The organism is Shewanella kaireitica (assembly GCF_023284045.1).
Lineage (GTDB): Bacteria > Pseudomonadota > Gammaproteobacteria > Enterobacterales > Shewanellaceae > Shewanella > Shewanella kaireitica.
The window spans coordinates 230685-346027 of sequence record NZ_JAKIKQ010000002.1 but is presented as its reverse complement, the minus strand read 5'-3'; the positions used below and the strand labels follow the sequence as shown (position 1 = coordinate 346027).

Annotated in this window: 104 protein-coding genes, 1 other RNA gene and 2 pseudogenes (2 of these 107 cut by a window edge); 57 read left to right on the top strand and 50 right to left on the bottom strand. The window is 43.7% G+C overall.

Going from position 1 to position 115343, the window contains the following annotated elements; genetic code table 11:
• A protein-coding gene (locus L2730_RS04080) for an alkaline phosphatase D family protein (protein WP_248973422.1) crosses the window boundary here: on the top strand, nt 1-1165 show its 3' portion. The gene continues 605 nt to the left of window position 1, outside the view; only the last 1165 of its 1770 coding nucleotides appear in the window; the start codon falls outside the window, past its left edge; its stop codon occupies nt 1163-1165.
• 430 nt (nt 1166-1595) lie between these two features.
• Complete coding sequence (locus tag L2730_RS04075) at nt 1596-2156, top strand: phosphoribosyltransferase (RefSeq protein WP_020911059.1); 561 nt, start codon at nt 1596-1598, stop codon at nt 2154-2156.
• Nucleotides 2157-2235: 79 nt separating this feature from the next.
• Here L2730_RS04075 and pepN read toward each other — a convergent pair whose 3' ends face one another.
• From pepN to L2730_RS04055, 4 genes are all read right to left on the bottom strand, one after another.
• Nucleotides 2236-4872, bottom strand: a complete 2637-nt coding sequence (pepN, locus tag L2730_RS04070; protein ID WP_283105641.1) for an aminopeptidase N — start codon at nt 4870-4872, stop codon at nt 2236-2238.
• A gap of 132 nt (nt 4873-5004) precedes the next feature.
• Nucleotides 5005-5598: a penicillin-binding protein activator LpoB gene (gene lpoB / locus L2730_RS04065; RefSeq protein WP_020911061.1), complete on the bottom strand. Its 594-nt coding sequence runs from the start codon at nt 5596-5598 to the stop codon at nt 5005-5007.
• Nucleotides 5599-5621: 23 nt separating this feature from the next.
• On the bottom strand, nt 5622-6989 hold the full coding sequence (locus L2730_RS04060; RefSeq protein WP_248973421.1) for a COG3014 family protein: 1368 nt from the start codon (nt 6987-6989) through the stop codon (nt 5622-5624).
• A gap of 257 nt (nt 6990-7246) precedes the next feature.
• Nucleotides 7247-7459, bottom strand: coding sequence for a SlyX family protein (locus L2730_RS04055; RefSeq protein WP_020911063.1), 213 nt, complete (start codon nt 7457-7459; stop codon nt 7247-7249).
• Between the two features lie 452 nt (nt 7460-7911).
• Here L2730_RS04055 and fkpA point away from each other — a divergent pair, with 452 nt between their 5' ends.
• A complete protein-coding gene (fkpA, locus tag L2730_RS04050) occupies nt 7912-8685 on the top strand; it encodes an FKBP-type peptidyl-prolyl cis-trans isomerase (RefSeq protein ID WP_248973420.1) in 774 nt (257 codons plus the stop codon).
• Between the two features lie 72 nt (nt 8686-8757).
• Here the strand turns inward: fkpA and L2730_RS04045 are convergent, their stop codons facing one another.
• The gene (locus L2730_RS04045) at nt 8758-9312 is read right to left on the bottom strand and encodes a DUF4136 domain-containing protein (protein ID WP_248973419.1); all 555 of its coding nucleotides are present in this window, start codon (nt 9310-9312) and stop codon (nt 8758-8760) included.
• Nucleotides 9313-9489: 177 nt separating this feature from the next.
• On the opposite strand from L2730_RS04045, the gene L2730_RS04040 reads away from it, so the two are divergent.
• Nucleotides 9490-9795, top strand: coding sequence for a DUF1289 domain-containing protein (locus L2730_RS04040; protein WP_220738445.1), 306 nt, complete (start codon nt 9490-9492; stop codon nt 9793-9795).
• A 321-nt stretch (nt 9796-10116) separates the two neighbouring features.
• On the opposite strand, the gene L2730_RS04035 is transcribed toward L2730_RS04040, so the two are convergent.
• From L2730_RS04035 to L2730_RS04015, 5 genes are all read right to left on the bottom strand, one after another.
• Complete coding sequence (locus L2730_RS04035; RefSeq protein WP_248973418.1) at nt 10117-11376, bottom strand: ATP-binding protein; 1260 nt, start codon at nt 11374-11376, stop codon at nt 10117-10119.
• Between the two features lie 18 nt (nt 11377-11394).
• Complete coding sequence (locus tag L2730_RS04030) at nt 11395-12108, bottom strand: response regulator (protein ID WP_020911068.1); 714 nt, start codon at nt 12106-12108, stop codon at nt 11395-11397.
• Nucleotides 12108-12527, bottom strand: coding sequence for a DUF3019 domain-containing protein (locus tag L2730_RS04025; RefSeq protein ID WP_248973417.1), 420 nt, complete (start codon nt 12525-12527; stop codon nt 12108-12110). Before L2730_RS04025 ends, L2730_RS04030 begins: the two co-directional genes overlap by 1 nt.
• Nucleotides 12528-12532: 5 nt before the next feature.
• Nucleotides 12533-13411 (bottom strand): MipA/OmpV family protein, encoded by an 879-nt coding sequence (locus L2730_RS04020; protein WP_248973416.1) that lies wholly within the window; start codon nt 13409-13411, stop codon nt 12533-12535.
• Between the two features lie 378 nt (nt 13412-13789).
• A complete protein-coding gene (locus tag L2730_RS04015) occupies nt 13790-14272 on the bottom strand; it encodes a YcxB family protein (protein WP_248973415.1) in 483 nt (160 codons plus the stop codon).
• Nucleotides 14273-14408: 136 nt separating this feature from the next.
• Here L2730_RS04015 and L2730_RS04010 point away from each other — a divergent pair, with 136 nt between their 5' ends.
• Nucleotides 14409-14747 (top strand): TehB family protein, encoded by a 339-nt coding sequence (locus L2730_RS04010; protein WP_248973594.1) that lies wholly within the window; start codon nt 14409-14411, stop codon nt 14745-14747.
• A gap of 54 nt (nt 14748-14801) precedes the next feature.
• On the opposite strand, the gene L2730_RS04005 is transcribed toward L2730_RS04010, so the two are convergent.
• Nucleotides 14802-15701 carry a universal stress protein gene (locus L2730_RS04005; protein WP_248973414.1) on the bottom strand — a complete coding sequence of 300 codons (900 nt, stop codon included), beginning with the start codon at nt 15699-15701 and terminating at the stop codon, nt 14802-14804.
• A 272-nt stretch (nt 15702-15973) separates the two neighbouring features.
• On the opposite strand from L2730_RS04005, the gene L2730_RS04000 reads away from it, so the two are divergent.
• From L2730_RS04000 to L2730_RS03990, 3 genes are all read left to right on the top strand, one after another.
• Nucleotides 15974-16177 carry a hypothetical protein gene (locus L2730_RS04000; protein WP_248973413.1) on the top strand — a complete coding sequence of 68 codons (204 nt, stop codon included), beginning with the start codon at nt 15974-15976 and terminating at the stop codon, nt 16175-16177.
• 68 nt (nt 16178-16245) lie between these two features.
• Entirely contained in the window at nt 16246-16491 is a 246-nt protein-coding gene (locus L2730_RS03995; RefSeq protein WP_248973412.1) for a hypothetical protein, read from the top strand.
• Nucleotides 16492-16599: 108 nt separating this feature from the next.
• The gene (locus L2730_RS03990; protein WP_248973411.1) at nt 16600-17352 is read left to right on the top strand and encodes an SDR family oxidoreductase; all 753 of its coding nucleotides are present in this window, start codon (nt 16600-16602) and stop codon (nt 17350-17352) included.
• A 36-nt stretch (nt 17353-17388) separates the two neighbouring features.
• Here the strand turns inward: L2730_RS03990 and L2730_RS03985 are convergent, their stop codons facing one another.
• Both L2730_RS03985 and L2730_RS03980 read right to left on the bottom strand, forming a co-directional pair.
• Nucleotides 17389-17805 carry a VOC family protein gene (locus L2730_RS03985; RefSeq protein ID WP_220738452.1) on the bottom strand — a complete coding sequence of 139 codons (417 nt, stop codon included), beginning with the start codon at nt 17803-17805 and terminating at the stop codon, nt 17389-17391.
• A 29-nt stretch (nt 17806-17834) separates the two neighbouring features.
• Nucleotides 17835-18443 (bottom strand): NAD(P)H-dependent oxidoreductase, encoded by a 609-nt coding sequence (locus tag L2730_RS03980; RefSeq protein ID WP_248973410.1) that lies wholly within the window; start codon nt 18441-18443, stop codon nt 17835-17837.
• A gap of 124 nt (nt 18444-18567) precedes the next feature.
• On the opposite strand from L2730_RS03980, the gene L2730_RS03975 reads away from it, so the two are divergent.
• The 5 genes from L2730_RS03975 (at nt 18568) to L2730_RS03955 (ending at nt 24760) form a co-directional block, all read left to right on the top strand.
• Nucleotides 18568-19191 carry a helix-turn-helix transcriptional regulator gene (locus L2730_RS03975; protein WP_248973409.1) on the top strand — a complete coding sequence of 208 codons (624 nt, stop codon included), beginning with the start codon at nt 18568-18570 and terminating at the stop codon, nt 19189-19191.
• Between the two features lie 4 nt (nt 19192-19195).
• The gene (locus L2730_RS03970; RefSeq protein WP_248973408.1) at nt 19196-19897 is read left to right on the top strand and encodes a pseudouridine synthase; all 702 of its coding nucleotides are present in this window, start codon (nt 19196-19198) and stop codon (nt 19895-19897) included.
• A 305-nt stretch (nt 19898-20202) separates the two neighbouring features.
• Nucleotides 20203-21168 (top strand): LysR family transcriptional regulator, encoded by a 966-nt coding sequence (locus L2730_RS03965; protein ID WP_248973407.1) that lies wholly within the window; start codon nt 20203-20205, stop codon nt 21166-21168.
• 189 nt (nt 21169-21357) lie between these two features.
• On the top strand, nt 21358-23646 hold the full coding sequence (locus L2730_RS03960) for an OmcA/MtrC family decaheme c-type cytochrome (RefSeq protein ID WP_248973593.1): 2289 nt from the start codon (nt 21358-21360) through the stop codon (nt 23644-23646).
• Nucleotides 23647-24133: 487 nt separating this feature from the next.
• Nucleotides 24134-24760: an acetate uptake transporter gene (locus L2730_RS03955; RefSeq protein WP_248973406.1), complete on the top strand. Its 627-nt coding sequence runs from the start codon at nt 24134-24136 to the stop codon at nt 24758-24760.
• 83 nt (nt 24761-24843) lie between these two features.
• Here L2730_RS03955 and L2730_RS03950 read toward each other — a convergent pair whose 3' ends face one another.
• The 5 genes from L2730_RS03950 to L2730_RS03930 form a co-directional block, all read right to left on the bottom strand.
• Nucleotides 24844-26376 (bottom strand): MFS transporter, encoded by a 1533-nt coding sequence (locus L2730_RS03950; protein ID WP_248973405.1) that lies wholly within the window; start codon nt 26374-26376, stop codon nt 24844-24846.
• A 312-nt stretch (nt 26377-26688) separates the two neighbouring features.
• Nucleotides 26689-27378 carry an LrgB family protein gene (locus L2730_RS03945; protein WP_248973404.1) on the bottom strand — a complete coding sequence of 230 codons (690 nt, stop codon included), beginning with the start codon at nt 27376-27378 and terminating at the stop codon, nt 26689-26691.
• Nucleotides 27375-27860, bottom strand: a complete 486-nt coding sequence (locus tag L2730_RS03940) for a CidA/LrgA family protein (protein ID WP_248973403.1) — start codon at nt 27858-27860, stop codon at nt 27375-27377. The genes L2730_RS03945 and L2730_RS03940 overlap by 4 nt, the downstream gene beginning before the upstream one ends.
• 197 nt (nt 27861-28057) lie before the next feature.
• On the bottom strand, nt 28058-28222 hold the full coding sequence (locus L2730_RS03935; protein ID WP_012144718.1) for a YqaE/Pmp3 family membrane protein: 165 nt from the start codon (nt 28220-28222) through the stop codon (nt 28058-28060).
• A gap of 205 nt (nt 28223-28427) precedes the next feature.
• Entirely contained in the window at nt 28428-31394 is a 2967-nt protein-coding gene (locus L2730_RS03930; RefSeq protein WP_248973402.1) for an ImpA family metalloprotease, read from the bottom strand.
• Nucleotides 31395-31809: 415 nt separating this feature from the next.
• Here L2730_RS03930 and L2730_RS03925 point away from each other — a divergent pair, with 415 nt between their 5' ends.
• From L2730_RS03925 to L2730_RS03910, 4 genes are all read left to right on the top strand, one after another.
• Nucleotides 31810-32178, top strand: coding sequence for a hypothetical protein (locus tag L2730_RS03925; protein ID WP_248973401.1), 369 nt, complete (start codon nt 31810-31812; stop codon nt 32176-32178).
• Between the two features lie 231 nt (nt 32179-32409).
• On the top strand, nt 32410-32784 hold the full coding sequence (locus L2730_RS03920; protein ID WP_248973400.1) for a hypothetical protein: 375 nt from the start codon (nt 32410-32412) through the stop codon (nt 32782-32784).
• Nucleotides 32785-32809: 25 nt separating this feature from the next.
• Nucleotides 32810-33046, top strand: coding sequence for a hypothetical protein (locus L2730_RS03915; protein ID WP_248973399.1), 237 nt, complete (start codon nt 32810-32812; stop codon nt 33044-33046).
• 210 nt (nt 33047-33256) lie between these two features.
• Nucleotides 33257-33490 (top strand): hypothetical protein, encoded by a 234-nt coding sequence (locus tag L2730_RS03910; protein WP_248973398.1) that lies wholly within the window; start codon nt 33257-33259, stop codon nt 33488-33490.
• A 65-nt stretch (nt 33491-33555) separates the two neighbouring features.
• Here L2730_RS03910 and L2730_RS03905 read toward each other — a convergent pair whose 3' ends face one another.
• From L2730_RS03905 to L2730_RS03885, 5 genes are all read right to left on the bottom strand, one after another.
• Complete coding sequence (locus L2730_RS03905; protein WP_248973397.1) at nt 33556-36471, bottom strand: valine--tRNA ligase; 2916 nt, start codon at nt 36469-36471, stop codon at nt 33556-33558.
• A gap of 26 nt (nt 36472-36497) precedes the next feature.
• Nucleotides 36498-36971 (bottom strand): DNA polymerase III subunit chi, encoded by a 474-nt coding sequence (locus L2730_RS03900; RefSeq protein WP_248973396.1) that lies wholly within the window; start codon nt 36969-36971, stop codon nt 36498-36500.
• Between the two features lie 270 nt (nt 36972-37241).
• On the bottom strand, nt 37242-37910 hold the full coding sequence (locus tag L2730_RS03895; protein ID WP_248973395.1) for a hypothetical protein: 669 nt from the start codon (nt 37908-37910) through the stop codon (nt 37242-37244).
• A gap of 480 nt (nt 37911-38390) precedes the next feature.
• A non-coding RNA gene (ssrS, locus tag L2730_RS03890) (6S RNA) lies at nt 38391-38572 on the bottom strand.
• A gap of 111 nt (nt 38573-38683) precedes the next feature.
• Nucleotides 38684-38992, bottom strand: a complete 309-nt coding sequence (locus L2730_RS03885) for a cell division protein ZapA (protein ID WP_020911092.1) — start codon at nt 38990-38992, stop codon at nt 38684-38686.
• Between the two features lie 358 nt (nt 38993-39350).
• Here L2730_RS03885 and L2730_RS03880 point away from each other — a divergent pair, with 358 nt between their 5' ends.
• The 7 genes from L2730_RS03880 to L2730_RS03850 all read left to right on the top strand — a co-directional run bounded on the left by L2730_RS03880 (nt 39351) and on the right by L2730_RS03850 (nt 48560).
• Complete coding sequence (locus L2730_RS03880) at nt 39351-39926, top strand: UPF0149 family protein (RefSeq protein ID WP_248973394.1); 576 nt, start codon at nt 39351-39353, stop codon at nt 39924-39926.
• 89 nt (nt 39927-40015) lie between these two features.
• Nucleotides 40016-41248: a 2-octaprenyl-6-methoxyphenyl hydroxylase gene (gene ubiH, locus L2730_RS03875; protein ID WP_248973393.1), complete on the top strand. Its 1233-nt coding sequence runs from the start codon at nt 40016-40018 to the stop codon at nt 41246-41248.
• 93 nt (nt 41249-41341) lie between these two features.
• A complete protein-coding gene (locus tag L2730_RS03870; RefSeq protein ID WP_248973392.1) occupies nt 41342-42562 on the top strand; it encodes an FAD-dependent monooxygenase in 1221 nt (406 codons plus the stop codon).
• A 267-nt stretch (nt 42563-42829) separates the two neighbouring features.
• Entirely contained in the window at nt 42830-43924 is a 1095-nt protein-coding gene (gcvT, locus tag L2730_RS03865; protein WP_248973391.1) for a glycine cleavage system aminomethyltransferase GcvT, read from the top strand.
• A 441-nt stretch (nt 43925-44365) separates the two neighbouring features.
• Nucleotides 44366-44755, top strand: a complete 390-nt coding sequence (gcvH, locus tag L2730_RS03860) for a glycine cleavage system protein GcvH (protein WP_248973390.1) — start codon at nt 44366-44368, stop codon at nt 44753-44755.
• Between the two features lie 173 nt (nt 44756-44928).
• Nucleotides 44929-47817, top strand: a complete 2889-nt coding sequence (gene gcvP / locus L2730_RS03855) for an aminomethyl-transferring glycine dehydrogenase (RefSeq protein ID WP_248973389.1) — start codon at nt 44929-44931, stop codon at nt 47815-47817.
• A 299-nt stretch (nt 47818-48116) separates the two neighbouring features.
• On the top strand, nt 48117-48560 hold the full coding sequence (locus tag L2730_RS03850) for a hypothetical protein (protein ID WP_248973388.1): 444 nt from the start codon (nt 48117-48119) through the stop codon (nt 48558-48560).
• 181 nt (nt 48561-48741) lie between these two features.
• Here L2730_RS03850 and L2730_RS03845 read toward each other — a convergent pair whose 3' ends face one another.
• Nucleotides 48742-49479, bottom strand: coding sequence for a hypothetical protein (locus L2730_RS03845; RefSeq protein WP_248973387.1), 738 nt, complete (start codon nt 49477-49479; stop codon nt 48742-48744).
• The gene (locus L2730_RS03840; RefSeq protein ID WP_248973386.1) at nt 49472-50308 is read right to left on the bottom strand and encodes a hypothetical protein; all 837 of its coding nucleotides are present in this window, start codon (nt 50306-50308) and stop codon (nt 49472-49474) included. The genes L2730_RS03845 and L2730_RS03840 overlap by 8 nt, the downstream gene beginning before the upstream one ends.
• Nucleotides 50309-50922: 614 nt before the next feature.
• Here L2730_RS03840 and L2730_RS03835 point away from each other — a divergent pair.
• The 4 genes from L2730_RS03835 to L2730_RS03820 all read left to right on the top strand — a co-directional run bounded on the left by L2730_RS03835 (nt 50923) and on the right by L2730_RS03820 (nt 56845).
• A complete protein-coding gene (locus L2730_RS03835; protein ID WP_248973385.1) occupies nt 50923-51900 on the top strand; it encodes a transposase in 978 nt (325 codons plus the stop codon).
• 570 nt (nt 51901-52470) lie between these two features.
• The gene (locus L2730_RS03830; RefSeq protein ID WP_248973384.1) at nt 52471-53607 is read left to right on the top strand and encodes a hypothetical protein; all 1137 of its coding nucleotides are present in this window, start codon (nt 52471-52473) and stop codon (nt 53605-53607) included.
• 385 nt (nt 53608-53992) lie between these two features.
• The gene (locus L2730_RS03825) at nt 53993-56119 is read left to right on the top strand and encodes a TonB-dependent siderophore receptor (protein ID WP_248973383.1); all 2127 of its coding nucleotides are present in this window, start codon (nt 53993-53995) and stop codon (nt 56117-56119) included.
• A gap of 234 nt (nt 56120-56353) precedes the next feature.
• Entirely contained in the window at nt 56354-56845 is a 492-nt protein-coding gene (locus L2730_RS03820; RefSeq protein ID WP_248973382.1) for a DUF6985 domain-containing protein, read from the top strand.
• 142 nt (nt 56846-56987) lie between these two features.
• Here L2730_RS03820 and L2730_RS03815 read toward each other — a convergent pair whose 3' ends face one another.
• From L2730_RS03815 to L2730_RS03770, 10 genes are all read right to left on the bottom strand, one after another.
• The gene (locus L2730_RS03815) at nt 56988-58700 is read right to left on the bottom strand and encodes a Na(+)/H(+) antiporter subunit D (protein WP_248973381.1); all 1713 of its coding nucleotides are present in this window, start codon (nt 58698-58700) and stop codon (nt 56988-56990) included.
• Entirely contained in the window at nt 58687-59076 is a 390-nt protein-coding gene (locus tag L2730_RS03810; RefSeq protein WP_248973380.1) for a hypothetical protein, read from the bottom strand. Before L2730_RS03810 ends, L2730_RS03815 begins: the two co-directional genes overlap by 14 nt.
• The gene (locus tag L2730_RS03805) at nt 59066-60556 is read right to left on the bottom strand and encodes a monovalent cation/H+ antiporter subunit D family protein (protein ID WP_248973379.1); all 1491 of its coding nucleotides are present in this window, start codon (nt 60554-60556) and stop codon (nt 59066-59068) included. The genes L2730_RS03810 and L2730_RS03805 overlap by 11 nt, the downstream gene beginning before the upstream one ends.
• Complete coding sequence (locus tag L2730_RS03800) at nt 60553-62031, bottom strand: monovalent cation/H+ antiporter subunit D family protein (protein WP_248973378.1); 1479 nt, start codon at nt 62029-62031, stop codon at nt 60553-60555. Before L2730_RS03800 ends, L2730_RS03805 begins: the two co-directional genes overlap by 4 nt.
• Nucleotides 62025-62393, bottom strand: a complete 369-nt coding sequence (locus tag L2730_RS03795; RefSeq protein WP_126507455.1) for a cation:proton antiporter subunit C — start codon at nt 62391-62393, stop codon at nt 62025-62027. The genes L2730_RS03800 and L2730_RS03795 overlap by 7 nt, the downstream gene beginning before the upstream one ends.
• On the bottom strand, nt 62393-63436 hold the full coding sequence (locus tag L2730_RS03790) for a Na(+)/H(+) antiporter subunit B (protein ID WP_346347810.1): 1044 nt from the start codon (nt 63434-63436) through the stop codon (nt 62393-62395). The genes L2730_RS03795 and L2730_RS03790 overlap by 1 nt, the downstream gene beginning before the upstream one ends.
• A 32-nt stretch (nt 63437-63468) precedes the next feature.
• Nucleotides 63469-63810: a monovalent cation/H(+) antiporter subunit G gene (gene mnhG / locus L2730_RS03785; protein WP_220740066.1), complete on the bottom strand. Its 342-nt coding sequence runs from the start codon at nt 63808-63810 to the stop codon at nt 63469-63471.
• On the bottom strand, nt 63807-64103 hold the full coding sequence (locus L2730_RS03780; RefSeq protein WP_020911123.1) for an MrpF/PhaF family protein: 297 nt from the start codon (nt 64101-64103) through the stop codon (nt 63807-63809). Before L2730_RS03780 ends, mnhG begins: the two co-directional genes overlap by 4 nt.
• Entirely contained in the window at nt 64097-64630 is a 534-nt protein-coding gene (locus tag L2730_RS03775) for a Na+/H+ antiporter subunit E (RefSeq protein ID WP_248973376.1), read from the bottom strand. The genes L2730_RS03780 and L2730_RS03775 overlap by 7 nt, the downstream gene beginning before the upstream one ends.
• An 89-nt stretch (nt 64631-64719) precedes the next feature.
• Entirely contained in the window at nt 64720-65145 is a 426-nt protein-coding gene (locus L2730_RS03770; RefSeq protein WP_248973375.1) for a hypothetical protein, read from the bottom strand.
• Nucleotides 65146-66124: 979 nt separating this feature from the next.
• Here L2730_RS03770 and L2730_RS03765 point away from each other — a divergent pair.
• The 4 genes and pseudogenes from L2730_RS03765 to L2730_RS03750 all read left to right on the top strand — a co-directional run.
• A pseudogene (locus L2730_RS03765) lies at nt 66125-66650 on the top strand (ammonia-forming cytochrome c nitrite reductase subunit c552); the annotation flags it as partial.
• A 412-nt stretch (nt 66651-67062) separates the two neighbouring features.
• Complete coding sequence (locus L2730_RS03760) at nt 67063-68628, top strand: Ig-like domain-containing protein (protein ID WP_248973374.1); 1566 nt, start codon at nt 67063-67065, stop codon at nt 68626-68628.
• A 97-nt stretch (nt 68629-68725) separates the two neighbouring features.
• On the top strand, nt 68726-69643 hold the full coding sequence (locus L2730_RS03755) for an AraC family transcriptional regulator (protein WP_248973373.1): 918 nt from the start codon (nt 68726-68728) through the stop codon (nt 69641-69643).
• A gap of 203 nt (nt 69644-69846) precedes the next feature.
• Nucleotides 69847-70752 (top strand): GGDEF domain-containing protein, encoded by a 906-nt coding sequence (locus L2730_RS03750; protein WP_248973372.1) that lies wholly within the window; start codon nt 69847-69849, stop codon nt 70750-70752.
• Between the two features lie 96 nt (nt 70753-70848).
• On the opposite strand, the gene L2730_RS03745 is transcribed toward L2730_RS03750, so the two are convergent.
• Nucleotides 70849-72207, bottom strand: coding sequence for an ADP-ribosylglycohydrolase family protein (locus tag L2730_RS03745; protein ID WP_248973371.1), 1359 nt, complete (start codon nt 72205-72207; stop codon nt 70849-70851).
• 652 nt (nt 72208-72859) lie between these two features.
• Between L2730_RS03745 and L2730_RS03740 the strand changes: the two genes are divergently transcribed.
• Complete coding sequence (locus L2730_RS03740) at nt 72860-75448, top strand: acylase (protein ID WP_248973370.1); 2589 nt, start codon at nt 72860-72862, stop codon at nt 75446-75448.
• A gap of 261 nt (nt 75449-75709) precedes the next feature.
• On the opposite strand, the gene L2730_RS03735 is transcribed toward L2730_RS03740, so the two are convergent.
• Together L2730_RS03735 and L2730_RS03730 are read right to left on the bottom strand one after the other, a co-directional pair.
• On the bottom strand, nt 75710-76024 hold the full coding sequence (locus L2730_RS03735) for a hypothetical protein (protein ID WP_248973369.1): 315 nt from the start codon (nt 76022-76024) through the stop codon (nt 75710-75712).
• A 512-nt stretch (nt 76025-76536) separates the two neighbouring features.
• The gene (locus tag L2730_RS03730; RefSeq protein ID WP_220739383.1) at nt 76537-77511 is read right to left on the bottom strand and encodes a methylenetetrahydrofolate reductase; all 975 of its coding nucleotides are present in this window, start codon (nt 77509-77511) and stop codon (nt 76537-76539) included.
• Nucleotides 77512-77873: 362 nt separating this feature from the next.
• Between L2730_RS03730 and L2730_RS03725 the strand changes: the two are divergent.
• From L2730_RS03725 to L2730_RS03700, 5 genes and pseudogenes are all read left to right on the top strand, one after another.
• Nucleotides 77874-78350 (top strand): annotated as a pseudogene (locus L2730_RS03725) (DUF3103 family protein); the annotation flags it as partial.
• A gap of 274 nt (nt 78351-78624) precedes the next feature.
• Nucleotides 78625-80121, top strand: coding sequence for a lytic polysaccharide monooxygenase (locus tag L2730_RS21950; protein WP_283105640.1), 1497 nt, complete (start codon nt 78625-78627; stop codon nt 80119-80121).
• A 371-nt stretch (nt 80122-80492) separates the two neighbouring features.
• Nucleotides 80493-81521: a metal-dependent hydrolase gene (locus L2730_RS03710; RefSeq protein WP_248973368.1), complete on the top strand. Its 1029-nt coding sequence runs from the start codon at nt 80493-80495 to the stop codon at nt 81519-81521.
• Between the two features lie 62 nt (nt 81522-81583).
• Nucleotides 81584-82249 carry an SDR family oxidoreductase gene (locus L2730_RS03705; RefSeq protein WP_248973367.1) on the top strand — a complete coding sequence of 222 codons (666 nt, stop codon included), beginning with the start codon at nt 81584-81586 and terminating at the stop codon, nt 82247-82249.
• A 437-nt stretch (nt 82250-82686) separates the two neighbouring features.
• Nucleotides 82687-84915, top strand: a complete 2229-nt coding sequence (locus L2730_RS03700; protein WP_248973366.1) for a TonB-dependent receptor domain-containing protein — start codon at nt 82687-82689, stop codon at nt 84913-84915.
• Nucleotides 84916-84979: 64 nt separating this feature from the next.
• Here L2730_RS03700 and L2730_RS03695 read toward each other — a convergent pair whose 3' ends face one another.
• On the bottom strand, nt 84980-85423 hold the full coding sequence (locus tag L2730_RS03695; protein WP_248973365.1) for a dCMP deaminase family protein: 444 nt from the start codon (nt 85421-85423) through the stop codon (nt 84980-84982).
• Between the two features lie 428 nt (nt 85424-85851).
• On the opposite strand from L2730_RS03695, the gene L2730_RS03690 reads away from it, so the two are divergent.
• On the top strand, nt 85852-86691 hold the full coding sequence (locus L2730_RS03690; RefSeq protein ID WP_248973364.1) for a hypothetical protein: 840 nt from the start codon (nt 85852-85854) through the stop codon (nt 86689-86691).
• A gap of 212 nt (nt 86692-86903) precedes the next feature.
• Here the strand turns inward: L2730_RS03690 and L2730_RS22080 are convergent, their stop codons facing one another.
• From L2730_RS22080 to L2730_RS03670, 5 genes are all read right to left on the bottom strand, one after another.
• The gene (locus tag L2730_RS22080) at nt 86904-87005 is read right to left on the bottom strand and encodes an MBL fold metallo-hydrolase (protein WP_428848430.1); all 102 of its coding nucleotides are present in this window, start codon (nt 87003-87005) and stop codon (nt 86904-86906) included.
• Nucleotides 87006-87027: 22 nt separating this feature from the next.
• Nucleotides 87028-87243 (bottom strand): hypothetical protein, encoded by a 216-nt coding sequence (locus tag L2730_RS03685; protein ID WP_248973363.1) that lies wholly within the window; start codon nt 87241-87243, stop codon nt 87028-87030.
• A 197-nt stretch (nt 87244-87440) separates the two neighbouring features.
• Nucleotides 87441-88001 carry a CBS domain-containing protein gene (locus L2730_RS03680; RefSeq protein ID WP_248973362.1) on the bottom strand — a complete coding sequence of 187 codons (561 nt, stop codon included), beginning with the start codon at nt 87999-88001 and terminating at the stop codon, nt 87441-87443.
• Between the two features lie 400 nt (nt 88002-88401).
• Nucleotides 88402-89565: a carcinine hydrolase/isopenicillin-N N-acyltransferase family protein gene (locus tag L2730_RS03675; RefSeq protein ID WP_248973361.1), complete on the bottom strand. Its 1164-nt coding sequence runs from the start codon at nt 89563-89565 to the stop codon at nt 88402-88404.
• Between the two features lie 488 nt (nt 89566-90053).
• Nucleotides 90054-90458: a YgiW/YdeI family stress tolerance OB fold protein gene (locus L2730_RS03670; RefSeq protein ID WP_248973360.1), complete on the bottom strand. Its 405-nt coding sequence runs from the start codon at nt 90456-90458 to the stop codon at nt 90054-90056.
• 259 nt (nt 90459-90717) lie between these two features.
• Here L2730_RS03670 and L2730_RS03665 point away from each other — a divergent pair, with 259 nt between their 5' ends.
• The 7 genes from L2730_RS03665 to L2730_RS03640 all read left to right on the top strand — a co-directional run bounded on the left by L2730_RS03665 (nt 90718) and on the right by L2730_RS03640 (nt 95040).
• Nucleotides 90718-90966, top strand: a complete 249-nt coding sequence (locus tag L2730_RS03665) for a DUF3297 family protein (protein ID WP_248973359.1) — start codon at nt 90718-90720, stop codon at nt 90964-90966.
• 288 nt (nt 90967-91254) lie between these two features.
• Complete coding sequence (locus L2730_RS22075; protein ID WP_428848429.1) at nt 91255-91527, top strand: DUF3081 family protein; 273 nt, start codon at nt 91255-91257, stop codon at nt 91525-91527.
• A gap of 136 nt (nt 91528-91663) precedes the next feature.
• Nucleotides 91664-91816, top strand: a complete 153-nt coding sequence (locus L2730_RS03660; protein ID WP_248973358.1) for a DUF2256 domain-containing protein — start codon at nt 91664-91666, stop codon at nt 91814-91816.
• Complete coding sequence (locus tag L2730_RS03655; protein WP_248973357.1) at nt 91813-93420, top strand: cryptochrome/photolyase family protein; 1608 nt, start codon at nt 91813-91815, stop codon at nt 93418-93420. Before L2730_RS03660 ends, L2730_RS03655 begins: the two co-directional genes overlap by 4 nt.
• 46 nt (nt 93421-93466) lie before the next feature.
• Nucleotides 93467-94114 carry a flavin reductase family protein gene (locus L2730_RS03650; protein WP_248973356.1) on the top strand — a complete coding sequence of 216 codons (648 nt, stop codon included), beginning with the start codon at nt 93467-93469 and terminating at the stop codon, nt 94112-94114.
• Nucleotides 94115-94191: 77 nt separating this feature from the next.
• Nucleotides 94192-94680 carry a hypothetical protein gene (locus L2730_RS03645; protein ID WP_248973355.1) on the top strand — a complete coding sequence of 163 codons (489 nt, stop codon included), beginning with the start codon at nt 94192-94194 and terminating at the stop codon, nt 94678-94680.
• A gap of 54 nt (nt 94681-94734) precedes the next feature.
• Nucleotides 94735-95040: a DUF3861 domain-containing protein gene (locus L2730_RS03640; RefSeq protein WP_248973354.1), complete on the top strand. Its 306-nt coding sequence runs from the start codon at nt 94735-94737 to the stop codon at nt 95038-95040.
• A gap of 96 nt (nt 95041-95136) precedes the next feature.
• On the opposite strand, the gene L2730_RS03635 is transcribed toward L2730_RS03640, so the two are convergent.
• A complete protein-coding gene (locus tag L2730_RS03635; RefSeq protein WP_248973353.1) occupies nt 95137-96330 on the bottom strand; it encodes a serine hydrolase domain-containing protein in 1194 nt (397 codons plus the stop codon).
• Between the two features lie 124 nt (nt 96331-96454).
• Between L2730_RS03635 and L2730_RS03630 the strand changes: the two genes are divergently transcribed.
• Both L2730_RS03630 and L2730_RS03625 read left to right on the top strand, forming a co-directional pair.
• Nucleotides 96455-97330: a LysR family transcriptional regulator gene (locus L2730_RS03630; protein WP_248973352.1), complete on the top strand. Its 876-nt coding sequence runs from the start codon at nt 96455-96457 to the stop codon at nt 97328-97330.
• A 294-nt stretch (nt 97331-97624) separates the two neighbouring features.
• On the top strand, nt 97625-98710 hold the full coding sequence (locus L2730_RS03625; RefSeq protein WP_248973351.1) for a DUF3083 family protein: 1086 nt from the start codon (nt 97625-97627) through the stop codon (nt 98708-98710).
• Between the two features lie 110 nt (nt 98711-98820).
• On the opposite strand, the gene L2730_RS03620 is transcribed toward L2730_RS03625, so the two are convergent.
• The gene (locus tag L2730_RS03620; RefSeq protein ID WP_248973350.1) at nt 98821-99756 is read right to left on the bottom strand and encodes a LysR family transcriptional regulator; all 936 of its coding nucleotides are present in this window, start codon (nt 99754-99756) and stop codon (nt 98821-98823) included.
• A gap of 176 nt (nt 99757-99932) precedes the next feature.
• On the opposite strand from L2730_RS03620, the gene L2730_RS03615 reads away from it, so the two are divergent.
• The 4 genes from L2730_RS03615 to L2730_RS03600 all read left to right on the top strand — a co-directional run bounded on the left by L2730_RS03615 (nt 99933) and on the right by L2730_RS03600 (nt 105860).
• Entirely contained in the window at nt 99933-101390 is a 1458-nt protein-coding gene (locus L2730_RS03615) for an NAD-dependent succinate-semialdehyde dehydrogenase (RefSeq protein WP_248973349.1), read from the top strand.
• A 30-nt stretch (nt 101391-101420) separates the two neighbouring features.
• Nucleotides 101421-102704: a 4-aminobutyrate--2-oxoglutarate transaminase gene (gabT, locus tag L2730_RS03610; protein WP_248973348.1), complete on the top strand. Its 1284-nt coding sequence runs from the start codon at nt 101421-101423 to the stop codon at nt 102702-102704.
• 127 nt (nt 102705-102831) lie between these two features.
• The gene (locus L2730_RS03605; protein WP_248973347.1) at nt 102832-104376 is read left to right on the top strand and encodes a glutamate synthase-related protein; all 1545 of its coding nucleotides are present in this window, start codon (nt 102832-102834) and stop codon (nt 104374-104376) included.
• A 155-nt stretch (nt 104377-104531) separates the two neighbouring features.
• Nucleotides 104532-105860 (top strand): aspartate aminotransferase family protein, encoded by a 1329-nt coding sequence (locus tag L2730_RS03600; RefSeq protein WP_248973346.1) that lies wholly within the window; start codon nt 104532-104534, stop codon nt 105858-105860.
• 120 nt (nt 105861-105980) lie between these two features.
• Here L2730_RS03600 and L2730_RS03595 read toward each other — a convergent pair whose 3' ends face one another.
• Entirely contained in the window at nt 105981-107033 is a 1053-nt protein-coding gene (locus L2730_RS03595) for an alkene reductase (RefSeq protein WP_248973592.1), read from the bottom strand.
• Nucleotides 107034-107174: 141 nt separating this feature from the next.
• On the opposite strand from L2730_RS03595, the gene L2730_RS03590 reads away from it, so the two are divergent.
• From L2730_RS03590 to rihA, 3 genes are all read left to right on the top strand, one after another.
• Nucleotides 107175-107756: a TetR/AcrR family transcriptional regulator gene (locus tag L2730_RS03590; RefSeq protein ID WP_248973345.1), complete on the top strand. Its 582-nt coding sequence runs from the start codon at nt 107175-107177 to the stop codon at nt 107754-107756.
• 218 nt (nt 107757-107974) lie between these two features.
• On the top strand, nt 107975-110581 hold the full coding sequence (gene glnD / locus L2730_RS03585) for a [protein-PII] uridylyltransferase (protein ID WP_248973344.1): 2607 nt from the start codon (nt 107975-107977) through the stop codon (nt 110579-110581).
• Between the two features lie 246 nt (nt 110582-110827).
• Nucleotides 110828-111784: a pyrimidine-specific ribonucleoside hydrolase RihA gene (gene rihA / locus L2730_RS03580; RefSeq protein ID WP_248973343.1), complete on the top strand. Its 957-nt coding sequence runs from the start codon at nt 110828-110830 to the stop codon at nt 111782-111784.
• Between the two features lie 98 nt (nt 111785-111882).
• Here rihA and L2730_RS03575 read toward each other — a convergent pair whose 3' ends face one another.
• Nucleotides 111883-112959, bottom strand: a complete 1077-nt coding sequence (locus L2730_RS03575; RefSeq protein ID WP_248973342.1) for an alcohol dehydrogenase family protein — start codon at nt 112957-112959, stop codon at nt 111883-111885.
• Nucleotides 112959-113474: a TetR/AcrR family transcriptional regulator gene (locus tag L2730_RS03570; protein WP_248973341.1), complete on the bottom strand. Its 516-nt coding sequence runs from the start codon at nt 113472-113474 to the stop codon at nt 112959-112961. The genes L2730_RS03575 and L2730_RS03570 overlap by 1 nt, the downstream gene beginning before the upstream one ends.
• 196 nt (nt 113475-113670) lie before the next feature.
• Here L2730_RS03570 and L2730_RS03565 point away from each other — a divergent pair, with 196 nt between their 5' ends.
• On the top strand, nt 113671-114060 hold the full coding sequence (locus L2730_RS03565; protein ID WP_248973340.1) for a ribosome recycling factor family protein: 390 nt from the start codon (nt 113671-113673) through the stop codon (nt 114058-114060).
• Nucleotides 114061-114106: 46 nt separating this feature from the next.
• Here the strand turns inward: L2730_RS03565 and L2730_RS03560 are convergent, their stop codons facing one another.
• The gene (locus L2730_RS03560) at nt 114107-114565 is read right to left on the bottom strand and encodes a PACE efflux transporter (protein ID WP_248973339.1); all 459 of its coding nucleotides are present in this window, start codon (nt 114563-114565) and stop codon (nt 114107-114109) included.
• Between the two features lie 362 nt (nt 114566-114927).
• Here L2730_RS03560 and L2730_RS03555 point away from each other — a divergent pair, with 362 nt between their 5' ends.
• Nucleotides 114928-115343 carry the start of a LysR family transcriptional regulator gene (locus L2730_RS03555; RefSeq protein WP_248973338.1) on the top strand. 463 nt of this gene lie beyond the right edge of the window, so the window shows 416 of its 879 coding nt (coding positions 1-416); it begins with the start codon at nt 114928-114930; its stop codon lies beyond the right edge, outside the window.

Sequence of the window (115343 nt, the reverse complement as noted above, 5' to 3'; positions counted from 1 at the left end):
TGAAGGCGAACTATTTAGCCTAGCTGATTACCGTACTCGTTATGGGCAATACCGCAGTGATTTGAGTTTACAGAAATTGCATGCCAAAACCGCCTTTATTACGGTTTGGGATGATCACGAAGTGGCTAATGATAGCTGGCGTGAAGGGGCTGAGAATCACAATGACAATGAAGGTGATTTTGATGCGCGTAAAGAGGGAGCGTTACAGGCTTATTTTGAGTGGTTACCGATCCGTCCATGGAGAGAAGGGAATCACGAAGAGATCTATCGCAGCTTTCAGTTTGGTGATCTTGTCGACCTGCACATGTTAGATACAAGACTGCTAGGTCGAGATAAACCGCTTGAATACCCAGACTATATGGATCCTGCTACGGGTGGGCTAGATAGCGCACGCTTTATGGCAGATATTACCGACACCAATAGAACCATGCTTGGGCAAGAACAGCAAACGTGGTTACAGTCGACGTTATTGACCTCAACCGCTAAGTGGCAAGTGCTCGGGCAACAAGTGCTTATGGGACAGATGATGCTTCCTGCAGCGATAGCAACGCAGCAATTGTCTATTCCTGAGTTTGGTCAATTAGCAGCGCTGGCAGGTTTTGCAGCAAGAGCGCAAGCGGGTGATCCGACATTGACCGCTGATGAGCTTAAATATCTGCAGTTTTATGGCGATAAGCTAACCCCTGAAGCGATGGCTTTGTTGCAGCTGCCTTCTATTCCTTACAACTTAGATGCTTGGGATGGATATGCCTATGAGCGTGAAGTTATTTTGGCAACCGCAAAGTCATTGGCTAAAAACCTTGTCGTGATAGCGGGTGATACTCATAACGCTTGGGCCAATGAGCTCAAAGATGCTGCTGGCGATGTGGTTGGGGTTGAGTTTGCAACTAGTTCAGTCTCATCACCAGGGCTTGAGTATTACTTAGGAATAGATGCTAAGGATATACCCGCGACAGAAGAGGCTATTCTAGGGCTTGTTGATAGCCTTAAATACGCTAACTTAATGAATCGCGGTATGTTGACGTTAACTTTCACACACGATGAAGTTCGCAGTGATTGGCGTTATGTTGATACCATTATGACTCGCGGATTTGTGGAAGATATAGCGCGTAATCATTCACTGGTCACTAAAGCGGGCACACCTAGCTTAGAAGAGTTGAGTTAGGTAAAAGTGTCTTAAAAAAGAGTATCGATATTTAGTAAACGGCTGCCATCAGGTGGCCGTTTTTTTGTTAATGTTCACGGTAACTGCTCTAGCGTAAAGGGTGAAGTGACTTCGTTATACTGTAATGAACCCCATCAGCAGAAGAGTATATTGCTCACCGCTATCACTAATATAGATCTATTTAATGGTGACAATCTTTAGAGTACTTATTCAATTTGATTGGCATAAGCCACAACTTTGCGCCATTTTTGCAGCATTCGTGCGGTTTTTAGTATAAAATTCGCCTCCAAAATCGGGTGGGTGCCTACACTTTAAACAGTTGCGCTAGGACTACGCTAGCGAGAGCCTATTTCAGAGTTTGGAATAGTGGCTAACAACTGCATTTTTGAGACCCAAAATAAGATAACTATACCAAGATGGGGACGGTCAGATGTCAGATAAACGCTTTATAACGGCGCAAGAATTACTAGAGGATTCTTTCCGCTTAGCAGCACAGGTTTATGAAAGTGGATTTCGTCCACAATTTATTGTGGGTATATGGCGTGGTGGCGCGCCGATTGGGATCGCTGTGCAAGAGTTTTTTGACTTTAAAAAAGTAGAAACTGACCACATTGCCGTTCGTACTTCTTCTTACTATGGTATTAACCAGCAGAGCAAGCAGATTAAAGTACATGGCTTACACTATATCGTTGAGAATGCTAACGCAGACGATGGCTTATTGATTGTTGATGACGTGTTTGATTCAGGTCGCAGTGTTCACGCACTGAAAGATAAGTTAAGTGACTTGATGCGTTTGAACATGCCAAAAGATGTACGTATTGCTTGCCCATACTACAAGCCTAAAAACACGTCAGTACCACTAACACCAGATTACTTTATTCACGAGTCTGAAGAGTGGTTGGTGTTCCCCCATGAAGTGGCGGGACTTTCAGCAGAAGAACTTGCTGAAGGGAAAGGCGATTTGAAAAATATTAAAGACTTATTCGTTTAATTGATAAACTGAATAAGAAAGCCACCGTTAAGGTGGCTTTTTGTTATCTAGAGATACTTTATAGCGAGGCTATAGCTTATCAATGACTCATCTTTGATTTTATCAGTAAGCACTTTTGTTCCTGTCCAATAGCCTCTTTTAGTGCTCTATCTGTTCCATCAGAGAGCTGACTGTTGCGTTGCAGATTTTGCAATGCACTCTCATTAGCGTAACTACAGTTTGTTGGGATAAGGTATTTGGCATAACTACGCATAAATACTGGCCCTTTCTCACTGTCTAGCTTAGCGAGTGTTGCTAGGCGTTGCTCTGTTGTAACCGCGCTCAGTGCTTTTTGTTCACTAGGGTAAAGGTTTTCAATGATGCTGCGCTGCTTGGAAAAAGGCAGGTTGGTTTGTTGTTGGATGCGAGTTAGCCACTGACGCTTTTTTAGCGCATCAGGGCGAGACACTTCGGCAGCAAGCGCTGATTTTTGCCCTGCATCACTGTTGTCGACATCGCGCTCTTTTCGCAACCAGTACATAGCCGTTGGATGATCGTAGCGATTTAAATGAGCGATCATCAACCAGCGAAGATCTTGATCTAGCACTAACCCCTTGATACTGGCTTTATCGCTGAGTAGGGCATCGATATGATTGAGTGCATCTTTACTGCGAGCAAAACTGACATAGTTTTCAAACCAGCGACGCTGAAAGTCTCTGCTATCACTTTTTATCATCACTTTTCTAAGGCTCATCTGTTCAATGGCTCTAATGGCTTGCTTGGCAAAACGTTGATTGCTTGGATCCATCTTGTCGAGGTAAACCCGAGTTTTAGATAAACTCTTTAGCACTTGCCCTACGATGGTTTGGTCTGTTTCTCCCGGTAAATTGACCAGCACAGCACCGATATAATCGTTCAGAGATAGTTTGCCGTCTTCAACACTATCCCACAAGCTTTGCCAGAGCATGGAACGTAGCAATGGATCTTTTACAAGGCGCAAATTTTGTTTTGCGGTCTTGAAAGATACAGGATCAAGATTAACCTTTACGAAACCCCAATCTTGGTAGTTAGGGTAGACAAGGTCAGGGCAGTGTAAGCCAATTAAACGAGTGACCGTAGTCGTGGCACCTTTATAGGTCACTGGCATACTAATATTATGATGTAGACGACTACGCCCTTGAGTAAACAAGCCTATTTGAACTCGTTGTTCACGCAATGTCGATAGGGCACTACTAGGGGCTGACTGCGTCAGGTTAAACTGTGTAATGCGGCCATTTTCACAACTGAAATCGGCTTTAATGCTATTCACCCCAGCTTCATAAAGCCATTGCTGACTCCAAGTGGTGAGATTTTTATTGGCTGCATTGCCTAGACTTTTAATAAAATCATTGAGCTGGGCATTTTGGTAGCTGTATTGCAGCAGGTAATCTTGTACACCTTTCTGAAAAGCTTTCTCGCCTAACAAATGGTTTAGTTGATTTAGTGCTGAGGCACCTTTTGAGTAGGTGATAGCATCTATATTATCAAAGGCATTTTGGCTGCTCGCAACGGGAACCTCGATAGGATGAGTGCTCGCTTGGCTATCTAAGTGGTAAGCACTTTGCTTGTTATTGGCATAAAAGGTACGCCATGCATGGCTAAACTCAGTGGCTTCTGCGGTGGCTAAGGTACCCATAAAAGAGGCAAAGCTTTCATTTAACCAAAGGCCGTTCCACCACTTCATCGTGACCAAGTTGCCAAACCATTGGTGAGCCATTTCATGCATGATTACACTGGCTAAGCGCTGTTTCTGCGCGGCAGTCATCTCGCTATTGAACAGAAAACGACTTTCGCTAAAGGTAATTGCTGCAGCATTTTCCATGGCACCATAAAGGAAGTCTGGTACTAATACTTGGTCGTATTTTTTAAACGGGTAAGGGATGCCGAAATAGCCGTCGAAAAACTCAAGCCCTTGTTGAGTATACGTAAACCAGTCATTGGGGGTGACTTGCTCTGCGACAGATTGACGCGCAAATAAGCGTAGCGGATAGGGGCCACTATTATCGGTCCACTGGTGGTAAGGGCCTGCATGCATTGAGAAGTTATAAGGACTCAGCTTAGGAGACTGCGGGAATTGCCATTGGCGAGTATCACCAAGCTCTGTAATTGAAGACTCACGCATGGCACTAATGACAGTCCACGCCTTGGGCGCTGTGACAGAGAGCGTAAAGTTTGCTTTTAGATCCGGTTGGTCAAACACCGCAAACATCTGCTGCGCTGCAGCAGGTTCAAAATGAGAATATAGATAAACCTTGCCATCGACTGGATCGACAAAGCGATGTAACCCTTCGCCGTTAGTGCTGTGTTCGCGGCTAAACTGCACTTCAACAGTGTTATTACCTGTACTCAATAAGCCAGGGTTTAAAGTGATATAACTGCCGTTGTAGTTTGGGTAAACCTTTTTACCATTAATACTAAAATGGCTAATGTTGGCTTGGTTTAGATCGAGTGTGAGTGCTTTGCTGGTGTCGCTTAGGTTGAAGTTAACAATCGTGGTTGCTGAAAATCGATTTTCGCCAGTTAAGCTAAAGGCCAAATCATATTTTACATCCGAGATTCTAGCAGAGCGCTGCATGGCAGACTGTTGGCTAATGTATGGTGTACCGTCTCGCGCAGATATAGGCTCTCGTGGAGTCGAGTTGCATGCACTTAGCACGATAGAGAGTAAAGCAACCAGTACAGTATAAAACAGCTTCAAAACAGCATCCTTCTAATAGACGAATTGGATAAGCTGCATACGGTACCTTATTTCTTTGATGTGCAGAAGTTTAAATAAAAAAGCCAGCGAGATGCTGGCTTTAATTACTTAGTTAGCGAGTGCTGACTTAAATTACATTCCTAAGAACGATTTAGACTTAACTTTACGGATCTCTTTTTCATCAGACCATTCAATCAAGCCTGTTTCTAGATCCATCAAACGCATAGTCATCTTGTAGTAAACATCTTTAGTGCTGCCATCTTGCTTCACAATGCTAGATAGGTTGCCGTATAGCATGTACTGTGCACCGATCTGACGACCAAAGCTTATTGCCGTTGATGGGTCAACCATACCTGAATTGTTCTGGTAATCTAGCTGCTTACGTACAGAGTCAACTTTGGTCATGTCAATAAAGCGGAATTTACCAGAGCGAAGCAGCTTATTGCTGATTGAGTCTGTAACTGATTCTGTATCGATATGCTCAGAGGTTTTGTTCTTAATTTTATCAACAAAGATGATTGGACGGTCATTAGCGGTAATCGCTACAACAGGCGGGAAGGTCAACATGCTATCAACCATTTTAGCTGAAATAGCTTGCAAATCTGTTGAGCCGAAGTTCTCATTGACGGTTTCCACTTCAGTGGCATCACCGTACTCAACTTTTGACTGACACGCAGACAAGCCAATAACTGCCGCGAGAATAAAAATAACTTTTAAATGTTTCATAGTAAGTTCCATACAAGTGATTGCTAAATGATTATTGAATAAAAACGGGTGTAATTGCCAGTATCAATGGCCCAAATAAGTGTGGTGCGGCCAGTTTCAACTTTAATCGTATTTGCTGCAGCATTGTCGAGCTTAACCGAATAGCTGCCAGCTTTTACATAACTTCGGGCTATTTGTGCTTGTTCAGGCAAGGTCAGCCAACTGCGCCTATCGGCTTGCTCTGATATAACGTTAAAGATCTGCATAGCAATTGAGGCATAATCAGTTTGATTATTACGACGTTTGCTATCACTTTCAACACTGCGTGCCATTTCAGACTTGGCATATACTCGGGCTGCTTGTCTGACTAATGCAGCTGGGAGATCCTCTTTGAGCGCGGTAATGGCCAATGAATCTATATTGGCAATAGACGCTGCAACAAGCACAGTCCCAAGTCCTTGTATGCGACCGGGCTTGACCGATTGCTTGGTTGGGAAGTATGTCGCTAAGGACGCCGTTTGCCAATTACCATGAATGGTAAAAGGCACTGTGAGGCTTTGTTTCTCTGGTACAAATCCCCGCTCGAGCATGATGATAACCTGTCCTTCATCTTTGTTCGGAAGTACGGCGTCACCCCAACGTTTTTTAAATTCGTCATACTGTGGCATTGAAAGTTGCTTAGCTAATCTGACTAAGTCTCTTTGTAAGTATGGATTATTCGGTGAAATCTGTGCAGCTTTACGGTAATCAATATAGGCGTCATTAGGTTCACCTAAGATCTCGTGCAGCATGCCAGTAGTGTAATAACTATAGGCATTTAAAAATGAACTGGTGGTACTGCCAGCGGCCTTGCCAAGTTTATTGACTTCAGCATCGATGGTGCCATTTGCCATTGCTTGCACAGATTTGTTGGATTTTTGATAACGAGCCTGTTCAGAGCTTTGTAGTTCGTTACTGCGACGCACCTCGACTAATGCACCTTCTGCATCACCACTGAAGAGATAATTAAGTGCTTGGTATTGATGCAGCATTACCCTCTCATAACCTGGGCCACGGTAGGGGATCACATTATCATTGATGAATATACTGGTAGCCGTGGCTCCAGCATCACTTAGGCTGAGCTTTGCTTTATCATCAAAAACTCGATAAGCATTCGCTGCATCTTGGTAAAAGTTTTTACTGGCTTCAAAATCGCCTGCTATCTGAGCCGAGCGTCCAGCCTCTTGCGCATATAACAGCCCATCTGCGCTGGTGACTTCAGACTCAACAATTTTTGCAGCTTGTTGCGGCGTTGCTGAATTAAGCTGCGCTTTAACCGGTGCAATTTGGGACGGGTAGTTGATGAATACGCTGTTAAATGCACACCCACTGAGGCTTAGCATCATAGTCGTTAGCAGCAAGATACTTTTCATGCTAACGCCTCGGTAATGTCTGCTACTAGCATTGGCTTCCTTGTTTGCTTGGGAAATAGATGTGAGCGCTAAAATGCATTATAAATGATAAAAGAATTTAGACATGCAAATTTATATAAACTTACAAATTTCATCTATATACAGCTATATATACCATATCGAAACTGAACCGAAGATGAATGCAAATAACCCCTTGTCACTTAAATATAGCAAGGGTTACTGCTTAACAGAAAACTTCGCTGATTAACTTAGTGTATTTAATAATGTGGCGGTGGCGTTTCGTCAGCTTGAGACGCCATATTACTAGGCTCGACAGACTGAAGTTTGTTCAATAACAAACGCAGCTGCTCTTGTTGCAGTGCGACAACATCGTTTAGTTTTATGACTTGCTGGTTGAGCTCTTCGATAGTGCCATCTTGGAATGCTAACTTCATCTCTAGCTCTTCAACTCGGTGTTCTATGTTATCCACGTTAACCTCTGATGGATTGGCAAGCACTCAGTGTACTTGCTTATGATGATCTTAATTAGCGCTGGAGTATACAACGCCTTGCAATGTTTGGGGATAGCCGCGCTTGCAACTTGTTGAACAATATTGCGCAATCAGTGAAGGTTGTCTGCTAACAGTAAGCTAAAAGTAAACAAAAGTAGTTTAAGCAACAATTGTAATAAATATACGATGAACTTGCTTTGCCCTTTGTTGTCTTCTTAATGAATCTTTGTTCATACTAGTGTGTCAGTCATTCAGGCTAAAGACAGCTAGAGTATGTAATATATTAATCTGTATTGAAAAAGTGGCTTCAATCACAGCCGTGCCGCTTTTGTCCAATCAGATTGGAATAACCTATTTAACTAGTATAAAGTGGTTCGCCTAATAAAAGTAAAGGTTATAGTAACCACGTGTAGATGCTGAGGAAGCTTTAAATGAAATCTCTTTATAAATATTCACTAGTGGCTTTGGCCGTTGTTGGTCTTACTGCGTGCAATCAAGAGCAAGAAGCTGTTGCTGCTCCGGCCGCAGTCGAATTGAAAACTGAAGCGCAAAAAGAAGCTTACAGCGTTGGTGCGTCAATTGGCACATACATGGCTGGTCACATTAAAGAACAAGAAGAGCTTGGCTTAGCAGTAGACAGAGATCTTATTGTGACAGGTTTCAGCGAAGGCTTGAATAGCGAGCTTAAGCTTACTCAAGAAGAGATGCAGACAGTATTGCAGAGCCTTGATGAAAAGCTAAATGAGAAACGCCAAGCACAAGCTGCAATTCTTGCAGAAAAGAGCTTAGCTGAAAGCACAGCTTATTTGGAAACAAACAAAGCAAAAGAAGGCGTGACGACAACTGAGTCTGGTCTACAGTATGAAGTATTGACCGAAGGTACTGGCGAGAAGCCTGTAGCAACTGACACTGTTAAAGTCCATTATGTTGGTACACTAACTGATGGTACTGAGTTCGATAGCTCAGTGGCGCGTGGCGAGCCTGCAACGTTCCCGCTTAATCGTGTTATTCCTGGTTGGACTGAAGGCGTACAGTTAATGTCTGTTGGTTCTAAGTTCAAGTTCGTTATTCCTGCTAACTTAGCATATGGTGATCGTGACACAGCTACGATCCCTGCTAACTCAACTTTGGTATTTGAAGTAGAGCTATTAGATATTGAAAAAGCCGATGCTGCTGCAGAAGCAAGCGCTGCACACGCTCACTAATCTTCCTCTAGGGTGAAGAAAAAAGGACGCTTTGGCGTCCTTTTTTGTATCTGGTTGGCAGTGGGCTTATGCTTACTGCTTTTTCTGTGGTGGGAATTGAGCCAAAATTTTGCTCACTGTTGCATTGGTTTCTTGCGCTTTCTCTTCCCCACCATCATCGAAGCTAAATTTATCGCTACCTCGCCAAATGAGTTGCTTTGTCTGTGGGTCGAGAATATCGATCTGGATCGTTTGAATTTTAGCCGTATCACTGCCTACTGGTACATCGACGCTGGTGCCAATACTGCCGCCACTTGAACTGCCCCATGAGCCCGCGCCTAGGCCAATAGAAAAACCGGAATCCTTCGGCTTATCATCAACTCTAAATCCATAAGTGACGAGAAAGTCAGCATTATCATCTTGTTGAACAAAGCCCTGAGTTGTAAGAGCTGTTGCAATCGATTGCTGTATTCTGGCGGCGCTTAAAGGATCTGTCGTTTGTGCTGGGTTTATCTGGCTAAAACTTTTTAGCGGAGCAAAGTTATAGTTAAGATCGTAATCATTTTTTGGGGTTGAGCTGCAACCAAGCTGAGCTAGTAGCGGTATTGATATTGCGCAGGTGAATAGAATACGTTTTAGTATGTTCATTATCGAACCTCTCATTTTAGGTGGCAACGCCTTTGTCTTACTAGCCTATAACTTTGGATTACTTAGTGCGATGACTGTATTAGGTTAAAAGTTAAGTATAGTCATTTTAGTTAGGTAGACAGCGGTTATGTAGCTAATGCAATTGGTATTAATCTTTACATAGTATATGTTTAGGGTATGGAACAGTTAGAGTTTTTTGAAATCCCCAGTCCCTGCATTGGTGTTTGCCAAAGTGATGCAAGGGGATATTGTAAAGGATGTTTACGTAATCGAGACGAAAGGTTCAAGTGGCTCGAGTTTTCTGATGCGCAAAAATTTGACGTTATTAGACTGTGTAAGCAGCGTAAGCGTCGCCGCCAACTTGCAATGTTAAAAGCTAGAAAGGCACAATTAGTTGAAGAGAGAGCGAAGGCAAACCCGAGTTTAGATTTTCAGGAACTGCCGGAAGAATCACTCGATTCAAAAGATTTTAAATTAGACTAGGGGCTGTTGATCTTTCACGGTTGTTTTTGCCGCAGTTTATTGGCTATTTTGACAAGGCGGAGGCTATGCCGTTTAGTTATTCTCCACAAATAGTCTACAACACAGTAAAAATAGCCAAGAAACGCGGCCCTTTGGGTTCGATTCAATGCTTCTATTCTTTTATGACTAGAATGTGTTATGAGCTTTTCACTTAGCCGGCTAAGCTTTATCGCTCAAGCCTTGTACTAGAAGCATTATTCCTTACGGTAAAGAACCGAACAAAAACTAAGCTCGAAAGATCAACAGCCCCTAGTGGATTACGACTCGAGCCCATTGCAGGCGCTATGGCTTATGCCAGATTAGCGTGAACTGAGTGAAACCTGGCTGACTTTCTAGTGAAACTCTGCCTTGATGTCGCTCCATTATACGCTTGATAATGGCTAATCCTAAACCATGGCCCTTATTACCATTAGTGCTAGTTTCACTGCGATAAAAGGGTTCAAAAATTTTGAGCTGATCCTGCTGCAAAATTCCTTCACCATCATCAGTCACAGATAATAAAACCTGCTCTCCTTGCACACTTATCTCAACGGTAATTTTGTCAACGCAGAAGCGCTGGGCATTGGTAATTAGGTTCTGCAACGCGCGCTCAATCAGAGACGGTTCGGCCATTATTTGCGCCGATGTTTCTGTTTCAATTAGCTCTATCGTCGTTGAATGGTGTGTCTGCAGGCGACTTATGGTTTGTTTAGCAAGGCTGTTTAATTCACAACGTTCAAACTGTAGTCCTTCTCTTTGGGTCTCTAAGCTCGCGTAGGTAAGTAGCTCTTGCAGTAAGTTTTCCATCTCCTTGATATCGAGTTGCATCTCATCAAGAAAGGCTTGGCGACGTTGGGGCTCTGACTCTGGCAGGCAATATTGTGGGATCAATGCTAGGGCGAATTTAAGGCGGGCAAGCGGGGTGCGTATTTCATGAGACACTGCATTTGAAAGGTGTTTTTGGTTTTCAATCAATGCACTTATATGTGCTGCCATATCATTAAACGTTGTTGCTAGCGGTAATACTTGTGAGCGCTTAGTCAGCTTAATACGGGTATTCCATTTGGCTTGACCAAATTCTTTGGTTGCATTACGCAGTGTTTTCAAATCTTTAGATAGTGGCCAAACCCAGATAAGAGTGACAAAAGCTAAGGACAAATAAAAGAATATATTATAAAGACCTCGTAAGCTGGCGTCAGGGTCGAGCTCTATTGGCCCTGCCATTAGGATGTGATCGCCTACCGCTATAAATTGTAACTCATGGTTGATATCATAGGGGGTGGCGATCACGGCATCATTTTGCACCATTTGATCTTCTGAGAATGCAACTTGATCGGCATCGAGTAATGCTAGCGGGAATTTGGGATTGTTGTTGATGCTTTTGAGCATCTCATGTCGCTCAGAGTGTGGCAGCTTGCTTAACACCTGCGCTAAAGCCACTAAAGGTGCGTCTAGCGCACCTTCTTGATCGACATTCTTTTTCCAAAGACTATCGAGCGTCCAACCTATACCCAGAAAGCCTAGGCTTAACAATAGATATAAACTTAAAAATAGACGCTTCATTTATGGCTAACTTGAAAGTTAGTTATTCCATGCTTCCGGTGCGAATAGATATCCCTGTCCCCAAACCGTTTTAATCCTAAAAGGTGTTTCTATGTTGTCACCCAGTTTCTTTCTCAAGCGAGAAATACGCACATCTATCTTTCTATCTTTACCGTCAAAGTCGATATTTAGCAAGTACTGATAGATATACTGGCGGCTCATGACTTGGCCAGCTTGAGAAGCGAGTAACCATAACAGTTCAAACTCATGACTAGTAAGATCAACTTCAGTCTCGCCTAAGCGAATGGCTTGAGTGTGTGGATCGATACTTAGTTTACCAAAGCTTAAGCAGTGAGATTCAACTTGAGGTGGCTTAGCCTGGCGACGCAACAGGTTATTAATTCTGGCCACTAACAGTGCTGGGTCGACCGGTTTGACCACATAATCATCAGCACCTAGCTCTAGGCCTTTAATTTGGTCTTCGTTTGAACCTAATGCGCTCATCAATAAGATAGGGCCGGCAAAGTAGTCTGGAAGCTTCTCACAAAGTGTTAAGCCATCCATGCCTGGCAGCATTATATCTAACAGGATAATGTCAGGTTTATAGTTGATAAGGCGGGTTAAGACAGTATCTCCGCGACGTTCGACTTCGACGTGCATTCCATGCGATTTTAAGTAATCTACGATCAAGTTGGCCAGACGAATATCATCTTCTACGAGTAGGACTCTATGCGTAGATTGAGAGTTGGTCATTAGAATAAACTCCATGGGTTGCGGTAGCGACGCCTAACCTGAGGCGACGAAGCTTGAGTAACTTTTAATTTTACACCCGCAAGCGTCTCGTGGGTATCTTTGTCTATCATGACAAACTGAATATCTTTGTTTGCACTGATATTTACCGCTAAAGAGTTAACATCTGGTGAACTGTTGCACCATTTCTTTAGTTCTTTGTAATCAGAAAGGATGCAAATGGGGCGGTCGTGCAACAATTCCCACCCAAGTACAACTTCAGTATTGCAGGTTTCTTCATCTGCACTGGTAATACAAATCTCGGGAGATAGGCTTAGGCTTGCTGCCAATGGTTCTTCTTCATCTTCATCAGCGACAGCGTAGCCGCTCAATACTGAGCAGAAAATAAAACAGAGAAATAATTTTTTAGTTAGCGATAGCACTGATATTAAAACCTGTATGCTGCGCCTACAAAATAGGTAGTTGTGTAATCTTTCTCGACTAGAGGACTATCAACAATTGCATCGGCAATGTCGGTATAGCGTGCAACCAGCAGTAAATTCCAATTCTCAGTTAACACATATTGTCCTGTAAATTCGATACTTTGATTCAAAGCTGACTCTGCTTGATACATCTCGCTCCAATAGGGGCTTTCGCTCGGTCTGATACCGTAGTAATAGTCAACGACTTGCTCGCTCTTCCAGTCTAACACAGCTGCAAATTCAAAATTCCAGCTATCTAGCGGAATATTATACAGCCATTTTAGCTGAGCTTCTGTTCCGTTATGTACATTAAAAAGATCATGTGCAACAGAGGCTTTTACTATACCAAATCTTGTGTAAAGAAAAGCTTCTGCTCCGCCAAGATATGTAAAGTTTCTGTTTGCTAGTTCGCTGGTGTCGATTTCTGGCTCGCTACTAGCGGCCATTATAGTCGGGCCTCTAGTCGTTGCACGTTCGACACTATTTCCCTTTAGCAGAAAAATATTAGAGGGATCCCAACGATAAAAGAAAGCACGATCGGTACTAAAGGTGCCGACTAAATTGATCGTATAGTTCTCACCCTCTGTAAGAGTGTAACCAATATTCCCATTATCAAAAAACCACTGATCACCGTAGTAAGCAATGGTAGGAATGGCATAAAGAGGAATATCATCAAAATCTTTAAGTGGATTAGACTTCTCACCGTAGCCGAGTGCAATACCAATATCCCAACGACCCACTTCAATGCAGCCGCTGTTGTTATCGCAACCCTCACTGCTGTTGCTTGCATGGGCTGTAGTTGTTAAGAAGCTAATGCTTAAGATTAGCGCCAATAAATAATGCATATATTGATATCGACTTATGATTACAAAATTAACAAAAGAGAATATAGAGTATCACTATTTGCTAATGGCAGCATGGGGTTAAAGTGGATTTGTTGCAAAGTGATACAGGTCACAAAGTGTTCAATCGAAGACTCAAGTTTGCGCCATTGTAAGTGTGATTTTGTCGGGCCTGGAAAATTCACTTGGGCATAAAAAGCTTAGGCTGCTGAATAAGCTAAAGTTTACTACTCTCTGGATCGATAGTTGTAAAAATATATAAGCCTTTTCTCTAGTGGTTCGAACAAGGTTCTCCTTTTATTCAGCAGGCAAATACTCATCGCGCTCTGCAACTCTGCTGTACATTATTTTTTAAGCTGAGTTGCATTAATTTGAGCTCGCTCACGCTTCGCTTCTACTTTTACTGACGACAAATGCAATGGCTTCATCATCAAGACTACGTTTGGAAAGGTAGCTAACCGTTTTTGCTTGCTTGATTAAAAAGCCTTGCTCAGTCTCTTTGACTGAAACGATATCTTGCCAAAGAATAGTGCCTTTGACATAGAAAGAATCATTTGAGATCCCCTTAGTGTCAATCGTTAAGGTCACTTCATTATTAGCCGCCTTACTCATCATTTGGCGCAGTAGCCACCACGGTTTTTTGTAGCGGATATTTAGTGCTTCTAAAATCCCTAAAGCGATCAAAAACCATGAGGCGTAGGCATTGATCCCCGTTAGTAGTAATAGCACACCAATAAGGGTAAAGATGATCGCCTTTCGATATGCACGTATCGATGTATCTAAAATTACAGATTCATCAAAGCACTCACTGAAATGACTTTTATCTAAGGTGTACTGTGTGGTGTAGCTATATTCAGAGTTCATTGGGGCTCATTCGTTTGATGCTTGGGTGCCAGCTCTGCTAGCAATTGGCCTAAGTTTGCATATAGTTGATTAACTCAGGCTTAATCACGCTATATTGAAGCAAAGCGTGATAATGATAAAGAGGTTAAATGCGACTATGGCAACGATACCGAAAGATTTTGTTAATTATAAATCAACGCCGCTGTTTGATAAGGACACTGTGCCAAAGATGTTCCTGCATCTGCATAACACTAAAGCGGGAGTATATGGGCAGATCCATGTACTGCGCGGCACGGTTAAATTTTATGGTTTTAAGGATAGGCGAGCAGAGGTAGAAACCGAACTACTGATTGAGGTAGGGCAAACTGCTATCTCGCCACCGCAGTATTGGCATAAAGTTGAGTTACTTACGGCTGACACCCAGTTTCGTGTCGATTTTTGGGCGCAAGTTGACTCTGCCATAGTGGCAGAAAACCAAAGTGAAAGAGACGCCTAGCCAATCGCAGTACTGCAAGGTTATGGCTGTGTTCAGCTAGGAGTTTACTTCTGTTTAATGGCTAACTGGCTTTATCGCTAAAATGTCGCACTTTAATTGATCGATGATGACCGATGAGGTGTGGCCTTTTAAATCACTGATAAAGCCGTGATGTTCACCCGCGCCAATCACTAGTAAATTGGCGTTACACCTGTTAGCGATGACTGGGATGATGTGATCGGGAAGCCCCTGTTCAAGGTGTAGGTGGTCACTTTCTAGTTGGTAGGCTCTTGCTGAGTCAACCAAATGCCCCCAATGCTGACTTCTTTGCTCCTCATCGCTAATGAAGTTTGCCTCGCGTTTAATGGACATGCTCCAGTTTTCCAGCTGATAACAATTTAGCAGATGCATGTCATTTTCTAGTAGACTCGCGAGCTGCTGGCTATCTTCTAGCAAGTCTTGATTCAACTCTCTATGAGCAATGTTAGAACCAGCCGTTTCTAAAGCGGTTAAAATGTGCCCCTGTTTTTGCCATGACTTATTACCGACGATCAAAATCGGGAGATTGCTCTCTCGCAGTAGGTGATCTTCGCAACTGGGAATAAACTCACTGACGATAGTATTGTGATGCTGATTATTCATTACCACTAAATCATAGTCGCTAGCATTGGTCTCATTAAGGATCGCAATGTGGTCTTTGGTGTTTTTAATTTTCTTAACCTCGATTTCGACACCTAGGCGTTGATATTTGCTGATTAGTTTATTGACGAACAGCATTGGATCTAGCGCATTATCGGGGATTAGACCTAATCGATTGAGGAAGTTGTTATAGGGCTTTTCCACCTTTAAGGCGGTGACCTTAGCTTTGGTTCTACAGGCAAGTTGTAGCGCTTTGTTTAAGGCAAATTGGGCGACTGAATTGTTGTCTACTAGCGCTAATGTATGGTGGTACGAGATCATAGTGAAATACTCCATTTACCTTTCACTCCATTTCGAACAACTGTAGTCGAAAGCTCAATAAACACTAGGCTTGGCTAATATCAAATAGCACTTAAAGCCACTCTGGTAAGTGTCTTTCAATCTAATTACGATAAACCGCTGAATTCCTTCGTATCAACTATGCATCCTTTTCACTCATTCACATAATTTCAAAATAAAAACTTGAGTAAATGGAATGTTAATTAACTTTAACCTGACATTAACCTAGTGAGTCGGTAAAATTTTTAGGGTCATAAAGGAGTTGTGATATGCCAATAAACATAAATGAAACAGCAGATAAGTTTGCAGTAAAACAGAATGGATTTGAGTTAACTGATTTATTGGAGATGCAGACTGAATTTGCATTAATAAAATCGGCGTCGCAATCGAAAATGCTAACTGCAATGCTGTGTATTGGCGTTGCTTTTTTTAGCGCCTTTGGACTGTTTTTACTTCACATGGCACCCAGCTAGCGCTAATGAAACTGCTAAAGCAGTTTAGTCATAACGAGCACCAATCCATATAAAGCTAAGGAGAAGCGATGTTTGTATTTGCAATGGAACTTGCGTTTTGGGTTGTGTGGGATTTAGTACTCTCGTTTGTCTTGTATTTTACTGGCGCCGTAGTGATCCGCATTTTTACCTTTGGTAAAACCTGCTACCCCTTAGCACCAACCAGCTTTTTTCAGCGTCGAAAAGTGCAGAAAAGGGATCCGTTTAATAGCGCTTTCATCGTTGGTTTTCTATTCTATGCTTCGTTGTTTGCAGCTGCGATTTGGCTTTCGTAGAAAGGTCTTTAGGAGCCGCTTAGCCATAGTTTTAGGTTCAAACAGCTGTTTACATTCTGGCCATTCAACAGTAGCTTAGCGTTAAATAACAGTTGCTAGCAGAATCAAATGACAATTAGAAAATCAATTTTGATCACCGGTGCCAGCTCAGGTCTTGGCCGTGGTATGGCCCTTGAGTTTGCGCAAAAAGGGCGGGATTTGGCGTTATGCGCCCGTCGAATGGACAGGCTTGAAGCCTTAAAAATCGAGCTTGAAAAGATTAACCCGTCTATCAAAGTCTCAATAAAAACTCTCGATGTCACCAATCATCAACAAGTATTCGAAGTGTTCGAAGCCTTTAACAAAGAGCTAGGTAGTATCGATAGGATTATCATTAATGCCGGAATGGGCAAAGGAGCGTCTATCGGTACCGGTCACTTTGAGGCAAACAAGCAAACCGCTGAGACCAATTTTGTTGCATTAATCGCTCAAGCAGAAGCTGCGATGCAGATTTTTAGAGCGCAGAACGCAGGTCATTTAGTGACTATCTCTTCGGTGAGTGCAGTGCGTGGGTTTAGGCGGGCAATGACAGTCTATGCGGCGAGTAAAGCTGCAGTGACTTCGTTAACTGAAGGGATCCGCATTGATGTGATGCACACGCCAATTAGCGTCAGCTGTATTCACCCTGGGTTTATCCGCAGCGAAATCAACGACCATGTCGAGAAGGTGCCTTTTATCGTCGATACCGACGTTGGCTGCCGAGCCATGGTTAAAGCGATAGAGGCCGAAAAAGCCAATAGTTTTGTACCGAGCTGGCCATGGGCAGTATTGCACTGGATTCTGCGAATAGCACCGAGTTCGTGGGTCAGAAAAATGAGTTGATCAGGCTCATTGCTGCGATATAGTTGGCTCTGATTATCAGTAGCGATTTCGCTCGCTTGGCACATCACTAAGGTATTGCACAAACTCTACTTCATAACCATCCGGGTCAATGTAATAGGCATTGCGGCGATAGGGATCTTCTGCGCCATCTTTATCGACGGGATGGCCAATCGCAGCTAGTCGTGCAATGACGCCGTCAAGATCGTCCACCACAAAAGCAAAATGAGCCAGCCCAACTTGGTGGCCACTTAAGTCTCGGTTATTGCCAACACCATCGTCATTGAAAGTCAGATACTGATAGTCATCACCAAAATGAACCCAGTTCCTATCCACTCCATACCACTGACTGACACCACCACCACGGGTTTTCCAGTGAGGGAAAATTGCTTGATAAAAAGCTAGCGTTGTAGGGATATCTTTTACCACTAAATTTAAATGTTCTAGATGCATCATAATGTGCTCCTTGCTGTTGCTCTTGGGTGTTACATGCCGTAACAGTACTCTTGTTGTTTAGGGTAGGGCTTATCTTGATGATTACTGCGAATAACGGTTAAAGCCTCGCTGTACTGCGCCAACATGTACAAGCAGTAGTCGATGCGTTCTCGTAAGTGCTTATCACGATCATCAACGGCTTGTTCAGTATTTAATACCTGCTCGACATTACGAATAATGAGGTGATCAGGTGTTGCAACTAGCTTGTTGTTTTTTAGCGCATTCATTCGTAGCTCTGCTATCGGGTAGGCACCGCTAATGCCGCTTACTACTGAGACTAACAGCGCTGGTTTGTGCGCCGTATCTTGGTTATCACACATTAATAGAAAGTTTTTCATCAGTGGCGATGCCATTCCACCCCATTCAGGGGTAATTAATATTAGCGCATCAGCACGTTTTACTTGTTGTGAGATAAAGGGCCAGCGACTGCCGTCGGTTGTTTTACTCTCGGGATCACCATCCCAAAAAGGCAGTTGATATTGGCAAAGTTCAATGTGTTTCACTGTATGACTCGGCTGGATCTGTTGCATTAAGTATTGAGCAACTTTGGCGCTTTGCGAGTCCTTTCTTTGGCTTCCACTAACAATAACTAATTCCATTTTAGTAAACCTTTTTGTTTATTAAGTGTTATGTAAAGTAATATCTTTACATAATAAAGTAAAGAAAAAAGTTTACTTAAAAGCTGATTCGGTAATAATGTGCACTAAGCGTTAAGGGGAAACTATGAAGACCAGCGACAAAATATTGCAGATGTTAAAGACCCAAGGGGAGTTGACCGCTAAAGTCATCGCCACCGAGCTTGGCTTAACAACCATGGGCGTGCGTCAGCACCTTCAAAGCTTAGAAGACAACAGTGATGTGGTATTTGAAGACAAAAAAGCTTCCCGCGGTAGGCCTACACGTTATTGGTCATTAACTTCAAAAAGTAATAGCCATTTTTCAGATCGCCATGAAGAGCTTACGGTGCAGCTGATCGATTCTGTAAAAACGATTTTTGGTGATCAAGGCTTAGAGCAACTTATCGCCCATAGAGAGGATGCTTCTTTTAAGCTGTATCAATCAGCCTTAGCTGATGCTAAAGATCTACCCGCCAAGTTAGCAGTACTTGCTAAACTGCGTACAGAAGAGGGGTATATGGCCAGTGTCGAAAGCACAGACGGTGTCTATTGGCTGCTAGAAAATCATTGCCCCATTTGCGCAGCCGCGTCTTCATGCCTTAACTTTTGCCGCTCTGAGTTACAACTGTTTCAAAATCTATTACAACAAGATGCCAGCATTAGCCGAGAGGAGCATATTATCGAAGGTGCCAGGCGTTGTGCCTATAAAATAGTGCCGTTAAACGGATAACAGTATGGAATCTAAACGAGCACGGCTAGATAGGTTTATCAGTACAACCAAAGGGATTAACCGCAAGCATGTCAGAGTACTACTGGCTAAAGGGCTAGTTAAAGTAGATGGTGAGATAGCCAGAGATGTCGATCAGATTGTTGATGAGTTTTCCTATATCACGCTAGAGGGCGAAGTCCTACAAGCCAATACACCGACTTATCTGATGCTGCATAAACCTGTGGGGGTGGTAAGTGCCACTGTTGATGACAAGCATAAAACGGTAATCGACCTACTCACTCATCCCGACAAGCAGCAGTTACATATTGTCGGCCGCTTAGATCTCAATACGTCAGGCTTACTGCTGCTAACTAATGATGGCCGATGGTCAAAACGGTTAATGTCACCTGAGCATAAGGTGGCAAAGCTTTACCGTGTAAATTTGAAAAACCCAATAGATGAAAGCTATATAAAAGCTTTTCAAGAGGGGATGTATTTTGAGTTTGAAGACATTACCACCTTACCAGCCAAGCTTGAAATTATTGGTAGCCATACCGCTTTGGTAACCTTGTTGGAAGGGCGCTATCATCAAATAAAGCGCATGTTTGGCCGCTTTCGCAACCCTGTTATTGGGCTGCATCGTATTTCCGTAGGCGAAATAGTGCTAGATCCGCAACTATTAGCAGGCCAAAGCAGAGTGCTCTCAACCGCAGAAATTTGCTGCTAAGCATTCGTCTTTGCTGTGCATCTGCGAATGCACAGGTGAGCAGCGTGCTTGGCTATCTAAATATAATCTTAAGTAGATCAAGCCGTAAGTTGATTGCTGCTTTACAGTTACGCACTGCCATTGGTAGCTCAACTAGTTAAATCCTCTAGCAGTGTGCTTTTCCGTGTTGATACGTGCTGCTTTTTTGCGCTGTGACCCAAGCCAAATTATTGAACTTTAACTTGCCACTAACAGCGTAGAACACGCTTTCCTACCTATCGCTATGCTATACCTATAACTAAGTATTCAATTAGACCTTATACATCATGTTAAATGACTCGCTAAAAAAACTGTCTGAGTTAGATATTTTCTGCCTTATCGTGTTTAAGACTTTGTATGAAAATGGTCATGCAAATACCACGGCCAGTGAGCTACAAGTATCAGCCCCTAAAGTGAGTCGCTGCTTAACTCAACTGCGTATTACGTTTAACGATGAGCTTTTTTACCGCCGCCAGCAAGGGCTCAAACCCACTCCCTTAGCCGAAGCTTTATATGAACCTATCTGCAGTTTCTACCGAGCTGTTAACCATCTTGAGCAAGTTGCCTTTGACGAAGATGAAATAGCTCAAATACCGTCGCTTAATATTGCAGTCACTCAGAGCATTATGAGTAGCTTAGCCGTGGCGATTAGTGAACATGCAGAGCAAGAGGCGATGGGGAAAATCCGTTTACACTGTTGGGATTGCCATACAGCAGAGCAGATCCATAATGGTGAGCTAGATTTTGGTATAGGGTTTGACACATCAAACGCTTCAGAGTTGGAGTGCGAGTTACTGGGAACGCTCGATAGTGTGCATATTGCAGCGAGAGTACAGCATCCTATCTGGCAGCACATGCCTAACATCACCTTAGAACAGATAGCACAACAACCATTTTTATACCTCGAAAGTAAGGGCTTTAATGATAAGATTGATCCGCTAGAAATGTATTGTCGCAATGCCAGAATTGAGCTTAAGAGTGTAGATAAAGTGGCTAGTAGAGAGGCATGGTTTTGCCACCTGATGACCATGGGAAGTATCGCTTTTTTGCCTGCTGTCGAGGCTGACGTGTGCAATAGTATCCCCACTTTGAGAACTGAACCACTGCCAAAAGAGCAAGTGAGTCTATTGCACGGTGACATGCTGTCACCCCAGTATTTTATTGTAGAGAAAGAGGCTAAAAACCGCCGCTACACTATAGGTCAAAGAGAAATCTTGATTCAAATAGTTGCAGATCTACTCCACTCTTACTAGCCACTTCAGGCATGCAGTTTTTGCTAATTTCAATTAATGAAATTGCCATTTTCACTAATTGGAATTTCATTAATTGAATCTTTAAATTCTAATCACAAGCTGTAAACAAAATTGTTTCACATATCTCGCATTCTTCTATATTCAATTTACTGCGTTTGCAGAAAATAATACCTATAAAGGGATAAGATGATGAGAACACATAAGAAGTCTTTATTGGCGATGGCATTAATCACAGCCATGGGTCTAACAGCTTGTAGTGATGGTGACGATGGCAAAGATGGTGCGCCGGGTGAACCAGGTATTCCTGGTACTCCAGGAACGCCCGCTGGAATTACTGTCGATACGGTTGGCAGCGCTGCTGACTTTGTACTTACACTCGCTCCTGCTGACATAGTCGTGGTCGGCAGCGATGATTTTTCAATTAAGTTCACAGTAACAGGCAAAGATAGTAAAGGCGAAGCAATGCCTTTTACCGGTTTAGATAAAGTGGCGCTTTATGTGATGAATCAAGCGGCCAATGAAACGGATACCGGTGCCCCAATTCTCTGGCAGAACAATGCACTCGCTAATGAGTTTGGTTCTAGCATGTACTGTACACCAACGGGGAAGGCAACCGCTCGTGGCGGCGCAGAAGTTGATGCATGTACCTTAGTTGAAGATGAAACTAATCCTGGCACCTATACCGGTACTTGGGAGCATGAAGGTAATGCGCCAGTTGTGCTAGCAGATGGCGATGCTAATAACCTATTTCGCGTAATGGTGCGTACTTATAATGTAGTGGATGCCAATGGTGTTGGCATTTCAGACAAGCTGCTATCAACACCCGTTGATTTCATTCCTGCCACGGGCGAGCTTGCTATTTCGCAAAAGGACTCAGTTTCTAATGCGGCTTGTATTAAGTGTCACAGTCAACTCGACGGTTATGCAGTCACTGACATTCGTATTGCCAACATCGGTGCGCACCATAACTATCAAAAAGTGGAGAACTGCGTAGCGTGCCATAACCCCGCTTATGCGGGCGGCGAAGCTGACCCAGAAAAAGGTTGGAACGCAAACTGGAACGCGATGATCCATACGCTGCATGCTGGTCATCACCTTGATCTTACGGGCGAAGCTAAAGAAGAGTTTGGTGAAATAGGTTTCCCATCAGAGTTAAATGAATGTACCACTTGTCATGACAATGGCATGCAGTGGAACGACAACGTTTACGCTGAAGCCTGTGTCTCTTGTCATACTGACGTTAACTTTGAAACGGGTGAGGGCCACTTAGGTATTGTACCTGAGAGCGATGCGGCATGTTCTGGTTGTCATGGCGGTGGATCTTTGAGCCCAGAACAAGCACATAAAGTGGGTGTGCGGGCGATGGCGACTGACTCCATTGAGATTGCAGTAAGCGCCGTCTCATACACTGAAAGTGCTACGGCTGATGCTGATGAAATCGTTATTACATTTGACGTTAAAATCGATGGCGCAGCTGTCGCTGATGGTTTTGAGTTCACTGGCTTCACTAAGTATGACGAGATGAAGACAGGCTGGGTTAATGCAGATGGTACTTATTATGGTAGTAAGTCGGTTAATCTAGACGGTGTTGTTGCTGCTGGTGGTCAACTGGTTGTTACTCAAACAGCAGATTACAACTTAGACGGTAAGAGCATTGCCATTACACCACGCTTCTCAGTGTGTACTGACGCTAAAGGCATGATGATTGAGTGCTTAGACGCAAGTGGCGAAGCACAGTATGATATTGGTTATGTAGCTATTACTATGGCTCCAGCATACTGGAACTTGGCTAATGCTGATGGCAGTGATGCTAACATCTCTCGCTTTAGTGACCCTGAACGCGTGACCGCTGACGAAGCTAAATGTAATACTTGTCATACCTCTTTAGGTATTGCGAAACATTACGGGGATGAGCGTTTTGACCAGTGTGTTGGGTGTCATAACGATACTTGGGGTGGGTCTTATCATGTACAACCTGAGTATAAGACTGATGAAGTAGATGCTGACGGCAATCCTATCTTCAAGCCAATTGAAGGTCTGAACTACAATACTCGTGACTTGTTTGCTGTTGCTCACCGTTTCCATTCAGGACTTTGGGATGATAACCGAGGCTTCCCTGCGATTCACTTGAATTCAAACATGGAAACTAAAGGGTATCCGGCGGTAGCAACTCAATGTGCAGCTTGTCATAAGGATGGCGTGAATCTGTTCGCTGCAGATGGTGGATTAGCGTCAGGTAAACGTGCAATCGCGGTTGATGGCGCAGCAACGACATTTATTAGCCCAACAGCTGAAGCGTGTCGAACTTGTCATGCTCATTCAGATGCCGCGGCGATGGCTCACTTTAAGAGTAATGGGGCCGTAGTCGATGGCGAGCCTTCATCGACGGCTAATCTACCTGTTGAATCTTGTGCGACTTGTCACGCCGAAGGTAAGACTTACGGCATTGATAAGATGCATGCTGGAGGCGCCCACTAACTTAAAATTATAAAAGCATCACCCGCGGCGAGATCCCCTGCTTCTCGCCGCAATTGAACCTCTTGGGAGCCTTCGGGCTCCCCTTTTTTTGATGCAAATCATCTTTTAGCTCGAATAGAGTCCGATGTACAACTTTGTGAGCCAGCGCAATATTTAACCTCAATGCATAACCAATAACATCATTTGCTAAAGTGCTAATTCCGCATGCGTGTGACGGTGGTCACTTTTTCTGTGGGAATTGTGGTATTGCTCTTGGCGGCCTTTCTTCGTTTGAGGCTTTAGCAATGATTAGCCTTAAGTTTATGAATACTAATATTAAATGTGGATAAATATGTTTAGGAGTGCATATTTGAGTGGCATCGAGAATGATTGATTGACGTTATTGGTTGCTCTAGAATCCGCGGCGCTAAGATTAACCATTGTTAATCTAGTGCGGTTAACCATAACCGCTACCTATTTGATTGGCCAATTCCTGTAGGGGAACTCAATGTCTACACAGCACACCAATTCTTTAGCAAATCCAGCGCCGCTTGGCTTAATGGGTTTCGGTATGACTACCGTTTTGCTTAATATCCATAACGCTGGCTTTTTCCCTATCGACTCTATGATTTTAGCGATGGGCATATTTTATGGCGGTATTGGACAAGTATTAGTGGGCATGATGTGTTTCAAACGTGGCGATACCTTTGGTACGACAGCGTTTACCTCTTACGGTTTGTTCTGGTTAACACTCGTTGCACTTATTGTTATGCCAAAAATGGGGTTAGCAGCAAGTCCAGCGAGCTTTATGGGTTGGTATTTAGCGTTATGGGGCATGTTCACTGGCTTTATGTTTATCGGTTCAATGCGCTACCCACTGGCCAAACAGATCGTATTTGGCTCGTTAACCATACTGTTTTTCCTGTTGGCTGCACGTGACTTTACTGGCAGCGAACTGATTGGCACCATTGCTGGCTTTGAAGGTATTTTCTGTGGTTTAAGTGCTATTTACTTTGCCATGGCGCAAGTGCTTAACGCTGAGTATGGCCGAGTTATTCTTCCTGTTGGCAAAGTCAGATTTGCTGCAAGCACAGCTGCGGTAACTGAGGCGACGCCATCGTTAAAAGCGGCGTAAGTTTATCGGGCTAGAAAACAAAAAAGCTGACATTCATGTCAGCTTTTTTAGTTTTAAAGCGAGTTCACATAAGTGAGTTCAGTTTAGCTCTGTTGTAGCTTGTACAACCATTTACCATACAGATAAATACCCACCGCAGAAATCGTACCGATAGCCGCAATGATGTACCACGCCATACCAATGTTATGGGTGTTATACAGTAAGGTCGTTAATTCTTGTGCAGGCTCACCTGTGAAAGCCACCAAAGTGGTAAAGGCTTCACCTTGAGGAATGGCACTAATTTCAGTGGCACTCATACCACGCTCAGCTAATGCTTCTAAAGAGAAGATCTCTTTTGAGGCATACATCTCATACAGTTTAGGGCCAAAGAAGCCTTCAAGCGTCCAGCCAATACCTTGAGGAAGCATAACAAAACCAAGATACATGGCCTTTTTGCCTTCAGGGGCAATGTTACCCATAAACTCATTTTTCTTCGGACTAATCATCATTTCGCCGAATGAGAACATCGCAATCGCTAGTACGATCATCCAAGCTGCGTTCGTTGCACCAATCAGTACAAAGGCAAAAATACTCAGTAAGCAACCACCTAACATTGCTGTAGTAATACGGTACTTGGCCGTTAATGCCGCCACTAAGAAACAGGTGGTCATGATCATACCGGCGTTAAGGTTAAGCATCCCTTCTGGCATCACCTTTGTACCGCTATTATCTAAGCCTAACCAGAACTGGAAGAAACCATTAGAGGTACCTTCAGGGCCAAATAGCGAAGTCACAATCACACTGGTATCGACCCACTCAGCGATGTGAATTGGCAGGACGTCGAACAGTGAGTTGAACAGGAACCAGAAGCCAGCGAATACCAACATGTAATAGATAACCACAGGCTTTTTCAGCTCATGCAACGCATCACGCCACAATGCCACTTGTTTAATTTCGCCTGACTTTACTTTACGGTTACGCTCCAAACGTTCCTCTTTACCAGGCTCTTTATAGGCCAGTAAAAATAGGAAGTTAAGTGAGATAATTGCAGCACAAGCAAAGAAGACATTATCCCAAGACAGTTGGCGCATGTGCACGGCAACAAGTGGCCCTAAGAAACCGCCAATGTTAACTACTTGATAGAATATACCCCAGGCCATCGAGGTGTTTTGTCGACCTGTAGACAGTACTAGTGTGCCCTGAATGCCGGGCTTAAATACCCCGGTTCCCCCGGCAAGCAGCATCGCCCCAATAAGGAAGCCATAGAAGCTTGGGAAAAAGGCCATCACTAAGTAGCCTGCGATCTTAATCAGCGTTGAAGCGAAAATCGTTTCTTTATAACCAACACGGTCAGAAATACCGCCAGTAAACACTGGAATAAAGGTTTGCATCATCGCCCAAAGGCCGATAATGATACCGTAGTCACTTAAGGTGATCCCTAGGCCACCTTCAGATACAGGCGCTTTAGCGTACAAGCCCGCACTGGCTTTAACACCATAGTAGGCGATACGCTCGACCAGCTCCATGCCGCCGACAATCCAAAATATATAGCTTAAGCTGGCAATTGAGGCCCACATTCCCAGCTGTTTGACTTCCCGTAGGTCGTTATCTGCGTAAGCATCTTTTGACTCGCTCATAACTTTCCTTTCATTGTTTTAATTATTTATATTTATTATTGCTTTCGTATTGAAGAAGCATTTTTATGTTGGTTTTGGGTAGATTGAACGTAAGAATCTTTGCCAAAACGCTGCAAGCTTGTGATTGCAGTCGACACTTTACCTAATTTGATGACAAACACCAATGCGTTAATGGCTGTTTGAGAGGAACTCATGCTGTTGAACAAAAGGCAGGCACTACGGAGTTGCTGTAACAAAAAGCGAATCGCAGTAAATATTGGAGTTTTATGCAGCAAAGATTGATAAAAGTTGATGGTTTTGCACTGATCAGTATTATCCAATAACAGAGGCAAATAACGGCGCCATGAGCACCATTGCAATGCCTGTGAATATCATGGTTAAACTGGCAATAACCCCCTCTTGTCTGCCTATTTCACTGGCTTTTGCTGCGCCCGCACCGTGAGCTGAGGCGCCAAGGGCTATTCCTTTTGCAACAGCACTGCGAATGTTAGCGACTCTAAATAAGGGCTCGCAAATAAGCATCCCCATAATGCCTGTGAGCAAAACCAGCATTGCAGTAAGCTCAGGTATACCGCCAAATGCTCCTGTTGCTTCTATCGCAAATGGTGTAGAAACTGAACGAACCATTAAGCTATTGGAAAGCTCTGTCGGCATGGTGGTTAACTGCATCAATAACCAAGAGGTCAGTAAACCAAGCAAAAGTCCAACAATCACTCCAATGCTTAAGGTAATAGGGTATTGCTTTATCAGTTGGCGCTCGCGATAAATCGGCACCGCAAAGGCGATAGTCGCTGGAGCGAGCAGTGCCGCTAGCCAGTGGGTATATTGAAAGTAACTTGTCAGAGGGATTTTTAACACCACCACGGTGACTAAAATCAGCAAGGGCGCCAACAAAATGGGGGCAAACCATACACGCTGCTTGCGGCGATAAAGTGCTTTACTGCCATAGTAGCAGCCTAAAGTTAATGCTAGGCAAAGTAGCGCTAATAGAGTGAGATTCATAAAGGTACTCCAGAAACTGTATGCGTTGGCGCTATTTTTACTGGAGCCCTTAGTAACTGCGCACGCTTACGCTGTTTTTGTAGTTTTAGTCTACGTTCAAAATTAAATAGTCTATCTACGGTAAATGCAGTGCCAAGCAATACTAAGCAGCTTGCTGCTAACATCGAACTGATCAGCGTGACGCCATATTGTTCCAATATGTCTTCGTATTTTAGAACGGCGACTACCGGTGGAATGAAAAATAGTAGCAGGTCGCCAATCAACCAAGCCGCGCCGCTGTTGACCGCTTTTTCTGGAATGACTTTACCGCAGAGTAATAACAGCAGTATGGCGAGTCCTATCACGCTGCCGGGTAACGGAGAATGCAACCAGCTAGCAAGTTGCTGGCAGCTGTAAGCAAATAGGCAAAAAAAGCTAACTTGGGTTAGCAGCAAAAAGAGTTTACCGAGTTTAGATTGGATAGCGCTGAAGCTGAGGGGCATAACGAACCTGATTTGAATGCTGTTTAGAACTGACTAAAGTTTACTCCTGAACGGTTAATTAAAAAAATGAATGTTATTGATTGAGTGTATTCCAAAATGGAATTTATGGCGCTAAATAAATCGCTGACAGGCCATCAAAAAGCCCCAAGTTAATGGGGCCTAAATCAGTTATCTATTATTGCTACATGAGGTAAGGGTTACTTGGTGACGACCCACAGTGCATGTAGTAAACCTGGGATAAAGAAAAGTAGACACAAAATGATATTGATAAGCAGATCTTTACCTACGCCACTTTTTAGAAATACAGCCACAGGCGGCAGTAATATTGCGATGATGATCAGTAACAGTTTGTTCGTATCCATCAATAAATCTCCATTTGTAGTTTTCAGTTTTGCTTTCAATATTAAATAGCTAAATCAACAAAAAACGAAAGCTGCTGATACAAATCTAATGCAAAAATCAGAGAGTGTAAATTAATTGCCGTTATGGGCTACATTATTACGGCGCCGCTAAAAGAGCAAACAGCTGCATGTGTGCAGGTTGCCCTATAGCGTTAAGTGGTGCTGTTTATAGTGGCCAAGCTTGTTGGCCGTCTACTGGTACTGACTGAAGCTCGAGACTCAAGCAATAGTCGCCTGGTGCATAAACATATATCTGCTTTTCAATCATATTAAAACCAAATGATGCGGTCTGATCTTTCGCTGCTTGCGTCGTCGCCAGTCCCCACATTTGGTAAAGATCACGGTAATCAAGTTGGCTTGCGTAGCTCATGGCAATCAATAGAAAATCATTATTCGATAGTGTTTTAGCTGCTTCGAGGCTAAATTGATTAAAGCCCAAGTTAGCTTTCTGCTGCTGCCATAGCTCATCAGAGCCTTTAGCGCGTTCGAACTCCCGCAGTAAAATATGCAGTCGAGCCAATAGGTGCCAACCATTCTCTAAAGAACCGTGTTTTTGTGCTGCCACCATCATCTGTAGCATGGTGGCCATACCGTTTGACCAGCTTGTTAGATTTGCTGCTTGCATATAGGCAAATGGATCTGCTTGATTCATGCTGGCCTGAAGCACAGCAAACTCATCATCAATATTCAATCCTTGGCACTGTGGCAGCTTACCTAACTCTGTGTATGCACGTGACTTAGTGTAGTAAGAGTATGGATTGGTTGAGGCATGACCTTCATGGCCATCAAAACGTAGGCGGCCTTTTTCAAGTCCATGGCCGAGTTCGTGAATATCACCGTGTCCAGTAGGGCTGAACGACCAGCTGGCATCATACGGGTTACCCGAACAACCTGAGCCACAGGTAGGCTGGTCAGCATTCATGTGCTTGACGGTATCAATCGTATCGATTTGCCAGCCTTTACTGTTAGCAAAATCAGTTATCTCACTAACCTCATCAATGAAAGGCCCTTTGAATCCTGCTAGCAGGTGAGGGTAGTTATGTACCTGCGTCATGATAGCGCTTGCCATCTTTTCTGGTGTATCCCATAAAGCTTCATGACTCATTGTTTGCTGCATTTTATCGAGCCGAGAATGCACCTCAAAATGCTTAGTCGCCAGCTCTGCCCAATCATATTGATTGGCGGCGAGATCTTGTATAAATTTGTCGCCATCGAGACCTTCACGCCAGTATGGATGCTGTCCCACATGTTGGAAGTTCAGTGATACTGGTAGATCGCTCTGATCAAACTTAACCTGCAAAGGGCCGCCGTATGGGCTGGTGAGTTTAATACTTTCGCCCGCTCTTAGCTCTACGTGAGTCGACTGCAAATATTTAGCACGGTTATAGCCGTTAGCGGCAAACTCATGGGTTGAGCCTGAACGTTGGGTATTAATAAACACCCAAGTGCGCACCGCGCTATTGTCGCTGCGGCTAACTGTCACAGTTTGTCCGGGCAGCGCATATGCACCAGTAGAACGAAAGCCCTTCTTACTCGACAGCGAAACGGCTTTGTCGGTTGCTGTGACATGACTGAAATCAGTGCGGCTAAAATTGCCCAAATCTTGCGGCAGCAAATTAATATCACGGTAGTGGTAAACGCTATGATCAGCAAAGTAGGCTTGCAAGAATTGCAGGTTATCGCTGCTAGTGACATCCAGTGGATATTGGATAGCATGGCGATAACTATCACCCGTTAACACCATTAACTTATAAAGATTGAAGCCTTCTTGATTAAACATATCGATATGCTGGCTATCAAGGTTGCGGATGTTGCTGCGGATGACCTTTAGTGCGCTTTGGTATTGGCCAGAAAAATTAGCGTCACAAGTGTCTGCACAGTTAGCTAAATTGAAATCAACATTGCCGCTATCAAATAGACTCAACCACAAATGCTCATCTTCAAGAGGGCTGTGATCCGCTAACATCGCAGCTGAAGATGACCAACTGGCTTTGTCTTGGGAAAAATAGTTTCCAGGGCCGCCAGGCCCTTGCATAGCAAATCCCATTGGATTAAGCACTGTTTGAGTCAGTGGTACGCTGTTCCAGCTGTGTAGATGCATATAAAGCAGTGGTTGCTTAGCTGCTTGAATTTGGCTAATCAGTGGCGTGACCGTTTCGATAGAGAACAGCTCAGCCGATCCGCTGATGACTAAATCAGCTTCGCTTAAACAGCCGCTAAGCTCTGTTTCATTATCACAACTGGCGACTTGCCACTCAGGATAGCTGGCTGTGAGCCAGCTTTTAATTCGGTTTGCACTGTTACCATTGATTAAAAACAAACGTACTTGTTTTGTTTGGCTAAGCTGGCTTGGAGCTTGGTCTAACATCCAACCGAGCAAACGTTTAAAGCTTGGCTCAAAGCTGGCATTATTACCTTGCTGTAGACTGGAGATGATATCAGTGCCAAATGCGGCATTGCGTTGGCCAGACTGATCGCTTGTGGCCGCAAAGGTCAGGCCTTTATTGCCAGTCACAAGCGCAAAAGCTTTATTGTCTGGATAAAGGTGTTCACTGCCAGCAAGCTGGATCATCTGTGAGTGGCGACCTTGATCATACTCGATAACATCATTTTGGTAGATTGCCTTAACCAATTCCTGTCCATCTGCGCGGTACTGGCTAATATGGTTTAGGGCGCGTTTTATCATTTTTGGAGCCAGTTCGGTGACTAGGCTTGCATCGCCACTTGTCATTGCCGCACTGATTTTGTCATTGAGTTGTAAGTCAATCGAGTCGCTGCTGCTTTGATTGCTACTGTCAGTGACAGTTAAAGAAAGTGTTATTTGGCTATCAACCTTAAGCGCAGAGGCGTCGACAACTACGCCGTCTATTGAAGCGTTAATCAGTGAAACTGCAGGACCCGCTGTTTGAGACCACTCAAAACTTGAGTCTCCAGTCGCATGCACATTAACCTCTGCCGCAACTGCAATTAATTTGTCATTCCATGCGCTTTTAGTATCACCTAACTCAACCTCGGGAGCTTGCGCGGTTGGTGGTGTTACGCCACCGCCAGCGTCCGGTGAGCTTGAATCGTCAGAGCCGCCACAGGCGGATAAGCCTATAAGTAAGCAGCTTGGTAGTAGCCAGTTTTTCATTATTATTAACACCCCTATCAATTTTGTTACATTGTCCTTGATAAAAAGTGATATAGCAAAATATTTAATTAAAACAAAGGGTAAGTCAAAAGTCTGGCTAGTGTTAGTATATTGGCGAAGGATGACAAGAGAAAAGGCGTAAGCAGATCCTTGTTGAGATGATTAGAAAAACCTGCAGTAGAAATTATGTCTATTTGATCAAGCACTGCTGTGTACTTTTCTGGACGGCTATCATCTACCGTTAAGTTATTTCAATAGAACCGATATTGGCAGGAAACATTGAACCGGTTTATTTTCAAGTCAAATATTAATCAGGTTGAGAAGAAGCTTTTAATACTTTTGAATTGTTTTTATTATTTTTATTGTTATTAATGGTTCATGAAGTAGTCTAAATTTTTTAACAAGGAGGTTAAACATGAAAAGACTAGCATTTGTAATTTTTATTATTGTTAGCTTTTACTCTGTAAAAGGACATGCAGTTAGTGAACCTGCAATTATTAATAACTACGGTACGTTATTATCTTCTGAAGTAGATCCTAGCAGTATGATTTTTCAGTCGCATAGCTATGAAAATGAAATGATCGTTAGGCAAGTTGCTAATGTGATCTATTTTTCATTTTCAGACGGAAGTTATAGAAAAATTAATTTGGACACAGCCAGCGTTAAGGATGTGAGTCGATTACTACATAGTGATAGATTTATCGAGGATGGTGAGCGAGATCCTGGCAGAAGAATAATCAATTATTATCAATTAACCGACGTAAATAAACCTACTTGGCATTAATATAGTAAAAATAAGGCTGTATATGATGACTATATATTGTTTGCTAAGTCCGTTGAAAGCGAAGCTTTGATTGCAAGTTTGTCTAAGGCAAAGGATATAAACAGTACTTTGCTACAGAGTACTGTTTAAGGGCTCTCAGGTTCTGCTGGGAGTTTACCAAGTTATACCCATGAAAAGGCGCTACTCGATTACGGTTACGATGGGCATGCTACGTGGGGCGACTGTGCCATTATGGCTCAAGCAGGATTTGTCGTTGCTAGTTTTTCCGTTTTGCAGTGTTTTGTACCAGGTTGGAATTTTTTAAGCTGTCCCGTAGTCTCCGCTGGTCTATTTCTTGCCACTGTAAACATGCTCAATACAGCAGAACACTGCACAGCAACATATGAAAGAGCTCAAACTAATTTGAATCTATGCATCCAGGAGAATGAAGCAGAAACTGAACTCGGTAAAACAGGTGGCGACGACGAGAGTAGTGGAGAACGAGATAGTGGCGGTTTGCGGTGTAACCGCTGGGAATCAGTCCAAAATAGCTGGCAAGGTCTTTATGGTGGTGATGCTGGAAGTTGGGATAGTTACGATATGTGTGTTGAATGGGTTAATTTTTGAATTTATTTAGGAATAAGGAAGGTTAATGGAATATTTAACAAAATGGATTTTTTTCCTAATAGCGCCATGTACTTTTTTAGGAATATTATTGGTGAAACCTGATGTGGATACTCCCTTGAACTATGGCTATCAAAATCTTGTGTTTAGCGCGATAGTTGGTCTTTATTTACTTGTAATAGCGATTGGGGTAAACCAACATATAAGACTAAAAAATTTAGAAGAAAAATCTAAAAAAGATAAATTTTTTAATAAAGATATATAGTTTTAAAGCAGTACATATCTTGTTTATTTCTTAGTGGATATCGAGAAGGTAGTGGAGATCGAGATGGTGGCTTCATGTGTAATCGCTGGATAAGAGTCGATAATGGCTGGAAGGTCTTTATGGTACTGATGTAGGAAGGAGTGGAAGTTGGGATAGTTAAGATATGTGTGTTGAATGAGGTTTCTACTAAAATAAGTAAAAGGAAATGAAATGAAATATTTACCCAAACCGTTATTGATTTTCTCAATGCCATGTACGTTAATTATAATTTTATTAGCTCGACCTGATGTTGATAATCCATTTACTTATTCTCATCTGGGGTTAACTTTTTTAGCTTTAATATTCCTTTATGGTTTAATTGTAACGGTTGCGGCTGATTTATACCGTAGGGTGGTAAAGTTAGAGGCTGCGGCTAAAAAGGATGATCTGAATAGTCCAAGTTAGATAGGGAAATAAAAAGGGTAGTCTTTCGACTACCCTTTTTAATGGTTGGAACTCGCTATTAAAGCTTAAGCTTCAAGTTTCGCCAATTCAGCTTTTTGCTCAGTAAGCTTTTCAATATCACGTTGATATTCAGCTTGCTTGGCACGCTCTTTCTCAATCACGGCTGCTGGCGCTTTGGCCACAAAACCTTGGTTAGAAAGCTTACCTTCAATACGCTTAAACTCACCAGCGGCTTTTTCAAGTAACTTGTCGATACGAGCCACTTCTTTAGCCACATCGATAAGACCTGCCATTGGGATAAGTAGCTCCATGTCGCCCACAAGTTGTGTGGTCGACATTGGCGCTGCTTCACCATCTGCTAGAATCGTCATAGACTCAAGTTTAGCCAATGTCTTGAAGAAGGTTTGGTTCGCTTCAATGCGGGCTTTATCTTGCTCACTCACACCACGAAGTAGTGCATTTAGCGGCTTAGATGGTGCAATGTTAAGCTCTGCACGAATGTTACGTACCGCAGTAATCACCTGCTTAACCCACTCAAGATCTTCCATCGCTTGAGTGTCAACTTTATCAGCTTGATACTCAGGGAAAGCGGCAAGCATTAAGGTGTCACCTTCAACACCGGCCAGCGGCTTAACGCGTTGCCAGATAGTTTCAGTCAGATAAGGCATCATTGGGTGCATTAGGCGCTGCATCTGCTCAAGTACGTTCACCAAAGTATGGCGTGTACCGCGCAGCTGAGCGTCAGTGCCGTTTTGAATCACAGGCTTAGTCAGCTCTAAGTACCAGTCACAGAACTGGTTCCAAGTGAACTCATAGATAGTATTCGCTGCAAGGTCAAAACGGTAGTTTGCCATGTGCTCGTCATAGGTTTTAACGGTTTCGTTAAATAGACCGATGATCCAGCGATCAGCAATCGACAGCTCCATTTCACTCGGCTTACCATCAACAAGAATTTGGCCACAATCAAGCGCTTCACCGATAGCATCATCAGCCGCGTCTTCTGTTTGCACTTCGGTGTTCATCAACACGTAGCGAGATGCGTTCCAGATTTTGTTACAGAAGCTGCGGTAACCGTCTAGGCGTTTCATGTCCCAGTTGATATCGCGGCCAGTAGAGGCCATAGACGCTAGAGTAAAGCGCAGGGCATCAGTACCGTGTGCTTCAATACCGTCGCTAAACTCTTTACGAGTGCTCTTTTCAATCTTCGCCGCCATTTTAGGCTGCATCATGTTGCCGGTACGCTTTTCAACTAATGCTTCAAGGTCGATACCGTCAATCATATCCAATGGATCAAGTACGTTACCCTTAGATTTCGACATCTTATTGCCGACTTCATCACGGATAAGGCCGGTGACATAAACGGTTTTAAACGGCACTTGTGGCTTACCGTTTTCATCTTTGATGAAATGCATGGTCATCATGATCATGCGGGCAACCCAGAAGAAGATGATGTCAAAGCCTGTGACCAACACGTCAGTTGGGTGGAACGCTTTAAGCTCAGCGGTGTCTTTTGGCCAGCCAAGGGTAGAGAATGTCCACAACGCAGAGCTAAACCATGTATCGAGTACATCGTTGTCTTGGCGTAGTACTACTGAATCTGCAAGTTTGTGCTTAGTACGTACTTCCGCTTCATCACGGCCAACATAAACTTTACCTGCTTCGTCATACCAAGCTGGAATGCGGTGTCCCCACCAAAGTTGGCGCGAAATACACCAGTCTTGAATGTCACGCATCCACGAGTTGTACATGTTCTCGTATTGCTGTGGCACAAACTTAATGTCACCGTTATCAACCGCTTCCATCGCGGTTTTCGCCATAGGCGCTACTGATACATACCATTGGTCGGTAAGTAGTGGCTCAATAACCACACCAGAGCGATCGCCATAAGGGACTTTCAATCCGTGTGGATCTATTTTGCCTAGTAAACCTAAAGTTTCTAGTTCAGCGACAACCGCTTTACGTGCTTCAAAACGATCAAGACCAGCGTAACGCTCAGGTAGCGCAGCGTCTAATTCATTGTTGGCTGTACCGTCAGTGTTTACCACTTCAGCAGTTGAGCGGATAGCCGCGTCAAAAGTCAAAATGTTGTACATAGGCAGTTCGTGGCGCTTACCGACTTCGTAATCGTTAAAGTCATGTGCAGGGGTGATTTTCACACAACCTGTACCGAACTCCATGTCGACGTAATCGTCGGCAACGATTGGGATAAGACGGTTTACAATCGGCAGGTGGATGAACTTACCAATCAGTGAAGCATAACGCTCATCTTCTGGATGCACTGCAACCGCACTATCACCTAACATGGTCTCAGGACGCGTGGTGGCAATCTCTAAGTAATCTTTACCATCGCTGGTTAATGCGCCTTCGGCAAGCGGGTAGCGAAAATGCCACATGCTACCTTGCTTCTCTTTGTTTTCAACTTCTAAGTCAGAGATTGCAGTGTGCAGCTTTGGATCCCAGTTAACGAGACGCTTACCACGGTAGATAAGGTCATCTTCATAAAGGCGGACAAACACCTCTTGAACCGCTTCAGACATGCCTTCATCCATGGTGAAACGCTCACGATCCCAATCAACTGACGCGCCAAGACGACGTAGTTGTTTAGTGATGGTGCCACCAGACTCATTCTTCCAGTCCCAGATACGGTCGATGAAGTTTTCACGGCCTAAGTCGTGACGGTTTAAACCTTCTTCAGCAGCGACTTTACGCTCAACCAACATCTGCGTGGCAATACCCGCATGGTCAGTACCGACCTGCCAAAGGGTGTTTTTACCCTTCATGCGTTGGTAACGGGTCAAGGTATCCATAATGGTATCTTGGAAAGCGTGGCCCATATGCAAGCTACCCGTCACGTTTGGTGGCGGGATCATGATGCAATAGTTGCCTTGAGACTCGTCGCCGTGTGGCTTGAAGTAACCTTTCTCTTCCCAGTTTTGGTAAAGAGACTGTTCGATAGACTGCGGGTTATATGTTTTTTCCATGGGAGCGTGCTTATCTCAAACTAAAATTAATTGGTTGTATTGCTCAAGTCTTGGGTCGTTAATGCTATCCCAAGAGTGCGATATTGCCGGTAGCGATCGCGTGCGATCGCTTTATGGCTGTCGTCGTTGGCAACGAAGTCGATAATCTGCACAAAGTTTACCGCAAATTGCGGCACTTGGTCTGCAAGATTAATCAGAACATGACGATTTTTGTTGGCCCCAAGTCGATCAAAGCCGATTTCAACTGGGGCGCCGCCTGTCGGGCCTTCACCTTTAAGGTTATGGGGCACGAACGATTGCGGTGCTAACTGCCATAACAGTTCATCGATGGCATAAGCTTGTTCTTTGTCAGTGCAATGAATATAGACCCATTGCTGATTAATAAACGCCTGTCGAGCCAATTCACAGGCCAAATCGTATACCTGTTGCAACGCCAATAATGGCTCATGGCGTCGGGTACTTTTGCCGTTAGGCATCAGGTAAAACAGAGTCTGCGACATCGTTTATTCTTTGGGCCTATCTTTGGGCCTAAGTGTACTTGGCTTTTGGACTGACGAAAGAGGAGATTTTACACTAAAAGTCGCTTAGAGATCAGCCCCTTTTTCAAGAGGCATTACAGTTTCTTGTTGTGAGGTTTAGTCAGAAGTGACATAAAATGCTGCGAGTACTTAGTCTTTATTCATTATTTCGGTTAAGCTATTGTTTTTATGATTATTAATGGTGTACTTTTAAAATGGTATTTGTCACTACACAGTAATAATGCTTTAGAGTTAAATATTTAGCTTTTCTTTTTTGGGTTTAAATATTTTAGATGCCGCTAGTTTTGGCTTCTTTCTATCATTAGAAAGCGTAGGTAAGTTAAATCTACGACGTTCATTATTGACTAATACTTCTGGCATATTATTTTCACAGTAGTGAGCAAATTGTTCTAAATAAATACGAGAATATGCACCGTTCTCAATAGTAAGTGGCTCATCTAAATCGAGTCTTTTATGCTTAACCCAACCTTCTAAAGAGTACCAGGTAGATAGGTACATAGGCCCCCAAATATTCATAAAGTGATTCCTAGAAATCAAATTATGTAGTGCCATGTATCCTATACGCTGTAGCTTTACACTCACTTCTTGTGCTGCAGCTAGCTCTTCTTTATTCCAACTGCAGTCGTAATGCTTTATGTGTTCACCAGGACAATTGCAATAAGGGCGAATTTTGTGTGCATTAGTTAAGATTCGAATGGCTGGTTTTAATAGATCCATTTCAGTCATTGCCCACCTAAGAATATCTGCATCGCGTGACAGTGAAGATTCTTTAATATTGTTAGAGCCTTGTTTTAGCCCATAGAGAAGAAGTCCAGTTAATATAACCATTAAAATATTGGTTAGTCCTGAAACACCATTCCAGTCAAAAGTTGTGAGTTGAACCTTAAATTCGTCGAACATAAGCCATTGCAATTAATGAAAAAAATTAAAGTAACATAGGTGCAGGATTATTCAAGTTGTAACTTTATAGAAAAGGTAATCGACATTGTCACCGCCATATGGACTCGTAATGTTTCATTGGTCTTTTACAAAGGAGATAGTTCATTTACATGCATGTTCAGCATCACCACAGGACATTGGAACCACAGTTATTTGAGGATTACTCAATGTCGAATGTCAATTCTAAGCTGCGGTCTTAATGCCGATATTTTGTGCTTTTCTAACCGAGTTAAAATGCGGTTAAGGCGGTCGGTATTCAGGGGGGCGGGGCTGAAATTGCAGGCATAAAAAAAGGGCTATCAGGTAGGATAGCCCTTTTTTAATTGATTGAATTGCTCCCCGCATTTTATTTATATAGAGCCCGACTACGTCGGTATTCTGGGGAACTGTAGAGATAAAAAAGCCATCACTTTTCAGTGATGGCTTTTAGAGTAAATTGAATTGCTCCCCAGAATACCGACCGCCGGCGTAGCCCTTGAACCGTAGGTTCAAGGCGGGTAAACGAATACCTCCTAAGGCTTCTCGATACGAGCCGAGCTTGCACAATGTCAGTAAAACGTTCACCCTGGGTTTGTAAATATCGGCACAGGGACATTGCCAGCTAGCGCGTATCCCAGGGAGCAAAACTTGCATTCGTAAGCAGGTCAATTGACCTTTAAAATGGCTTACGACAATAATTCTTTCATCGCTAAATTTGCTGTCGCAAAAATTCAGTACAGCTGATTATAACCTGTTTAATCGCTTTTCGTAGAGCGTTCAACTAACGCATCTTCTAAAGTTGACTGCAGCAAACCGATTTTTTCATCCATCTGCTTGTTATAATCTTGATTTTTCTGCTGTTCTTCTAACAGCTCATAACCAGTATTTAATGCTGCCATAATCGCAATTTCTTCACGGCTGATGTTGTTAGTGCGCGCTTTTAGCGACATTAACTGCTTTTCAAGATTATGTGCGACGTGCCTAAGTGCTGTCTCTTGTCCATCCGGACAAGCGATAGAGTAGGTGCGCCCCATAAGGGTAATTTCAATCGCCTTGTTACCCATTCCTAAAGGAATCCTTAAACCGTGTACTTGAGCGGACTATATCGGTCTAAAAAGCAAAGTGCAACACGATATCCAACTAAACAGGAATAGTTTAGATTAATTGTTGTTTAGATAGCCATTAGCGTACAAACATGAAGCGCTTTGGGCGCTAGTGCTAGTTGAGCTGTTACTTAAGTTATCGTTAGAAATCACCATTTATCACCAGCTAGTTGCAATTGTATATGCAGCAACAGATCTTGATTGCTGTTTTTGTGGCTAAATCGACAAACTTTTGCTGACTTTATGGTGGCAACTCTTGGTCGAAACAGTCACTTCTGCTAGCATGAGACCAGTAAATCTTGTCACTGGAAACGACTTTATGGCGACTCTACCAACGCTGCGCATGGATAACCTACTTGCGGCACTTAACGAAGCTGAAATTGGTCAGCACCCTGTTGAAGTTCACGGCGCATTAGTGGGCTTAATTTGTGGTGGTGTAGAACAATCCTCTAAAGGCTGGACTCAGCCGCTATTAGAGCTGATGAATGATGGACAAGCACTGCCACCAAAACTGCAAACGATGGTCGAAGAGCTTTATCAAGATGCAGTGACTCGCCTATCCGACACTGACTTTGGTTTTAGCCCTATGCTTCCTGAAGAGGAAGAAACACTGGCAAAGCGTGTTGAAGCGCTTTCCTTATGGGTACAAAGCTTCCTGACTGGCATCGCCATTATTCAGCCTAAATTGAATAAAGCCTCAAAAGATGTTCGTGAAGTGATTCAAGACCTGTCGGAAATCGCGCAAGTTGAATTCGACGTTGCAGAAGATGAAGAGTCAGAAGCGGCCCTTATCGAGTTGATGGAGTTTACCCGCATGGCCGCATTGCTATGCTACTCCGAATTTGGACCAGCGATAGAAGACGACAAACCAATTGATCTTGGTGTGTTGCACTAAACGTTTGTCATTCAAACCGCCATCGTATTTATGCCATGGCGGTTTTGCTTTCTAGCTAGCATTAAATCAGTTATCGGGTTAAACATTCCATGACTAATACCACTACAGCCGAACAGGTCGATATCGCGATTGTCGGCGGTGCAATGGCTGGCGCTACCCTAGCGCTCGGGTTGGCACATATTGCCAAGCAAGCGGGCAAGCCACTGAAAATAGCCTTGATCGAAGCGCATCGACCTCGTGATGAGCACCCTGGTTTCGACGCCCGCTCAATTGCGATTTCTCACGGCTCTATTTTTCAGCTAAAAAAATTGCAAATATGGCCACATATTGCAGCGCTTGCCAGCGAAATCAACCATATCCATATCTCCGAACGTGGCAACTTTGGCATGACGGAGCTAAGCAGTGACGACTTTAAACTGCCTTATTTAGGTCAAGTTGTTGAGCTAGAAGCGGTCGGTCAACAGCTGTTTAACCAGCTTGAAAAAAGCGATATTCAATTACATTGCCCAGCTAGCTTGAGTGAAGTCGAGGCGCAAAGCAGTCAACAACTGCTTACCTTAAATAACGGCCAGAAAATTGCCGCTAAGCTGCTGGTGGCCGCCGATGGACTCAACTCCAAAGTACGTCATGCCTTTAAACAGCCACTGGAGCAGGTCGATTTTCAGCAAAGCGCTATCATTACTAATATCCATACTGAGCAGCCACACCAAGGCTGGGCCTATGAACGTTTCACCCAAAGCGGGCCATTAGCATTGCTGCCAATGGCCGACAGAAACGCTGAGCATAGATTATCGATGGTGTGGGCATTGTCACCAGAAGAGGCGCAGCAGATGCTCGCAGCGTCTAAAGCCGAGTTTATCGAAAAGTTGCAGGCGACTTTTGGTTACCGAGCAGGGCGCTTTATCGATATTGGTGAGCGCTTTAGTTATCCGTTGATGTTGTCGTATATGAAGCGGCCTATCTACCACCGCACTGTGTTTTTAGGCAATGCCGCGCAAACACTGCACCCTATTGCAGGGCAGGGGTTTAACTTAGGCCTACGTGATGTGGTGAGTTTGCTGCAAGTGATAGAGCAAGCACTCACCAACGCCGGTGGCTGCGAGCTTGATGTGGGGATCAATCAAATCACCCATGACTATTTGGCTCGTCGTAACGCCGACAGAGACAGCACCATGAACAGTATTGAGTTCTTAGTGCGCGGCTTCTCTAATGATCACTGGCCGTTAGTGCTCGGGCGTAACATCGGTTTGCGTTTACTGTCATGGTTTCCGCCACTTAAAGCGCCAGTTGCCCGTAAAGCTATGGGCTGGACAGTTAACTAGAATAGTTCGCTAAAACAATTAGCTGAACCACTTAGCTGAGTAAGTCAGCTTTATTGATTTTTTAACATTGCTATAAAAGAGTAAGGGTAAAAGATGTTAAGCACACAAACTTATGATGTCGCCATTGTTGGCGGCGGTATGGTTGGGTTAGCGACAGCCATTGGCTTGGCTATGAAAGGCGTGAGTGTGGTTGTTATCGACGCAGGCCAAACCCATGCCGTATCCGGTGCGCCTAAACTCAGAGTCAGTGCAATTAATAAAGCCAGTCAGCACTTACTAACTAATCTCGGTGCATGGCCCTATCTTGCAGCGAGTCGCATAAGCCCCTATCAAAAGATGCAAGTTTGGGACAAAGACAGCCTAGGTAAAATCGATTTCGATGCCCAATCACTGGGTGAAACTCATCTTGGGGCGATTATCGAGAATGACGCCATCGCCTTTGCACTCGCCGAACGCGCGGCAGAGTTCGATGAGCTGACCTATATTGAAAACCAACGACTTGAACGAATTGCCTTCGGCGAGCGAGAAGCTTGGTTAACCTTAGACAATGGTGACAGTCTGAGCGCTGCATTGGTGGTTGCTGCCGATGGTGCTAATTCGTGGGTGCGTGAGCAGTGTAAGATCCCAATGACTTTCTGGGACTATAACCACCACGCTGTGGTCGCGACCATTCGCACCGAACTGCCCCATGGCGATACCGCAAGGCAAGTATTCGACAGTGAAGGGCCGCTGGCTTTCCTACCTTTATATGAAAAAGATCTCTGCTCTATTGTCTGGTCTGTATCGCCAGAAAAAGCTAAAGAACTGCAAGCATTAGACGATGTGCAGTTTGAGCGGGCACTAACCGCTGCCTTCGACGGCCGTTTAGGTATGTGTTCGCTCGAAAGCGCCCGCCAAGCGTTTCCGTTACGTATGCGCTATGCCCGCCACTTCGCTCGACACCGTTTAGTGCTGGCAGGCGATGCGGCGCACACCATTCATCCATTAGCTGGGCAAGGGGTTAACTTGGGTTTTCTTGATGCTGCCAGCATAGTGCAAACAGTGAGTGAGCTTAAAGAGCAGGGCAAAGATATCGGCGATTATCGCCATTTGCGTAATCTAGAGCGCTGGCGTAAAGCTGAAGCACTCGAGATGATAAGCGCAATGGAAGGCTTTAAAAGACTGTTTGAAGGCAGTAATCCACTCAAAAAAGCCATTCGCGATATTGGTCTAAATCTGGTCGACAATTTTGCGCCATTGAAAACACTGTTTATTCAACAGGCTCTCGGAAACAAGAAAAGCTTGCCAGAGCTGTGCAAAAGTGAACAAGATTAACATTTAGCTGTTTTAGCTTTAGGTGAATAACTCTTTAATTTCATAGGCTTGTTATTTTATCTAAGCAAAGCAGCATTTTAGTGTAAATAAATTACATGTATAACATGAGAAAAACTAATGACGAAACTGTTCGGATTAGAAAATTCTTTTGTATACAAAGGCAATACTCAAGGTATAATTTCGCCGCATTTTAATACGACCAAATTGATCTGGTGACTAGCACCCTACACCAGTTGCAGACTTGAATACCCCAAAGAAGGGATAAAAATGGCTAACAAAACTGTACTTTTTAACAAGCATCTAGAATCAAATGGCAAGATGGTAGATTTCCACGGTTGGGATATGCCACTTAACTACGGTTCACAAATCGAAGAGCACCACGCTGTGCGTCAAGACGCTGGTATGTTCGACGTTTCTCACATGACAGTTGTTGATGTGATTGGTGATGACGCTTGTGCCTTTTTACGTAAGTTGCTAGCCAACGACGTAGCCAAGCTAAAAGTACCAGGCAAAGCGCTATACGGCGGCATGCTTGATCATAATGGCGGTGTCATCGACGACCTTATTACCTATTACCTTTCTGATACGCAGTACCGCATCGTGGTTAACTCTGCGACTCGCGAAAAAGATCTTGCGTGGATCAACGAGCAAGTTAAAGGTTTCAGTGTTGAAGTGACTGAGCGTCCTGAACTGGCAATGATAGCCGTTCAAGGTCCTAACGCTAAAGCTAAAGCCGCGACAGTATTTAATGACGCGCAAAACGCTGCAGTTGAAGGCATGAAGCCATTCTTTGGCGTACAAGCTGACTCACTATTTATCGCAACAACAGGCTACACTGGCGAAACCGGTTACGAAGTTATCGTGCCAGAAGCAGAAGCTGAAGCACTATGGCAAGCTTTCCTAGATGCTGGCGTTAAGCCATGTGGCCTAGGCGCACGTGACACGTTACGTCTTGAAGCGGGCATGAACCTTTACGGCCTAGATATGGACGAAAGCGTAAACCCACTTGCCGCAAACATGGGTTGGACGGTTGCTTGGGCACCAGAAGATCGTGACTTCAACGGTCGTAAAGCACTTGAGAAGATCAAAGCTGAAGGCGCAGACAAGTTAGTCGGCCTAATCATGGACGCGAAAGGCGTTATCCGTCACGGCATGTCAGTATTCTTTACCGACAGCGACGGTGTTGAGCAGCAAGGTACGATTACTAGTGGTACATTTTCACCAACATTAGGCTACTCAATCGCAATGGCACGTGTACCAAACACTATTGGTGATGTGGCAGAAGTTGAGATGCGTAAGAAGCGTGTAGCGGTTAAAGTGATTGCACCAAGTTTCGTACGCAATGGTAAGCAAGCATTCTAATTATGTTGCTGAGGTTATAGCTATTTGCTCCGACTTCTGTGTCGAAAGTGCTCATTGATACTTATCAACTGCGCGCTTTCTCCTAGAATTCGAATAAAATATCGGCTAACCACAGCACATAATGGTTTCTGGATTAATACGAGTTACTTCGGCCTACTAGCAATTTAGAGCGAACTGATTAGAGTATTAATTGCAGAAAAAGCATAAAGATGACTTGCTTTGATTGATGGATAGAGCAAGTCAGCGTAAAATTTATGGTTACATCGCGCATAAGTAGTAACGTTGACGTATACGTCACTTTATACCCTAGACGGTTAGCGTTAATATCTACTGCAAGCATGAGCCATAGCGCCTAAGCGCAAAACTGATAAAAGCCTTATAAATCAGTGTAACGTCTTATAATATTACAGAATTAGAACAATCGAATAAGGATTAAGACCAATGAGCAATATCCCAGCAGAACTAAAATATGCTTCTTCTCACGAGTGGGTTCGTAAAGAAGAAGACGGTAGCTACACAGTAGGTATCAGTGAGCACGCTCAAGAGCTATTGGGTGACATGGTGTTCGTTGAACTTCCAGAAGTTGGTGACGACGTTAACGCTGGTGAAGACTGCGCAGTAGCAGAGTCTGTAAAAGCAGCATCTGATATCTACTCACCACTAACAGGTGAAGTATTGGCCGTTAACGAAGCACTAGAAGATTCTCCAGAACTAGTTAATAGCGATGCATTTGGTGATGGTTGGTTCTTCCGCGTGATGCCTTCTGACATTGCTGAGCTAGAAAACCTGCTTGATGCCGAAGGTTATCAAGCGGTTATCGACGACGAGTAAGTCGCGATAATCAACAAAGCCCCACTCTGCTAAAGGTTGGGGCTTTGTTCGTTATAAAGCATGTCACCTTTTACCTATAAGACATGCCACAGAACAATCGAATTCTAAACAACGAGACCGGTAGCACCGCCCCCTACAGGCAGGATACTGGCATATATGGAACTAGGTTACTCATGACCAAAGAAACCCTTACGCAGTTAGAGCAGCACGAATTATTTCTTAGCCGTCATATCGGTCCTGGTGCCGAGCAGCAGCAAGAGATGCTGAATTTTGTGGGTGCTGAATCGTTAGCAGACTTGACCGGACAAATCGTGCCAGAGTCAATTCTGATTAATCGTGACCTCGCCGTTGGCGATTCATGTGGTGAAGCTGAAGGCATGGCTTATATCCGTCAAATTGCGGATAAAAACAAAGTCTTCAAAAGCTACATAGGTATGGGTTATCACGGTACTGAAGTACCGACAGTTATCCAGCGTAACGTGCTTGAAAATCCAGGTTGGTACACAGCGTACACCCCATACCAGCCAGAGATTGCTCAAGGTCGCCTTGAAGCTATCTTGAACTTCCAGCAGCTTTCTATGGATCTTACCGGTCTTGACCTTGCGTCTTCATCACTGCTTGATGAAGCGACCGCTGCCGCCGAAGCGATGGCGCTGTCTAAGCGTGTTTCTAAAGCTAAAAAAGCTAACATCTACTTTGTTGCAGATGACGTATTCCCACAAACATTAGACGTGATAAAAACCCGCGCTGAATGTTTTGGTATGGAAGTCGTTGTTGGTCCTGCAGCTGAGGCAGTTAACTACGAGCTATTTGGTGCCTTGTTCCAGTACACCAACCGCCACGGTCAAATTGTTGATCACAGCGAATTGTTTACCCAGTTACATGAGAAAAAGGCCGTTGTGTCAGTCGCCGCCGATATCATGTCGCTAGTGATGCTTAAGTCTCCAGGTTCTATGGGCGCCGATGTTGTATTTGGTAACTCACAGCGCTTTGGTGTACCAATGGGCTTTGGTGGCCCTCACGCTGCATTCTTCGTGACCCGTGACGCACACAAACGCTCACTACCAGGGCGTATTATCGGTGTATCACAAGATACTCGCGGTAACCGCGCACTGCGTATGGCAATGCAAACTCGTGAGCAACATATCCGCCGCGAAAAAGCTAACTCAAACATCTGTACTGCACAGGTGTTACTCGCCAATATGGCATCGTTCTACGCAGTATTCCACGGCCCACAAGGCCTTAAGGTGATTGCAGAGCGTATCCACCGTTTAGCCGACATTCTTGCAGCTGGCCTAACGGCTAAAGGCGTAGAGCTGGTTAACAACACTTGGTTCGACACACTCTCTATCAAAGGGCTCGATGTTGCCGCCGTAGTTGCGCGTTCAGAAGCTGCTGGTCTTAACCTACGTATCGATAGCGATGGCATTGTTGGCGTTAGCGTCAGCGAAACTACGCTACGTACTGACGTTGCAGAACTATTTGACGTTATCTTGGGCGCAGGCCATGGTCTAGATGTGGCTGCTCTTGATGCTGCAATCGTCGCCAACGGCAGCACATCAGTGCCTGCTGAGCTTGTTCGCACCGACGCCATCTTGACGCACCCAACGTTTAATCGCTACCAAAGCGAAACCGAGATGATGCGTTACATCAAGCGTCTCGAGAACAAAGATTTAGCCTTGAACCACTCAATGATTTCACTCGGTTCATGCACCATGAAGCTAAACGCAGCCACCGAGATGATGCCTATCACTTGGCCTGAGTTTGGTAACATGCACCCATTCTGCCCACTTGACCAAGCACAAGGTTACGCTCAACTGCTTGAAGAGCTATCGACTTGGTTGGTGGATATCACAGGTTACGACGCAGTATCCTTGCAGCCTAACTCAGGTGCACAGGGTGAATACGCTGGTCTACTTGCGATTAAGCAATACCATGAGTCACGTGGCGATGCGCACAGAAATATCTGTTTGATCCCGCAATCTGCGCACGGTACAAACCCAGCGTCAGCGCAACTTGCTGGCATGAAAATCGTGGTTACCGCGTGTGATAAAGCCGGTAACATCGACATGGATGACCTGCGTGCTAAAGCGGCAGAAGTGGCCGACAACCTATCATGCATCATGGTTACTTACCCATCGACTCACGGTGTGTATGAAGAAACCATTGCGGACATCTGCGACGTAATTCATGAGCACGGCGGTCAAGTTTACCTTGATGGCGCCAACATGAACGCACAGGTAGGCCTTACATCACCTGGCTTTATCGGCGCTGACGTATCGCACCTTAACTTGCACAAAACCTTCGCTATTCCACATGGCGGCGGCGGACCAGGTATGGGCCCAATCGGTGTTAAAAAGCACCTTGCGCCATTCCTATCTGGCCACACTGTCGTTAAGCATGGCCTAGAGTCAGACAACAACGGCGCCGTCTCTGCAGCGCCATACGGTAGCGCAGGTATCCTGCCTATCACTTGGATGTACATCAAGTTACTCGGTAAGAAGGGTCTGCGCGAGTCTACGCAAGTGGCACTGCTTAACGCTAACTACATGATGAAGAAACTGTCTGAGCATTACCCGGTTCTTTATACTGGCCGAAATGATCGTGTTGCTCATGAGTGCATCATCGATTTACGTCCACTTAAAGAGTCATCAGGTGTGACTGAGATGGATATCGCTAAGCGTCTTAACGATTACGGCTTCCATGCGCCAACCATGAGCTTCCCTGTTGCGGGAACCTTAATGATTGAGCCTACAGAGTCTGAGTCTAAAGTTGAGCTAGACAGATTCATCGAGGCAATGGTGTCTATTCGCGGCGAAGTCGCCAAGGTAGAAGCCGGTGAGTGGCCAGCGGACAACAACCCGCTGCACAATGCACCACATACACTTGCCGACATCATGGACCCAGCGTTTGATTCACGTCCTTACAGTCGTGAAGAAGCCGTGTTCCCAACGGCAGCGGTTAAGTTGAATAAGTTCTGGCCAACGGTTAATCGTATTGATGATGTGTTTGGTGACCGTAACCTTTTCTGTGCTTGTGTGCCGATTAGTGACTACGAATAATAATTGCTGCTTGGGCTCGCTACTGCTGCGTTGAACCTCGGCTCCAGTGCTCATTGACTGGAGTCAACTCCGCGCTAGAGCCTTCGCTCCGCCTTGCATTAGCATCGCCAGCAACGCAATTATGGAAACCGTGAGTTTGGTGGTTTCTGGTGGTTAAAGAATTTAAAAGCGACCTTTGGGTCGCTTTTTTGTTGGGTAGATTTAACTGCTGGCTATTGCAACGAATAGCGTAAGCTAGCAAAATCAGCGGGTAATCCACACTCTCTGCAACTAACAGTAAAGCAAAGGCCAAGATATTTATGCAAGAGCAACTTCCTATTACTATTTTGGCTGATAGCCGCTTTTCTAGTTCGCTTAAACCTTTGCTGACTCAGCTTGAAATGTGGATCAATTTTCAAGCCTTAAAGGCGGATTGGTTTGGTGATGAAGCCTGTATCTTGTCGTTTGAGTTTACCTTGGTTAGAACGATTGAAGAGCAAAGGCTGCAAGCGGGCGCTGCTAGTGAAAAGGGCGCTGAGGCTTCTAGTAGTAAGGGCGCTGCGGCTGCTAGTGGCAAAGAGTGGAGAGTCGAGGCAGGTTATGCTTACTCTTATGACAGCAAGAGCTTAAAAACGACTGCTTTTATTGCGGTTGCGGACTTGCTTGAGGCGGGTGTAGGGATAGAGCAGGGGATCAAGCTGCGGTTGGTGGATGTGGCTAATAGTGTTGGGGCAGAGCATGGGCTGGCTCTAATTGCTGCTTAGGCTTGCAACTACGGCGTTGAACCTCGGCTCCAGTGCTCATTGACTGGAGTCAACTCCGCGCTAAAGCCTTCGGTTCGCCTTGCATTAGCATCGCCAGCAACGCAATTATGGCTTTGGTGGGGAATAATGTTTATATCCCTTGCTTATTGTGCACAAAGCTAATTCTATAACAATCTATAAACTAATACAGGTCAGCACCTCCACCCAACTCCTTTAAGGTTGCCATGAATTCCGAATTCTCTTTAAGATATTTAGTTGGTGGGCAATCCATAAACTGCATACTTATCATAACCAAACGAAGTTGAGATAGCTCTGTAAAGCTTATTAGAGTTTGAAATTGAGTTTTTCGAGTTTCAATATCAAACCCTTTGTCATCGGCTAATTTTTCGGAGACCATTTTAATAATATTGTAGAAAATTCTAACAGCATTATAAATTCGCTCATCAGTATCAATTACCTCGATAGCATCTTTTATGTCATTCTCAGTTTTATTTGTAGTGCGAAGGTTCTCTATCTGATCTTCTAGTTCTTGAATTGCACATACGTTAGATTCAGATTTGCCGCCTAAATGGGCAGGAAAATCTAACCTAAAACTTGAAAATGAGTTTCTTTGAGCATCTATCAAACCAAAAAAATAAGTTTCAAATGATCTTAGGTTTTCATTTTTTTTATTTGCTTTTATTTCTTCTCGTAGTTCCTTATTAGCTTGATTCTGTAGATTGAGTGATTGTATCAGTAATACTAAGGAGACAAATCCCAAAAGCGGATTTATTAAACCACCAACATAATCACTAAAGTTTACCCAATCAGAAGGTTTACTTGATATAACGTAATCAAGATTGAAGTAAAATTGAAAAATATATGTTCCAACTATAAAGACCATCAAAAAAATGGCCGTTATTGTGTATTTGTTAATCATCGATAATTCCTATGATCAAATACTTAATTATGCGATTATTGTTGGTTTTTTTTGTGTAAGCCTTTAGTTTTAGTGTTTTCCAATCATCTCTATTTTTAAGGCCATTGTTTATATGTAAGTTATCTGAAAACTTCTGTTTTAAAGATCGGTTTTGCTCTCTAAATTTGACTTGAGCAGGGAAACCAAACGCGACTGTTTCACCTGCATCAAAAAGCTGTAATCTACCGTTTCCTGTATTGATATTTAGACGAGTGATACTAGCTTCAATACGTATTTCTTTTGTATCAGTTTTGGACTTCAGCGTAGCGCTAGAGGTGCGATCAAGTTCTGCTAAAATTATTTGTTCTGCTCTACTCTGGCGAAAACGAAGTTTAACTTCTTGGTTAAAACTAGTTGCTACAGAATGCAGATGCGCTAGCGATGAAACTCTTAACTCTTCTGTAAGTTTTTCTTCTAGAATATCACCTAAATTGTCGAGTGTTTTCTGGGCTTTTTTTGATAGTTCTGCACTCTCTAAGTACAGTGCCTCATGGATAAAGTAAGATACTAATTCAGCGAAAGGTTCCTTACCGATTTTATTAAATCGTTTTTTAAGCTCTAGATCTTCTATCTCTAAAGTAAAGGTCTGACCAAATGATCCTTTAAATGATTTTTTGAGTTTTGTACGTACTTTATTCTCATTTGTTAGGTTTTTGGGGACATGCTCCGTTAACAAGGTTCCAGCGATTTTTCTCGTGACTTCTGATGCGCCTTTTAATGTTTCTAAGCCCGTATTCATATCAACTGAATAGTCATCACTATCAATTAAAACATCAAAATTGATGCCCATACATATCCTCTATAACTATAATAATTAGTGGCAGAATAAATTTAATTTTAATCTAACTTATTTGGTGTTTTGTAGTATGCATGCTCGTCACAATTTCGTGATGACTAGAGAGTGGAATTTGATGTAAATCAAATGCTTGTGAGACTCTTGGGTTGGCTGGCTTTACCAATATTTTAAGAGCTGTACGCGTTTCTTCCCTGTTGGCGGTGTCTCAAGTCCTTGCTTATCGCGGTTAAGACTAGAGTCTTGCCTGCATTTCCTTAGCTGGCCAAACAATAACCTATTTTTTGTATGGCTTTCAAGTATTAATCGTCATTATTAGTGTAAATACTGCACTTTGTTTAAGTGATTTCAATTCTTAGCGAAAAATCCTGTTTCATTGAACTCAACAGCCTTTCTATCTAATATCTTTCAAATACTTAGCGGTGCTAATGACTTACCTCTGATTCTGCCATACACATAGCGCTTGGGTCTGTCCGCTAGCGGACAGAAGCTCTATTATTTCCGATTGTCTTTTACGTAGATGTGATAAACCAATCATAGACACCCATCATTAATTGCATGTTTTTGTGCCTCTTACTAAGCTTTAGGTATTGCTTAAGTAAGAGGTTGTTATGCCCCGTCCTAGAAGTACGCTGATTAGTCTTGAAGACACTCCTTATTATCATTGTTGTAGCCGCGTAGTTCGGCGCGCCTTTCTGTGCGGGGATGATAAGTTCACAGGTAAAAATTACGACCATCGCCGTGGTTGGGTTGAAGCACAAATACTGAAGTTAACAGACGTGTTCGCGATTGACGTAGCTGCGTATGCAGTGATGAGTAATCATTTACATGTAGTGCTTTATATCGACCTAGAAGCAGTAAATAGCTGGTCAGATAGAGAAGTGGTTGTTCAATGGCACAAGCTATTTAACGGCACTGATTTAACACAGAAATTTGTTAAAGGTGAAGTGATTGAAGAGTGCATGGTTATTTCATTAAAACACTTGATTGCGACATACCGCTCACGGTTAAGTGATATTAGCTGGTTTATGCGTTGTCTTAATGAACCTATTGCTAGGCAGGCCAATTTTGAAGATAACTGCACTGGGCATTTCTGGGAAGGGCGTTTTAAAAGTCAGGCATTACTTGATGAAGCAGCCGTACTGGCCTGTATGGCTTATGTAGAGCTCAATCCAATTCGCGCAAATATGGCAAAAACACCTGAGCAATCAGACTACACCAGCCTCCAATTGAGAGTGACTGCTGCCCTGAATGGCAAGCAACCCGCCAAGCTTTTACCTTTTACCGGTAATGAAAAAAGCAATCAACCAAAAGGTATCAACTTCTCGCTTCAAGATTACTTAATGCTTGTTGATGAAACGGGTCGGATCATTCGAGATGATAAACGAGGTGTTATTTCTTCTAATGCAGAAAAGATACTGAATAGACTCAACATTCCTAGTGAAAACTGGCTAAAAATCACTACCGATTTCGGTAAGTTATTTCATGGTCCAGTTGGGTCACTGCAAGAGTTAACTCATTATTGTGAGCATTTAGAAAAGCGACGGCGGCACTTTGCCAATAGTTGCCAATATCTCTCGGCAAGCTGAATCATTAACATAACCAACCCTCCTGTTTTTAGAGTATTCCAAAAGCGAACTTACTTTGTTTGAAATTCACCTATTCCTCGCTAAACCTACTTTAATTTCGCCTTCTACCTGAGATAAACAGTATCTACTCTCTAACAGCTAGACTGAACATCGCTGTTGATTATCTAGAAATGAAAATGGACTCGTATGTTGCTGATTTAACATGGGTGGCAATAGATCTTTGCTATAGGTCTGCTTATAGCTTTTAACCACTTAACGGCGGTAATTACTTGCTTTGAGCTCTGATTAATAATGGGTAGCAATAGCTAAAAGGAAGGTTATCTGAAGGTTTTGAAGCAGAAGAGACTCCACCACTTTTCATTTTTATGAGTATGAGAACTGAATTACATTTTAAATCAATGGTTTTAATGTTGCGGTAGTCCCTGTCTGCGCTTAGGGGCGCAGTAAAGAAGCCGCGCTAGAAGGTTATCAGAAGGAGGTCTTGGTCTCTGTTAGCTATTGTCATGGTTCGAATATGTTGACTAGTACAACTCGTCAATAACGTTGGCTATGAAAGAAATGGAGTTCATTATGTTTAATAAAAATTTTGCAGATATATGTTCAGCAGACCTTAATCTATCTTCAAAAGTTAAGGAAGTAGAAGCAGCGATTTCGGCAGAAAAAATAGATTATAGTTTTCTTAAAAATATTGATACTAAAAAGCTCCTTGAAGAAGTTCTTCAATTTGAAAAAACTAATAGAGGAATCGATTGGTTGAGTTTTTACTGTGGAGACCGAAGTCAAGATCATAAAGTTGATCGTTTATTATCGGGTTTAGGCTTGAAACTAACTTCAAGTAACCTAATTGAATCTTTTGATGATAACGATATTCCAAACATTGCAATATCGAATACAGAGGATGAACATGATCTCGATATGGTCTGTAGCCTTAGAGGCGAAGATATTAAGAATTACCTGATGTATCAAACAAAGAACCTACAACTTGCTTCCAGCCAGGGAAGTGCCCTTACTATGGGAATTCAAGTCGGGGCCGGGGGTATATTGGGTATCGGTGTTGAGTGGGGCTTTTATGCAGCAAGAGAGGTTTATAGAGGCGCTACAGTCAGGGCTGCCTGTGGAATTGCTGCTGAATCTTTAGGTAAGGTCGCTGCGTTTAATGCAATTACAATTGTTGTTGTACTCGCCCTAATTCCTATTTTTATATTTATGGATAAACCTGCTGAAGTTTTATCGTTAATCGTGAACCGAACTAACTCAACTTTAGATTTGAAGGATTTCTACTTTAAGCACGGAAAGTTAGTCAACAAGCCACGAGCAAGAGAGAAGGATACGTTATGCTCTATAGGTTCAGGTGAGGTGATAGGCGATCTAGAATTTGCGTTAGCTGGTTTTCTATTATGTGGCAAAAGAGATTCGGCATTAATAGGAATGGAAGGGGCTGTTAAACTCGATTTCACCAAGCAATCGGTAAAGGAAAAGTTTAAGAAACCAGTATTTTTAGGGTATTCCGTGCCGTTAGCCTCAGGGAAAAATAAGTGCATTATCGATAGCGTTCAGTGCAACAGTTCTAAGGAGTTCTTTGAGCAAGAGTACTCCGATTTTGGAATTGGAAACCAGCTTAGTGATGCAGACTTCCACCTGCAAACTTATATGAGTAGTGGAAGTGGTGGTCAACCTGGAATGATTGCTGTCGTACAATCTAAGTAAGCATAGTTGGAGTATTCTTACTTATCTCGGGGTTGAGGATAGTTTTTATCAGCCAAGACTAGTTCTAGTCTTGGCTCTTTCTTTTTTACTAATCAATCATAGACACCCATCATTAATGGCAGAATAGCGAGTTCCTAAGACTTAAAATGGACATTTATTGAGTTTGTTAGCGTAAATGAAGTGATTTTACTCATCACTTTCAACTGCTTATTAAAACCCATTATTCACTTTACCTGCCCATTTTTAACCCTCCTATTCACGATGTCACTTCAGTGAACCAATTGTAAATCTTGTTGAGATTAATTATCATTTTCATTAAGATCTCGGCCTTTTTAGCGTATTTAGATTTCTGCTTGTATTAACAATGAGGCTGAAGATAGACCAAATGTTTAAATTAAAATACCCAGGATTGCTGCTCGCGATGTCCCTTACTGCTCTACCTAGTTGGGCAGAAGAGCAAGTACAGAAAAATGCCGTTGATGATAGTGAAATGGAAGTGATTACTATCAGTGGTAAAGGGCTGATCTCTTATGTCAGTGCTTCTGCAGCCAAAACGGATATGCCGATTATTGAGACCCCATCTTCAATTTCAGTATTAACCGAAAAGCGTATTACTGACCTAGGCGCAGAAAATGTTCAAGACGCCATAGGATACGTGGCTGGGGTTTATAATGGCCCTTATGGTGTTGATACTCGCGGCGATTGGGCGCAAATACGAGGTGTGTCACCACTGCAATACCAAGATGGATTGCAGATGATGTTTGGCAATTACAATAATGTGCGTACCAACCCATATATGCTGCAGCAGATAGAGATCTTAAAAGGTCCATCATCGGTACTCTATGGCCAAGGTTCTACGGGCGGTATTATTAACTTAGTGACCAAACGTCCGGAAGCTGAGCAAAAAGGGGAGATTTGGGCACAGGCGGGTAGCTACGATCGTAAGCAGCTTGCAGCAGACGTGACGGGGGCTTTCGATGATGATGAAACCCTTTTGTATCGCTTAACCGGCCTATATCGTGACAGCAACACGCAAACTGATCACGTAGAAGATAATAGTTACTTTATTGCACCTGCTCTGAGCTGGTTTGCGACTGACAGTACCAAAATCACTGTATTAGCCAATCTACAAAAAAATGAGTCTGGTTCAAGTACCCAATTCTTCCCCCATGTCGGGACGATATTGCCTGCTCCTAATGGCCAGATCCCAAGTGAACGTTTTGTGAGTGAGCCTGGCTTTGACCAATATGACACTGAACAACGTGCAGTGACGTTAATGGTTGACCAAGACCTGAATGACTACATGTCTATTCACTGGGCAACTCGTTATGTTGATAGTGAATCAACCTACCGGACTATGTATGCTTGGCCGTTTGCATTACAGGCGGATGATCGCTCATTGCTACGCTCTATTTCTATGAGTGACGCAACTGCAGAGGCGTACACCTCAGATCTGCGCCTACAAGCACAGTTTGATACTGGTGATGTTGAGCATAACCTGACGTTTGGAATCGACTATCAAGATGTTGAAATTGATACTGATCGACTGTTTGTCTGGAACGGCGGCGGTTTGATTGATATCTATAACCCCAAATATGGCGTCAATCCTGAGAGTTATCCAACAAGTGCAGATATTCCGGATACCCCTGCTGAAACCAGCAAGCAACTTGGGGTTTACCTGCAAGACTCTATTAAATTTGGTGGCTGGGTGATTAGTGGTGCACTGCGTCATGATAAAGTTGAATCTGAAACGGCTGTAGTTGGCACGCAAGACCAAAGTGCCACTACTGGTCGACTCGGAATACTGTATAGCTTTGATTCTGGCATCGCACCTTATGTGAGTTATTCACAGTCTTTCTTGCCTATTTATGGTTCTAATGAAGTGGGTACGCCATTTAAACCACAAGAAGGTGAGCAATATGAGGTGGGTGTTAAATACCAACCGAGTGGCACTGAGCATCTGTTTACCGCATCTATTTACGATATTACCGATAAAAACCGCAAACAATCAGCAGGTCCAGATTTAACCTTGCAGCTTGGGGAAGTCGAGATTCAAGGCTTGGAGCTAGAGGCGCAGTTAGAGTGGGATGAGATTGACGTTTATGCCAGCTACGCTTATACCGACTCGACTAAGCACTCATCGACCACCGGTGAAGATGGTGCCAAACTTGCTGCTATGCCAGACAATATGCTGTCGACTTGGGTGACTTACCGCCCACAGTCATTCTGGCAAGGTTTCAAGGCGGGTGTTGGTTATCGCTTTGTAGGTGAAACCTCTGATGGCAGCATTGATGTGATATTGCCAGACGGTACCGTTGCACATAAAGCACTTACAACTGACAGTTATCACCTGTTTGATATGATGATTGGTTATGAATTTGACCAGTTCGATATCAGCGTCAATGTTGACAATCTTACTGATGATACTGTGATTACCAGTTGTTTAGCTCGAGGTGATTGTTTCTATGGGCAGCGCCGTACTATTAACGCGAATGTGAAATATCGCTTCTAAGTGTGATTTAGTGTGATTGAGTCATTCAGATAAAAGCCATAGCAACCGCTATGGCTTTTTGTCATGTAGATTAACCCACCATAAACGCCCATCACTAATTAAGATAATAAGAATCGCTGGCTTGGTTACAGCATTCGTTAGTATTGCTTCTTTAAAATAATATTGCTCGTTTGTGCTTGAACTACATACTAATTTTCAGTTGTTTCAAATATAAATTCTATTTTTTGCGAGTCTATGATGAAGCCATTAAATATTACTTGGAAAGCGGGTTCTGAATTGCATGAGGGCATGACAGAGCTGAGTGCTTGGTATGATTTTAAAGCGTACGGTAGCGTTGGGTTTTTCACCCAAGAAGACCTTTCCATTACAGATAGCATGCAGCAATGGTTTATCGATAATGAGCAGCGTATTTATGCACTTGTCTGTAATTATATGAATGAAAACTATCAAGAACTGCTTGAAGAATCTGAATTTCTAGATGTGTTTGATGAAGACTCAGAGCTTTATGAGACTCGTTGTGGCGCGGTGAACAAAGAAGATATGCATGCGGGAGACATCTTTAAATTAATGAGAATCTCTGCATTTGTTTTACATCACCCTGACAAAAGTGCAGTCGGGATGATTTTTGAATGTGCTTGGGATGCAGAACATGGCTTTGGGCTGGTGATCCAAGCTGATGAGGTTATTTCGCAAGGCGGCGAACAGGTTGTGTATAGCGAGCTATAATCCACTTCAATTAAGCGGGAGGCGTCAGACTCTCCCCATATTTTGCACAAAAAAAGCGGCTTACATCCCTTAATGCAAGCCGCCTCAATTATCTGCTCTTCTTTTTACTTCTAAATAAAAGCTATTAACTTAAACTCTCTAGCTAAGCCGTCAACTTACTCACAAAGCCGATAAACAGATAAGCCGCCAGTAGCACGCCTACCCAGAGCACCATATTGCCAGCTGGGTATGAGCCTGAAAGCAGGCCGCCTAAACCTTTATGCTTGCTAGCAATAAAGCGTTGGCATTGGCTTAGTCTACTCGTCACCGCGTTGCGCAGCGCTCCGTCGGCTTGCCAAATAACCGCAAATACTTTGGCAAGCACATTGGGAATGGCGCGCCTGTAGATCCAATCGACATCTAAGTTGGTCGAGCGCAACTCTGGCGGATACATGTTTCTCAAGTTTAACCAAACAAAGGCTAAGGCAGAGAACAGTAGTAGTTGAGTTTGGGCTAACACATGGGTCGCATCATACGGGTTGTAACCTGTATCATATGGCAGCAGCGAGTATAGCGCTTGCGGATAGATGCCGATGGCAATACACAAACTCGCAGCGATAAACATAGCGAACAACATATTGCGCGGTGGATCGTTAGCGCGTAGACCTGAGTCGTGGGCGAAGAAGGCAAAGTAGGGGATCTTGATCCCAGCATGATGGAACACGCCTGCAGAGGCGAACAGTAGCATCAACCAGATCCAGTCATAACCGTTTTCAAGTGCTGCTGACATCACCATAGATTTACTGACAAAACCACTAAACAGCGGGAAGGCTGAGATAGAGGCCGCACCGACAATACAGAGTATAGTGGTCTTGGGCATGGTCTTATATAGGCCGCCGAGATCTGAGCCGTTGATTCTGCCGGTCATATGCAGCACCGCGCCCATGCTCATAAACAGCAGACCTTTGAAGATAACATCGTTAAAAGCATGTGCAATAGCACCGTTGATTGCCAGTGCAGTACCGATCCCGATACCGACCACCATAAAGCCCACTTGGTTTATCAAGCTATAGGCCAGTACGCGGCGAAGATCATTCTCAATGACGGCAAAGAAGATAGGGAAGCAGGTCATGGCTGCGCCAATGTAAACTAAAAGCTCAGTACCTGGGTAGGCACGCGCTAGGGCATAAACGGCGACCTTAGTGGTAAATGCACTGAGGATAACCGTACCCGTTGGCGTGGCTTCCGGGTAAGCATCTGTGAGCCAGTTATGGAAAAACGGGAAAGCACATTTGATACCAAAGGCGATAAATATCAGCCAGCCAGCGATACTATCTAGGCCAATATAGTCAAAGGCCAGTGAGCCTGTTTCAGAGGCATAAAATAGCGCCCCGACGAGCAAGATGACGCCCGATAGCACCTGAATGATCAGGTAGCGCATACCAGCATGATAAGCGCGGGAGGTTCTACGTGCCCAGATCAGAAATACTGAGGTAAATGCCAGTAGCTCCCAAAACACAAATAGCGTTAGCAGATCACCTGCAAATACTGCGCCTAGCGCACTACCGGCATAGAGCATAGCTGCAACTTGCTGTACGGTATCTTTAACATGCAGCGAGTAGATAATGGAGATGAATGCGGCAATATGGAATACATAGCCAAACATCAAGCTCAGTTTATCAGCGCGATAGGGCACTAATTCATAATCTAAAAATGTCATCTGCAGGTGAATGCCCTCTGGCACTGTCCACAGGTGCATAGCGCTAATGACTGGAATCGCCACCATTATCGCCCCGCGTAGTTTGCCCTGAGTCAGTGCAGCAATAAGCCCGCCTATAAAGAACAGGGTAAAGGGCGGTATCTCAAGCATCCACATTGTGATCACCTACTTTTTTGTTTTCAGTCTGATTGTTGGCAGCCAGTTGGGTATTTTCATCATTGTTTTCTATATTGTTATTATCAAGATCGTCATCATCGTAGTAATCCTCTGAGCGCATCAAAAAGGTGCGCATCCAGCGAGCGATGACGACCAAGACGACACAACCCACAAAGCCATAGAGGGGGTAGAAGAGTGGCAGGTTTTCCCAGCTATGGTAAACATGGCGATTGATAACAAAATCAAGCACGACAACAAGTACACAGCAGGCATAGAAAATATTCATAACCCACTTAGTATTTTTGGGGTTATCAAAGAAGTACTGCTTGTTCTCTTTGGTGTTATCTTTATTAGTACTTTCCTTGTTATCGGGCATGGCTGACTCCAGGTACAGTTAAGATGGTTTTGGCCAATTCATAGAGAGGTTGCGGATAGATAAATAAGATTAGGCAACCCAAAGTTGTGATAGATAGCGCGACTAATGACACCATTGGCGCCTCTTTGATGCCTGTCTTTGCTGCAGGATGGTCCTTACCTGGGAAGAACGCATGGTAGGGAATAGGCAATAGGTAAGCGATATTGAGTAATGAACTCACCATCAATACCATCATAATGACCCAATAACCTGTTTCCATGGTGCCCATCAACAGGAACCACTTACTCCATGTACCGCCAGCTGGTGGCACGCCAATAATACTTAGGCTAGCGATAAAAAATGCGAACATGGTGACTGGCATAGTAAAGCCAAGGCCACGCATCTCACTGATTTTAGATTTATGGGTTGCAACCAAGATTGCACCTGCACAGAAGAACAGGGTGATCTTACCAAATGCGTGGGTGGCAATGTGCATTGAACTGCCGATAACCCCAGATGAGGTGGCCAGCAACGCGCCTATGGTGATATAGCCGAGCTGGCTTACTGTTGAGTAGGCTAATCTTGCTTTTAAGTTGTCCTGACGCATCGCTACAATCGAGGCGAGCAACACAGATGCGCCTGCTAAATACAGCAGGAACTCGGTTGTCGGCAGGTTTGGCAATAGCTCGATACCAAAGATAAACACGCAGACCTTTAATATGGTGAACACTCCAGCCTTAACAACGGCGACGGCATGCAGTAGCGCGCTCACAGGAGTTGGCGCCACCATAGCGGCAGGTAGCCAGCGATGAAACGGCATGATGGCTGCTTTACCAATACCAAATACAAACAGCACCAGTATTACGCCCGCTAAGGTAGTATCGACATTATCGCCAAATACGCCGCCTGCGGTGAAGTCCAAGGTGCCGGCCACAAACCACGTTAAGATGATCGCTAACAGGAAGAAGGCAATAGAGGTGCCAAGCAAGATGCCAAGATATACACGTCCTCCCTGTTTGGCCTTTTCTGTGCCAGCGTGAGTCACTAGTGGGTAAGTGGAGAGGGTTAATACTTCGTAGAAGATGAATAGTGTGAATAGGTTGGCAGAAAATGCCAGTCCCATCACTGCGCTTATCGCTAAGGCGAAGCAAAGGTAGAAGCGAGTTTGGTTATCCTCACCGTGGCCGCGCATATAGCCGATGGCATACAGGGTGGTGATTAGCCAAAGAAAGCTAGCAATGAGGGCGAATAACATGCCGAGTGGCTCAACCACAAAGCTGACTTCTAAGCCTGGCAGCAATTGCCACCAAAATACCTCGATAGATGCGCCAGCACTAAGCCCTTGATAGAGGTTTACCACACAAAAGAGCACCGCAAGGCTGAAACTGATGGTGACAGCCTCACGAAGGTTGGGATGTTTTCCCGTTGCCACAATCGCCAAAGTAGCGAGTAGAGGCAAGATAATGGTTAGCTGCAGTAACAGCTCCAACGATAGATTCATGGGTTAATTCCAAACAAGCTTTGAGAAGCCGCCTGTGCCACCTGCACACTAAGACGGGTATCGATGCCAAAATAGATGTTGGCCAGCACCAGTGCCCAGATTGGGGCAAGGAAGGTCCAAGGGGCTTCCTGAACCGGTTCACGACCCGGTAGAGGAGGTTTAAAGTAGGCAATCTCAACGATGCGCCAGATATAAATCACAGCCAGTAATGAGCCCAGTAACACGAGTACTGCTACCGGCCACATTCCCACCTCTACGGCGGCAACAAGCAGATACCATTTGCTGACAAAACCAACGGTTAATGGCACGCCAATCAAACTTAAACCAGCGACAACAATAGCTGCCATGGTGAGCGGCATCTGCCTACCTAGCCCTTGGAACTGACTAAGTTGTGCACTGCCGATGCGGTACACCACTGCGCCTAACGCTAAAAATAGCGCGCTCTTCATCAAAGCGTGGTTAAACAGGTGCAGCAGGGTAGCCATTAGGCCGGTAGGGGTTTGGATAGCATAGCCAACGATCATATAGCCAACCTGAGCGATGCTCGAGTAGGCGAAGATATGTTTGACATTGGTTTTATATATTGCCGCAGTAGATGCTGCGAATATACCGACCAAGCCGAGCACCAAAAATAGGTTTTGTAGCGGTAGGCTAGAGAATGAGAACTCGATACCAAATATGGTAAAGCTTAAGCGGATCAGTAGGTAAACCGCCACTTTGGTTGCCGTAGCAGCAAGGAAAGCGGTGACGATTGAGGGAGCGTAAGCGTAAGCATTGGGCAACCATAGATGCAGTGGGAACAGTGCTAGCTTCAGACAGACGCCGACAATCAAAAAGACAAAGGCGGCAAATACAGTGCGGGTTTGGTTAACCTCGGCAAGCCGGCTGGCGATATCTGCCATATTTAGCGTACCTGTCATCTGGTACAGCAAGCCGATGCCGATCAAAATGAAGGTTGCGCCGATAGTGCCCATGATCAGATATTGATAGGCGGCCCAAAGGGCGCGTCTATCTTTGCCAAGCCCAATCAATGCATAGGCCGATAGCGACGATATCTCCAAAAATACGAATACGTTAAACAGATCGCCAGTGGAGACGATGCCAAACATACCCGTTATAGACAGTAGGTACAGGCTATAAAAGAGCGTGTGGCGATCTTCTGCTAGCTCTTTTTGAATGCTGGTATGTGCTGCAAATAGCACTACCGTGCCGATGGTTGATATGATCAGCAGTAAGAGTGCATTGAGTTCATCGATGCGATATTCGATCCCCCAAGGGGCATCCCATCCACCAAGCTGATAGGTGATGGTGCCTGAGCTCATCACCTGTTGCAGTAGAAATATACTATTAGCGCAGGTAAAAGCGCTCACGAGTAGGGCAAACAGCCATACCAGCTTAGAGCGATTTAGGAACAAGCATAAAGGCGCAGCCATCAGTGGCACAATAACTTGTAAAATAGGCAGATGGGCTAGCACGATGTTTTATCCTCAGTGAGCTGATCTTGAATTTGAATCTCATCTTCCTCGATAGAGCCATAGGACTCTTTGATTCTTACTACTAGTGCAAGGCCGAGCGCCGTCGTTGCAATACCAACAACAATTGCAGTGAGAATAAGCACATGGGGGAGAGGGTTAGAGTAGCGAGCTACACCTTCAGCCAAGATGGGGGCACTACCGCTATCGACATTGCCCATACTGATGTAAAAGATAAAAACCGATGTTTGGAAAATGGTTAAGCCAACCAATTTTTTGATCAGGTTGCCATGGGCGATAACGATATAGAAACCGATCATCATCAGCAGTACCACGATCCAGTAGTTATAGAGTCCTAGTAACATCACTCTCCCCCTTTTTGTTCAGTACTGTTTGCTTGAGTAACGTTTAGCTCAGGGCTGTTCCGCTCAGTGGCTTGCTGCTGAGCTTCTCTGCGACCTGCAAAGTTAAAAAAGATAATGATCATTACTGCGGTAACAGTGAAGCCAACCCCCAACTCGATAAGTAAAATACCTATGTGCTGACCAGCAATGGGATCGGCTGCAAGTACGTTGTAATCTAAGAAGTTACCACCGTTAAATAGCGAGACGACACCGACACTGGCATAGAGCAGCAAGCCGATAGCTGCGATAAGTTGGATTATCGATTGATTGAAGACGCGCCTTGCGGTGTCTAACCCAAATAACATGGCATAGAGGATGATTGCTGCTGCAAAGATCACACCCGCCTGGAACCCGCCACCAGGACCAAAGTCACCGTGGAACTGCACATAGAGCGCAAACAGTAAGATAAAGGGGATCAATACTTTGCTAACAATGCGCAGCACCATATGCTGCTCATGCATCTGGTCTTTTTGGCTGCTGTTACTGCTATTTTCAGAACTGCTCTCATCTAATTTACTTGACCTGCGACGTAGAGGTAGTGATAGCAGTGACAGCACGCCAATACCTGCAGTAAAGATAACGGCGACCTCACCTAAGGTATCAAATGCACGGTAGCTACCAAGTACTGAGGTGACAATGTTGGGAACACCGACCTCCTGCATCGAGTCATTAATATAGCGAGGGGCAACATGTTGATGAACCGGTGCGTCAAAACTGCCAAAGTAGGGCATATCTAAGGTGCCGTAGATCAGCATGCCACCTGTAATAAATACCACTAGCAAAGCCAGCAAAGGTTTATGACGTTTAGGGGCTTCACTGCGACCAGTCATGGTGATAGCTGCCAGCATCAGCAAGCCTGATATTCCGGCACCTACAGCGGCCTCGGTAAAGGCCACATCGACAGCATCGAGTACCACAAAGAAGCTCGCGGAGAGTAAGCCGTAGATCCCAGTTAACATCACTACGGCCAACAGATCTTTGGTCCGCACAATGGCAATTGCAATAATGACGAGAAAGCTTAATAGAACGACATCAACTATAGTTTCGATGGCTTGTCCCCTCCTTTGTCGCTTGAGTCGTCGAGCACGGGCTTTAAGTTGTTGCGCAGCGCTGCCTTGGCCAATGCATGACTTGCTGTAGGGTTAATAAATAGGGTGAACAGTAAAATCATGATCAACTTAAGTAGTACTAGCCCGTCAGGAGATATTAGCATCAGGCCTGTGAGTATCAGTCCCGCTCCTAAGGTGTCAGTGACCCCTACTGCATGTATGCGAGTATAGAAATCTGGGAAGCGCAAGATTCCAACACCACCTGATAGACAAATAAAGCTACCTAGCAGTAGACATAAGCCACTGCCGATCTCGAGTATGAGACTCATTGTTTATCCTCTTTAGTCGGTGCTTGCTGTTGAAGCGAATGCTTAAACTCAACTGAATCAGAGAAGCGAAGTACGCCGATAACACTGATAAAGTTGATCAGGGCGTATACCAGAGCGATATCGAGAAACTCTGGACGGCCCATTAAAAAGCCCAGTATCGAGATCAGTAGCACTGTTTTAGTGCCAAACATATTAAATGCCAAGATCCGATCGTAGAGCGTAGGCCCCACTACACAGCGAATGATCGCTAGGAGCATGACAACAAGAATTGCGATTGTGGCTGCAGTTAACATCGGCTTTCCATTTCAGTGACTCGGCGATCCATTTCGCCAGTTTTTAAGGTATCAATATTGTCCTTGATCAATGCGTGTATGGTCATACGATCACCGACGATGTCGACTGTGACTGTACCCGGCGTCAAGGTGATGGAGTTGGCGTAGATAACCTTGCCGAGATCTGTGCGCTGACTGATATCTATCGTGGCAAGTGTTGGCGAGATGCTGCTATTGCCAAGCCAGACATGTTTGACCACCGAAATGTTAGAAATAATGACCTCTTTGGTTAACCATATTACGTAGTTAGGCATGTTTACTGAAAGGTGAATAGGCTGAGATTCATGGTCAATCACATCCATCCTGTGTGCGATGTAGAGCACTAGCAGGATTGAAGCCGCTCCCAGTGATAACAGCAGTGCGTTGCTGTAATTTGAGTTAATCCACCAAAAGAGGGACAAGCTTAAAAAGAGGCTCAGAGTGTGGCTCGGCAGGTTCCTCGTTGTTTTATCTGAAGTATTTTTGTCTAAGAATATGTTATTTTTCATGTTCACTTTCTACCTTTACCAATAAGTTCATTGGGGTGAGGGTCAATACATGGCAGTGCAACCAAGCTTTATCTGTAACTCACAGTCAGTTACAGACATGAATATTCAGCTTCAAGTGCATTGAAAATTTGCGTGTGTAGCAACTGCATCGATTCGAGCGGATATGACAAATGTCCAACAAGGCGCTTTGCTATGTGCTCAACACTTTCATTTTTAGGCAGGCATAATTGGACTGGTTGCTCCTTCGATGTGCGTTTGCCTACCCGAGTTTGATAGGCCCTATCGATAAATTCTCCCGATGTTTCACGCAAAACGTAGTCAGATTTTGGAGCTAATGAACCTGCTAGAAACCCCTGAACGTAGTGAATACAAGAGCTAGCTGGGATATTTTCAAGTGACATGCAAGAGTTAAGTACCACTTGCTCCTCTTCTGTTGGAGTTTTTGAAGTTGCAAATACTGAAAAGGATAAGGTCATTGTCAAAGCTAAAAGCGTTAATAACAGGCTGTTCTTCATTTTAACTCCTTGTTTATACATTTACTTATTAGCGTGCCAGTAATATAAAGTGTCATTTATTTATAGTGGTTAGCACTTGTAATATATTATTAAAACTATTCCCTAATGTTATAATGTCAGCTCTAGACATTCTCTACAATGACTAAATATTTATTTTTCCTAATATTGAGCTTTTTATATTGGAGTGAACACTAGCTTGTAGAGTCTTTCTCTATAAATCTCATTAGCCACTTTTACTCACTATGTATATTTTTGTTGTTGTACATCGTCACTTGTTGACCCTGGTAGTTAAGAGCAAATCGCTATTTTGTGTAAACTCGGTTATTGTTGACTTACTCATCGGGAATTGCGAGGTGTCTCGCTAGGCGTTTGTATTTTAAGTGTTTATTTTTTTGCTTTTACATTTGGTTGATGCTGTTTCTGAAATGCTTAAGTTTCGGTTTATGTTAAGTTAAGCTCGTTTATGGTTATATTTAAGGTTATTTTAAGCTTTGGCGTCGACTAAAATTACAAATCGGTTGGTAATTTATTTCACTAAGAGGGAGTTACTCAAGAGTGTTTAGGTATTACAAAAAACGTTTTTGATTAATTATATTTAGCTTGCTGTTGTTATATTATTGCTTTCAAGCTAAGTGGAACAGAATAAGTTTTGTTTTTGTTGATAGCGCGGGGGACTGGTTTCTCTGGTCTTACTTTTCTAGGTGTTAGCATTCTATCTAATGACCAAGTTTATTATTTCAGGTAGCACGATTGTCGGGTTTTTTAGGGTTAATTGAAAGATAAGCGAGGTGAGGCGTACTTAGTACGTTGGCTTAGCCTAAAAAATTAGTTACTCAGTTCCACGTGTTAATTCAGCGAGAGCACTTGTTTAATCTGGGCTTCTTTTTCACCGGAAAGTAACCGTATCAGTTATAAAGGTTCAAAAGTTGAAGTTATCAAGGCGACCAATACAGATATTACTGACATAGGGCATAAGCAGTTCGACTCTATAGACTTTGTTGATTGGACACATCAAATCTCAAAAACACCCATGTTAAAAGCACAGCATCCAGATTACGAAACATGGAGTTCTGGCGTACACGGCCAAAACGATGTCACTTGTATCGATTGTCATATGCCTAAAATTACCAATGATTAATGAGCTTAAAGATAGGGTTGAAACTCAGTTGGTTCACGCCCATTACGAAGCGGGTGCCGCTATTAAAGCTGGAGCATCTGAAGCTGACCTTAAGCCTATTCAAGATGATATTAGGCACGCCCAATGGCGCTGGGATCACGTGACTGCTTCACATGGTATAGCAATGCATAATCCTGAAGAAGCGTTAAGAGTATTAGGAGCAGCTATTGATTTGTCTGCTGATGCGGGGGTGAAGCTCACTCGATTACTTAGCAATATAGGCTTAGATATGGATAAGCTGGAAGCAGAAAAAGCCAACTTTTCAAAAACTGTTCTGCGCAACTGGGATAATGAAGCTAAAGAAAGAGAGTCAAAGCTTAATAAGTAAAAGATAAGCCCTATACAATGATGCCTTATCTTCATTACCCCATCGACAATAGTTGTTATCGTATAGGGCTTTAAATAAGTGGACGGTACAGAGTAAACCTTAATCCTGTCCCTATTTAGTCTATAGGTGCGACTACAATGTTCGCAGGTTTCGTTCATCCTTTCTCTTCAATTAACCTCTATTCAGTATCAATGTTGTGGCAAGCCCGTTAATCATTTGCATTTTATGGGTAGCAGTAACTGCTTTGCATCACACTCCTCTGTTTCGGTATTTAATCGGCAATTTCCCGCCTCTTACTGACCTACTTTGTTATCGATTTCAGCATTAATTTAACAAACGAACAAATTAATGCGCTCCAGGATAAATCCCATACCTAGGGGGCAATTGTTTCAACTAATAAAGGGAAATGATGATGAAATTTAACGGGCACAGTGCCCATAGCAAGACGTTGATAGCCGCTATGCTTCTCAGCCTTTTGAGTGCATGTGGCAGCGATGATGATAATGGCGAGCCTACCGTCCCAGGCAATACCCCACCGATTGCTAATCCGGTGGATGCAGAGGCCACTTTAGGCAGTAACAGTCTTATCGATGCCTTGGCCAATGATACTGATCCTGATGGTGATGCATTGACGATAAAAGCTGTAACAGTATCAGAGGGGATGGGAGTTGCATCTATTGAGGACAATATGATTTTGTTTGAACCTGTTGAGGTCGGTACCAGCAAAATCAATTATGTCATCTCAGATGGTAACGGTGGAGAGGCTGAGTCAATCGTCACGGTTGTGGTGACATCTGCAGGGCTGGCCTATGTCGGTTCTAATACCTGTATCTCTTGCCATACGGACAAGGAGTCTTATTTTGAGACCGGCCATAATTTTAAGCTGACTAAGGTTGAGGGGGAGGAACCTATCTACCCTTTTACCTCTCTTGCAGGCGCCCCTGAACTGTTGGATATAGACAATACTCTGGGTAATCCAGCAGGCTGGCAGGACATTAGTTATGTGATTGGCGGCTACAAATCTAGTGCGATGTTCATCGACCAGAATGGCTATATCATGTCTGGTGATAAAGCTGGCGTTGGAGTGGCACCTAAAGGGGGACAGATCCCCTATGCATATGCTTATCAACCCAATACTGCACCAGATTCACACCCCTACGGTTACTGTGGCAGATGCCACACAACAGGTTGGCAGGATTACACTGAGAACGATAACCGAAATCCCAATAGACAAGATGATATGCCAGGAATGGACGGCACATTTGCTATGACCGGTGTTCAATGTGAAAGTTGTCATGGCGCCGGTAGTGAGCATATTAAGACGCCTTCAAAACAAAATATTGTTAAGATTGCAGAGGCACGCGTTACTGGCGATTTCCTTGCAGAGGATATGGGATATGGTAAGCCTGCAACCTGTACTGAGTGTCACACTACTGATGATGCTGTTAGACGTTACCCGGATTATTTGTCTCCCTTTGACCAAGTCTTTGGCGGAGTAACCCAAGGTGCACGCTTGAGCCTGAACACTGGTTTTGGCCCCGAAGGGCGACGAGGTGGTCGTGGTGGCCGTCATGCGGGTACAACCATGATTGGTACCGATCCGGATACCGGTGAGGCTATGGGTAAGAAGAAGGACTTCACTTGTTCAACTTGTCATAATCCGCATCAGTCTGAAAAATATCAAGATCAACCAGGCCATGGCAACGCCATGGTGCGCGAGTGTACTGATTGTCATAATAAGGAGTTTGCCATTGAAGCTTCCGTTCATGAATTCGTCGCTAAGTGTACCGATTGCCATATGCCTAGTGAGTCTCATCTATTCAAGATCGATCTAGATGGCGCTAAGGATGACCCAAGACACTTCTCGGCAGATGGTGACTATATGAAACCTTGGCTTCGTGCTTACGATAGCTGTTCAGGTTGTCATGAGAATGACTATGATGAGCGAGCCAATCGAATAGGAAAAATGCACTTATAATACTCTCTTATTAGTACTCTTTTGCCAGCGGCGATTTGTCGCTGGCTAGTCATTTCCTTCACAGACACGCTTTTAAGGAGGTGCTATAGTGGCATGCATGAACAATTGCGATTCAATTCCTAACATTCACTACCGAGCTCCAGCTAAACAGAGTTCTGGTATCGAAGTTATGGATCTTGAGTGCTTTCGGGAAAGGCTCAATCGTTACGACTTCGACCCCTACCAACCACATAGAGTGAGTTATTTCTGCTTCCTGTTTATCAGCAAAGGGCAGGGACAGCATCTTATTGACTTCAAACACTATCCCTACCAATCGGGTAGTGTTATTTTTATCAACCGCAATCAAGTACACGCCTTCGACCCTGAGGATTTACCTCAAGGTACTATGGTCAATGTTAGTACGGATTTCTTCTCTGATAGTGCTTCCAATATACGCACTTCCTACTTCGCACCATTTCACCAAAGCATGGCGTCATCACCTGTGTTAACGGTACTCCCTGAAGATCTACAGGAGAGCTGCAACGTGCTGTTAAAGGAGGTGAAGAAGGCCATTTATGAGCGGGCTGACGACGATGTGGTAGTGCAGCTACTACTCTCTAGTTTATTGATCAAATTAGGTCGGCAAAGAAAGAGTCATCTTAGCCACCTAAGCGAGCACCAAAAGGAGCGCTTCGATCTGTTTATCAGCTTAGTGGAACAGCATTTCTTTGAGGCTAGGGAAGCCCTTCAATATGCTGAGTTGATGCACACTAGCTACAAGAACTTAAATCAGCTGTGCAAATCATGCTGTGGCCGTACAACCAAGCAACTAATCGATTTTAGAATCACGCTTGAGATCAAACGAAAGTTAGTCATGGATGGTTTATCAATACAACAAACTGCTGATGATCTAGGCTTTGAGGATATCACGCACTTTAATAAGTATTTTAAGCGGTTGGCTGGGGTCACTCCGGCGGCCTTTAAGCGGGCAAAGAGCGCTGAAGAACTAAATAAATACGCAGACAACCATAGTTAATAACAATCAATCACGACCTCCTACTATGTTTTGAAAGAGTAGCTAATGATTAATTATCGGTTAATAATTATTGGTTATGATTACTCTTAAAAATTAATCGCTTAAGAGCATTTTGTGGTGCACTTAAACGTAAATTCGATATTGTTATTTAGGTAGTTGTAATGTTTTTTAGAGCATATCCAATACTATTACGAGGCTGATAGATGCAAGAAGAGCAGGTTAATTTGATGAAAGGCCTATATGCAGCGTTAGATCACGTACACTCTTTTGTTTATATCAAGAATTGTAGGCTTGAATATGTATACGCAAATATACATACACTTAAACTTTTTGGCTGTACTGCTGAACAGCTTTATTCTGCTACTGACAAAGATTTTTTCTCTACAGAGGTAGTCAATGGGGTTAGAGCCGTTGATTTAGAAGTGTTATCGGGTGAGTCAACTGAAGAAGAGGTTACAGTTGATGAAGGAACGGCAAAAAGGCGAATCTACCTCAATGTAAAAACACCCATCTATTCAGATGAAACCCCAAATGAAATCATCGGCATTCTTGGGATATCTACGGATATCACTGCTCAGAAGTCACTTGAAGAAAAAGCATTGAAATTGGCTAAGACTGATGTGCTGACAGGATTGGCGAATAGATTAGATCTTGATACTCGGCTGAGTCATGAAATTGAAAGATTTAGACAGTTTCAATATCCGCTAAGCATTATTCTGGTCGATCTCGATCACTTTAAAAAAGTGAATGACAATTATGGTCATCTTGTTGGAGATAAATGCTTAATTCAAATCTCTGAAATTTTGAAAAATAGTTTTCGCATGCTCGATACGGTTGGACGCTGGGGGGGAGAGGAGTTTTTAATTTTATGCCCCGGAACAGACTTAAATGGCGCGATAAAACTCGCTGAGTCATGCCGGCGTGCTGTTGATGAAAGTACTTTCCCTGGAGTGCAGCACCTTACTGTCAGTCTTGGTGTAACAACATTTATTGTTGGCGATACGCTTGAAGTTTTAATTAACCGTGCAGATAAGGCTTTATATAGTGCAAAGACATATGGCAGAAATAGGGTTGAATTTTTGAAGGGGATTCATCGTAGCCAACCATGATTAATTGCGGTTCTTGCGCCCCTTATTAAGCTTTGGGCGTTGCTTAAGTAAGAGGCGGTTATGCTGCTCTGTCCCAAATGATTAATAAGGGGGGGGCTACGGCCTTTTTTTAGTCATTGGAATAATCCACATATTGTTTTCAATGGAACCATCCATCAATTCAATGACAACATTGTCGATCACTTTTAGGCCTGTTTCAGCCATGTTATCAAAGGTATCAATGCCGCCATTTGGAAAGTTTTGTCGAGTGCGGTGGATGTTAAACTGGTTTGCAAATTTTCTATCAAATGCTTTTTCTATTCCTTGCTTGCCAATCATAAAGCCGATTAGCCCGCCCCATGTCGCAGTTGGATTATCTGAATCCCAACCTGCTAATGAGCCAATCTTAATGGTTTGTTTTATATCGCCTTCACCATAATGCAAACTGATGATACTGGCCGCAAAGTTAATGCCAGCCGCAAAACAACCATTACAGTACAGCTGTTTGGACGTTATATCATAGCCATCTTGCTGATTGATTTGGTATCGCTGGTATATTCGATCCCTTGCTTGCTCCCACGGTATGCCTGAGTCATGTAATTGTGTGGCGTAATCATACATAGCTGCTGCGTAGGAAGTATCAGGCAATACTTGGCGAGCCTCGGTTGTCATCCAGGACAATTGCTCTTTAATAGGCATATCGTTATCTACAGCTGATGCAAGTGAGTGCATAACCACATAAAACTTGGCTATGTACTCGGCATCTTTTCTTGCTGTCGTTTGTATTGGCAGCTCTGCCATTTTTAGTGCTATGTCGGGTCTACTGGGGGCGAATAGCCCAAATATCTCAGTGGTTAGCTGTGCGTCTATCATGTCGAAATGTTCATTGTTACTCGGTGCTCCCGTTTCTGGTGGCAACATGCCTTGAGCCATTAAATCAAAAGCGCGCTGGTTTGAAACCCAGAGGTAATTTTCTTCGTCCTTTTTAATATGTTTTAACCAACCATCACGGATCTGTTCCGCAGTTAACATACTGGTGTTGTGGGTGGCTAATAGGTGCTGATACAAATACTCAATATCTGTATCATCATCAGATCCCCATACTTCTCCCGGCTCTCGGAAAACAAAGTCGATAGTGTCTGATAAGTCGCTAGGAACCCCTTGTCCCCAAATACTTGGCTGGTCAGGTTTTCCCCAATCTTCTCTGGTATAAAAGTCCCCGGTTTTGAGTTCACCAATATCACCAATTTTGTCCATTTCTGTCACCAGACCTGTCCAGTTAGCAATAGATTGCCCTAGCCAAAAACCATAAAGCTTATCACCGTAGCTATCTCTGGAGATCTTTAAGTTATTAGCCGCAGGTGCAGCCTGTTTAGCGATAGGGAGGGCATCATTTTTACTTGGAGCAAGTTGGCTTGAGGTTTGACAAGCACTCAAGGAAAGTAGGGTAAAAAGCACAACGAAGAGCAATTTCATATCTTACACTCATAAAATGAAAGCGGTTACATAATTTGTACTATAGTGGTTAGCTTTGTTAAAAATCAACCAGTAAAAGAATATGTGGATGAGTGGTAGCAGAGTAGAATTATTTTGTTTGGTTAGCCAAGGCGGCCTATTTTTTCCTGTTCGCTTTTCAATTGCACCCTTAGATTTATCTTTTCCGTTAGCTATGCATTTGTGGTTACATGCCGAACAGTTTTTGCCTAGATGATACTCAAATAGGCTCAGAATAATGTTAGTTTGCTTAGTCCCTTTTATTCTCCAAAAGGCAGCTCGTACTGCGCTTAGGTTTCAATATGGCTTACTAAAAGAGTCATTAATTCTTCAGAATCAATTATAGATATCAGCGCTAGTTGCTTATTTAAATCGAATTATATCTCAATGTAAATTCACTTTATTTTGCTTAAAGATGGCGTCCAACATTAAGTGTTAGTAAGTGTTAATTAGATGTATACAAACGTTTAAATGATTGCTTAAATGGCTGATGTGTCTTTGTCGTATTTGGTGAAAATATTTGGGCAGCTTTATCGTTAAGTTGTTATTTTAAAATTAAAATTAAGACATCAGAAATAATAAAAGTATCCAGCAGCAATGACTGATGGATCAACACAATAAAAAGGATATTTTAATGCGTCTAAATAAGTTAGTGCTAGCATTGGGAATGGCATCAACCGTTGCTCTAAGCGGTTGTGGTTATGACGAAACAGATAAAAGTGACTCGCTGTTTGTTCCTGAACCCACTCCAGAAGTGGTCCCACCGTTACAAGCTTTTGCCCCAGAAGGTCAGCTTAAAGCGCAAATTCGCCGCACTACTTATGGCGTACCACATATTAAAGCCGATAACCTTGAAAGCTTAGGTTTTGGCAGTGGTTATGCCCAAGCACAAGACAATCTATGTGTGCTCGCCGACGGCTTTATTAAAGCTAATTCAGAGCGCTCAATGTATTTTGGTCCTCATGCTTCGCTTGATTTCACTACCGGTTTACCGACAGCTGAAGACAACGGTAACTTAATCTCTGACTTTGCCTACAAAGCACTAAAAATTCGTCAGAAAGCCGAAACCGAATACCCCAATTTTAGCTATAACTCTCGTGCGTTAATGCAAGGTTTTAGTGCTGGTTATAACCAGTTCTTAGCTGATGTTGAAGCAGGTACCCAAACAGCAGAACCTTTTTGTGCAGGTCAACCTTGGGTTAAACCTATTGATGGCATAGACGTTGCCAATTATTTATTTTCGATTGCATTACTTCCTGGTGCGGCTAACTTCCTTGATTTAATTTTTTACGCAAACCCAGGTGATGGGCAAGAATACTTACCGCGTATCGTCGGCCCTGCGCCAACGAAGGCGCAAACTGCCTTCATTCAAGATGTGAATACTAAATTTGTCGCTTACCAAAACAGAATAACGACACCAGAAACTAACCCTAGAGATTTGGGTTCAAATGGCTGGGGGTTAGGTAAAGACAAGACGGCAAACGGCAAAGGTATGCTGCTTGGCAACCCACACTTTCCACATACGGGGAACTTACGGTTCTGGCAGTCGCACTTAACGATCCCGGGGCATATTGACGTCATGGGGGGGTCATTAGTGGGCATGCCTGCTGCAATCAATATTGGCTTTAACAAAGATGTCGCTTGGACGCATACCTTCTCAACAGCCGAGCATTTTGTGCTTTACAATCTAGAGCTCGTGAGTGGCGATCGCATGCAGTACCTGTTTGACGGTGAAACTATGCCTATCACCAAAGAGACGGTGCAAATTTATGTCAACGGCGGCCCAGCAGGTATGTTGGTGGCAGAAAAAGATATCTACACTACGCCAAAAGGCCCAATTGCTGAAGCGCCAGCCACGCAAGCACCATTTGGTTGGGATGATGGCCAAGCCTTTATGTTGCAAGATGCCAATATGGCTAACAAAGATCCTGTCGATCATTGGCTAGCCATGAACCGTGCCAGCAACAAAGCGGAGTTCCAACAAGCTTTTAAAGACTTCGATGGCGTAATTTTTAATAACACCATGTATGCCGATAAAGAGGGGAATACCTTCTACATTGATGACTCAACGGTACCGGGTTTATCTGGCATCGCTATTAGTCTACTAAAATCGAACCCAGACATCATTGCTGCGCGTCAGCAAGCGGGCTTTACCATTTTGCCAGGTAATACCAGCATGTTTGCCTTCGATAAACCAATGGCGTACGAGTATGCACCTAAGCTTGAACGCACTGACTTTGTGCAAAACTCTAATAATTCATTTTGGTCAACCAACCTCGAAGCACCACTGGAAGGTTACTCCGCCATGTACGGCCCTGAGCGAGGCCAGCAATCACTGCGCACACGTATGGCACTTAAGCTGATGAGCGAAGCGGCAGGTGATGATGGCAAGTTTACGATTGATGAGTTAGAAGCCGCCGTTTTGGGTAATGATGTTTACCTAAACAGCTTGGTGCTGAGCGATCTAATTGGCCAGTGTGAAGCGCAAGGTGATAGCCCTGTTATGGTCAGTGCAACGCAATCAAAGGACATCTCGGCTGCTTGCGCAGCCCTTAAACAGTGGAATGGTAAACAGGACAACGACAGTATTGGCGGGGCACTGGTGCGTGAATTTGCCCATCTATTTGACCAAGCAACTATGCTGACTGTGCCATTTGATTATGAAAATGCAGCAACAACGCCAAATACTTTAACCACAGATGGCAGTGCGCTGGTGGCATTAGCCAAAGCAGCGCTGAATGTTGAAGCCGCTGGCTTTGATGTAGCAGCTGCAATGGGCACGGTGCAGTTTGTTGAAAAGTCTCTGCCAGATGGAGCACCATCGGGGACTCAGTTACCTTGGCCTGGAACGCATAACGCTGAAGGTGGCTTTAACGTATTCTCAACCCGCTTATCAGGCGATGATACCTTAGTGCCACAACACAGCTATGCTGCAGTAATGGACGCAGTAACTGGTAAACCATTAGCATCTGGTTTGTCTGAGCAAGGTTATGGGATCCGTTATGGTTCAAGCTGGATGATGGCGGTGAGCTTTACTGACCAAGGGCCTGTGGCTAAAGGTATACTGACTTACTCGCAATCGAGCAATATTATGAGCCCACAGTTTAATGACCAAAGTACGCTATATTCAACCAGTAAGCAGTTCCGTCCTTTGTTGTTTACTGAAACTGATATTGCCGCTGCGGTTGAATCAACCCTTGAGCTCAGTGCACAACAGCAATAAGCGCTTAAGTCATCTACTTAGGTTTTTTGTTTTAGGGTTATGTTGTCTTTATTTGAATCGGCTTGTTTGAATAAGCCTGTTTGAGTAAGCCTAGATATTGCAAAGGGAATGGTTAAAGCCGTTCCCTTTTTGTTTTAACCGTTTAAACAACATACACAAATAAAATAGGCTGCCACTATTAACTCCACGTGTTGGACGCGGCCACAAAAAAGCGCAGCTTGTGCCGCGCTTTAGATTAAATTTGGTTAACTTGGGCAATCATTAATTCTTCAGTGAAAGCATCTGTTTGATCTGGGCTTGTTCTGCATCGGTAAGCATCGCCTCGTGGGCGACTTGCATGCTAGTTGGGCAACGGCTTTCATTGTCTAAGGCCTTGTCAAATACCTGAAAGTGGCTACCTGATACTGTCTGATATTGGCAAACTAACAAGTTCTGATCCGTTTTTGATTTGACTAAATCAGCGGTTACCGCTGTATTGGGTGAGGCATGCACGCTGCCAATTGAGACAAATAAAGTCAGCGCGATAGTGGTTACTGTTTTCACTGCTGTAGTTAACATATTGGTTAAATTTTTCATCTGTCGCCTCTGCTTAATCATCCTAATTCGATAATTAATATAGCTGCAGAATGCTGTACCGTAACTTAACGATTGATTAACTAGGGGCTGTTGACCTTTCACGGTTGTTTTTGCCGCAGTTTATTGGCTATTTTGACAAGGCGGAGGCTATGTCGTTTAGTCACTCTCCACAAATAACCTACAACACAGTCAAAATAGCCAAGAAGCGCGGCCCTTTGGGTTCGTTTCAATGCTTTTATTCTTTTCTGACTAGAATGCGTTACGAAATTTTCGCTTAGCCAGCTAAGCAGTATCGCTGAAGTCTGGTACTAAAATAATTATTCCTTAGGGTAAAGAATCGAACAAAAACTAAGCTCGAAAGAACAACAGCCCCTGACTAAAGAATTGATAAGAGACTGCAATCAGTAACGCTGTTTGCGTACCTTCGTGCAAGCTTTAGCTGTGATGTAAATCGAAGCGTACTATGCCCCACGGTCAACGAACACCGCGGGGCTTTGTCTTTACTGCAGTAGTTATCTGTTCAGTACAAATTGATCAATTTGATTTTGGGCTAAGGCTTGATTCATTGTGCCCTTAAGTAGCTTGTACATTAAAATAGAGGCATCAATTTCAGCTTTTCGATTGGTTAAACTTTCAATATTTAGTCCTAATGGGATATTGAGTGGAAGTACCGCCGCCAAAATTTTCAGAAGGTTACTGTGGTTGACCTTAATTGATTCATACAGAGGATCATCGGCTGACAAAATACGCTCGCGGGTGGCTTCGGGAACTGAGACGCCCAACCAGTTGATGAACTCTAATGTTTTAGCGCTACCGCAGGGGGAGAATGTCAGAATGACCCGATTTGGCTTTATATTATTGAGCGCACATTCCTCAGCGTAGCTGGTTAACATATCGATAGTTGCTTGGGCGTTATACACCGCTTGAGTGATGTAGTACTCACAACCTAGAGTCGACTTACCTAATAGACGAATATGTTCATTTTTTTTACTTAAATGGCGCTCGGCAATTGCAATGCCCCCAAGATAGAACTTTTGCGAGTGTGCGGCTAATACACGGTAAGCGTCATTTAAAGGCAATGAACTTGCAGCTTGAGTCGATGGCGAACCGACTAATACTAAATCTCTTACATTATTTTGATACCAAGCACGAGATAGCCATTCATTAAAGCTCTGCTCATCAAGGCCTGCGACACTCTTATAGGCGATAACAGGTTTAGCCGACTTTTGATTAAGCAGCTGGGCGTAGGTGCCTGAGTCATATGTGGCTTTAAACGGAAAAGGCCTAGGTGTATCAATTCGGCTAGTTTCATCTTGAATATCGTAAATGATTAAACCATCGAAACTTATCTCATCAAGACGGGCTAACAACTTATCAGCAATGGTACTGACCGATTCAAAATCCGTATCAATTTTGGGTGGGGTTGTACCAATAAAGTAGATCCCACGGTGATGATCGGACGAACGCTGTTTCAATGATTTTTTCATGTTTAGCCGTCTAGATGGATATTAGATGCCATTGTGTCCTAAATCGCGACGATTGTTAAGGCTCTATAAGATAATTTTTTATCATGTTGAAATCAGTATGGCTACTTAGGGCAAAGCTTAGCTTTGCTAAGCCTTTAGTTTTCTATACACTAATTAGGTTTAAGCTTATCTACTCGCTTATCCACCAATGCCGAAACACATGACTTAATCGTTAACTTAGCCGATCAGAAGCGGGCAATCACAATTGATCTTAGTCATCAATATACAGCAGTGTCTAACTTGCTGTGAAATGAGGTTAATCAGTGTGATCTTGATATCAGTGCCAATGAACTACCGCAAGATCCACAAGTTGACCATCGTATAATGACCAAGATCCTTGGAGCTCAGGCGCAGCGGAAGTCTATGCGATTGTGACTGGCGTTAGCCCTAGCTGAGACGAATCAGTCCTTGATATCGTTGAGCTTGCTTATTTAGATTACGATGGAACAACTTATCATCCAAACCAAGTGTTAATCCATTGGGAGCGCTATCGTTGGGCTACTGCAGATGTACTGCTTATGGAGCATGATGATGGCACTAACGACAAGATACTGACAGGTAAACAGTTAGAAGCTGCCGAAGCGATCATGCCCATGTTCCCCGGCGCCCAACGCTATGCAACCATTTAGCAGATCACCAATGGTATTTTGCAAACTATGCCTGATGTTTGGTTCACTAACGATGATGATTGTGTCGATGTTTATTACACCTTATTTGAAGGAACAACTTACTACTATCATCTAGGGGCAAGTAACAATGTCGCGGCAACTTTTACGCCGCTAACGATTCAACCAAGGTAATAATCAGCAGCAGAGACAAGTCACTCTCTCTGCTTTTTCATTATTAAAGTATAGGTATTAGCGGTTCAATATTTAGGACTTTGTTAAAGCTTGCCACCAAGCCATTATCTCGTTCGATAGAGTTATTCAATTCGGCAGTCGCTGCCGATATATTCTGCTGTAAAATCATCATTTTTCAATATTTAGTTTAAGAAGTTAAGAACTTTTGTCGCCTGTACGGTTATTGATATTAGCAATTGGTGAAACACTCTTATTTAATAAAGGAAGTATTAGAATGAATAAAAGTTTGTTAAATATGGCAGTTACTTCGGCACTATTGATATTTTCTAGCAGTCAAGTGCAGGCGCACGGCTGGTCAGAATATCCAGAAGCTAGACAGCAAACCTGTTTTAAGGAGGGTGGAGTTTGGAGTGGAAACCCACCCAGTGCAGGTTGCTCACAAGCTAAAGCTATTTCTGGTTCATATCCCTTCGTTCAACGTAATGAATACTCAATCAACATCACTGATTACAACAATATTCAAACCGTAAGAAATACGGTTCCGGATGGCACGCTTTGCTATGCTAATGACCCACAGAAAAAAGGCATGGGTGCAGCTAGCGAAGGTTGGACACGCTCTAAAGTCAAAGCGGGAACGTTTGAATACGTATTTAACGCAACAGCTCCACATAATCCTTCGTTTTGGCAATTCTATTTGACTAAACCTGATGCGGATCTTTCAAAAGCATTAGCTTGGGGAGATCTCGAGCTTATTCAAGAAGAGGGCAACATTCCGGTGGTTGCTGGCAAGTATCGCATGGATGTGACCATTCCAACGGATCGAGTCGGTAATGCTATCTTGTTTGTTCGCTGGCAGCGTATCGACCCGGTTGGCGAGGGTTTCTATAACTGTAGTGATATTGAAATAGTCAATGATGATGTGACTCAGCCGCCTGTTGATCCGACACCTGAACCGAGTGAACCTTACTTAGTTACCGGTGGTCGCTTCATTCCAGCATCTATCAGTTTAGATTCAGTTACTATTGGCAATAAGGTTCATTACAAGGTATTCAATAAGAATGGCGAAGAACATTCGTCTTTCTCGCTCGGTATCACCTCTGAAAACAAAAATGACTGGGATCGCTTACTCGCTTCACAAGTGAATGGTTGGTATGAAGCTAACCATCAAGGCAATGTGTTCATCGGTCGCTGGCATGAGGAGATGAAGCACTATATGTATTTCAAAAATGATCTTCATGGCAATAACTTCAACTCAAAAGATGCCCGCGCTTCTGGTGAGTTCAGTGTCACAACTGATCCTAACCCAGTCGTCGCAGCTATCTCTCCTAAAGTACTTAAACCATTAAGTAGCGCGAGTGTGGTGCATGGTGACTACGTTGTACTACAACATGATGAAAGCAAGGGGGATGCTACGAGCGTACAGTGGTTGCAGACGAGTGGCACGCCAGTGCAAACAAAAATAGGCTTAAATGATGAACTGATTATTGAAACAGCCAAGCTGGAAAATGTGCGTCATGAATTAACCTTTAAATTAGTGGTTAGTAATGATGATGCTACTGACGAAGAGGTGTATTCTTTTGTTGTTGAGCCTGACTCAACAGGGCCTGTGCCTCCTGTAGAGCCAGAAAAGCCGAACACGAATACATGGAGTACCGCCAGTATTTATATTGTGGGTGATGTGGTGACTCATAATGGTAAAACTTGGACCGCTCAGTGGTGGACTCAGGGTGAGGAGCCTGGCACTACCGGGGAGTGGGGTGTTTGGCGCTAAGCCAACTAGCATGCTATGTGATGTGAGCCAGAAGGAAGCCCTTCTGGCTTTTTTATGGGGGAGCTGCGGCGATGGGCTTTACTCGGTGTTATTGATTTTACCAAGGGGGTGACCATTAGTGGTAATCAAAGGCGTGATTAAAATCCTTTAACTCCCACTGAATCATGAATCTACAGCTAGAACGGCGATAAATACCTTGCTTTGTTATGGTAAGTTTTAGGCTGTTAAGTTAATTAATTGCAGTTGAGGGCTCTACAAGAAATGTTTTGAGTCAATATCACGGTTGTTAATCAAAGTATTATAAGGTTAGTCTGTAGCGCACTCATTGTTGGTGGCTTGACCGCTAACTGAACTAACTTTAGAGAGATTTTGTGGACTCGATTACTCAAGCGGCTTTAGGCGCAACAGTTGCAGGTGCAATTGCGGGCAGGCGTTGTAATGCCAAGGTATTGTTAGCAGGTGCTTTGCTTGGCACTTTGCCTGATTTGGATGTCTTTATCGATTATGGCGATGATATCAGCAATACGGTAAAGCACCGTGGCTTTAGCCACTCAATATTGATCTTACTGCCGTTTTCCTTACTTGTTGCTGGCCTGTTCCAACGCTTTAAACCTCTCCCTGACTGGTCCTTTTCTCGATTGTGGTTGCTGGTTCTTCTTTGTTTAGTCACGCATCCTTTATTGGATACTTTTACCAGTTATGGCACGCAGTTATTATGGCCGCTCCACGGCTACTACTCTTTATCGAGTGTTTTTATTATTGACCCGCTCTATACCTTGCCTTTACTTATCGCAATAGCTATTGGGTGGGCTCGTAAAGCGTCACTCAGTCGTTATTGTTTGATAGCGCTCGTGGTTTCTAGCGCTTATTTAAGCTGGAGTTTAATCGCTAAGCAGATAGTAGAAGAAAGAGCATATGCAAGTCTCGAGCTGCGTGGATTCAGCACCGAAAAGGTGTTTATTGCGCCCACACCGTTTAACACCTTACTTTGGCGTGTTGTTGCATTAGATGGAGAGCATTATTGGGAAGGCTTAGCATCGGTGCTCGATAGTCATCCTGATATTGAGTTTATCTCTCAATCTCGCGGCGAATGGCCGTTAGTCACTCAGCCTGAGCAGCTGGTGGCATTGCGCGATTTCACCGATGATTTTGTCCGTTATGAGCAACTTAATAAGCAATTGATTGTGACTGATCTACGCTTAGGCATGTTTGGTAATCTGGCTTTTAAATTTCAATTTGGCAGTCAAGATGGCAGCGGTGAATGGAGGCTCCAAGTGCCAGCACGTTTACCGCAACCCAGTATTCAAGGTGAGTTAAAGTTATTACGTGATAGGGCGCTTGGTGATCAAACGATCAATGCTAGCCTCGGTCTGTGTAGCTCACCGTGCGCGAATATGTAATGTTCATTAGTGTTAATTTCGCGGTGTTTTCCGTTTTGTGATTTCTTAAATTTGGAGTAGATATGTCTCAAACAGTTGTTATTACAGGTGCTAATCGTGGTATTGGTTTGGCGCTAGCCACTCTTTATTGTGCTCTAGGTCAAAATGTTTTCGCTTTATGTCGCCACTCTTCTGCTGAGTTAGCTGCATTAAATGTAAACGTAGTGACCGATATTGATGTGGCGACGGACGCGGGGATTGCTAATATGAAGCAAGCTTTAGCGAATACCAATATCGATCTACTTATCTGCAATGCTGGCATATTGCGCGATGAGAGCTTAACTAATCTCAATCTTGATACCATTCGTGCTCAGTTTGAAGTTAATGCTGTGGCGCCATTGCGTGTGGTTGCAGCGTTACAAAATCACTTAACTCGAGGGGCTAAAGTCGCGATGATAACCTCGAGAATGGGATCTATCGAAGACAATACTTCCGGTGGTCGTTACGGTTATCGGATGTCGAAAGCGGCGTTAAATGCAGCATCAATGTCATTGAGCCATGACTTAGCCCCTAAAGAGGTGGCAGTGGGAATTTATCATCCAGGTTATGTACAAACGGACATGGTCAATCATGGTGGAGATATCTCTGCTAATGAATCCGCTAGCCGCATTGTTGGTTTAATCGAGCAGCTTGATATGAGCCAATCTGGGGTCTTTAGGCATTCAAATGGTCAGGTTTTACCTTGGTAGTCGCTAGATAAAACTAACCAAATAAAACTGCAGCTAATCTTCAAGTTATTAAGATTAGTTGCAGTTTTAGTTCATCTTTTACCTAATCACTATTAGACAAACGAACATTTGCACCCACACAGCGATTAAATTCGTACTCTATATTTGTTTTCTCCATGCTCGTCTGTCTGCCTGATTTGAGCTTACAATCTTTAACTTTGAATCATTATTGTAATTTTTGCAGGCTAGTTAAGCTCCATTTGTAACAGTCTATTTTCATATGTAAATTATGAGTGATAATTATTATCACTTAGTTGTTTTTTCTTTATACTCGCCGCCATCTTTTCTTATCCTTGAGAATACATCCGGTGATATCACGCTCTATAAAATTGTTTTCATTATCATTTTTAGCACTTTCCATACAGTCCCATGTTTATGCACAAACAGAAGTGGAACCAGTGATTCAGCATGAACAGGCAGTTATAGATGCTCAAAATAAGGTGTTAGGCGAACCAAAAGTTGAAGCCATTGAGGTCATTGAGGTTACAGGCAGAGCTTATCGTCGTGGACTAAAGCTAGCGCCTCCTGGCACTGCTGTTATTACCATGAAAGAGGTTGAAGAGCAGCAGTCAACACAGTTTGCAGAATTGGTTGATCAACTGCCAGGTATAAATATTGACGGCGGCACACGTGTAGGCGGGGAGCGCATCAATGTTTGGGGCTTTGGTGATGAAGAAGACCTCAATCTGTATTTAGACAATGCACCTCTAGGTTTTGAGCAATATCGTTATGGTTCGTTTTTTGTCGATCCTGACTTGATTAAACAGATCCAGGTGATAAAAGGTGCCCATGATGTTCGTTCTGGTAATGGTGGTTTTGGTGGTTCCATGTATGTTACTAGCAAGAGCGCTGAAGACTTTTTAGATGCTGGAGAGCATTTTGGCGCTCGTCTTAAAGGGGGTTACAGCGACAATAATGACGAGAAGCGCAGCTTAATCAGTGTATATGGGCAATTTAATCGTCACCTATCTGCCATTGTTAATTACACCTATCGAGATGCAAATGATACAACGTTGGGCAATGGTATATGGGGCGATAATATTGCACAGGAGGGGGAGCCGGTTGAGCTAGATACTGGTGATGAAGCTAAACTGCGCTACTCTGGCTACCGTCAAAACAGCTTATTAGCTAAAGTGGATTTTGATTATGGCGACCATTTGATGTCTTTGTCGATGACTGATTATAAAGATGAAGGACAAAAACCTTGGGCAAACCGCCGGGGGCAAATGCCGACAATTAGTGATTACAATATTAAGAAGTATGGTGATTATGAAACTGCGCTGTTTGCAACGACGGCTCATAATACCTATAAAGATACCAACTACTCATTAAATTACCGCTATACGCCCAATAATGACTGGATAGATACTCAACTAGTCGTGTCAACCAGTGATAACCAGCGGCATTGGGTACGTCCAGACATAGCATGGGAAAAAATGTATGTCTCTGTGGGCAATTTTGGTCATGAATCTTGGCTTGATTACAAACGTTCATTTGTCGATATCAATAATACCAGCTGGTTTGGCGATAATAGCCTGCTGTTAGGAGTTCAATATCTAAGTTCAGACCGTGACTCCTTGGTGTACAACAAAACTTATGAAAAGAAAGAAGCCAAAAATTTTGGTTTATACACGCCTTATTATCAACCTAGTGGTAAACAACAAACATCTAGCGCTTATGCTGAGTTCAACTACCAAATAAGCGATCAGTTATCAGTGAAACCTTCGCTTAGGTACGATTACATCCGCAGTGAAGGTAAAGAAAACTTAGCTGCTGATTATAATGATATTTCAGCCGGACATGATTACTCGGCAGTTTCACACTCTGGCCTTTCACCCCGCTTAGGAGTCCACTATGAATTGAGCCAGCAGACTCAATTTTACTTTGATTACGCCTATACATTACAGGCTCCGGTTATTGATGATATTTACACGGTACAGTATGCCAAGGCGAGTAAAGCAATTACATCAAGTCGTGATTTAGACTTGGAGCGATTACAAGCTTATAAGCTTGGGATGACTCAGGTTAATAATGGTTTGTTTGCTGATGACGATACCCTATCGACACAGATCACCATGTACTACCATAAGGGTGAAGGTGATATCGCGAAACGCTCAGGAGTGAACTCAGTAGAACAAGCTCAAGGCTATAACACCAATCTTGAGGGATATTATAATAAAGGGGCCGATTTAGTCGTTAACTACCGATATCAAAACCTGTTTGCAGATTTAGATGCGTCGTACATTACAGGTAAACATGATGGTAGCTTGAAAGACTCTACCGGCGAAGATGAGTATTTAGCCGATCTCGCACCAACTAATATTGGCTTGAAGCTTGGTTATTACCTAACAAACGACTTAATGTTTGCCTGGCGAGGCAAGTGGTATGACAGTAAATCAGAAGATGAGATGCCTGCGGAAAGTAGCTTCAGGACTGATCAACCAACAGATGCCTATTTCGTACAGGATCTCTATGTTGCCTTTAGCGGAGAGTCCGGCGCGTTAGATAATTGGGAAGCCTACTTAACGGTAAAAAACATTACCAACCAGTACTACAAACCTTATATGGGCGATGGTGTTGCGGCTGCCGGTCGAGATATAAGAGTGAGTGTTGCTTACTCGTTTTAGTTGCTCGTGACATAAAAAAGGCCACTGATGTGGCCTTTTTTATGGTTAAACTAATAATGATATTTTACTTATTTTCTTCTACCTGCATCCAGTCAACGGTAACGCCAGCTTGGTCGAACATATCTTGGCTTATTTTAATCTTTTCACCCCAGCGAGACAGGAAGTCTTGGCTTGGTTGAGGACTGTGCACAGTGCTTAGTCCTGTTTGGATGATCTTGGCTGCGCAGTTAGGGCAGGGGAAATGGGTCACCCAGATCTCACAACCACTAAGATCGCGTTTGGCATAGAGTATGGCGTTCTCTTCTGCATGCAACGTTTTGAGCAATTTCATCTCGCGGTTGTCGGTTTCGGCGCTATCGGAGACTCCATGTGGGTAACCATTGAAACCTAAAGACACAATGCGGTTATTCTCGGTGATCACTGCGCCCACTTGAGTAGAGGGATCCTTACTCCAAGATGCAACGAGTTCGGCCATTTGTAAAAATCGTGTCGCCCATTTTGTCATCATCTCTCAAGCACTCCTATATCTATACTACTGAATAAACTACTCAATCTAGTTGCTATTCTCTATGGTGAACAATGATAAAGCAACCAAAAGCCAAGCTACTTTAGTGAATCAATGTATATCGAGTGAAGACTTATGTTGGGCTAGGGCTTGCTAGTGTTACTGAAAGTGTCGTTTTTATATTTCCTAAATAGAGCTCTATCGATTACGCAGATAGAAAATAGGTTCTATCTACTAAGTCTCTAAGGTTGTGAGCTGCTTCACAAAAGAGAGGCCTGTGCATTGCTATGTGTTGAATTGGCATGAGGGCTGGCTTTATACTCCGCGAAATTATCGATATCTTAATTTTACCTTAATATTTAATCGATAAATTTAGTAAGGGATTCAGGATGAGCCCTCGTTATCAGTGGTCATAATGAAGAGTGTAATACTTGCCCAAAAACTTGATATTTAATGAAAAAGTCACGCAAGTTGTATGCGATTCTGTTTATATGCAATACCATATCGTCGATACCAATAAGCCCCTTATTATTACGTTTGAAGCCATGAGTAGTGGCATAAGCACTGATAAATTTGAACAGTGGAATGACACTATTGCTACATTTAGCTTTATAGATAAACTAGGCTACAACGTTATCTCTTTTATACACAAAGAGAATACTTATTATCGCTCGGAAGGGTTTGTTAATTTCATCAAAGAGCTAGCCGAATCACTCGATATATTCAGCACCAAAATAGGTTATGGCATTAGTCTTGGTGGCTTTGCATCTGCCCTTTTTGCTAACGGCTTAAAGCTAGATACTTGTTTGCTGTTAATGCCGCAAAGTACATTTAGCAACAAAATTGCACCATGGGAGCCAAAAAGTCGTTCATCATCCAAGCATGAAGAGTGGGATAATGGCTTCTATAATGATGCAACGACTTGTTGTTGCCCTGTGACGATTATTTATGATCCTCTTTACCCTGTGGATGTCAGCCATGTAAAACGGTTTTCGTGCGATATCACTCATGTTTACCTATACGGCGTTGGACATCGTATACCTCGTGCGTTAAATCATATGGGGATCCTTTCAACGGTGGTTAGCTCTTTTTTATTAACGGGTAAAGTACCTAGCGATTACTATAAACTTATTCGCAGACGAAGATATCTAAAATACTATTTAAAACACCTGATTAAAAACCCAACCGGTAAGCTCAGTGTTAAAAGGCGGTGGGTGTTTATGCAGTTGTATTTGAAGTTATCTATTTCTAAGACATTTTTAGCGACTTAATGCGGTGGTTGCTTTTACAGATCATAGACGCCCATCATGGTTTTGCATTTTGGAAAATAGAGCATGAATTCTGATGGTGCTTCATAGTCCTGTGCCATCAGAACTTCAAGGTTTACTCTATCTATGGCCACCTTTTGACCTGAATGGTTAGCAATACTGGTTAGGTTAATAATTTGTGGGTCACCCGAAGAGGTGGTTTTACCTAACCCGCGTCAATATCTGCTTTTGATGTGACAACCGCCAAAGTGGTCAATATGTGAGTGGGTAAAAATCACCCCTGTTATAGGTAGGTTCTCAACATTTACCTTTAGCAACTTTAGCCCAGCAACTGAAGCCTCAGGAGAGCAACGGATCGATAACTATCCAACTATCTTCGCCATGAATAAAAGACATCACTGAAAGGTCAAAACCACGTACTTGATAGATACGGTCAGTGACTTTGAATAAAGCATTTATATTGTTTAGCTTTGTTTGACGGACTAGTGAGGGATTGATGGTTTGGCTGTCTTTGTCTTTATCTATAAAACTGAATTTGCCGAAACCCCAGATCACTCCGCCTTTATTGTCTTTAATGGTTTTTTCGGACTAAGTGGCAATGAAACCACGAGATGAATTTTTTATATCATCATAAATGACTTGTGAGCATGCTCGGTGTGAGAGGAGGGCAAACGGTTAGGTTTTACTTATTCCGTTTGCCAGTCTCAGTTTATTACTTAATGCGTCAGTCGGCGATGGTCGGTGCACTGAGCTTAATGTGCACTGCTAAATATTTGGCTGAAAGAGGGACGCTGGTGGATCTCAATCGGCATACTCAGTTTACGTGCAAGATCACTGGCGGCAATTAGCCCGCGAATATGGTGTTGTTGGTGATCGATCACCAGCATGTGGTGCAGGCTATTCTCTTTTAGAATACGCACAATGTCGCTGACTTTCGCCGTAGATATCTGCTCATAGTCAAAAGCTTGCAGATTTTCTCGGCTGACCATGACATCTGTAACGAGCAGCTCATCAATAGTATGGTTCATCTTTTTTGCCGTGAGTAACATGTTGAGCTCCGACAATTCATGCATGGTAATCACCCCCAGAAACTTGTCATTCTTGTCGACAACTAGGCGCATATAGGCATGAGTGTTTTCCATGATTTTGCCTGTTTCAACAGCACTTGTTGACGCATCAACTACGATTGGACGAGCAACATCAAAATCGGTAAAAACCTCTAATGCAGGCGAGTCTAAGTAAGCGGTCTCTGCTTTGCTAGACCATAATAGATGATCGACAGAAGCTGTACTAAACAGTTGTAAATTTCTCATAAGTTAACTCCATTGCATTAAAGGGATGATTCAAACTTTTACATCTAGTCTTTTATATTTCGGCTTCAATAAGCCTAACTTTGAAATTCCAGAATGCGCCGCTTAAACATGCAATTCAAGAAGATGAATAACAATTAACCTTGGTTAAGCACTTGCTTAAGTTGTAGGTGGTTATGTTAAATTTTAAGCTGGTGTAGCTGCTAATCGATTGTGGCTGAGAGCGTTTTATGCATATTGAAGTTGTTTAATTTGCGACTAGAAAATGGCAAGCACAACTTGTCGATATGAGTAGGTTTTATTGCAGCTTTGGATTTTGTAGGAATGAGTAGAATTACCAACGCCCTGGCAACTAAAAAGGGAACCATAGTCAGCTTTTTAATTGCCAGGGTTACTTGAGATTTTAGTTAAAGCAAACCTTGGTGTAATCGCCAAATTTAGGGTTGTCGCCCGACACATAGGCACAACCCGCTTTAGTGTCAAATACCATCGACTCGACAGTGACGAAGTCTGAATCATATTTTGTTAAATTCAGTGGTTTTTGTTCTAAGATAAACTGCATCCCGCGAACCGTTCTCTCTTTGGCATAGTTGATGAACATATTTGCCGCATCTTCACGGGCAAAGGTATCAGCAAATGTCATATTGGCCTCAAGCTCAGTTTTATCTTCTAAGAATGTTTCTCGCATCTCGGCTGTATGATTGCCGTGACCAATCCCTGATTCACCGCGCACTAAGCGTGTACCTTTGGTGGTCATTTCTATTGCGCCATGGTCACCCTTATCGTCGGCAACTGTGAAGTTAATGGCTACCGGAGTGGTGTAATCTTTTAGTTTATTGAAAGCGTCTTCGACACTTTTTGATGCCGTGATTGCTGCAAATACTGCATCAGGGGTGACCACGTTTTTAGTGTCTATAGTGGCTGACGGCGCGCTTGGTTCACCCATAAAGTTTAATACTGCAGCAACGTGCTTACCCATGCCTTGAAAGTGGCCGCCATCGGTTGCTAAGAATATACGCTCGTCAGTTTTGATAACGGTAGTTTCAGCCGTTAAAAGGTTATTGATATCCATATCATTATTTTGAGCTACGATACCAGTTTCGGCAAAAGCAAGTGTGGTACAGCCTCGCATGCTCTGTGCTGCACCTTGGAGTATGGCTAAATCATCGCCCGCAGTAACAAAGCTTTTATTAATATCCCAGTCTGCTTGCGCAATTGCGGCATAAAGCTCATGTACTTCAACGCCCTTTATTTCGGCTTGACGCTGCATCAGCCCTGCATATTTTGGCGCAATGGCTTTGTTGTTTTCGACTGCATTTACTGCAATGTCCAATACAGTTTGTTCAGGCGTTAGGCGGTGTAGAGTTGCGAGCTGCTGCGCCAGTGCTTCTTGGCCTTTTCCTGACAAGTCAACGACTTCAGCGCCTACTTGGTGTGCCGTGCGATCTGGTGCGTAGTAGTCTAGCGCTTCTCCTGGCACTTGCTTCGCAGCAGCTGCAAAAGAAAGGGTTCCGATAGTGCTAGCTAGAGCAACGGCAACGGTAAGTGTTTTGATTGAGTTTTTCATAATGTGACCCTCGTTTAAATATTCATTGATTGTTGAAAACAAGGTTATTATCTATAATTTTTTAAATATCTGTTAATAGCTTTCCTATGGTTTTTGCCATAGGATTGTGGGGGCAAGAAAAAGGCATTACGGTGCAATTATCTTATTCGATGTTTTATTGTGGCTGAATAAAGAAAAGGGATAAGCGATTTATCAATTGATCTGCATAAGAGCGGTTTTGAAGCTTAAGAGGCTATATTCTGAATATTGAAAATGATGGCTTAATCGTTGAGCAATGGCAAGCGCAGCGGCACTATAGGCTCATTCACTTCGACTCAATTTGAAACTATAGTACTTTAACTGATGGATTCTATAGGCTGAGTTAATTCTTTTTGAATATAGGGGCTGAATCCGCTGATTGGTTTGATAGAGCATAAGCTAGAAAAGAGTGCAGTGTTTGTAAAATTAACCCTGCACTTTGTATATCGCTTGTTATTGCAAGCCGAATATCATGGTGCAATGCTAATATGGTCTACATCGACTTTGACACTTTCCCATTCACGATCAATCTCCCCACGAATCACTAAAGTAGTATCTGGGGTGACATTTAAACCATGCCACTCATCATGTTCTATTTCGATAACGATATCGCCAGTTTCATCTTGAAAACTATATCGTTCACCACCGATAGCTTCAGTAATTTTACCTTTTAGGGTAACGTGAGAATCATCTCTAGAATCTAGTGCATGTCTAACTGAGTGAAAGTTAGATGTACCAGCACCATTAAACCCTTGTGTGGTTGATTCTGCAGCTGATTTCTGGGGTGATGAAAAGCCTTCTTGAGCTGATGATGTTACTGAATATAGGCTTGAAGATAGCGCTAGAATGCCGCTGATTAGTATTAATTTTTTCATGTTTATTCCTAATATATTTATTCAATTAAGTGCAAATGCTCATGAATATTTATGAGGTATTGAGTGAAGATTACGCTGCTATTCTGAATTGAATAATAAAATAGACAAAGCCAGTATATATCTGTATTTCGAATGGGTTAATGATGTTGAGTATATTTGGGTGGGCGCGACATTTATCACTGTCACTATTGAGCATAGGTGCGCTATTGCCTACAATAGCGCACAATATATTTATTACTTTTGATTACAGGCCAAGACCATGACCGATACGACTTCAAAGCCAGCTTTACCTGATCGCCTATCCGTTAATCCACGCAGCAAGCACCATGTGGAAGCTATTTTTGAGTATGACATTGGCATTAAGCTTAATGACAAAGAGCGTTTTGATGTTGAAGAATATTGCATTAGCGAAGGTTGGGTAAAAGTGCCATCACATAAAGCGTTAGACCGTCGCGGCCAACCGCTTATGATGACAGTTAAAGGAACGGTTGAAGCCTTCTATAAGTAAGTATCGTGGCTTAAATCGATAAGCTAAACATTAGCTAACAAAGCGGACCACAAGGTCCGCTTTTTTGTACATGGAAGTACTTATCCCTCAAATCTTAACTGTTCGATTCAATTTCATTACAATTATCAGTTCGATATTCCTGTAAGTAAAACCTCCTAGAATCAGTCATAACTCCATTATTTTGTTGAACCCTTTTGAGCTTTAATTCGTAGTTAATCTGTAGTGATAGCGTTTGAATCTCGGCTACAGCAAATATTATTTAAAACCAATGCTTTTAAAAGGGGAATTATGTCCTTATCTAAACACCTTGTAGTGTTCAACCATATAGTTTCCAAAGGGAAAATGTACGATAACAAATACCATCTTGATGGATTAACAGCATGGCATGACTTTGATGGTTACACCTGTTATTTGGGATATCAGGACTTAGTGATGACCTTGCAATTTCACGGACGATTTTCCTATGAGTATAAGGATCGGCTTGCCTACAATGAGTTTAATGCTTTGGTTATCACCATAGCTAGGCAGTTAAATCAGCGTTCTGTAAGCAATCAGCGGTAGAAGTAAGCCAATATTGATAACGAATAATCGAACTCGCTTGCGCTAGGCTCTGGGTTAACAACGCTACTCATTTCAGTTTTCAATACCGCAGCTCTTTTCGTTTGGTTTAAAAGCGTTCTAACAGGAGGTTCCTAAGATGAAGAAATCTAAGCTTCCAAGTAAAGTTTGCATCGTCTGTTTACGGCCCTTTCTGTGGCGAAAGAAATGGCAGAAAGACTGGGCTGAGGTTAAGTATTGTTCTAAGCGCTGCGCCGGAAATAAACAACAGATATCAGGGAGTACTAAATGAGCCCTCAACATCATTCATCAACCGTTCAACAAGCGTCAACGTTGAGGTTAATTTTGGGCGACCAGCTCAACGCATCGCACTCTTGGTACCAAGAGAAAAATCCTAATACCTTGTATGTGATTGCCGAGCTTCACCAAGAAGCAAACTATACACGTCATCATGTGCAGAAAGTGTGTGCCTTTTTTGCAGCAATGTCAGCGTTCGCTCAAGCGCTGGAATACGCGGGTCACCGGGTACTACATCTGACTCTTGACGATACTGCGTGCTATCAAGACTTACCTGCAATGTTAACTGCGCTATTTGAACGTTACCAGGTTAATCAGTTTGAATATCAGTTAGCGGATGAATACCGTTTACGGCAGCAATTATCTGATTTTTCACAAGCTTCGCCAGTTAAGGGGCAAGCTTATGAAACTGAGCATTTCTACCTGTCAGACTCTGAGCTAGATGACTACTTTAGCAAAGGTAAAAAACACCGTTTGGAGCATTTTTATCGCAAGTTGAGAATACGATTTCAACTGTTAATGGACGGTGCTCAACCTGTTGGTGGGCAATGGAACTTTGATGCTGATAACCGCCAAAAACTCAAAGTCAGCGATTTCGACGATGTGCCAGAGCCTTTGCTGTTTGCCAACAATGTCACCTCCATTTTACAGCGATTACAGCGACATAATATCGATACCATTGGTGTAGCTCACTCTCAATTACTTTGGCCTGTGACTCGGCTGCAAGCGAACGAGTTACTGCAATTTTTCTGTCAGCACTGCTTGATCAGGTTTGGGCGATTTCAAGATGCAATGACCGACAAACTTGATGCTAACCAAGGCGAACTGTTCCAGAGTAAGCAGTGGTCGCTGTACCATTCACGACTATCGTTTGCCCTCAATGCCAAGATCCTTGGCCCTCAGCAAGTCGTAAGTAGCGCGATTGCTTTTTATCACTCGGCTGATGGCGAGGTGAGTTTGTCGCAGATTGAAGGGTTTGTTAGGCAGATATTAGGCTGGAGAGAGTTCGTTCGAGGTGTGTATTGGGCAAATATGCCTGAGTATGGCCAGCTTAATGAGTTGGCTGCTAATACTAACTTGCCTAGCTGGTTTTGGAATGGTGAAACCAAAATGAACTGCCTACATAATGCTATTAAGCAATCGTTGGATTATGCCTATGCCCACCATATCCAACGCTTGATGGTTACGGGGAACTTTTGTTTGATTGCAGGCATAGATCCCAATCAAGTTGATGACTGGTACTTAGGCGTTTATATCGATGCTATTGAATGGGTTGAAATGCCTAACACCAGGGGCATGAGTCAGTTTGCCGATGGTGGTATTGTTGGTTCGAAAGCATATGCGGCAAGCGGTAACTATATAAAGAAAATGAGTGACTATTGTAACGGGTGCTATTACCAAGTTAGCGAGAGTTACACAGATAATGGATGTCCTTTAAATGCTCTGTACTGGCATTTCATGACACAACATATTGATGACTTTAAAGCGAATCCACGCACTAAAATGGTCTATAGCAATTGGCTAAAAAAGCCAATGCGAGATAAGGAATTGGTGCTCATGCGTGCCAAACACCTATTAGCTCATATTGAGGAGCTGTAATGCTTTCATCGTTATTTGAAGTCATCCTATGAAAGGAATCATAAAAATGAAACACATTAGTTCTGGTGAAATAAACCAGATGGAGCAACGAGCTCGAGCAAGATTAATTAACAGTTTGTCTGGCTTTAAAAGTGCTAATTTAATTGGCACAAAAGACTACAGTGGTTGTAGTAACCTCGCCATAGTCAGTTCAGTATTTCATCTCGGTGCTGATCCGGCATTAATTGGAATGATTATTCGTCCTGAAAGTGTGCCTAGAGGTACATTGAGTAATATAAAACAAACTAGTAGCTACACGATTAATCATGTGTCCACGTTAATATATCGGCAAGCTCATCAAACCTCAGCCCGCTATGATGCTGATGTTTCTGAGTTTAAAGAGGTTGGTTTAACTGAGGAGTACCTTGATGGTATTTTTGCCCCGTTCGTTGAGCAAAGTCAGCTAAAATTTTCCTTGCTACTAAGACAAGTTACTCCGCTCGCGATTAATGGGACGGTACTTGTCATTGGCGAGGTCGAACACATTATTGTTGATCAGCACTGTATTAAAGATGATGGTTATTTGGATATAGAGTCTCTGGAGAGCGTCGCAATTTCTGGTCTTGATAGTTACCACCAAACCCAAAGGCTAGATAGGCTTAGTTATGCTAAACCTGATAGAGAGTTAGACTCTTTGCCATTAGAAGGTCGCTAAAAGGGTTGAAAATAAAGTACGCAAAAACAGAGCTGAGGAGTAGACTAAATAAAGCGTTATTAGGCAAGGAGGGGAGTATGTTTGCTCGTTTTGGACTACAGCTTATCGCGGTCGTTATCGGCACTGTTTTGTTAATGGCTGCTAAACCTGTTAAGTCTGACGATATCGCCAATAATGCTAACATTACGATTAAACTGGATCGTTACCTCGGGGGAAATAATACCAAGTTGGCCGCTAAGCCGGCGCTTAGCTTTAACTTCAGTCGTGGTGCAAGCGACAATGTTTGCAGTATTATTACTACCGACAGTTACTTACGCTATTCAAATAATCGACTTGAAAATATTAACCTCAGTGAACCCAATTTCTTTTTTGATTGCCATTGGGACGACACCTACTACTTTCTATCCAAACGTTATCGTACGTACGCCGAAGTGATCATCAAGCAGCCGGATAGCCAGTTTCCTATGTCGATGCATATTGAGGCTAAACTCGTTAGTTTAACGGGTGAGAGGGCAACGATTATTAGTGGAGATATTCCGCTTAAAAGAATAATACCGAATGAGTAAGGTTTTTGCAGAGAAGCGGTGTTAGTGAATTTGACCCCAAAAGGATAAAATCTAATGAATTCAAACAAGAATAACAGCTATAGAATAACGGTTGAAGAGCTTATTGCTGAGGCTGACAAGCCAGCTAGAACCATTGAATTTGAGTTTGAAGATAGAGAAGATCTGTTTCAGCTGGTAGACAACTTGAAGCGAGCTAGCGGATTACAACCGACGTTCGCTGTTAGGTTAGCCGTTGCTCTTCGTTTATTAGGGCCAATGATGGTGCAGCAACGTAAGCACCCATTATTTGTCGACTTTATGCCGCATTTTAAAACATTTATGCTGCAATTAAAGAATACTATTAAGTCTAAACTGAGCTGAGAAGTCGTTTGATTATTCCATATTTACCTGTGGCCAGGCGCCTAAAATCAGCCGCACATTGAGTGACGGCTGATGCTGTTTAGGCTGACAGGTTGGTTATTTTTTGGCTCGTAGATGTTTAACAACATCAAAGGCGGCTTGGTATTCTTTGTTAAAGTGATCGTATGGTGCGGGCAATTCAGACTGCACCATGCTGTTGATTGCGATAATAGTGCCAGATTCTGGGTCAGCCCAAATGAGCTGTCCTGCCCAGCCACTGTGACCAACACCATATTCATTCATGATGGCAGACTTGTAGTAATGGCTGTCGATATGGGTCAGCTGCGCTGGAACGGGTTGACCTGCTTTGGCTGCATCTTTGATATCTTTAGTGACTTGGGCTTTATCGCTAATGAGTAAGCGACCGTAGCGTGCAAAGTCGATAGTTGAAGACATCATTGAGGCGCCAACCACTGGCGTGCCAGCAAAATCAGTACCCATGAACATGGTATTTTCACCACCCACCTCGTGGAATAAGTCACGCACCTGTTTCGCTAATGATTCTCCTGTCGCGGCTTCGACTAACCAGCCAACAACACTGGTATTAATGGTGGCGTAATTGGCAATTTCACCTTGCCATTCGTTGCTGTCACCCATCGCTGTAATTGATTCTATCCATTCACGTAACTCCATGCGGTCATCATTACGTTGCATACCGATAACGCTTTCATCTTTGTCGAAGTTAGCAAGTGCATCTTTATCACCGGTGTAAGCAGCAAGCTCTGCCACAGAGTGGTTCACATTCATAGCGGCAACGTCACCGACTGTTCTGCCTCTAAAACCACTACCTATGGTTGGGATATACTTTTCAACTTTGTCCGTTAGCTTAATCTTGCCATCTGCAATCGCCTTATTGAGCAGGATATAACCAATAGACTTAGTTGATGACTGGTCTGAGAAAGTCGTATTGCGGTCGTGACCATTTCTATATTGTTCAAGTAGCACATCACCATTGCTATTCATGATAACAACAGAGCCTGTGGCTGGATGATTCAATATGCGAGCGAGTGAAGGGATCTCATGAAGATCATAATCTCGTTTTTGATGATTAACCTGAAAGAGATCTTGTGCATTAACCGCCAGCATATTGGGGTAAAAATCTTTCATCTGTGCTTGGCCTACATGGCGTTGTTGCTGCCAAGTATCAATGTTGACGGGTACTTGATTTGACGGCGCGTTGTTAGCATGTGCTAATCCCATAGTCGTTGCTAAAGACATGGCTATGACCAGTGTTTTAATTGAGTTTTTCATAAAGGTATCCTCGTTGTATCAATAGTGTTATTGCTGAAAACAAGGTTATTATCTATAATGATTTCGATATTTGTTAATAGGTTTCCTATGGTTTTCCAATAGGAATAATTGGAGAGTTAACACCATGATCAAACCTGACTTACTCAAATGCTTTATTGCAGCCGCTGATACGGGATCATTTTCTGCCGCGGGTCGATTGATAGGAAAACACCTAGCAACGGTTAGCGGCAATATTGCACGTTTAGAAGATGAGCTTGGGGTGCGCTTATTTGACCGGGATGGTAAGTATCCGCAACTGACCGACGCAGGCCTAAACCTTTATGATGGTGCCAAAGTCGTGGTTGATAGTGTTGAGCGCTTTACCCGTAATGCCAGCCAGCTTTCCGCTGGAGTGCCTGCCGCTTTTACATTGGCGATTGATGAAAATGTCGATTTTCAACCAATAGCTCTGCTGCTAAAGCAAGCACAACAACAATGGCCGCACCTGCGTTTTAAGGTAATGTGTCATTGCGTCAGTGACATTTTTGATTCGGTAAGGGAAGGCGAGGTTGATTTAGCACTGACCCCCAGCCTTGAAGGAAACAGTCAGTTCTATGAATTTCAAGCCATTGGCCATTGCGACGTAATGATAGCTTGTAGCAAGCAGCATCCGCTGGCGAAAAAACGCCAAGTGACTAATGATGACTTAATGGCGCATACACAGATATTAAGCAGTGCGCTAGATAAACAAGATACTCTCTATAACGTGACAAAAATGTCGCCTTCGGTCTGCTGTGTAAATGGTTACCAGAGTATGTTGCAACTGGTACAAGCTGGAGTTGGCTGGGCGATGCTCTCTTCACCCCATAAGGAGGTGCAAGATATCAAAATTTTAACGCCTGAATTTATGCAAACTCAGATGCAGATCCAATATGATCTCATCTGGCCGAAAAATCAGCCGCTAAATGAAGTGCATCAATTTTTTATCCAAGGTATAAAACCGATTTTTTCTAAGGCTTAATGCCTCTTTCAAGCTAGCAAACACGCTAAATGCCGCTTTATTTGTGCTCCTGAATCACCGCTGAGGCATATCCTCAGCTCGATCCTTTCATTAATCATTTAATTGAAGTTTGCTGTTTTTATCGCAGAGGCCGAATGTAAGCAATTTGTATTGTGAATTTAAGAAATAAATCATATTCGAGGCGTATTGTGTTGCTACTAGGTAAAAGTGTGGTCTACCGCAGCATTCTTAATATTGTTTATCGCTACCATTAGCATCGAATTATGCATGGTTAACTTATCTCAAGGAGTATTTATGTCCCTTAGCCATCAGCAAAAAGTGTACATTCCCAAGGACGTTAGAAGTAATCAATACATCACAGCAGAAATTAAAGTCACAGATGCTTTGTTAGCTCATTTCCCAGATTACAAAACCTGCTATCAAATGCTTAGCCGCAATATCTTCAAGCTTGCGGATCAGACTGAGCTACACAATGTCCATGTGATCACCAACGATAAGTTACCTGTAGTTCGTTTTCATACTGAAGCCTATTGTTTCCCTACCGCCGAACAGATTGTCTTTTTCTATAACCCTGAATACCATGAAGCTCAAAGCTTACATAGCCAAGATGATTACAAGGCGCGCAAGATCCGCATAGTATTCTTGGCGACGGGTGAAGATATTCGAGCAAACTCTGCGAGCTTCCATATCAAGGTTCAATCTTTCCTTGGCAAGTTGACACCGCAGTTACCAGAGAAAGATCTGACGATTAAAATTCGTGATCACCAACATCTGTCTTATGATCTTTTTGCCGCGGCGAAAGGTAATAAGGCGACTTACGGTTACAAATTACGATCTATTAGCAATCGGTACGCGGCAAGAAGTTGTCCAGTGCCCGAAGGTCATGGCTCTTTGTGTTATGTCACGGTAAAACTGCCATTAAGTCGTAAGTTAAAGCAAGCGACATTAGCTGAAGCTACTGATGACTTCACGCCTTTATATCAAAAGCTCGAAGATGCCTTTGTACAAGCTACGGCCGCCAAACAACTGAACCGAGTAGCTATGGTGGCCAACGGATTGACTCCGCTGGTACGCAATAGTAAGTACGATCAAGTTGATGGTACTGACGAAGTACAAATGCTTGGTTTTGACCCTAATATCGAAGAGCAGCAGTTTATTAGCCACTGGGATGGCAGCCGTTTAGTTGAGATGGTGAGCTTTACCATTGCGGCAGGTGCACAAGATTCAAAAGATGGCGCACTTGGCCGTTATTTGAATCGGGTTGAAGAAGCCCTTAAGCGTTTAACTTCAGAGCTTGAATTAGACAGATCACGCGATGATCTTATCGTGAGGTTCCATCAGCATATTAGCTATCAAGTACCAGAGCAGCTGATTAGCTGATCTGCAAATACAAGGTAAGTGGGAGTATTTTTCCCACTTACTCTCTGATTGATGTTGCCTCATTTTGCAGTTCATTGCAGCACGCTTTATTATCTTCTACACCGCCACCACTATTGGCTAAATACCTCGTTAAAGATGCTTTTAAGCAATTCAACTTTGCTGGTTTCCCGTGGATTATGTTTACACACCATCGACAGATTAAATTGATAGCTGGCGCTGTGTTGATGGATAATTTTTAGCTGCTTAGACGCCAGTTCCTGCTGGATATAGCTAAGGGGTAGATAACCGATATAGCAGCCTGACAGGATTAAGGTTTTACGGGTATCAAACTGATAGGCCTTAGCAGAGAGGTTTAAGCGTTTTAATTGCTCCCTGCCATCGGTATCGATATCAACTCCAGGGTGAACAGCGGGGACTTGTGCGAGCATTTCTGCACTTATTTGAGCGTCATCTAAAGAGAAAAATGGGTGTGAATGACCGCAACAAAGGTAGATGGGTTCATTGTAGATGGTCTGATAATCGAGCCCTTCAACCTGCTGATAGCTTGGCAATAGCCCGATATGTGCTTTCTCTTTTAATAGACATTTCTCGATATGCTTAAGGGCTTCGTTATCGAGTACTAGGTGCAGTTGTGGTTGAGTACGGTGTACTTTCTCAATCACTTGAGCCAGCTTTAACTGCATGCGCGTATCAAGCTGGTCGGCACAAAGTATAATGAGTTCACCACTCAACTCTTCACCTAAGTTATTCACTAGTCTAGAAAAGTCATTGAGTGAATCAAATAGCTCAATGCAAGCATGATAAACCGCTTGGCCATCTTCGGTCAGTGCAAATCCTCCTCGGCCACGGCTACACAGCTTTAGTTTCATACGGCTCTCTAGATTAGACATATGTACGCTAATGGTAGAGCGAGTAACGCCAAGCTCAGCTTCCGATGCAGAGAAGCCACCATTTTCAACAACGGTGCGAAAGATCCGCAGTAAACGTAGATCATATTCAGTCACTGCTTTGGGGATGATAGAGCTTTTGCTACCCGTTTTTATCATCTTGTTATTTTCCAATTAGAGATATAGTTTTACAGCGGTAAAACATAAGGTTTATTGTTTTGTATTTAACCCGAGTTACTTTTACGATTCAATAGCAAGATGAATTTTAAAGCCTGTTTTAGTTTTGCCAAAGAAATGGGCTCCATCATTAGATGAAATGACGCGCTGGAGTGATTATGCAACAAGTGAATGATTCAGGATTAGTGAAGCTGAGCTCTTACATTGATGGTCAATGGATTGAAGGGCAAGAGCGCTTCGAGGTGATTAACCCCGCCAATGACCAAGTTGTTGCGCAGGTAGTTAATGCGGGAATAGCTGAAACAGAAGCTGCAATTGTTGCCGCTAAGCGTGCTTTACCTGCTTGGTCAAAGCGCTCGGCTAACGATCGCGCTGCAATTATGCGCCGTTGGTTTGAGCTAATGATGGCAAGCCAAGATGACCTAGGGCGTATTTTAACGCTGGAGCAAGGTAAGCCTATAGCTGAAGCAAAAGGCGAAATAGCCTATGGCGCAGCCTTTATTGACTGGTTTGCAGAAGAAGGCAAGCGAGTATACGGAGATACGATTCCTGCACCAGCCAGTGATAAGCGTATTGTAGTGATTAAGCAACCTGTTGGCGTGGTTGCATCGATCACCCCTTGGAACTTTCCGAACGCCATGATTGCTCGTAAAGCGGCTGCTGCGTTAGCAGCGGGTTGTACTTTTGTGGTTCGTCCATCACCGTTAACACCACTTTCAGCTTTAGCAATGGCAGAGCTTGCAGAGCGAGCAGGTGTACCCGCTGGAGTGTTAAATGTGGTGGTGGGTGAAGATGCGGTTGGCATGGGCAAGGTATTGACCGAGCATCCAGATGTAGCCAAGTTTACCTTTACCGGCTCTACGGCAGTGGGCAAAATATTAATGACACAAACCGCTAGCAGTGTGAAAAAAATATCAATGGAACTTGGCGGTAATGCACCTTTCATCGTGTTTGATGACGCAGATATTGATGCTGCGGTGCAGGGCGCAGTTATCTCAAAGTATCGTAATGCTGGTCAAACTTGTGTTTGTACTAACCGTATTTTAGTGCAACAGGGAATCGCTCAAGAGTTTACTGATAAGTTTGCCGCTGCAGTTGCCGAATTACAGGTTGGTGATGGTTTTACCGAAGGGGTTAATGTAGGCCCGATGATCAGTGCTCAGGCAGTTGCTGGAGTCAATAAGTTGGTGCAAGACACACTTGCGGCTGGGGCTAGTTTGCTTAGTGGCGGTAAGGTCAGTAGCGCTGGTAGTCACTTTTATGAACCTACCATAGTGACTGGTGTGACTAATGATATGCCACTGGCCAGTAATGAGATTTTTGGACCTGTAGCCCCGATCATCAGTTTCGAAACTGAGGAGCAAGCTTTGGCACTGGCGAATGACACTGAGTATGGTTTAGCGGCGTACTTTTATTCTCGTGATATTGGCCGAGTTTGGCGTGTCGGTGAAGGACTAGAGTACGGCATGGTCGGCGTCAACGAAGGTATTATTTCAAATGCCGCTGCGCCATTTGGCGGAGTGAAGCAATCGGGTAATGGCCGTGAAGGCTCCAAGTATGGTTTAGATGATTATATGGAAATAAAGTATCTGTGTATGGGCGGCCTAGAGCGTTAATCGCCAGTTAACATCAATAGGATTTGAGTTATGACAAATATCAGCTTGCAAGAGAGAAAGGTTAAGGTGATCGCCCGCGGTCAAGGCAATGTGTATCCGGTATATGTTGATAGAGCCGAAAATGCTGAGCTTTGGGATGTTGATGGCAATCGTTATATCGATTTTGGCACGGGCATCGCCGTATGTAATACCGGCCATAGTCACCCTAAGGTGGTGGCTGCGGTTAAAGAGCAACTTGATAAGTTTAGCCACACTTGCGTGATGGTGAACCCTTATGAATCAGCGGTTAAACTGGCAGAAAAATTGACCGAACTGGCTCCTGGCGATAGCGACAAAAAAGCTATTTTCGTTACTACGGGCGCCGAGGCGGTGGAGAACTGCGTCAAGATCGCACGGGCTCATACCGGACGTCGTGGGGTGATTGCCTTTAACGGCGGTTTTCATGGCAGAACCAATCTGACAATGGCATTGACGGGAAAAATTAGCCCTTATAAACACTTATTTGGCCCTTTCCCCGGTGATATCTATCACGCACCCTTTCCAACTGAGCTACACCATGTATCAGTGAAAGCATCACTGAAAGCACTCGAGAATCTGTTTAAAGTCGATATTGCACCCACGGATGTTGCGGCCATTATTGTCGAGCCAGTGCAAGGCGAAGGCGGCTTTTACGCTGCACCTGCAGAGTTCTTACAAGCGCTACGAGCATTGTGCGATACACACGGTATTGTGCTGATTGCCGATGAGATCCAGACTGGCTTTGGCCGCACTGGCAAGATGTTTAGCTTTGAGCATGCCGCAGTAGAGCCAGATCTCATCACTATGGCTAAGGGGATTGCGGGTGGATTTCCAATCGCAGCAGTGGTGGGTAAAAGTGACATCATGGATGCGCCGCTGCCCGGTGGGCTTGGTGGCACTTATGGCGGCTCGCCAGTAGGCTGTGTCGCAGCCCTTGCCGTGCTTGAAGTGATTAAAGAGCAGGGGCTAGTAAAGCGTGCAGACCAGATAGGCCAAATATTTAATGAGCAGCTTTCACTGTTGCAATCTCGCTATCCGAAGGTGATTGCAGAAGTTAGGAATCAAGGCGCGATGATCGCTATAGAGCTCGTCAACCAGGGCGACAGCGAACAGCCTAATACTGCGCTGACTCAAGCTATTATCGCTAATGCGGCCAAGCATGGGCTTATTCTGTTGGCTTGTGGTTTTTACGGTAATGTCATCCGCTTCTTGCCTGCGTTAACCATATCTGATGAGCTGATTTATGAAGGTTTAGATAAGTTTAATCAACTATTTGACTCGTTATCTGACGCTTAACCGTTAGCTGAAATCATAAGGCTTGGTAGCATAACGCTAGCAAGCCTTTTTTATGCGCTAAATACATAATTTTGCCTATGCTTATTTTATTGGAACGCAAGTCGAATAAAATCATAAAGGAATAGCAATGGCAAACCCAATTGTGGCAGCAATAGCACCTAAAAAAGTCAGCCTTAATAAAGGGGAGGAGTATTACTTTTGCACTTGTGGCCGCTCTAAAAGCCAGCCTTTTTGCGATGGCTCCCATGCTGGCACAGAGTTTACCCCAAAAGCGTTTACCGCCGAGCAAACAGGGGATGCGTATTTGTGCCAGTGTAAGCATACCGCTAACCCTCCCTATTGTGATGGCAGTCATAAACAATTTGATAAACAACAAATTGGTAAAGAGGGACCGGGCGTGCAGGTCCAAGCCGCTGCAATCCCTGTAGCGACTGCAACCAAGGAGGAACCAACGGTTGAATTCATCCATCAACTGGCGCGAGATGGCTTGTCTAAAATGGGGCATCATGGGCCGATGACATCGATGGGCGTGCCTCGTTATCAGTTACCCCATTGGGATGAGTTACAGATAATGGCTGCACAGATGGCCAGTAAACCATTGATGGAAGATGTTGCGGTTACAACAGAGTTAGTGATCGGTCCCAAAGCCAGAAAGCCGCTCAAACTGAATATTCCACTGTTCGTATCAGACATGAGTTTTGGTGCTTTGTCTGAAGAGGCAAAAACAGCTTTAGCTAAGGGAGCTGAGCTGGCTGGCACCGGCATTTGCTCTGGTGAAGGGGGAATGCTGCCCGAAGAGCAAGCGGCTAACTCTCGCTATTTCTATGAGCTGGCAAGCGCAGAGTTTGGTTATGATGAAGCAAAACTCAGGAATGTGCAGGCATTCCATTTTAAAGGCGGACAAGGGGCCAAAACGGGTACTGGAGGTCACCTACCTGCCAATAAAAATGTCGGTAAGATCTCTAAGGTGCGAGGTATAGAGGCGGGCACTGACGCTATATCACCGCCAACCTTTAAAGAGCTAGTCACGGTGGCCGACTTTAAACGTTTTGCTGATCGCGTCCGCGATGTTACTGGTGGGATCCCGATTGGATTTAAACTCAGTGCCAACCATATCGAAGCCGATATTCAGTTCGCACTCGATGCCAGTGCGGATTACATCATTCTAGATGGCCGCGGCGGTGGCACTGGTGCGGCGCCGGAGATGTTTAGGGATCATATAAGTGTACCGACGATCCCAGCCTTAGCACGAGCGCGAAAGTACCTCGACCAACAAGGAGCGAGTGACAGAGTCACATTGATTATTACAGGCGGGCTGCGAGTCCCCATCGACTTTGTTAAAGCGCTTGCGCTCGGCGCTGATGGCGTTGCAGTGTCTAATAGTGCCATGCAATCGATTGGCTGTGTCGCTGCGCGTATGTGCAACACCAATAATTGCCCTGCGGGAATTGCGACTCAAAGAAAAGATCTGCGCCAACGGCTTAATGTTGAAAAATCAGCGGTTCAATTGCAGAACTTTTTCAACGCCTCCACTGAGCTTATGTCAGTGATGGCCAGAGCGTGTGGTCACGACTCATTAGCTAAGTTCAATCAGCATGATTTAGCAACTTGGCATAAGGAAATGGCTGAACTATCTGGGGTTAAATACTCAGGAGTCAGCGAGTTAAAGTAGGATTTTAATACCCGTATTGCTAACTAGCTTTAAGTGGCGATTGTTTCCGTTTCATCTGCTGGTTTGCGATAAAGAGATATTCATCACCAATATGGTCAATTGATATTGTGATCTGTATCATACGCGCCAGATAATTTCATATTAAGACTGACAAGATGAGCCAAATCAATAAACATGCGACTAATGCACTGCTAAAACAAGCCCATAACAATATGCCTTTAGGGGTTGCTGATAGCTACCGCTACTGGGGCGAAGACAATACTGTATTTGTGAAAAGTAGCTTGGGCTGCACCATTACAGACGCTGACGATCAACAGTTCATTGATTTTCGTCTCGCATATGGTCCAATCATTTTGGGTTACCGCGATAGTCGTGTCGATCAAGAGGTGGTTGCAGCGATAACTGAACGTGGCACCATTTCAGGTTTCTCAACCGATTTAGACTCGCAAGTGGTCGAGTTGATTAAGTTGATGTGCCCAAATATAGACAAGATGCGTTTTGCAAACTCGGGCACCGAAGCTGTTATTGGCGCGGTGCGCACCGCTCGTGGTTTTACTGGCCGTAACAAAATCGTTGTTGTAGAAGGTGGCTTTCATGGCCTATACGACGAGATGATGTGGAAATCAGATGTTGATAACTGGGATAACACCACCGAAGCTGCACCAAAGATAGCATCTTTTGGTGGCGGAATTCCTGAGGCGAGCCGTGAGCATTTAGAGACGGTACCGCTAAATGACTTTGCTGCTATTGATGAAGTGTTTGCCCGCGTGGGTGAAGACATTGCAGCTATCGTCATAGAGCCGATTTTGGGTAACTGTGGCAGTATCGCTTCTAGCCAAGAGTACATGCAGAAGTTACGTGACATCTGTGATGCTAACGGCAGCTTGTTGATTATGGATGAAGTTAAGACAGGTTTTCGCGTCGCAAAAGGGGGTGCCCAAGAGCTTTATGGTATCCATGCAGATTTAACTACCTATGCTAAAGCAATGGGCAATGGTTACCCAGTTGCCGCTTTTGGCGGTCGAGCCGATGTGATGGACGTGATTAGCTTTAACAAAAAGGGTGTCACTCATGGCGGTACTTATACTGCGAACATGATTGCTCTTAGTGCAGCCAAAGCCACACTGACTATTTTGAATGAAAGCGATGCCTATGCCAGCATCAATAAAGCGGGGGCAGATATTCAGCAAGTATTGTCACGGGTATTTAGTAAGCACGGCATCGAGCATAAGTTTGCTGGCCCTGATTCGATGTTTGGTATCCATTTTGGCAGCCAAGTGCCGCAAAACTACCGTGATTGGAAGCAAACGGATAGCGAGCTATATACTGAGTTTGCGATGAACCTGATTGAGAGCGGTATTATGCTAGAACCAGATTCACGTGAGCCTTGGTTTATTTGTGAAGCCCATAAAGATATCGACTTGGCCAAGCTAGAGCTGATTGCTGATGCCGCCATGGCAAAGGCGATTGCCGAGCGCAGTTAAGTTTTGTATTGTTAACTTGCAGTTGGTATTAGAGATAAAAAAAGAGGTTAACCATAGGGTTAACCTCTTCTGTCTCAAAAGTACCTAAAGACACAGGTTGATGATCTTTACGTAAAACTTTTATACCAAGCTGGTTAGCATCTCATCTGAATATGATACTAGTTCGTTGCCTTGCCTTACTTTGGCAACATAATCAGGGTTAGCAATAAAGGGTCTACCAATAGCAAGCAGGTCGAATTGGTTGTTACGAATTGCCGCACTGCCCGTTTCGGCGCTATAACTACCAACTCCCACCAAGGTTTTGCTGTAAACACTGCGCACGTAACTTGAAGCGCTGCCGCCTAGATAGTCAAACTGCATCGCGTCGTCGAAAATACCGATATGTAAAAAAGCTAAATCACGCTGCTCTAGCTCTGTTAAAAAATAGTCAAATACGCTGCGATCTCTATCGTCGCTAGCCATATTAAAATAAGCCCCTGGTGATACTCGAAGAGCGGTTCTGTCATTGCCGATACGGGCGCAGATTGCATCGACCACTGCCAATGGGAAGCGCGCCATATTTTCTGGGCTTTGACCATATTCATCGCTGCGACGATTACTGTCGTGATGTAAAAACTGATCGATGAGGTAACCATTTGCACCGTGGATCTCAACGCCGTCAAAACCAGCATCAATTGCGTTTGCTGCGGCTTGGGCGTAATCGGCAATGAGTTTGGTAATGTCATCATGGCTAACCGCTTTTGGCACTTGGTAGCTTAGTTCACGCATTCTGGACAGGTTGCCTTCAAGACCTATTGCCGATGGAGCCAATACGTCAGCGGTGCCTGACTTTTCGAAAAAGTATGGGTGCGCGACTCGACCTGTATGCCAAAGCTGGGCAAATATTTTGCCGCCTGCTTGATGCACTGCATCGGTAACGGTGCGCCAGCCATCTATTTGTGCCGGGGTAAACAAGCCTGGAGTATTAGGGTAGCCCTGTCCATCGGGGCGAATAATCACCGCTTCAGAGATAATAAGCCCGGCTTCTGCACGGCAGGCATAGTAATCAGCCATGGCCTGAGTCGGTACTAGTTCATCATCTGCCATGCAACGAGTTAACGGCGCCATAAGAATGCGATTGTCTAAGGTAATGGTGTCGTTGAGTGCAAATGGTTGAAATAGATTGTCAGTCATGGTGATCTCCGTTTCTTGAATGAACATTCAAGATATTCTTATTTGAATAATCATTCAAGTATTATTTTGAACAAACATTCAAAATTAAGTACACTCAGATTATCGCGTTTAGTTAAGTTAACCTTTGGAGCCTCAGGCCGCATGCGCAATGCCGAATTTGATAGAGAAAAAGTATTGAGATCTGCCATGACCGCTTTTATGGACAAAGGTTATGGCAAGACCAGTATGCAAGATTTGACCAAAGCCACAGGTCTACACCCTGGTTCTATCTACTGCGCATTTGATAATAAACGTGGCCTATTGATCGCGGCATTAGAGCAATACAAAACCGATAGAAGCGCCGAATTTCAGCAGTTCTTCTCAGGTAACCATGCTGTACTTGTCGAGTTAAAAGCTTATTTGGATAACATCGTACAGGAGTGCATTAGCTGTGAAGCTGCAAAAGCCTGTTTACTGACAAAAGCGCTTAATGAGATGGCGCAACAAGATGAAGATGTACAAAAAATCATTACTGAGAATTTAGCGAATTGGCAGCAAGGGATTGCAGACGTGATTGCTAAGGCGCAGGCTAACGGTGAGCTTAGTAGCGAGCGTGATAGCCTGCATCTAGCACGTTATTTAGTGATGGGTATTTATGGCTTAAGGACTTTCGCTCATACACACCCAGAGGCAGAGACGCTGCAACAGCTTGCGGAGCAACTCTTCGCTGACATTACAGCTTAACCTTCAATAAACTGGGCTTACTTTTGCCGCCTGCTGCGCCTGTAAAATATCTTTAGTATGGCGCTAATTGGTGTTTGAGCTCGCGTGCTCTATTTGTTGATGGTTTGTAATTTTAGTTGGGATCATCTACCCTGTTTGTTCATTTTAAGGGCATTGCATAATGGTTTAATGAGTATAACGCGAGCGATTATACCCAGTGCAGTAGCTACAGGAGAAGCATGCCGGACTCTGATATATCACCTCAATTCAATGCAAAAATGGCGATCAGCGATTATAAGAAAGTAATCCAAGATGCCGACAATTACTTCAATAAAAACTTTACTCACGTTGCTATCGACGAAATCGTAAAGCTGCGGGCTGACTTCTTCGATTCCCTTTTGCAACACCTTTGGGCTTGCGCCGATCTCCATAATGAAAACATCTCCCTCAATGCCGTTGGTGGTTATGGCCGTCAAACATTGCATCTGCATTCCGATATCGATATTTGCGTATTGTTTGATGAAAAGCTTACAGCAGAGCAAGAGGAGCATATTGGCCAGTTTTTCACGCAGTTGTGGGATATAGGTTTAGAGCTCGGCCACAGTGTTTTAGCATTAAATGAGACAGATAAGGCCTGTAAAGATGATATTACCGTTGCTACCTCATTGTTTGAAATCCGTCATTTAAGTGGGCCAGATTCCCATGCAAAGCAGGTATTAGGGCGGTTATATGGTGATGATCTTTGGAGCAGTGAAGCCTTTTTTAAAGCGAAGTTCACTGAGCAAGATGAACGTCATCAAAAAGCTCAGGGCAGTGCTTTTAGTTTAGAACCTAATCTTAAAAATAGCCCTGGCGGCATGCGTGATATTCAAACGCTTATCTGGGTTACCCGCAAATACTTTGCCGCTCAAGATATGGCAGCACTTAGACGATTTGGTTTCTTTACCGCCGATGAACATGCGGAACTATTAGAGTCACAGCACTTTATCTGGCGGGTTCGTTGGGCATTGCATGCTGCCGCTCAGCGCTCTGAAAACCGTCTGCTCATAGCGCTTCAAAGCGATGTGGCAAGCTTGATGGGCTTTGGTGATAATAGTCACCTTGCTATTGAAAAAATGATGCGCCAGCTTTACCGAGCAATGAGGCGTATTAGCGAGCTTAATCAAATGCTGCTGCAGTATTTTAAAGATGAAATACTGGTACAGCTCGATAAAAAATCCACCCCGATAAACCAACATTTTGAGATCAATGGCCGGATGATCAATGCTCGTCATGATGATGTCTTTGTTGACCGTAAGCAGCTTATCGCGCTGTTTATTCATATTGCTGAGAATGCCGATGATATTGATGGTATTTCGCCGCAAACTATTCGACTAATCCGTCAAGTCCGTCGACGCTTGTTGGGCGACTTACAAGATTTTCACCGCTGCCGCAAAGAGTTTCTTGCACTGTTTAGGCATCCGCAAGGGATGGGACTTGCGCTGTCATTGATGCATAAGCATGGCATTTTAGCCTCCTACTTGCCGCAGTGGCGTGAGATCTGTGGTCAGATGCAGTTCGATCTTTATCATGTCTACCCCGTTGATGAGCATACCCACAAGTTGCTGAAAAACTTATATGCGTTAAGTGGTAAACCTGAGAACCCATCGCTGGTACAACCGGCGGCAGTATACAAGTCGATAGAGAATAAAGAGGTGCTGCTGTTAGCGGCATTATTCCACGATTTAGCAAAAGGGCGCGGCGGCGACCACAGTGAACTTGGCGCGGTTGACGCGCTGCAGTTTGCTAAGTTCCACGAGCTGAAACCGTCGCAAGCAAAGGTTATTGCTTGGTTAGTTGAAAACCACCTGTTGCTGTCGCTCTCTTCACAGCGACTCGATATTTATGACCCGTCAGAAGTGAAAAACCTCGCCAAAGCGATAGGCACTAAAGCTAGACTTGATGCACTGTATTGTTTAACGGTTGCCGATATTAAGGCAACGAATGACGATTTGTGGACTAACTGGAAAGCCACCTTGCTTAGAGATCTCTATCTGTCGATAAGTTATGCGCTGCGAAACGGTTTAGAGAATGTGCTAGAGCAGCGAACAATAGTTCGTGAGCATAAAAACGAAGCGTTAGAATTGATGGGAGTCAGCGAAACTCCAGAGGCGATTAAGCAGCTTTGGAAGCGACTACCCTTGTCATTCTTCAGTAATGCCCAGCCTAGTGAAATAGCCCGTTACTCGCAGGCGATGACAAAGTACCCGGCCGATAGAGCGCTTATCCTGCTTGATGAGAACACCACTAAGGGCAGTAGTGATCTGTTTGTGTATATGAAGGATAAGCCCGGGCTGTTTGTGACGCTATTTAATACTTTGGCCTCGCTACAGATCTCAGTGCAGCAAGCCCATATCTCCAAAACAAAAGATGGTTATGTGGTGGAGTCATTAAAGATCCTCGACTACGACCATCACCCGATCCGAACCGCAGGACGGCGTGAACGTATTAAGCAGAAACTGAAGCAGGTACTGTTTGAAAACAGAAAGCTGTCGAAGAAGCGTCAGAACAGTAATCTGGGCTCTTTTGCCAGTGAACCTAAAGTGGAGTTTTTGCATTCTCGCAAAAAAGACAGAACACTGATCAGTGTGACTGCGCTGGATAACCCTCAGTTTATGAGCCACTTCTGCAGTGGTTTTAGACGCTTTGAACTTAATATCCACTCAGCAAAAATAACCACTGTGGGTGAGCAAGTGGATAATGTGTTCTTAGTTTCTGATAAAGATGGGCAATCTTTAGATGAAGAAAACAAGCAGGCGCTAAAATCCTTCTTTGTTGATTTTATTAAAGAACAGATCCCCGCTTAATCCTCGTAAATTAACTAAGCTTTTAGCGTGGTATTGCGCCAGCTAAAAGCTTAGTTATTCTTTATTATTGAATCACCAAATAGCTGCAACATCTCTGTTTCTTGTGATTGATATGCTTGATTTGAAACGAACCGTTTGGGTCGCTATTCAATTAAAACCCCTTAATAGCTCACAGTTTTTATACTCGCTAGACTCTAGGATGTTGAGCACTAGTCCTAGTAATAGTAACCGTGATGGAGTTTACCCATGTCTAATGCCGTTCATTCCCCAAGACCGATCATTCTTGATTGCGACCCAGGTCATGATGATGCAATTTCTCTTATTCTTGCTCTGAGCAGCAAGCAGTTGAACCCGCTAGCGGTGACCACTAGTGCAGGTAACCAAACTCCCGATAAAACCTTAAACAATGCGCTGCGAGTGCTGACTATGTTAGGCCGCAAAAATATTCCAGTTGCTGGTGGTGCCATTAAGCCGTTAGCTCGTGAACTGATTATTGCTGATAATGTGCATGGTGAGAGCGGGTTAGATGGTCCTGAGCTACCCGATCCTAACTTTGAGCCATTAGCATGTTCAGCTATCGAGTTAATAGCACAGCAAGTGCGAGCAAGTAGTGAGCCTGTGACCTTGGTGCCATCGGGGCCGCTTACCAATATTGCACTGTTTTTATCAACCTACCCAGAGCTGCATAGCAAGGTTGAACGCATTGTGTTGATGGGCGGCGCTGCTGGTGCTGGAAACTGGACTCCCGCGGCTGAATTCAACATTTTTGTCGATCCAGAAGCCGCTGACATGGTGTTTAAAGCGGGGATCCCAATCACCATGTGTGGTTTGGATGTGACTCATCAAGCGCAAATTATGGATGAGGATATTGAGCGCATAAGAAAGATTCCTAACCATGTAGCCAAGTGCGTTGCTGAGCTGTTGGACTTTTTCATGATCTATCATCGCGATCCGAAATGGGGTTTTGAAGGGGCGCCTTTGCATGATCCTTGTACCATCGCTTTCTTACTTAAACCTGAGCTGTTTAGCACTTACGATTGCTGGGTTTGTGTGGAAACCAAAGGCGAACATACCCAAGGGATGACAGTTGTTGATCGCTATCAGTTGACGCAACATCCACACAATACTCAGGTACTTTGCGATTTAGATAGAGAGGGTTTTGTTGATCTGATTGTTGAATGTTTAAACGCTTACACTGATTAGGATTGCTATAAAAGCAGTAGGAGCGAGCTCCTACTGCTATGCGACTTGCCATCACGGTAACGTAACCATGGCCACGACAAAAGTAAGCACTTTGACTATTACTTGATGTCGATGACAATTTTGCCTACATGCTGCTTTTGGGAAAATGAGCGCTGTGCTGCTGGAATATCTTTTAAAGCATAAACCTCTGCAATCAAGGGTTTTATGTTGTTCTGCTCGATATGCTTAATCAGCGCCTGAAACACCCCTGCTTGCAACACTGTACAACCAAACAAGCTAAGATCTTTAAGGTAAAGTGTTCTCACATCTAGGTCCACCATTGGTCCGCCAATGGCACCTGCAACGGCGTAGCGTCCGCCCGGGCGAAGTAGCTCTAGTAGTTGTGGCCATTGTTTACCTGCAACGAGGTCAATAACCACGTCAACACTGTTGCTGGCCAACACTGTCAGCAGATTATCGCTGCGATCAATGACTTGATCTGCGCCAATGCTCAATAGCTGTTCTCGTTTTTCCCTGCTAGTGATAGCAATGACAAATGCACCACGCGCTTTTGCAAGCTGCACCGCGGCAGAACCAACACCACCTGACGCGCCCGTAATAAGCACTCGCTCTTGGCTTGATACATTGGCCTTAGTCAGCATATTTTCTGCTGTAGAGTATGAGCAAGGAAAGGAAGCCAGTTCGATATCTGAAAGAGCGGAGTTGATCGCGTATGCATGCACTGCATCCACGCTAGTGTATTGTGCAAAGCCACCATCGCACTCTGAGCCAAAGTACCAAGGCGACGTTAATTTCTTGCCGTTTACATGTGTGATGCAAGGTTCAATTAACACACGTTGGCCGATACGTTGTGGATCAACATTTTTGCCGACGGCAACGATTTCACCGCAGACATCGGCGCCTTGAATGCGTGGAAATGTCAGTGCTTGTCCTGACCAACTGGCATCTTTACTGTTTGCAGAGCTTTTTGAGTACCAAGCGGTACGGGTATTGATATCGGTATTGTTCACACCTGCAGCAGAGACTTTAATTAATACTTGGTTATCGAGTATTGTTGGCACTGCTACAGCTGAATTATGCTGCAACATGTCAAAATCACCGTGGCCGACTAAAGTCATCGCTTCCATCGTGTCTGGGATATTGCCTGGAATCGAGCTAGATGCTGTCAGTTTCATTATTTGGGCCCTAATAGAATGCGGGTAAGTTGCTCTGCACTGTTAATAATAGTCTCTCCCATTAATGGCCAAGCGCTCGCTATTCCTTCATGGATCAAAAAAAGCGTTTCAGCACAATCCGGATGTTGACTTTGTTGTCCTAGAAATTGCTGCACGGCTTGCTTGTGGCTGTTAACGGCTTGGGCAATCTGCTGGTTATCTGGAAATGCTGCAATGGCTTGCATAGACATACAACCGTTAGGTGCAGATTCTTTCATCCATCGATGCAATTGTTTAAAGGTATGGGTAACAGCGTCTAAGCCTAGTGATGGCGCACCTTGAGTTAAGAATGCAAGGTAGCGTTGTTGGCGGTGCTCCAACGCAGCAATAATCATCTGCTCTTTTGAAGGATAGTATTTGTATAGGGTGCGCAGACTCACGCCGCTGGCTTTTTGCAATATAGCGACACTGGGTTGCGCAAAGCCGTGTAGAGCAAAAGCAGCTTCAAGATTGGCGGCGATCTGTTGATCTGGCATGATATACATCTTTAAGGTAGAGTAAATATTCCACCTAGGGTAGAGTGTTCATTCTACCTGTGTCAACTCCAGCTATGTTTTTTGTATTATTGCTCACTTAAAATCACAGTAAGTATGGCGGTCAAAGATTAAGTAGTTTTCGAGATAGCCGATTTAATGACTAAATATCGATTGAATTAATGTGTAAAATGACGCTATGAACGAAAAAGTCACCATCTCACTTCCTGCGCTTATTCACCGAATAGGTAGAGACTCAACTAACCAAGCTAAAGTACTTGCTCGGCTACATAGTTGTGAGCTAAAGCGTGTGCGTCGCTCACGTAACTGGGCGGTAACTGGGGAGGCGATGAGTATTCAATCATTTAAAGAACAGTTAAAATCTCAAACCAGTAGCGAGTGGATTTATCTAACTAAAAAGCTTGAAACAGCGCTACTGAAACATGCTGATAAATTAGAGCCGTTATCAGCCAAACTGGCTCGTTTAATCAGTGAAAACGACAATATCACGCTTGCTGAGCTTATCCATCTCACCGATTGCACCCTAAGTGAAGCCAGAAGTGCACGTTTTAACGCAGAACCTTGGTAGGGGATTGCAGGACTCAGCCTTATAGCTGAGTCTGTAGCTTCGATATTTAAGCTGTTGGTTTAATTGATTGGGCAATAGTATTGCTGTTCGCTACGCGGCTTGAAAATAAGCGTTCACGGATCACATCGTAAGCCCAGTTATAGATAATCGCGTACACCAGAAAGAAGATAACCACGCCTAAATCCATAATGAATACGGTCCAGAAATCCAGTTGTAGCACCCACATCATCAAAGGGAGTGTGGCGACAATCATGCCAAGTTCAAATCCGAGTCCATGGCCTAAGCGCATCTTTATAGAACGCTTGATGCGGTTTTGACCAAAGATGCGGTCAAAGCCTAAGTTATAGATGTAGTTCCATACCATGGCGATTAACGACAAGCCGACAGCCAAGCCAGTGGCTGATTTTGCTTCTGTATCGGTAAAGACTAGCGCCGCAGTGATGACGAAAACCAAGGCAATCGCTTCAAACAATACGCTGTGTAAAATACGCTCTTTAACATTCATAATCAGTCTCACTTTAGCTTGTTCAGTAGTTCTTAGGGGGATATACCCGTTCTACCTCAAGACGCTTGATTTCAGTGGGAATTAACAGTGATTTAGACAAGGCTTTGGCCGCGGTGCAATAGCTAGTCTATTGCCAAGGTCAGTCACGCAGACTAAATCACTGTTAAACCCACCCCAATGGGAGCGCCTGAGCAAACCCACTTCGACGTTACAAAGCCTAAAAAGGGAGCGACCATTACTGCGACTTTGCGCCTTGAATTAGTTTCGCTCAGGTTGCTCTGAAACATGCACTTTGAGGTAGTACGGGTATAATCATCAATATTAGAGAAAGAATCTAGTTAGTTACTATCAGGAAAAGTGATATGTATAACTTGGAACAGTTAAGAATGTTTGTTGAAACTGCTGAATCGGGGTCATTCTCGGCGTGTGCTAGACGGCTCGGCAAGGTGCAATCAGCAGTGAGTCAAGGAATCGCGAACCTTGAGATAGAGCTAAACACTAGCCTTTTTGATCGTACTAGCCGCAAACCCACGTTGACTGCTCACGGTGAAAGATTGCTGCCTTTTGCGCAGGCCATTTTACGGCAAACCTACGAGTTAGACTCTGTGACTAATGCGCTTAATCTTTCCCATGAAACCGAGATTAAGCTAGCAATCGATGATGCGTTGCTGCCGATGATGGCACGTATATTAGATTCTTTTGCAGAGCATTTTCCGGGTACTAATCTTGAGCTGTATGCAGTAGCGACTCCAGATGTATTAAGCTTGGTTGATGGTGG

What these genes read in the sequence shown, in the direction of transcription:
- L2730_RS03565 (WP_248973340.1), top strand. Translation starts at nt 113,671, where the DNA reads ATGAACGAAAAAGTCACCATCTCACTTCCTGCGCTTATTCACCGAATA.
- L2730_RS03940 (WP_248973403.1), bottom strand. Translation starts at nt 27,860, where the DNA reads ATGCCCCTCAGCTTCAGCGCTATCCAATCTAAACTCGGTAAACTCTTT.
- L2730_RS03620 (WP_248973350.1), bottom strand. Translation starts at nt 99,756, where the DNA reads ATGATAAAAACGGGTAGCAAAAGCTCTATCATCCCCAAAGCAGTGACT.
- L2730_RS03600 (WP_248973346.1), top strand. Translation starts at nt 104,532, where the DNA reads ATGAGCCAAATCAATAAACATGCGACTAATGCACTGCTAAAACAAGCC.
- fkpA (WP_248973420.1), top strand. Translation starts at nt 7,912, where the DNA reads ATGAAATCTCTTTATAAATATTCACTAGTGGCTTTGGCCGTTGTTGGT.
- L2730_RS03805 (WP_248973379.1), bottom strand. Translation starts at nt 60,556, where the DNA reads ATGAATCTATCGTTGGAGCTGTTACTGCAGCTAACCATTATCTTGCCT.
- L2730_RS04005 (WP_248973414.1), bottom strand. Translation starts at nt 15,701, where the DNA reads ATGGAGTATTTCACTATGATCTCGTACCACCATACATTAGCGCTAGTA.
- L2730_RS03810 (WP_248973380.1), bottom strand. Translation starts at nt 59,076, where the DNA reads ATGCCCGATAACAAGGAAAGTACTAATAAAGATAACACCAAAGAGAAC.
- L2730_RS03895 (WP_248973395.1), bottom strand. Translation starts at nt 37,910, where the DNA reads ATGTTCGACGAATTTAAGGTTCAACTCACAACTTTTGACTGGAATGGT.
- L2730_RS03595 (WP_248973592.1), bottom strand. Translation starts at nt 107,033, where the DNA reads ATGACTGACAATCTATTTCAACCATTTGCACTCAACGACACCATTACC.
- L2730_RS03995 (WP_248973412.1), top strand. Translation starts at nt 16,246, where the DNA reads ATGTTTGTATTTGCAATGGAACTTGCGTTTTGGGTTGTGTGGGATTTA.
- L2730_RS04020 (WP_248973416.1), bottom strand. Translation starts at nt 13,411, where the DNA reads ATGCATTATTTATTGGCGCTAATCTTAAGCATTAGCTTCTTAACAACT.
- L2730_RS04000 (WP_248973413.1), top strand. Translation starts at nt 15,974, where the DNA reads ATGCCAATAAACATAAATGAAACAGCAGATAAGTTTGCAGTAAAACAG.
- lpoB (WP_020911061.1), bottom strand. Translation starts at nt 5,598, where the DNA reads ATGAAACATTTAAAAGTTATTTTTATTCTCGCGGCAGTTATTGGCTTG.
- L2730_RS03975 (WP_248973409.1), top strand. Translation starts at nt 18,568, where the DNA reads ATGAAGACCAGCGACAAAATATTGCAGATGTTAAAGACCCAAGGGGAG.
- L2730_RS03665 (WP_248973359.1), top strand. Translation starts at nt 90,718, where the DNA reads ATGACCGATACGACTTCAAAGCCAGCTTTACCTGATCGCCTATCCGTT.
- L2730_RS03640 (WP_248973354.1), top strand. Translation starts at nt 94,735, where the DNA reads ATGAATTCAAACAAGAATAACAGCTATAGAATAACGGTTGAAGAGCTT.
- rihA (WP_248973343.1), top strand. Translation starts at nt 110,828, where the DNA reads ATGTCTAATGCCGTTCATTCCCCAAGACCGATCATTCTTGATTGCGAC.
- L2730_RS03955 (WP_248973406.1), top strand. Translation starts at nt 24,134, where the DNA reads ATGTCTACACAGCACACCAATTCTTTAGCAAATCCAGCGCCGCTTGGC.
- L2730_RS03780 (WP_020911123.1), bottom strand. Translation starts at nt 64,103, where the DNA reads ATGTTAACTGCAGCCACAATCGCAATTCTTGTTGTCATGCTCCTAGCG.
- L2730_RS03920 (WP_248973400.1), top strand. Translation starts at nt 32,410, where the DNA reads ATGGCTCAAGCAGGATTTGTCGTTGCTAGTTTTTCCGTTTTGCAGTGT.
- L2730_RS04015 (WP_248973415.1), bottom strand. Translation starts at nt 14,272, where the DNA reads ATGAACTCTGAATATAGCTACACCACACAGTACACCTTAGATAAAAGT.
- glnD (WP_248973344.1), top strand. Translation starts at nt 107,975, where the DNA reads ATGCCGGACTCTGATATATCACCTCAATTCAATGCAAAAATGGCGATC.
- L2730_RS03930 (WP_248973402.1), bottom strand. Translation starts at nt 31,394, where the DNA reads ATGAAAAACTGGCTACTACCAAGCTGCTTACTTATAGGCTTATCCGCC.
- L2730_RS03605 (WP_248973347.1), top strand. Translation starts at nt 102,832, where the DNA reads ATGGCAAACCCAATTGTGGCAGCAATAGCACCTAAAAAAGTCAGCCTT.
- L2730_RS03965 (WP_248973407.1), top strand. Translation starts at nt 20,203, where the DNA reads ATGTTAAATGACTCGCTAAAAAAACTGTCTGAGTTAGATATTTTCTGC.
- L2730_RS03590 (WP_248973345.1), top strand. Translation starts at nt 107,175, where the DNA reads ATGCGCAATGCCGAATTTGATAGAGAAAAAGTATTGAGATCTGCCATG.
- L2730_RS03840 (WP_248973386.1), bottom strand. Translation starts at nt 50,308, where the DNA reads ATGGGCATCAATTTTGATGTTTTAATTGATAGTGATGACTATTCAGTT.
- L2730_RS03910 (WP_248973398.1), top strand. Translation starts at nt 33,257, where the DNA reads ATGAAATATTTACCCAAACCGTTATTGATTTTCTCAATGCCATGTACG.
- L2730_RS03885 (WP_020911092.1), bottom strand. Translation starts at nt 38,992, where the DNA reads ATGGGTAACAAGGCGATTGAAATTACCCTTATGGGGCGCACCTACTCT.
- L2730_RS03655 (WP_248973357.1), top strand. Translation starts at nt 91,813, where the DNA reads ATGAGCCCTCAACATCATTCATCAACCGTTCAACAAGCGTCAACGTTG.
- L2730_RS03705 (WP_248973367.1), top strand. Translation starts at nt 81,584, where the DNA reads ATGTCTCAAACAGTTGTTATTACAGGTGCTAATCGTGGTATTGGTTTG.
- L2730_RS03630 (WP_248973352.1), top strand. Translation starts at nt 96,455, where the DNA reads ATGATCAAACCTGACTTACTCAAATGCTTTATTGCAGCCGCTGATACG.
- L2730_RS03870 (WP_248973392.1), top strand. Translation starts at nt 41,342, where the DNA reads ATGTTAAGCACACAAACTTATGATGTCGCCATTGTTGGCGGCGGTATG.
- L2730_RS03815 (WP_248973381.1), bottom strand. Translation starts at nt 58,700, where the DNA reads ATGTGGATGCTTGAGATACCGCCCTTTACCCTGTTCTTTATAGGCGGG.
- L2730_RS03835 (WP_248973385.1), top strand. Translation starts at nt 50,923, where the DNA reads ATGCCCCGTCCTAGAAGTACGCTGATTAGTCTTGAAGACACTCCTTAT.
- gabT (WP_248973348.1), top strand. Translation starts at nt 101,421, where the DNA reads ATGACAAATATCAGCTTGCAAGAGAGAAAGGTTAAGGTGATCGCCCGC.
- mnhG (WP_220740066.1), bottom strand. Translation starts at nt 63,810, where the DNA reads ATGAGTCTCATACTCGAGATCGGCAGTGGCTTATGTCTACTGCTAGGT.
- L2730_RS03760 (WP_248973374.1), top strand. Translation starts at nt 67,063, where the DNA reads ATGAAATTTAACGGGCACAGTGCCCATAGCAAGACGTTGATAGCCGCT.
- L2730_RS03645 (WP_248973355.1), top strand. Translation starts at nt 94,192, where the DNA reads ATGTTTGCTCGTTTTGGACTACAGCTTATCGCGGTCGTTATCGGCACT.
- L2730_RS03660 (WP_248973358.1), top strand. Translation starts at nt 91,664, where the DNA reads ATGAAGAAATCTAAGCTTCCAAGTAAAGTTTGCATCGTCTGTTTACGG.
- L2730_RS22075 (WP_428848429.1), top strand. Translation starts at nt 91,255, where the DNA reads ATGTCCTTATCTAAACACCTTGTAGTGTTCAACCATATAGTTTCCAAA.
- L2730_RS21950 (WP_283105640.1), top strand. Translation starts at nt 78,625, where the DNA reads ATGAATAAAAGTTTGTTAAATATGGCAGTTACTTCGGCACTATTGATA.
- L2730_RS03615 (WP_248973349.1), top strand. Translation starts at nt 99,933, where the DNA reads ATGCAACAAGTGAATGATTCAGGATTAGTGAAGCTGAGCTCTTACATT.
- L2730_RS03770 (WP_248973375.1), bottom strand. Translation starts at nt 65,145, where the DNA reads ATGAAGAACAGCCTGTTATTAACGCTTTTAGCTTTGACAATGACCTTA.
- L2730_RS03825 (WP_248973383.1), top strand. Translation starts at nt 53,993, where the DNA reads ATGTTTAAATTAAAATACCCAGGATTGCTGCTCGCGATGTCCCTTACT.
- L2730_RS03820 (WP_248973382.1), top strand. Translation starts at nt 56,354, where the DNA reads ATGATGAAGCCATTAAATATTACTTGGAAAGCGGGTTCTGAATTGCAT.
- L2730_RS04040 (WP_220738445.1), top strand. Translation starts at nt 9,490, where the DNA reads ATGGAACAGTTAGAGTTTTTTGAAATCCCCAGTCCCTGCATTGGTGTT.
- L2730_RS03905 (WP_248973397.1), bottom strand. Translation starts at nt 36,471, where the DNA reads ATGGAAAAAACATATAACCCGCAGTCTATCGAACAGTCTCTTTACCAA.
- L2730_RS04035 (WP_248973418.1), bottom strand. Translation starts at nt 11,376, where the DNA reads ATGAAGCGTCTATTTTTAAGTTTATATCTATTGTTAAGCCTAGGCTTT.
- L2730_RS03900 (WP_248973396.1), bottom strand. Translation starts at nt 36,971, where the DNA reads ATGTCGCAGACTCTGTTTTACCTGATGCCTAACGGCAAAAGTACCCGA.
- L2730_RS03635 (WP_248973353.1), bottom strand. Translation starts at nt 96,330, where the DNA reads ATGAAAAACTCAATTAAAACACTGGTCATAGCCATGTCTTTAGCAACG.
- L2730_RS03755 (WP_248973373.1), top strand. Translation starts at nt 68,726, where the DNA reads ATGAACAATTGCGATTCAATTCCTAACATTCACTACCGAGCTCCAGCT.
- L2730_RS03915 (WP_248973399.1), top strand. Translation starts at nt 32,810, where the DNA reads ATGGAATATTTAACAAAATGGATTTTTTTCCTAATAGCGCCATGTACT.
- L2730_RS03650 (WP_248973356.1), top strand. Translation starts at nt 93,467, where the DNA reads ATGAAACACATTAGTTCTGGTGAAATAAACCAGATGGAGCAACGAGCT.
- ubiH (WP_248973393.1), top strand. Translation starts at nt 40,016, where the DNA reads ATGACTAATACCACTACAGCCGAACAGGTCGATATCGCGATTGTCGGC.
- gcvH (WP_248973390.1), top strand. Translation starts at nt 44,366, where the DNA reads ATGAGCAATATCCCAGCAGAACTAAAATATGCTTCTTCTCACGAGTGG.
- L2730_RS03985 (WP_220738452.1), bottom strand. Translation starts at nt 17,805, where the DNA reads ATGATGCATCTAGAACATTTAAATTTAGTGGTAAAAGATATCCCTACA.
- L2730_RS04030 (WP_020911068.1), bottom strand. Translation starts at nt 12,108, where the DNA reads ATGACCAACTCTCAATCTACGCATAGAGTCCTACTCGTAGAAGATGAT.
- L2730_RS03775 (WP_248973376.1), bottom strand. Translation starts at nt 64,630, where the DNA reads ATGAAAAATAACATATTCTTAGACAAAAATACTTCAGATAAAACAACG.
- L2730_RS03670 (WP_248973360.1), bottom strand. Translation starts at nt 90,458, where the DNA reads ATGAAAAAATTAATACTAATCAGCGGCATTCTAGCGCTATCTTCAAGC.
- gcvP (WP_248973389.1), top strand. Translation starts at nt 44,929, where the DNA reads ATGACCAAAGAAACCCTTACGCAGTTAGAGCAGCACGAATTATTTCTT.
- L2730_RS03960 (WP_248973593.1), top strand. Translation starts at nt 21,358, where the DNA reads ATGAGAACACATAAGAAGTCTTTATTGGCGATGGCATTAATCACAGCC.
- L2730_RS04010 (WP_248973594.1), top strand. Translation starts at nt 14,409, where the DNA reads ATGGCAACGATACCGAAAGATTTTGTTAATTATAAATCAACGCCGCTG.
- L2730_RS03795 (WP_126507455.1), bottom strand. Translation starts at nt 62,393, where the DNA reads ATGTTACTAGGACTCTATAACTACTGGATCGTGGTACTGCTGATGATG.
- L2730_RS03990 (WP_248973411.1), top strand. Translation starts at nt 16,600, where the DNA reads ATGACAATTAGAAAATCAATTTTGATCACCGGTGCCAGCTCAGGTCTT.
- L2730_RS03925 (WP_248973401.1), top strand. Translation starts at nt 31,810, where the DNA reads ATGAAAAGACTAGCATTTGTAATTTTTATTATTGTTAGCTTTTACTCT.
- L2730_RS03935 (WP_012144718.1), bottom strand. Translation starts at nt 28,222, where the DNA reads ATGGATACGAACAAACTGTTACTGATCATCATCGCAATATTACTGCCG.
- L2730_RS03880 (WP_248973394.1), top strand. Translation starts at nt 39,351, where the DNA reads ATGGCGACTCTACCAACGCTGCGCATGGATAACCTACTTGCGGCACTT.
- L2730_RS04045 (WP_248973419.1), bottom strand. Translation starts at nt 9,312, where the DNA reads ATGAACATACTAAAACGTATTCTATTCACCTGCGCAATATCAATACCG.
- L2730_RS03845 (WP_248973387.1), bottom strand. Translation starts at nt 49,479, where the DNA reads ATGATTAACAAATACACAATAACGGCCATTTTTTTGATGGTCTTTATA.
- L2730_RS03750 (WP_248973372.1), top strand. Translation starts at nt 69,847, where the DNA reads ATGCAAGAAGAGCAGGTTAATTTGATGAAAGGCCTATATGCAGCGTTA.
- L2730_RS03745 (WP_248973371.1), bottom strand. Translation starts at nt 72,207, where the DNA reads ATGAAATTGCTCTTCGTTGTGCTTTTTACCCTACTTTCCTTGAGTGCT.
- L2730_RS03695 (WP_248973365.1), bottom strand. Translation starts at nt 85,423, where the DNA reads ATGATGACAAAATGGGCGACACGATTTTTACAAATGGCCGAACTCGTT.
- gcvT (WP_248973391.1), top strand. Translation starts at nt 42,830, where the DNA reads ATGGCTAACAAAACTGTACTTTTTAACAAGCATCTAGAATCAAATGGC.
- L2730_RS03675 (WP_248973361.1), bottom strand. Translation starts at nt 89,565, where the DNA reads ATGAAAAACTCAATCAAAACACTTACCGTTGCCGTTGCTCTAGCTAGC.
- L2730_RS03625 (WP_248973351.1), top strand. Translation starts at nt 97,625, where the DNA reads ATGTCCCTTAGCCATCAGCAAAAAGTGTACATTCCCAAGGACGTTAGA.
- L2730_RS03740 (WP_248973370.1), top strand. Translation starts at nt 72,860, where the DNA reads ATGCGTCTAAATAAGTTAGTGCTAGCATTGGGAATGGCATCAACCGTT.
- L2730_RS03560 (WP_248973339.1), bottom strand. Translation starts at nt 114,565, where the DNA reads ATGAATGTTAAAGAGCGTATTTTACACAGCGTATTGTTTGAAGCGATT.
- L2730_RS03570 (WP_248973341.1), bottom strand. Translation starts at nt 113,474, where the DNA reads ATGCCAGATCAACAGATCGCCGCCAATCTTGAAGCTGCTTTTGCTCTA.
- L2730_RS03980 (WP_248973410.1), bottom strand. Translation starts at nt 18,443, where the DNA reads ATGGAATTAGTTATTGTTAGTGGAAGCCAAAGAAAGGACTCGCAAAGC.
- L2730_RS04075 (WP_020911059.1), top strand. Translation starts at nt 1,596, where the DNA reads ATGTCAGATAAACGCTTTATAACGGCGCAAGAATTACTAGAGGATTCT.
- L2730_RS03575 (WP_248973342.1), bottom strand. Translation starts at nt 112,959, where the DNA reads ATGAAACTGACAGCATCTAGCTCGATTCCAGGCAATATCCCAGACACG.
- L2730_RS03735 (WP_248973369.1), bottom strand. Translation starts at nt 76,024, where the DNA reads ATGAAAAATTTAACCAATATGTTAACTACAGCAGTGAAAACAGTAACC.
- L2730_RS03850 (WP_248973388.1), top strand. Translation starts at nt 48,117, where the DNA reads ATGCAAGAGCAACTTCCTATTACTATTTTGGCTGATAGCCGCTTTTCT.
- L2730_RS03830 (WP_248973384.1), top strand. Translation starts at nt 52,471, where the DNA reads ATGTTTAATAAAAATTTTGCAGATATATGTTCAGCAGACCTTAATCTA.
- L2730_RS03950 (WP_248973405.1), bottom strand. Translation starts at nt 26,376, where the DNA reads ATGAGCGAGTCAAAAGATGCTTACGCAGATAACGACCTACGGGAAGTC.
- L2730_RS03680 (WP_248973362.1), bottom strand. Translation starts at nt 88,001, where the DNA reads ATGAGAAATTTACAACTGTTTAGTACAGCTTCTGTCGATCATCTATTA.
- L2730_RS03730 (WP_220739383.1), bottom strand. Translation starts at nt 77,511, where the DNA reads ATGAAAAAATCATTGAAACAGCGTTCGTCCGATCATCACCGTGGGATC.
- L2730_RS04060 (WP_248973421.1), bottom strand. Translation starts at nt 6,989, where the DNA reads ATGAAAAGTATCTTGCTGCTAACGACTATGATGCTAAGCCTCAGTGGG.
- L2730_RS03945 (WP_248973404.1), bottom strand. Translation starts at nt 27,378, where the DNA reads ATGAATCTCACTCTATTAGCGCTACTTTGCCTAGCATTAACTTTAGGC.
- L2730_RS03970 (WP_248973408.1), top strand. Translation starts at nt 19,196, where the DNA reads ATGGAATCTAAACGAGCACGGCTAGATAGGTTTATCAGTACAACCAAA.